114 protein-coding genes (2 of these 114 running past the window's edge) are annotated in these 109166 nt (G+C 68.8%); 49 read left to right on the forward strand and 65 right to left on the reverse strand.

The window, feature by feature from the left end:
- Both HNQ67_RS08600 and HNQ67_RS08605 read right to left on the reverse strand, forming a co-directional pair.
- A protein-coding gene (locus HNQ67_RS08600) for a GTA baseplate fiber-binding domain-containing protein (RefSeq protein ID WP_183254420.1) crosses the window boundary here: on the reverse strand, positions 1-353 show its start. 772 nt of this gene lie to the left of the window's left edge; 353 of the gene's 1125 nt are visible here — the first part of the coding sequence; its start codon is at positions 351-353; the stop codon falls past the left edge of the window.
- A gap of 345 nt (positions 354-698) precedes the next feature.
- Positions 699-1163 carry a YcgN family cysteine cluster protein gene (locus HNQ67_RS08605; protein WP_183254422.1) on the reverse strand — a complete coding sequence of 155 codons (465 nt, stop codon included), beginning with the start codon at positions 1161-1163 and terminating at the stop codon, positions 699-701.
- Positions 1164-1262: 99 nt separating this feature from the next.
- Between HNQ67_RS08605 and HNQ67_RS08610 the strand changes: the two genes are divergently transcribed.
- From HNQ67_RS08610 to HNQ67_RS08625, 4 genes are all read left to right on the forward strand, one after another.
- Positions 1263-3104 (forward strand): ABC-F family ATP-binding cassette domain-containing protein, encoded by a 1842-nt coding sequence (locus HNQ67_RS08610; RefSeq protein ID WP_183254424.1) that lies wholly within the window; start codon positions 1263-1265, stop codon positions 3102-3104.
- Between the two features lie 609 nt (positions 3105-3713).
- The gene (locus tag HNQ67_RS08615) at positions 3714-4754 is read left to right on the forward strand and encodes an ABC transporter substrate-binding protein (protein ID WP_183254425.1); all 1041 of its coding nucleotides are present in this window, start codon (positions 3714-3716) and stop codon (positions 4752-4754) included.
- A gap of 135 nt (positions 4755-4889) precedes the next feature.
- Complete coding sequence (locus HNQ67_RS08620) at positions 4890-5777, forward strand: hypothetical protein (RefSeq protein ID WP_183254427.1); 888 nt, start codon at positions 4890-4892, stop codon at positions 5775-5777.
- Positions 5774-6877: a DUF2336 domain-containing protein gene (locus HNQ67_RS08625; protein ID WP_343054861.1), complete on the forward strand. Its 1104-nt coding sequence runs from the start codon at positions 5774-5776 to the stop codon at positions 6875-6877. Before HNQ67_RS08620 ends, HNQ67_RS08625 begins: the two co-directional genes overlap by 4 nt.
- 63 nt (positions 6878-6940) lie before the next feature.
- Here HNQ67_RS08625 and HNQ67_RS08630 read toward each other — a convergent pair whose 3' ends face one another.
- From HNQ67_RS08630 to cysK, 6 genes are all read right to left on the reverse strand, one after another.
- Complete coding sequence (locus HNQ67_RS08630; protein WP_183254429.1) at positions 6941-7369, reverse strand: Ros/MucR family transcriptional regulator; 429 nt, start codon at positions 7367-7369, stop codon at positions 6941-6943.
- Between the two features lie 160 nt (positions 7370-7529).
- Positions 7530-8747, reverse strand: coding sequence for a DUF2336 domain-containing protein (locus tag HNQ67_RS08635; RefSeq protein WP_183254431.1), 1218 nt, complete (start codon positions 8745-8747; stop codon positions 7530-7532).
- A gap of 81 nt (positions 8748-8828) precedes the next feature.
- Positions 8829-9800 carry a copper chaperone PCu(A)C gene (locus HNQ67_RS08640; protein ID WP_183254433.1) on the reverse strand — a complete coding sequence of 324 codons (972 nt, stop codon included), beginning with the start codon at positions 9798-9800 and terminating at the stop codon, positions 8829-8831.
- Between the two features lie 2 nt (positions 9801-9802).
- Positions 9803-10426, reverse strand: coding sequence for a TetR family transcriptional regulator C-terminal domain-containing protein (locus tag HNQ67_RS08645; protein ID WP_221247810.1), 624 nt, complete (start codon positions 10424-10426; stop codon positions 9803-9805).
- On the reverse strand, positions 10423-10980 hold the full coding sequence (locus tag HNQ67_RS08650) for a DUF4287 domain-containing protein (protein WP_183254435.1): 558 nt from the start codon (positions 10978-10980) through the stop codon (positions 10423-10425). Before HNQ67_RS08650 ends, HNQ67_RS08645 begins: the two co-directional genes overlap by 4 nt.
- 94 nt (positions 10981-11074) lie before the next feature.
- On the reverse strand, positions 11075-12061 hold the full coding sequence (cysK, locus tag HNQ67_RS08655) for a cysteine synthase A (RefSeq protein WP_183254436.1): 987 nt from the start codon (positions 12059-12061) through the stop codon (positions 11075-11077).
- A gap of 151 nt (positions 12062-12212) precedes the next feature.
- On the opposite strand from cysK, the gene fliI reads away from it, so the two are divergent.
- From fliI to HNQ67_RS08670, 3 genes are read left to right on the forward strand one after another with little or no spacing between them, the layout of a single operon-like run.
- Positions 12213-13553, forward strand: a complete 1341-nt coding sequence (gene fliI, locus HNQ67_RS08660) for a flagellar protein export ATPase FliI (RefSeq protein ID WP_183254438.1) — start codon at positions 12213-12215, stop codon at positions 13551-13553.
- A gap of 13 nt (positions 13554-13566) precedes the next feature.
- Positions 13567-13977 (forward strand): flagellar export protein FliJ, encoded by a 411-nt coding sequence (locus tag HNQ67_RS08665; protein WP_183254440.1) that lies wholly within the window; start codon positions 13567-13569, stop codon positions 13975-13977.
- Positions 13967-15058: an endo-1,4-beta-xylanase gene (locus HNQ67_RS08670; RefSeq protein WP_343054862.1), complete on the forward strand. Its 1092-nt coding sequence runs from the start codon at positions 13967-13969 to the stop codon at positions 15056-15058. The genes HNQ67_RS08665 and HNQ67_RS08670 overlap by 11 nt, the downstream gene beginning before the upstream one ends.
- A gap of 130 nt (positions 15059-15188) precedes the next feature.
- Here HNQ67_RS08670 and HNQ67_RS08675 read toward each other — a convergent pair whose 3' ends face one another.
- Complete coding sequence (locus HNQ67_RS08675) at positions 15189-15944, reverse strand: competence/damage-inducible protein A (protein WP_183254442.1); 756 nt, start codon at positions 15942-15944, stop codon at positions 15189-15191.
- Between the two features lie 98 nt (positions 15945-16042).
- Here HNQ67_RS08675 and map point away from each other — a divergent pair, with 98 nt between their 5' ends.
- The gene (gene map / locus HNQ67_RS08680; RefSeq protein ID WP_183254444.1) at positions 16043-16864 is read left to right on the forward strand and encodes a type I methionyl aminopeptidase; all 822 of its coding nucleotides are present in this window, start codon (positions 16043-16045) and stop codon (positions 16862-16864) included.
- Between the two features lie 79 nt (positions 16865-16943).
- Positions 16944-17720 carry a RadC family protein gene (radC, locus tag HNQ67_RS08685; RefSeq protein ID WP_183254446.1) on the forward strand — a complete coding sequence of 259 codons (777 nt, stop codon included), beginning with the start codon at positions 16944-16946 and terminating at the stop codon, positions 17718-17720.
- A gap of 14 nt (positions 17721-17734) precedes the next feature.
- Here radC and HNQ67_RS08690 read toward each other — a convergent pair whose 3' ends face one another.
- The gene (locus tag HNQ67_RS08690; protein WP_183254447.1) at positions 17735-21151 is read right to left on the reverse strand and encodes a PAS domain S-box protein; all 3417 of its coding nucleotides are present in this window, start codon (positions 21149-21151) and stop codon (positions 17735-17737) included.
- Positions 21152-21374: 223 nt separating this feature from the next.
- On the opposite strand from HNQ67_RS08690, the gene HNQ67_RS08695 reads away from it, so the two are divergent.
- The 5 genes from HNQ67_RS08695 to HNQ67_RS08715 all read left to right on the forward strand — a co-directional run bounded on the left by HNQ67_RS08695 (position 21375) and on the right by HNQ67_RS08715 (position 23987).
- Complete coding sequence (locus tag HNQ67_RS08695) at positions 21375-21890, forward strand: GNAT family N-acetyltransferase (RefSeq protein WP_183254450.1); 516 nt, start codon at positions 21375-21377, stop codon at positions 21888-21890.
- A 65-nt stretch (positions 21891-21955) separates the two neighbouring features.
- Positions 21956-22198 (forward strand): BolA family protein, encoded by a 243-nt coding sequence (locus HNQ67_RS08700; RefSeq protein ID WP_183254451.1) that lies wholly within the window; start codon positions 21956-21958, stop codon positions 22196-22198.
- Between the two features lie 3 nt (positions 22199-22201).
- Positions 22202-23119: an aldo/keto reductase gene (locus HNQ67_RS08705; RefSeq protein WP_183254453.1), complete on the forward strand. Its 918-nt coding sequence runs from the start codon at positions 22202-22204 to the stop codon at positions 23117-23119.
- 83 nt (positions 23120-23202) lie between these two features.
- Positions 23203-23559: a Grx4 family monothiol glutaredoxin gene (gene grxD / locus HNQ67_RS08710; RefSeq protein ID WP_183254455.1), complete on the forward strand. Its 357-nt coding sequence runs from the start codon at positions 23203-23205 to the stop codon at positions 23557-23559.
- Complete coding sequence (locus HNQ67_RS08715; RefSeq protein WP_183254456.1) at positions 23559-23987, forward strand: acyl-CoA thioesterase; 429 nt, start codon at positions 23559-23561, stop codon at positions 23985-23987. Before grxD ends, HNQ67_RS08715 begins: the two co-directional genes overlap by 1 nt.
- Positions 23988-23991: 4 nt before the next feature.
- Here the strand turns inward: HNQ67_RS08715 and HNQ67_RS08720 are convergent, their stop codons facing one another.
- The 3 genes from HNQ67_RS08720 to HNQ67_RS08730 all read right to left on the reverse strand — a co-directional run bounded on the left by HNQ67_RS08720 (position 23992) and on the right by HNQ67_RS08730 (position 25921).
- Complete coding sequence (locus tag HNQ67_RS08720; RefSeq protein WP_183254458.1) at positions 23992-24381, reverse strand: hypothetical protein; 390 nt, start codon at positions 24379-24381, stop codon at positions 23992-23994.
- A 134-nt stretch (positions 24382-24515) separates the two neighbouring features.
- Positions 24516-25133 (reverse strand): 30S ribosomal protein S4, encoded by a 618-nt coding sequence (gene rpsD, locus HNQ67_RS08725; protein WP_183254467.1) that lies wholly within the window; start codon positions 25131-25133, stop codon positions 24516-24518.
- A 173-nt stretch (positions 25134-25306) separates the two neighbouring features.
- The gene (locus HNQ67_RS08730) at positions 25307-25921 is read right to left on the reverse strand and encodes a superoxide dismutase (RefSeq protein ID WP_183254469.1); all 615 of its coding nucleotides are present in this window, start codon (positions 25919-25921) and stop codon (positions 25307-25309) included.
- Positions 25922-26070: 149 nt separating this feature from the next.
- Here HNQ67_RS08730 and HNQ67_RS08735 point away from each other — a divergent pair, with 149 nt between their 5' ends.
- A complete protein-coding gene (locus HNQ67_RS08735) occupies positions 26071-26334 on the forward strand; it encodes a hypothetical protein (RefSeq protein WP_183254471.1) in 264 nt (87 codons plus the stop codon).
- 9 nt (positions 26335-26343) lie between these two features.
- On the opposite strand, the gene HNQ67_RS08740 is transcribed toward HNQ67_RS08735, so the two are convergent.
- The 6 genes from HNQ67_RS08740 to HNQ67_RS08760 are packed head-to-tail and all read right to left on the reverse strand — an operon-like array spanning position 26344 to position 29993.
- Complete coding sequence (locus tag HNQ67_RS08740) at positions 26344-26571, reverse strand: hypothetical protein (protein ID WP_183254473.1); 228 nt, start codon at positions 26569-26571, stop codon at positions 26344-26346.
- A 12-nt stretch (positions 26572-26583) separates the two neighbouring features.
- Positions 26584-27399 (reverse strand): DUF4350 domain-containing protein, encoded by an 816-nt coding sequence (locus tag HNQ67_RS08745; protein ID WP_221247811.1) that lies wholly within the window; start codon positions 27397-27399, stop codon positions 26584-26586.
- Positions 27396-27539 (reverse strand): hypothetical protein, encoded by a 144-nt coding sequence (locus HNQ67_RS13530; protein ID WP_221247812.1) that lies wholly within the window; start codon positions 27537-27539, stop codon positions 27396-27398. Before HNQ67_RS13530 ends, HNQ67_RS08745 begins: the two co-directional genes overlap by 4 nt.
- Positions 27540-27579: 40 nt before the next feature.
- Positions 27580-28413: an S-formylglutathione hydrolase gene (gene fghA, locus HNQ67_RS08750; RefSeq protein WP_183254475.1), complete on the reverse strand. Its 834-nt coding sequence runs from the start codon at positions 28411-28413 to the stop codon at positions 27580-27582.
- A 33-nt stretch (positions 28414-28446) separates the two neighbouring features.
- Positions 28447-28830, reverse strand: coding sequence for a VOC family protein (locus HNQ67_RS08755; protein WP_183254477.1), 384 nt, complete (start codon positions 28828-28830; stop codon positions 28447-28449).
- A gap of 56 nt (positions 28831-28886) precedes the next feature.
- Positions 28887-29993, reverse strand: coding sequence for an S-(hydroxymethyl)glutathione dehydrogenase/class III alcohol dehydrogenase (locus tag HNQ67_RS08760; RefSeq protein ID WP_183254479.1), 1107 nt, complete (start codon positions 29991-29993; stop codon positions 28887-28889).
- A gap of 180 nt (positions 29994-30173) precedes the next feature.
- On the opposite strand from HNQ67_RS08760, the gene HNQ67_RS08765 reads away from it, so the two are divergent.
- Complete coding sequence (locus HNQ67_RS08765; protein WP_183254481.1) at positions 30174-30881, forward strand: NAD-dependent deacylase; 708 nt, start codon at positions 30174-30176, stop codon at positions 30879-30881.
- Between the two features lie 144 nt (positions 30882-31025).
- Here the strand turns inward: HNQ67_RS08765 and HNQ67_RS08770 are convergent, their stop codons facing one another.
- From HNQ67_RS08770 to HNQ67_RS08785, 4 genes are read right to left on the reverse strand one after another with little or no spacing between them, the layout of a single operon-like run.
- The gene (locus HNQ67_RS08770) at positions 31026-31799 is read right to left on the reverse strand and encodes an RNA methyltransferase (protein WP_183254483.1); all 774 of its coding nucleotides are present in this window, start codon (positions 31797-31799) and stop codon (positions 31026-31028) included.
- Positions 31800-31809: 10 nt separating this feature from the next.
- A complete protein-coding gene (locus HNQ67_RS08775) occupies positions 31810-32841 on the reverse strand; it encodes a phospholipase C/P1 nuclease family protein (RefSeq protein WP_183254485.1) in 1032 nt (343 codons plus the stop codon).
- Positions 32842-32872: 31 nt separating this feature from the next.
- Positions 32873-33547 (reverse strand): nitroreductase family protein, encoded by a 675-nt coding sequence (locus tag HNQ67_RS08780; protein WP_183254487.1) that lies wholly within the window; start codon positions 33545-33547, stop codon positions 32873-32875.
- Between the two features lie 24 nt (positions 33548-33571).
- Positions 33572-34156: a glutathione S-transferase family protein gene (locus tag HNQ67_RS08785; protein WP_183254489.1), complete on the reverse strand. Its 585-nt coding sequence runs from the start codon at positions 34154-34156 to the stop codon at positions 33572-33574.
- Between the two features lie 219 nt (positions 34157-34375).
- Here HNQ67_RS08785 and HNQ67_RS08790 point away from each other — a divergent pair, with 219 nt between their 5' ends.
- The gene (locus HNQ67_RS08790; RefSeq protein WP_183254491.1) at positions 34376-34978 is read left to right on the forward strand and encodes a 3D domain-containing protein; all 603 of its coding nucleotides are present in this window, start codon (positions 34376-34378) and stop codon (positions 34976-34978) included.
- On the opposite strand, the gene HNQ67_RS08795 is transcribed toward HNQ67_RS08790, so the two are convergent.
- Positions 34975-35298, reverse strand: a complete 324-nt coding sequence (locus tag HNQ67_RS08795; protein WP_183254493.1) for an Mpo1-like protein — start codon at positions 35296-35298, stop codon at positions 34975-34977. The two genes, HNQ67_RS08790 and HNQ67_RS08795, sit on opposite strands and share 4 nt — an antisense overlap.
- A gap of 114 nt (positions 35299-35412) precedes the next feature.
- Between HNQ67_RS08795 and HNQ67_RS08800 the strand changes: the two genes are divergently transcribed.
- Positions 35413-35622: a flagellar hook protein FlgE gene (locus HNQ67_RS08800; RefSeq protein WP_183254495.1), complete on the forward strand. Its 210-nt coding sequence runs from the start codon at positions 35413-35415 to the stop codon at positions 35620-35622.
- A 4-nt stretch (positions 35623-35626) separates the two neighbouring features.
- Here HNQ67_RS08800 and HNQ67_RS08805 read toward each other — a convergent pair whose 3' ends face one another.
- Positions 35627-36157 carry a hypothetical protein gene (locus HNQ67_RS08805; protein WP_183254498.1) on the reverse strand — a complete coding sequence of 177 codons (531 nt, stop codon included), beginning with the start codon at positions 36155-36157 and terminating at the stop codon, positions 35627-35629.
- Positions 36158-36347: 190 nt separating this feature from the next.
- Between HNQ67_RS08805 and HNQ67_RS08810 the strand changes: the two genes are divergently transcribed.
- The 3 genes from HNQ67_RS08810 to HNQ67_RS08820 all read left to right on the forward strand — a co-directional run bounded on the left by HNQ67_RS08810 (position 36348) and on the right by HNQ67_RS08820 (position 40586).
- The gene (locus HNQ67_RS08810; protein WP_183254500.1) at positions 36348-36698 is read left to right on the forward strand and encodes a DUF1428 domain-containing protein; all 351 of its coding nucleotides are present in this window, start codon (positions 36348-36350) and stop codon (positions 36696-36698) included.
- Positions 36699-36822: 124 nt separating this feature from the next.
- Positions 36823-36975, forward strand: coding sequence for a DNA methylase (locus HNQ67_RS08815; RefSeq protein ID WP_183254502.1), 153 nt, complete (start codon positions 36823-36825; stop codon positions 36973-36975).
- Between the two features lie 158 nt (positions 36976-37133).
- Complete coding sequence (locus HNQ67_RS08820) at positions 37134-40586, forward strand: class I SAM-dependent DNA methyltransferase (protein ID WP_183254504.1); 3453 nt, start codon at positions 37134-37136, stop codon at positions 40584-40586.
- A 24-nt stretch (positions 40587-40610) separates the two neighbouring features.
- On the opposite strand, the gene HNQ67_RS08825 is transcribed toward HNQ67_RS08820, so the two are convergent.
- Positions 40611-41360 carry an extensin-like domain-containing protein gene (locus HNQ67_RS08825; RefSeq protein ID WP_183254506.1) on the reverse strand — a complete coding sequence of 250 codons (750 nt, stop codon included), beginning with the start codon at positions 41358-41360 and terminating at the stop codon, positions 40611-40613.
- A gap of 250 nt (positions 41361-41610) precedes the next feature.
- Entirely contained in the window at positions 41611-42063 is a 453-nt protein-coding gene (locus HNQ67_RS08830) for a hypothetical protein (protein ID WP_183254508.1), read from the reverse strand.
- A gap of 236 nt (positions 42064-42299) precedes the next feature.
- On the opposite strand from HNQ67_RS08830, the gene HNQ67_RS08835 reads away from it, so the two are divergent.
- Positions 42300-42671 (forward strand): four helix bundle protein, encoded by a 372-nt coding sequence (locus HNQ67_RS08835; RefSeq protein ID WP_183254510.1) that lies wholly within the window; start codon positions 42300-42302, stop codon positions 42669-42671.
- Positions 42672-42688: 17 nt separating this feature from the next.
- Here HNQ67_RS08835 and rpoD read toward each other — a convergent pair whose 3' ends face one another.
- The gene (rpoD, locus tag HNQ67_RS08840; RefSeq protein ID WP_183254512.1) at positions 42689-44653 is read right to left on the reverse strand and encodes an RNA polymerase sigma factor RpoD; all 1965 of its coding nucleotides are present in this window, start codon (positions 44651-44653) and stop codon (positions 42689-42691) included.
- A gap of 68 nt (positions 44654-44721) precedes the next feature.
- Positions 44722-46587 (reverse strand): DNA primase, encoded by a 1866-nt coding sequence (gene dnaG, locus HNQ67_RS08845; protein ID WP_183254514.1) that lies wholly within the window; start codon positions 46585-46587, stop codon positions 44722-44724.
- Between the two features lie 223 nt (positions 46588-46810).
- Between dnaG and HNQ67_RS08850 the strand changes: the two genes are divergently transcribed.
- Both HNQ67_RS08850 and HNQ67_RS08855 read left to right on the forward strand, forming a co-directional pair.
- Positions 46811-47077: a hypothetical protein gene (locus HNQ67_RS08850; RefSeq protein ID WP_183254516.1), complete on the forward strand. Its 267-nt coding sequence runs from the start codon at positions 46811-46813 to the stop codon at positions 47075-47077.
- A 92-nt stretch (positions 47078-47169) separates the two neighbouring features.
- Positions 47170-47637, forward strand: coding sequence for a nuclear transport factor 2 family protein (locus HNQ67_RS08855; protein ID WP_183254517.1), 468 nt, complete (start codon positions 47170-47172; stop codon positions 47635-47637).
- A 358-nt stretch (positions 47638-47995) separates the two neighbouring features.
- On the opposite strand, the gene carA is transcribed toward HNQ67_RS08855, so the two are convergent.
- From carA to HNQ67_RS08875, 4 genes are read right to left on the reverse strand one after another with little or no spacing between them, the layout of a single operon-like run.
- Positions 47996-49156 carry a glutamine-hydrolyzing carbamoyl-phosphate synthase small subunit gene (gene carA / locus HNQ67_RS08860; RefSeq protein ID WP_183254519.1) on the reverse strand — a complete coding sequence of 387 codons (1161 nt, stop codon included), beginning with the start codon at positions 49154-49156 and terminating at the stop codon, positions 47996-47998.
- A gap of 46 nt (positions 49157-49202) precedes the next feature.
- Positions 49203-50540, reverse strand: coding sequence for an amino acid permease (locus HNQ67_RS08865; RefSeq protein ID WP_246347515.1), 1338 nt, complete (start codon positions 50538-50540; stop codon positions 49203-49205).
- Complete coding sequence (locus HNQ67_RS08870; RefSeq protein WP_183254521.1) at positions 50537-51535, reverse strand: aromatic ring-hydroxylating oxygenase subunit alpha; 999 nt, start codon at positions 51533-51535, stop codon at positions 50537-50539. Before HNQ67_RS08870 ends, HNQ67_RS08865 begins: the two co-directional genes overlap by 4 nt.
- A gap of 40 nt (positions 51536-51575) precedes the next feature.
- A complete protein-coding gene (locus tag HNQ67_RS08875; protein WP_183254523.1) occupies positions 51576-52400 on the reverse strand; it encodes a hypothetical protein in 825 nt (274 codons plus the stop codon).
- A 174-nt stretch (positions 52401-52574) separates the two neighbouring features.
- Here HNQ67_RS08875 and HNQ67_RS08880 point away from each other — a divergent pair, with 174 nt between their 5' ends.
- The 5 genes from HNQ67_RS08880 to HNQ67_RS08900 all read left to right on the forward strand — a co-directional run bounded on the left by HNQ67_RS08880 (position 52575) and on the right by HNQ67_RS08900 (position 58196).
- The gene (locus tag HNQ67_RS08880) at positions 52575-53273 is read left to right on the forward strand and encodes an HAD family hydrolase (protein WP_183254525.1); all 699 of its coding nucleotides are present in this window, start codon (positions 52575-52577) and stop codon (positions 53271-53273) included.
- Positions 53274-53389: 116 nt separating this feature from the next.
- On the forward strand, positions 53390-53704 hold the full coding sequence (locus tag HNQ67_RS08885; protein WP_246347516.1) for a ribonuclease E inhibitor RraB: 315 nt from the start codon (positions 53390-53392) through the stop codon (positions 53702-53704).
- 16 nt (positions 53705-53720) lie between these two features.
- Positions 53721-57026 carry a carbamoyl-phosphate synthase large subunit gene (gene carB, locus HNQ67_RS08890; protein WP_183254528.1) on the forward strand — a complete coding sequence of 1102 codons (3306 nt, stop codon included), beginning with the start codon at positions 53721-53723 and terminating at the stop codon, positions 57024-57026.
- 380 nt (positions 57027-57406) lie between these two features.
- Entirely contained in the window at positions 57407-57823 is a 417-nt protein-coding gene (locus tag HNQ67_RS08895; RefSeq protein WP_183254529.1) for a hypothetical protein, read from the forward strand.
- A gap of 82 nt (positions 57824-57905) precedes the next feature.
- Positions 57906-58196 (forward strand): DUF1294 domain-containing protein, encoded by a 291-nt coding sequence (locus tag HNQ67_RS08900; RefSeq protein ID WP_343054863.1) that lies wholly within the window; start codon positions 57906-57908, stop codon positions 58194-58196.
- Here HNQ67_RS08900 and HNQ67_RS08905 read toward each other — a convergent pair.
- The 4 genes from HNQ67_RS08905 to HNQ67_RS08920 form a co-directional block, all read right to left on the reverse strand.
- Positions 58193-59488, reverse strand: a complete 1296-nt coding sequence (locus tag HNQ67_RS08905) for a dicarboxylate/amino acid:cation symporter (protein ID WP_183254531.1) — start codon at positions 59486-59488, stop codon at positions 58193-58195. The genes HNQ67_RS08900 and HNQ67_RS08905 overlap by 4 nt on opposite strands.
- A gap of 81 nt (positions 59489-59569) precedes the next feature.
- A complete protein-coding gene (gene mnmH, locus HNQ67_RS08910; protein ID WP_183254533.1) occupies positions 59570-60631 on the reverse strand; it encodes a tRNA 2-selenouridine(34) synthase MnmH in 1062 nt (353 codons plus the stop codon).
- Entirely contained in the window at positions 60628-61686 is a 1059-nt protein-coding gene (selD, locus tag HNQ67_RS08915) for a selenide, water dikinase SelD (RefSeq protein ID WP_183254535.1), read from the reverse strand. Before selD ends, mnmH begins: the two co-directional genes overlap by 4 nt.
- A 54-nt stretch (positions 61687-61740) precedes the next feature.
- Positions 61741-62670 (reverse strand): hypothetical protein, encoded by a 930-nt coding sequence (locus HNQ67_RS08920; protein WP_183254537.1) that lies wholly within the window; start codon positions 62668-62670, stop codon positions 61741-61743.
- Between the two features lie 151 nt (positions 62671-62821).
- Here HNQ67_RS08920 and HNQ67_RS08925 point away from each other — a divergent pair, with 151 nt between their 5' ends.
- From HNQ67_RS08925 to HNQ67_RS08945, 5 genes are all read left to right on the forward strand, one after another.
- On the forward strand, positions 62822-63487 hold the full coding sequence (locus tag HNQ67_RS08925) for a glutathione S-transferase family protein (protein ID WP_183254820.1): 666 nt from the start codon (positions 62822-62824) through the stop codon (positions 63485-63487).
- Positions 63488-63576: 89 nt separating this feature from the next.
- Complete coding sequence (locus HNQ67_RS08930) at positions 63577-63777, forward strand: hypothetical protein (RefSeq protein ID WP_183254539.1); 201 nt, start codon at positions 63577-63579, stop codon at positions 63775-63777.
- 114 nt (positions 63778-63891) lie between these two features.
- The gene (gene greA, locus HNQ67_RS08935; RefSeq protein WP_183254541.1) at positions 63892-64365 is read left to right on the forward strand and encodes a transcription elongation factor GreA; all 474 of its coding nucleotides are present in this window, start codon (positions 63892-63894) and stop codon (positions 64363-64365) included.
- Positions 64366-64369: 4 nt separating this feature from the next.
- Positions 64370-64792, forward strand: a complete 423-nt coding sequence (locus HNQ67_RS08940; RefSeq protein WP_183254543.1) for a VOC family protein — start codon at positions 64370-64372, stop codon at positions 64790-64792.
- Between the two features lie 23 nt (positions 64793-64815).
- Positions 64816-65772: a mitochondrial fission ELM1 family protein gene (locus HNQ67_RS08945; RefSeq protein WP_343054864.1), complete on the forward strand. Its 957-nt coding sequence runs from the start codon at positions 64816-64818 to the stop codon at positions 65770-65772.
- A gap of 27 nt (positions 65773-65799) precedes the next feature.
- On the opposite strand, the gene HNQ67_RS08950 is transcribed toward HNQ67_RS08945, so the two are convergent.
- From HNQ67_RS08950 to HNQ67_RS08960, 3 genes are all read right to left on the reverse strand, one after another.
- Positions 65800-66189, reverse strand: a complete 390-nt coding sequence (locus tag HNQ67_RS08950) for a DUF559 domain-containing protein (protein WP_183254545.1) — start codon at positions 66187-66189, stop codon at positions 65800-65802.
- 128 nt (positions 66190-66317) lie between these two features.
- Positions 66318-67823 (reverse strand): TIGR00341 family protein, encoded by a 1506-nt coding sequence (locus tag HNQ67_RS08955; protein ID WP_183254547.1) that lies wholly within the window; start codon positions 67821-67823, stop codon positions 66318-66320.
- A 33-nt stretch (positions 67824-67856) separates the two neighbouring features.
- The gene (locus tag HNQ67_RS08960; RefSeq protein ID WP_183254549.1) at positions 67857-68069 is read right to left on the reverse strand and encodes a glycine zipper domain-containing protein; all 213 of its coding nucleotides are present in this window, start codon (positions 68067-68069) and stop codon (positions 67857-67859) included.
- 77 nt (positions 68070-68146) lie between these two features.
- On the opposite strand from HNQ67_RS08960, the gene trxB reads away from it, so the two are divergent.
- Positions 68147-69157 (forward strand): thioredoxin-disulfide reductase, encoded by a 1011-nt coding sequence (trxB, locus tag HNQ67_RS08965; protein ID WP_183254551.1) that lies wholly within the window; start codon positions 68147-68149, stop codon positions 69155-69157.
- Positions 69158-69167: 10 nt separating this feature from the next.
- Here trxB and HNQ67_RS08970 read toward each other — a convergent pair whose 3' ends face one another.
- The 3 genes from HNQ67_RS08970 to HNQ67_RS08980 form a co-directional block, all read right to left on the reverse strand.
- Positions 69168-69575, reverse strand: a complete 408-nt coding sequence (locus tag HNQ67_RS08970; RefSeq protein WP_183254552.1) for a response regulator — start codon at positions 69573-69575, stop codon at positions 69168-69170.
- Positions 69576-69663: 88 nt separating this feature from the next.
- Positions 69664-71184 carry a PAS domain-containing protein gene (locus HNQ67_RS08975; protein WP_246347517.1) on the reverse strand — a complete coding sequence of 507 codons (1521 nt, stop codon included), beginning with the start codon at positions 71182-71184 and terminating at the stop codon, positions 69664-69666.
- 82 nt (positions 71185-71266) lie between these two features.
- Positions 71267-72496, reverse strand: coding sequence for a cell wall hydrolase (locus HNQ67_RS08980; protein WP_183254556.1), 1230 nt, complete (start codon positions 72494-72496; stop codon positions 71267-71269).
- Positions 72497-72697: 201 nt separating this feature from the next.
- Here HNQ67_RS08980 and HNQ67_RS08985 point away from each other — a divergent pair, with 201 nt between their 5' ends.
- Positions 72698-76726 carry a PAS domain S-box protein gene (locus HNQ67_RS08985; protein ID WP_343054865.1) on the forward strand — a complete coding sequence of 1343 codons (4029 nt, stop codon included), beginning with the start codon at positions 72698-72700 and terminating at the stop codon, positions 76724-76726.
- Positions 76727-76733: 7 nt separating this feature from the next.
- On the opposite strand, the gene HNQ67_RS08990 is transcribed toward HNQ67_RS08985, so the two are convergent.
- On the reverse strand, positions 76734-77096 hold the full coding sequence (locus HNQ67_RS08990; protein ID WP_183254557.1) for a DUF6481 family protein: 363 nt from the start codon (positions 77094-77096) through the stop codon (positions 76734-76736).
- A 161-nt stretch (positions 77097-77257) separates the two neighbouring features.
- A complete protein-coding gene (locus HNQ67_RS08995; protein WP_183254559.1) occupies positions 77258-77443 on the reverse strand; it encodes a hypothetical protein in 186 nt (61 codons plus the stop codon).
- Positions 77444-77888: 445 nt separating this feature from the next.
- Between HNQ67_RS08995 and HNQ67_RS09000 the strand changes: the two genes are divergently transcribed.
- A complete protein-coding gene (locus tag HNQ67_RS09000) occupies positions 77889-79031 on the forward strand; it encodes a cell wall hydrolase (RefSeq protein ID WP_183254561.1) in 1143 nt (380 codons plus the stop codon).
- Positions 79032-79196: 165 nt separating this feature from the next.
- Here the strand turns inward: HNQ67_RS09000 and HNQ67_RS09005 are convergent, their stop codons facing one another.
- The 10 genes from HNQ67_RS09005 to HNQ67_RS09050 all read right to left on the reverse strand — a co-directional run bounded on the left by HNQ67_RS09005 (position 79197) and on the right by HNQ67_RS09050 (position 89093).
- Positions 79197-79406: a hypothetical protein gene (locus tag HNQ67_RS09005; RefSeq protein ID WP_183254563.1), complete on the reverse strand. Its 210-nt coding sequence runs from the start codon at positions 79404-79406 to the stop codon at positions 79197-79199.
- Between the two features lie 71 nt (positions 79407-79477).
- Entirely contained in the window at positions 79478-80338 is an 861-nt protein-coding gene (gene nadC / locus HNQ67_RS09010) for a carboxylating nicotinate-nucleotide diphosphorylase (protein ID WP_183254825.1), read from the reverse strand.
- Positions 80339-80343: 5 nt separating this feature from the next.
- Positions 80344-81843: an L-aspartate oxidase gene (locus HNQ67_RS09015; protein ID WP_183254565.1), complete on the reverse strand. Its 1500-nt coding sequence runs from the start codon at positions 81841-81843 to the stop codon at positions 80344-80346.
- On the reverse strand, positions 81840-82697 hold the full coding sequence (locus HNQ67_RS09020) for a metalloprotease (protein WP_183254567.1): 858 nt from the start codon (positions 82695-82697) through the stop codon (positions 81840-81842). Before HNQ67_RS09020 ends, HNQ67_RS09015 begins: the two co-directional genes overlap by 4 nt.
- Before the next feature lie 109 nt (positions 82698-82806).
- Complete coding sequence (gene nadA / locus HNQ67_RS09025) at positions 82807-83886, reverse strand: quinolinate synthase NadA (RefSeq protein ID WP_183254570.1); 1080 nt, start codon at positions 83884-83886, stop codon at positions 82807-82809.
- A gap of 175 nt (positions 83887-84061) precedes the next feature.
- Complete coding sequence (locus tag HNQ67_RS09030) at positions 84062-84586, reverse strand: methylated-DNA--[protein]-cysteine S-methyltransferase (RefSeq protein WP_246347518.1); 525 nt, start codon at positions 84584-84586, stop codon at positions 84062-84064.
- Positions 84567-85670 (reverse strand): bifunctional transcriptional activator/DNA repair enzyme AdaA, encoded by a 1104-nt coding sequence (locus HNQ67_RS09035; protein WP_183254572.1) that lies wholly within the window; start codon positions 85668-85670, stop codon positions 84567-84569. The genes HNQ67_RS09030 and HNQ67_RS09035 overlap by 20 nt, the downstream gene beginning before the upstream one ends.
- Positions 85671-85733: 63 nt before the next feature.
- On the reverse strand, positions 85734-87509 hold the full coding sequence (locus HNQ67_RS09040; RefSeq protein WP_183254574.1) for an SLC13 family permease: 1776 nt from the start codon (positions 87507-87509) through the stop codon (positions 85734-85736).
- Between the two features lie 115 nt (positions 87510-87624).
- Positions 87625-88740, reverse strand: a complete 1116-nt coding sequence (locus tag HNQ67_RS09045; protein ID WP_183254576.1) for an HAAS signaling domain-containing protein — start codon at positions 88738-88740, stop codon at positions 87625-87627.
- Positions 88741-88763: 23 nt separating this feature from the next.
- Positions 88764-89093, reverse strand: coding sequence for a PadR family transcriptional regulator (locus HNQ67_RS09050; protein ID WP_183254578.1), 330 nt, complete (start codon positions 89091-89093; stop codon positions 88764-88766).
- A 486-nt stretch (positions 89094-89579) separates the two neighbouring features.
- Between HNQ67_RS09050 and HNQ67_RS09055 the strand changes: the two genes are divergently transcribed.
- The 3 genes from HNQ67_RS09055 (at position 89580) to HNQ67_RS09065 (ending at position 93851) form a co-directional block, all read left to right on the forward strand.
- Positions 89580-91682, forward strand: a complete 2103-nt coding sequence (locus HNQ67_RS09055) for a malate synthase G (protein ID WP_425486341.1) — start codon at positions 89580-89582, stop codon at positions 91680-91682.
- Positions 91683-91988: 306 nt separating this feature from the next.
- Positions 91989-93464 carry a DEAD/DEAH box helicase gene (locus tag HNQ67_RS09060; protein WP_183254830.1) on the forward strand — a complete coding sequence of 492 codons (1476 nt, stop codon included), beginning with the start codon at positions 91989-91991 and terminating at the stop codon, positions 93462-93464.
- 165 nt (positions 93465-93629) lie between these two features.
- Positions 93630-93851: a hypothetical protein gene (locus HNQ67_RS09065; RefSeq protein ID WP_183254580.1), complete on the forward strand. Its 222-nt coding sequence runs from the start codon at positions 93630-93632 to the stop codon at positions 93849-93851.
- Positions 93852-94188: 337 nt separating this feature from the next.
- Here the strand turns inward: HNQ67_RS09065 and ctrA are convergent, their stop codons facing one another.
- Positions 94189-94896, reverse strand: coding sequence for a response regulator transcription factor CtrA (gene ctrA / locus HNQ67_RS09070; protein ID WP_183254582.1), 708 nt, complete (start codon positions 94894-94896; stop codon positions 94189-94191).
- A 285-nt stretch (positions 94897-95181) separates the two neighbouring features.
- On the opposite strand from ctrA, the gene HNQ67_RS09075 reads away from it, so the two are divergent.
- From HNQ67_RS09075 to HNQ67_RS09085, 3 genes are all read left to right on the forward strand, one after another.
- A complete protein-coding gene (locus HNQ67_RS09075) occupies positions 95182-95535 on the forward strand; it encodes a chromosomal replication initiator DnaA (RefSeq protein WP_183254584.1) in 354 nt (117 codons plus the stop codon).
- A complete protein-coding gene (locus HNQ67_RS09080; RefSeq protein ID WP_246347519.1) occupies positions 95517-96245 on the forward strand; it encodes a DUF6456 domain-containing protein in 729 nt (242 codons plus the stop codon). Before HNQ67_RS09075 ends, HNQ67_RS09080 begins: the two co-directional genes overlap by 19 nt.
- Before the next feature lie 134 nt (positions 96246-96379).
- Positions 96380-96895, forward strand: a complete 516-nt coding sequence (locus HNQ67_RS09085; RefSeq protein ID WP_183254586.1) for a hypothetical protein — start codon at positions 96380-96382, stop codon at positions 96893-96895.
- Here the strand turns inward: HNQ67_RS09085 and HNQ67_RS09090 are convergent.
- Complete coding sequence (locus HNQ67_RS09090) at positions 96886-97332, reverse strand: SufE family protein (protein ID WP_183254588.1); 447 nt, start codon at positions 97330-97332, stop codon at positions 96886-96888. The two genes, HNQ67_RS09085 and HNQ67_RS09090, sit on opposite strands and share 10 nt — an antisense overlap.
- Before the next feature lie 194 nt (positions 97333-97526).
- On the opposite strand from HNQ67_RS09090, the gene HNQ67_RS09095 reads away from it, so the two are divergent.
- Entirely contained in the window at positions 97527-99188 is a 1662-nt protein-coding gene (locus HNQ67_RS09095) for an ATP-binding protein (protein ID WP_183254834.1), read from the forward strand.
- Between the two features lie 12 nt (positions 99189-99200).
- Here the strand turns inward: HNQ67_RS09095 and flhB are convergent, their stop codons facing one another.
- From flhB to fliQ, 3 genes are read right to left on the reverse strand one after another with little or no spacing between them, the layout of a single operon-like run.
- The gene (flhB, locus tag HNQ67_RS09100) at positions 99201-100277 is read right to left on the reverse strand and encodes a flagellar biosynthesis protein FlhB (RefSeq protein ID WP_183254590.1); all 1077 of its coding nucleotides are present in this window, start codon (positions 100275-100277) and stop codon (positions 99201-99203) included.
- Positions 100270-101040 carry a flagellar biosynthetic protein FliR gene (gene fliR, locus HNQ67_RS09105; RefSeq protein WP_183254592.1) on the reverse strand — a complete coding sequence of 257 codons (771 nt, stop codon included), beginning with the start codon at positions 101038-101040 and terminating at the stop codon, positions 100270-100272. Before fliR ends, flhB begins: the two co-directional genes overlap by 8 nt.
- Positions 101041-101044: 4 nt before the next feature.
- Positions 101045-101308 (reverse strand): flagellar biosynthesis protein FliQ, encoded by a 264-nt coding sequence (gene fliQ, locus HNQ67_RS09110; RefSeq protein WP_183254594.1) that lies wholly within the window; start codon positions 101306-101308, stop codon positions 101045-101047.
- Between the two features lie 132 nt (positions 101309-101440).
- On the opposite strand from fliQ, the gene folE reads away from it, so the two are divergent.
- Complete coding sequence (gene folE, locus HNQ67_RS09115; protein ID WP_183254595.1) at positions 101441-102016, forward strand: GTP cyclohydrolase I FolE; 576 nt, start codon at positions 101441-101443, stop codon at positions 102014-102016.
- 59 nt (positions 102017-102075) lie between these two features.
- Positions 102076-103224, forward strand: a complete 1149-nt coding sequence (locus tag HNQ67_RS09120; protein WP_183254597.1) for an acyltransferase family protein — start codon at positions 102076-102078, stop codon at positions 103222-103224.
- Here HNQ67_RS09120 and HNQ67_RS09125 read toward each other — a convergent pair.
- The 4 genes from HNQ67_RS09125 to flgB form a co-directional block, all read right to left on the reverse strand.
- Entirely contained in the window at positions 103221-103601 is a 381-nt protein-coding gene (locus HNQ67_RS09125; protein WP_183254599.1) for a VOC family protein, read from the reverse strand. The genes HNQ67_RS09120 and HNQ67_RS09125 overlap by 4 nt on opposite strands.
- A gap of 65 nt (positions 103602-103666) precedes the next feature.
- Positions 103667-103966 carry a flagellar hook-basal body complex protein FliE gene (gene fliE, locus HNQ67_RS09130; protein ID WP_183254602.1) on the reverse strand — a complete coding sequence of 100 codons (300 nt, stop codon included), beginning with the start codon at positions 103964-103966 and terminating at the stop codon, positions 103667-103669.
- Positions 103967-103975: 9 nt separating this feature from the next.
- The gene (gene flgC / locus HNQ67_RS09135) at positions 103976-104362 is read right to left on the reverse strand and encodes a flagellar basal body rod protein FlgC (protein ID WP_183254836.1); all 387 of its coding nucleotides are present in this window, start codon (positions 104360-104362) and stop codon (positions 103976-103978) included.
- A gap of 62 nt (positions 104363-104424) precedes the next feature.
- Positions 104425-104829, reverse strand: a complete 405-nt coding sequence (gene flgB, locus HNQ67_RS09140) for a flagellar basal body rod protein FlgB (RefSeq protein ID WP_183254603.1) — start codon at positions 104827-104829, stop codon at positions 104425-104427.
- 158 nt (positions 104830-104987) lie between these two features.
- Between flgB and HNQ67_RS09145 the strand changes: the two genes are divergently transcribed.
- From HNQ67_RS09145 to HNQ67_RS09155, 3 genes are all read left to right on the forward strand, one after another.
- The gene (locus HNQ67_RS09145; protein WP_183254840.1) at positions 104988-105263 is read left to right on the forward strand and encodes a FliO/MopB family protein; all 276 of its coding nucleotides are present in this window, start codon (positions 104988-104990) and stop codon (positions 105261-105263) included.
- Between the two features lie 65 nt (positions 105264-105328).
- Positions 105329-106096 carry a flagellar type III secretion system pore protein FliP gene (gene fliP, locus HNQ67_RS09150; protein WP_183254838.1) on the forward strand — a complete coding sequence of 256 codons (768 nt, stop codon included), beginning with the start codon at positions 105329-105331 and terminating at the stop codon, positions 106094-106096.
- A gap of 121 nt (positions 106097-106217) precedes the next feature.
- Positions 106218-106496 carry an HU family DNA-binding protein gene (locus tag HNQ67_RS09155; RefSeq protein WP_183254606.1) on the forward strand — a complete coding sequence of 93 codons (279 nt, stop codon included), beginning with the start codon at positions 106218-106220 and terminating at the stop codon, positions 106494-106496.
- Positions 106497-106502: 6 nt separating this feature from the next.
- On the opposite strand, the gene HNQ67_RS09160 is transcribed toward HNQ67_RS09155, so the two are convergent.
- On the reverse strand, positions 106503-109166 hold the 3' portion of the coding sequence (locus HNQ67_RS09160; RefSeq protein ID WP_183254608.1) for a tetratricopeptide repeat protein. 222 nt of this gene lie beyond the right edge of the window; 2664 of the gene's 2886 nt are visible here — the last part of the coding sequence; its start codon lies off the right edge, out of view; its stop codon occupies positions 106503-106505.

Raw genomic sequence — 109166 nt, forward strand, 5'->3', positions numbered from 1 at the left:
ACATCGCCCCGCGCAGTCAGGCTTGCCGGATCAGGCCCGGCGAAAATCCGCATCGGTCTCCAGGGCTCCGCCGCGACGACCGCGATCGGACGGGCATCGCCGCCTTCCTGCGGCAGCGGCGGCAGGTCGATCATGCGAAAGAACGGCGCCGCCACCGTGATCCGACCATCGCTCACGGACGGAACACCCTGGTTCTCTCCGATGCGGACCGTCGAAACGGGTTCCAGCACGGCAGACGAGGTCTCGTCCCTGTCGATCCGCATGGCTCGCCAGTCCCGCTCATCGTCAACCACGCGAACGGTGTCACCCGGCTCCAGCATCAGAGACGCCAGTGGCCCCAGCGAAACCGTCAACCGGTCTTCCCGGTCAGCGCGATGAGCGGCCCGGTCCGGCTATCCTTGATCTCGGGCGCGACAACGCCCCGCCGCCCCCCGAAGGGTCGCCGCCAATTCAGCATGATGATCTCCAGAACAGGTCGGCCGGGCGCCGATCAGGGTGCGCCCCGGAGCTCAGCTCCCGGCGTCTCGGACCTGACTTCCCGACTTGCCAGCATCATACCCCGGCAGCGTTATCCGGATGGAAGATTGATTTTAGATTCTAGCAAGTCGCTGAATTGACGAAACAACGCCTCCACAATCCGACTATAATTTCGGGAAAAGGTAGCACAGCGTCACGCCCCCCGCCGCGGGCCGCCGTCCTCAGGACTCGCCGCCCCGCTCGGCGATCCAGTCCTCGGCCTCGAAGTCCAGCGCGTCCTCGGGGTTCTCGAGCGCCAGCTCCGATACCGTCTGACCGCGCACCGACACACCCGCCTCATGGACGCTCTCGGGGTCTCCCGAGACCAGCGGATGCCAGTCCGCGAGACCACGACCTTCATGGATGCGGCGATAGGCGCAGGATTTCGGCATCCATCCGAGCACCTCGATATTCCACGGCGTCAGCTTGATGCAGTCCGGCACCTGCTCCCGCCGGTTGGCGTAGTCGGTGCAGGTGCAGCGAGCACTGTCGAACAGCTTGCAGTGCACCCGCGTGGGCACGACCTTGCCCGTGTCCTCGTCCTCGAACCGGACAAGGCAGCAGAGGCCGCAGCCGTCGCAAAGGCTTTCCCATTCGGGGCGGGTCATTTGCTCGAGGCGTTTGGTTTGCCAGAAAGGCTGTTCCATCGGCGGCCTCTTACGCCGTTCGATCCGGCCTGTCGCGCACCGCGTCCCCACTCGGCGCGGGTGGCGGACCCGTCCCGCCCGGTCTATAGCCCCCGCCTCATGGCCGCCAAGTCCTCCGGAAGACCCCCTCTCGTCGCGCTCAAGGATGTCCGCCTGCAGGACGGCCAGCGCCCCCTGTTTGACGGCGTCGACATCGCCGTCGAGCCGCGCACCCGCGCCGCCCTCGTCGGCCGCAACGGGGCCGGCAAATCGACCCTGATGAAGATGGTCATGGGCCTCGTCGAACCCGACGCCGGCGACCGCGCGGTGCAGGCCGGGACCCGCTTCGCCTATGTGCCGCAGGAGCCGCTCATTGTCGGCGCCACCCTGCTCGACTACGCAATCTCCGACGAGGCCCAGCCGTGGACCGCCGAGGCCTGGCTGACCACCTTCGGCCTCGACCCGGCCAAGCCGGCTGTGAACCTGTCGGGCGGCGAGATCCGCCGCGCCGCCCTGGCCAAGGCCTTCGCCGAAGAGCCCGACCTCCTGCTCCTCGACGAGCCGACCAACCACCTCGACATCCTGGCCATCGAACTGCTCGAGATCGAACTGCTCGCCGCCCGTTTCGCCGTGCTGGTGGTCAGCCACGACCGCGCCTTCCTCAACCGCGTCACCCAGTCCTGCCACTGGCTGGAGGGCCGCCGTGTACGCACCCTCAACAAGGGCTTCGCCGCCTTCGACGAATGGGCCGCCAAGGTGCAGGAGGAGGAAGCCCAGTCGCTGCAGCGGCTGACCAAAACCATCGAGCGCGAGACCGAGACGTTCTACCGCTCGATCACCGCCCGCCGCACCCGCAACGAAGGGCGCGCGCGCTCGCTCGACGCCCTGCGCGCTGACCGGGCTGAACGGCTCAAGGATGTCCCGCGCGAGCTCAACCTCGGTGTCGATTCCGGGGTGACGTCGGGCAAGCTCGTCGCCGAACTGAAAGGCGTGACCAAGGCCTTCGGCGACCGCACCGTCATCAAACCCTTCACCACCCGCGTCATCCGCGGTGATCGCCTCGCCATCGTCGGCCCCAACGGCGCCGGCAAGACCACCCTGGTGAAGATCCTGCTCGGCGAGCTCGAACCCGACGGCGGCACGGTCCGGCTCGGGGCCAATCTCGACCCCGTCTACCTCGACCAGTCCCGCGAGGGCCTGCGGTCCGACATGACCCTGTGGGACGCCCTGACGCCCGGCGGCGGCGACTCCATACTCGTGCGCGGCGTGTCGAAACACGTCGCCGCCTACGCCAAGGACTTCCTGTTCCAGGAAGGCCAGCTGCGCCAGCCGATCTCGACCCTGTCCGGCGGCGAGCGCAACCGCCTGCTGTTGGCCCGCGCGCTGGCCAAACCCGCCAACATGCTGGTCCTCGACGAGCCGACCAACGACCTCGACATGGACACGCTGGACAAGCTCGAGGAACTGCTCGAGCAGTACGACGGCACCCTGATTCTGGTCAGCCACGACCGCGATTTCGTCGACCGTCTCGCCACGTCGACCATCGCCATGAATGGTCGCGGCGACATCGTCGAGACGCCGGGCGGCTGGACGGACTTCATCCGCCAGAACCCCGGCTTCCTCCAGCCCGGCGCCAACCCTCGCCCGCAGGACAAGGAGGCGGCCCGACGCGCGGAGGCCACGCCTGCGCCGGCGTCCGTCGTCCCCGCCGCCGCCAGGAAGCCCGCCAAGCTCAGCTTCAAGGACACCCACCGGCTCAAGGAACTCGAGGGCCTGCTCGAGACCCTTCCCGTCGACATCGCTCGCCACGAGGCGACCCTCGCCGACCCGGATCTCTACGCCCGCGACCGCAAGGCCTTCGACCGGGCCACCGCCGACGCCGACCGCGCCCGCACCCTGCTGGCCGCCGCCGAGGAGGAATGGCTGGAGCTGGAAGCGAAACGGGAAGCGCTGGGCAACTGAAGCCCGCTTTCTGTGGAAAACTCAAACGCCTGATTCGCTTTCGCGAAATCCAGCCGCCCACAGATATGCACAGGGTTATGCACCGGGGCCGGGGCGGTTCCGCACAGCCGGCCGGATTCGGGCGCTTGCCGTCTAACGGATTTGGCGCGAACGTCAACAGGCCGAGGGACACGGCGGCGCGGAAAACCGGGGAGACCCGGGGCTCAAAGCGGACCGGCCCGGCTCTCTGATCGGACGCACCGGGGGTCTTCGGACTTAACGGACGGGAGACAGGATCAAGGCCCAAAGGACCCTTCGAAGGCTTCGGCCCTGGAAGACCGGAGGGAACCGGATCGGGATCGATGGACGGCGCGGGGCTCGACCTCGTGGAACGCCGGAGACCAGGAGCGCGACAGGATACAGCCGACCATCACCGGGGTTCGCCTCGCTGATGCTGAGGCCAGGGTCCTGAACCTCAATGGCCAAGTCCAACCCGGACTTGGCGAGGGGACGAGGAAAACCGCTTGCGGGGATCTTCGTCCCCTCGCTCAATTCCGGGGTCTGCTCCGCCATTGACGCGTCCCGAGCCCCTCCCTTTCCTTCCCCCCGCCCCGGCCCTAAACCAAGGCTATGAACCGTCGCGGGAATCGCCTTTCGTCGCCCGACCGCCGCACCCTGCTCGCCGGCGCCGGCGCGCTGGCGGCGGCGACGGGGCTGGCGGCCTGCGGACGGTCCGAAGCGCCGGTCGACGACGACGGCCGCGTCCGGCTCCGCTTCGCCACCGACTGGACCGCCCGGGCCGAGCACGGCGGCTTCTACCAGGCGCTGGCCTCCGGAGCCTATGAGAAGCGCGGGCTCAACGTGCAGATCATCCAGGGCGGCCCCACGGTGGACGTGCCCGAACTGCTGGCCTCAGGCGCCGTCGAGCTCGGCATGGGATCCAACAGCTTCATTCCGATGAATCTTGTGGCCGAGGGCGCGCCCGTGAAGGCCGTGGCGGCCTACTTCCAGAAAGATCCGCAGGTCCTGGTCGCCCATCCGGATCCGTCGCTGGATTCCATGGCCGACCTGACCGGACGACCCGTCCTGCTCGCCGAAGCCTCGATCAACGCCTTCTGGGTGTGGTTGAAGTCGAAGTACGGCTTCACCGACGATCAGGTCCGTCCCTACGCATTTGATCTCACGCCCTTTCTGGCCGACGAGCGAGCCGTGCTGCAGGGGTATCTGACCAGTGAGCCCTATGCGATCGAGACGGCCGCCGGTTTCACGCCCAAGGTCTTCCTGCTCGCCGACGAGGGCTACCCTTCCTACGCCGCCATGGTGCTCGCTCCGACCGCTTTCGCCCGCGACAACGCCCGCGCCCTGCGCAGCTTCATCGCCGCCTCGGCCGAGGGCTGGCGCGACTATATCCAGGGCGATGGAAAGGCCGCTGACGCCCTGATCCGCCGGGCCAATTCCGACATGACCCAGGATGTTCTTGACCAGGCCCGCGCCAAGCTGAAGGCCAACGGCATCGTCGATGGCGGCGACGCCGCCCTCTACGGCCTGGGCGCCATGACCGCCGACCGCTGGCAGACATTCTTTGAGGTCATGTCCGAGGCCGGCGTTTATCCGCCCAATCTCGATTGGCGACAGGCCTTTACGACCCAATATTTGCCCGGCCGGGGCTGACACCCACGCCGGGCCCCGCTTGCGGCTGCCGGGATCGCCGCCGCCGACCGGCCCGAACGTCCGTCTCCCGTTAGCGGCGGGTTAAGCCCCGCTGGGCTACCGTGGCGTCCCGATTCTCGCGTCCGGAGCCCGCCCTTGCGCCGCGCCTCGACCCTCGCCGCCGTTCTCGCCGTCGCCGTCGCCGGTGGCGTGCTGCTCGCCGACGCCGCTTCGGCCCAATCCGATCCGCGCTATCTGTCCTGGTCTGGCCGCGGTGAGGCGACGCCGCCGCAAGGCGGGCCCGTCGATTCCACCCCGGTCCGCCGCGACATGCGCCGACCCAATCCCGTCATCCCCCATGGCGGCGTCGCCGCCCGCGATCCCGCTCCGAACCGGCTCACCCCCGCACCCGGTCCGGCGCGGCGCAGCCTGACCCCCGCCAACGCATGGCTCCAGCCGGCCGCTCCGGCGCCCGAGCCGGCGCCGGCCGTCGCCATGGCTCCGAGTCGGGCGGAGCCCCCGCTCGCGCCTCCGCCGCTCCGGCAGGGCCCCGAATACCTGCCCGACCGGGGCGGACGCGACCAACCCGCCCCGGCCGGCCTGGTCTACCCCGCGCCCGCCCACGCCCCGGACCTCGGTCCGGGCGCCCCGGCCGACCCGATGGCTCCCCGCCGGGACGCCCTGATCTTTCAGATGCAGTCGTCGGCGCCCCCTCCCGAACCGGCGGCCGCGCCGCGACTTGCGCCGGTCCCGCCTGGCGCTGAAGCGCCGGTTCAGCCTCGTCCGGTCATGGCGGTCGCCCAGTCCGGCGAAGGCCCGCCGCGCCAGGCCGGCGGCCGCTACTATTCCGTCCATCGCCAGAATGGGCGCGAACCGGACGCCCTGGCGATTCCGGAACCGAGCTACGTCGGCCTTGTGGTGAGCGATATCGAGACCATGGCCTCACAGGACCTGGCGGCGCCGGAACAGGGCCCCACCTTGATCCGGGATCGCAACGGCAAGATGCGCGCCGCCCCCGCTCCATCCGACGGGGATCACCAGTGACCGACGCGTCCACCCTGTCCCGCCTGCCCGACCTGATCGCCCTTGCGGAAGAAGACTCAAGCGAAAAGCGCCGCGCCCTGCTGCGCGAACTGACGGACCACTTCTTCGGTTCGGTCCGCACCCCGGCCGAGGACACGCTGTACGACGCCGTTCTGGTCAAGCTGGCCGACGATATGGAGACGGCCGTTCGCGTCGAACTGTCCGCCCGCTTCGCCAACGCGCCTGACGCTCCCCGGACCCTGATCCGCCGGCTGGCGAACGACGAGATGGCGGTCGCCGCCGCCGTCCTGACCGCATCGCCGGTTCTGACCGACGAAGATCTGCTGGGCGTGGTTCGTCGTCACGGCCAGGACCATCTGCGCGCCGTCTCGGCCCGGCCGTCGGTCTCCGAGGCGGTTTCCGAGGTGATCGTCGAGCGCGGCGATGACGAGACCCTGGGAACCCTGCTGCGCAACGACGGGGCCCGCCTGTCGCGCAAGGCTTCCGAGGCCGCGGTCGAACGGGCAAAGGCCAACCCGGACCTGCACGAGGTCACGGTTTCGCGCGCCAACCTGCCCGCGGACCTTCTCAACGACATGTATTTCGTGGTCGAGGCGCGCCTGCGCGCCCGCATTCTCGAACAGAACGCCACCATGGACCCGGCCCTGCTCGAAAGCGCTCTGGCCGCCGGGCGGGCTCGCGTCGCCACCGACGACGGAGCCCTTCCGGCCGACTACGCCGAATGCTCAGCCTATGTGGAGGAGCTTCGCGCCGCCGGTCAGCTGACGCCGCAGATGCTGGCGCGCTTCTTGCGCTCGGGCGACAAAACCGGCGGCCGGACGTCGTTCCTGATCGCCTTGGCCCAGATGGCCGACGTCGACTTCCACACGGCGCGACAGATCGTCGAGCGGCGCGAGCTGGACGCCCTCGCCGTGGTCTGCAAGGCCGCCGGTCTCGATCGCGCCCTGTTCCTGACCTACGCGGTGGTGCTTCTCAACGACGATGGCGACGCGATGGCCAAGGCGCACTCCTACGCCCGGATGTACGCCGAACTGACCCGCGAGGCCGCCCTCAGGACCCTGCGCTTCTGGCGCATGCGCCGGGGGGCTCAGGCGGCCTGACCCGGAACGCAAAACGCCCGCCCCGTCGCCGGGGCAGGCGTCGTAACCGATCGTCGACCGATCTTACTTCTTCGCGCGGGCGGCGCGGGCGGGTTTGCGTCCGCCCTGACCGAGGCCCATCTGCTTGGCGAGGTCCGAGCGCGCCTTGGCGTAGTTCGGCGCGACCATCGGATAGTCTTTCGGCAGACCCCACTTGGCCCGATATTCTTCCGGGCTCATGTTGTATTTGGTGCGCAGGTGACGCTTCAGGGACTTGAACTTGCGCCCGTCCTCCAGGCAGATCAGGAAATCCGGCGTGATCGACTTGCGGATCGGCACCGCCGGTTCCTTGGGCTCCGGCTCCGGCTCGACCGCGCCGCTCGAAACCTGCGACAGGGCGGCGTGAATGCTGGAGATCAGACCCGGGACTTCCGCCGCCTGAACATTGTTGTTGCCGACATAGGCCGACACGATGTCGGCGGTCATCTCGAGCAGTTGCGAGTTGTCTTCCATACGCGCGGCCTCACCTGATGATCTGATCGATTCAGCTGAGCGCTAGCCGTCAGCCTGTCGCACGGTTGAATAGAGGCGAACCTCGATTCATGCAATGGCGTATTCAAGACCGGCTCTGGCCCCGATTATCAGACTAGAGGCGCATTATTGACGCCGCAGATCAGCGTCCGAAGTTTTCCGCCAGCGCCAGCATCGCTGCCCGCTCCGGCGCCGAATAGTCGTCTACCTCGTCTTCCTCGCCTTCCCGGATCACCCTGAGTAGAGCGGGCGTCAGAGCGGATGACAGCGACCAGTTCCAGTAACGCAACACCGTCTGGGCGCGGTCGACGGCCAGCATGTCGTAAGTCACCTGCACCCGCTCCCAGACCGGATCGGGCGATCCGTCCTCCGCGAGCTCCGGCCGGCGCATCGATCGCCACAGGCCGGTCAACTCGGTCTTGGCCAGGCCGGTGGCCTTGCACAGTATCGCCAGCGGTTCGCCGCCCGGGTCCCCCATGATCTTGGCCCCGGTGATTGGTTTGACGCCTGCCAGATGGGCGATCTCGGTCGCCACCTCCCGGGTCAGCCCGTCGCGGGCGGCGGCCTCGACCGCCTGTTCCAGGTCCGAAAATGGGCTCTTCTCAATCGCGGCCCGGTTCCGCTGACGGCGCTCGATGAACTGCAGCGCCTTGCGCGACACCGGATCCTGCCAGTTCTCCTCGGAGGCCATGACGAACACGTCCTCGACAACTTCCTGCATGACCTCTCGCGAGACAGCGAACCGCTGCAGAATGGTGCGGCGATCGTCCGGGTCGCACCACCAGAACATCACATAGGCGCCGGACGGGCGCAGTTCTGGTCGCCTCAACAGATGAGCGCACAACTGGCGGTCGGTCCGACTCAAGCTGACGACGCCCTCCACAGCGACCTGGCTCAACCGCGCCGTGGTGTTCGTCAGGACGGCTTCGATCACCGCGCTTTCGCCGAAGCTCATCAGGGTCTCGGTGACCACCTCGGAAAGGCCTCGGCGGCTGGCCATCAGCAGACGGTGTTCGGTGGCGGCGTCCCGCGCGCAGGCGACGAGATCGGCGTCCGACAGCGAGGCGCATTGCTCGATCAGCAGGCCGGCGATGTCCGGTTCGTCTCGCAGCAGCATTCGCGCCAGGGCGTTGGGCACTTCCGTCAGCGGCGCCAACCGCGCGGCCACGCGCTTGCGGTCGTCGTGCGAGGCGAGACGCAGCATCTCGACCAGCAGGTCACCGATGACCGAGCGCTCGAAAGCGTTGACCCGGCTGCCCGGCAGGGACACCACGTCCGCGAGTCGCTTCAGCAGCGCGTGGCGCGCGCGAAAGCCGCCTTGCGGCTCGGCTTCCTCCGGCTTGGTGACGGGTTCGGACATGTCGGCCGAAAGGTTAAGCCGGTGCGGTTAACCGCCCGTGACGGTCGGCCGATGGGGCCTGCGCAATGTCCGGCGAAGCGGTTAAGGTTCGAACCGTTCCCACGCGGCCCGGCTGTCATCCACCAGGATGAAATCCGCCTCGACCGCCCCGGCTTCGGCGAACTCCAGCCTCAAACGCACCGTTCCGTCGGAAGCGCGGGCCGGGTCGTAGTTGATCAGCATGAAGTGCAGGTCGCTGCCCGGCCGAACGTCAAGCTGACCTGCGCCCGGCACCAGCCACGCTTCGTCCTTCGCCATCCCGGGGTTCGGTCCCTCGCGCTGGATCCGGTGCAGTTCCACCCGGTCTGCGCAGGTGCAGGCTACGCCGACCAACCGGTCCGCCACCGGTGATCCGTTGCGGACGCGCAGATAGCCGGCCACGTCCTGGGGTTCGTCCACGCCACGCACGATGCGGCGCGTTAATTCCAGCGGTCCGACCGAAGCCGGCGCTTCCATCGCGGTCTGCACCGCGGGCAGGACCACACTCGCCGACGGGTCCTCGCGGTAGTCGAACCCGCCGATCTCGACCCAGCCGCCGTCCTGCTCGCTGCTGGAGCGGACACGGTAGACTCCGTCGGTCCCCAGCATCGCCGTCGATTTTAGTCGTTCGATGGTCTCCGCGCCGTGCACGGTTTCATCAACCTCGAACCCGCCCGCCACGGGCGTCATGACCCCGGTCGTATGGAAGCCCCCGGTGGTGAAGTAGTGGAAGACATAGTCGCCGGAATCCCTGTCGCGGAAGATCAGGGTCTCGCCGGCATAGGCGCCCGCGTTGACCGAGTGCACCACTCTCACGGCGTGACCGCCCACGGCCCATTCCCAGCGCTGGACATCCTCGACGCCCGGCTGGGCGGTCGCCACGCCGCGCCAGGTCTTGCCGATCATAGGCGCGAACGGTGCATAGGCCGCCGGGCCGGCGGCGCTGGCGGGCGGCGGCGCCGGCTGGGCGGACGCGGCGGCCGGGACGATGAAGACGGTCAGCGCCGCAAGGACGGAGGCGAGGCGTCGGTGCATGGTCAGTCTCCCTGGACGGGTTCGGGTCGACGCGCGGCGCGCGCCAGCAGCATGTCGAAATGGGTCCGGAGCGCGTCCACGCCCCGGTCGAAATAGCCGACGTCACGGTGGGTGCGGGCCTGCATGACGCCGCCCTCCATGACGGTCAGGACGAACTCTCCGAGCGCCCGCCGGTCGGTATCGGCGGGCAGCCGGTCGCCTGCGGCCGCAAGACACTGCTCGATGGCCCCGGCCCAGTTGGCGAAATTGACCGCCAGCAGGTCGCGCACCACTGGGTCGGCCTCGTGCAGCTCGAGGGCCAGCGAGCCGATCGGACAGCCGTAGGTGCAGTCGGTCTCGAGGATCATCCAGCGATAGCGCGCCAGCAGGGCGAATATTCGTTCGATCGGGTCGTCCACCCCCTCCCACGCCGGCTTGAGAAGATTCTCCTCGATGCCGTCGCGGTACGCTTCCAGCACGGCGATCAGCACGTCCTGCTTACCCGGAAACACATGATACAGGCTACCGGCGTTCAGCTGCGTCCGGCTCAGGATGTCGGCGATCGAGGTCGAGTTGAATCCCTTGGCCCAGAACAGCTCCATGGCCGCCATCACGATCCGGCCCCGGGTATCGGCCGCGGGACTCACGCCCTTTCCCACGCCTGCCGGATCCAGCCCTCGACCTCGGCGTCGACCTCGTCGACCGAGCCGATGCGGACACGGTGAGTGACCATCGCATTCCACGATCCGGCCGCCTCCAGCCGCCCGGTCGGCTCCACCCCCTTCAGGGTTAGGCCGAGGTCGAACCGGTCCTTGGTGGAGGGCTGGCCGAGACCGAACTGCTTGTTCCGGCGGAAGCTGACATAGCCCTTCTTCGGCGCGAACTCCGCCCCCTCCAGACTCGACACGATGCCCGCAACCTTGTCGTAGACCGGCCGCATCGCCGCCTTTGGACCCGCGAACATCGCCTCCATCAGGTCGGCGTCGTCGCTGGAACCGGCGTCCGAGGCGAAGGTCTTGTGCGCCACCAGATTGGCGTAGCCGTGGCCCAGCCCGTGCTCGGCCTTCAGCCAGTCCACCAGCGCCTTGTGTTTCGCCGGCCCTCCACTCTTCGACGCCGCCACCCAGTCGGCCAGCGACCGCCCCGTGTTCGCTTCCAGATTGGCGATCATCTTCGCCGCCGCCGCATCCATGTCAGCCATCGTCGCGTTCTCCGTGCCCGCGGACGGATTGAACGCTCATTCAAGAACGAGAGTCAACGGATATTTGAACGACCGCTCAACCGCTCCCGCCCGCCTACAGCCCCTCGAACAGCGCCGTCGACAGATAGCGCTCGGCGAAGCTGGGGATGATCGTCACGATGGTCTTGCCCGCGTTTTCCTCAAGCGCCGCCTGCCGGAAGGCCGCGACCAGCGCCGCGCCCGAGCTGATGCCGCCGGGAATTCCTTCCACCCGCGCCGCCTTGCGGGCCATGTCGAAGGCCTCCTCGTTGCTCACCTGCTCGACGCCGTCGATGACCGAGCGGTCGACGATGGCCGGGATGAAACCCGCCCCAATGCCTTGGATCTTATGCGGTCCCGGCTCGCCGCCGGACAGCACCGGCGACGCCGTGGGCTCCACCGCGATCATCCGCACCGACGACTTCCGCGCCTTCAGCACCTGGCCGACGCCGGTAATCGTGCCGCCGGTGCCGACGCCCGAGATGACGATGTCGACCGCGCCGGCCGTGTCGTTCCAGATCTCCTCGGCGGTGGTGGCCCGGTGAATGGCGGGATTGGCCGGGTTCTCGAACTGCGACGGACTGACCGCGCCGGGCGTCTTGTCTAGAATTTCCTGCGCCATCCCGATCGCGCCCTTCATGCCCTTCTCGGCCGGCGTCAGCACCAGCTCGGCCCCCAACAGGGCGAGCATCTTGCGCCGCTCCATCGACATGCTCTCCGGCATGACCAGAACCAGCTTGATGCCCCTGGCCGCGGCCACGAAGGCCAGGGCGATGCCGGTGTTGCCGCTGGTGGGCTCGATCAGCACGGTGTCGGGGCCGATCTTCCCCGCCTGTTCCAGGGCGTCGATCATCGCCACCCCGATCCGGTCCTTCACCGAGCCGATCGGATTGAAGAACTCCAGCTTGGCCAGCACGGTCGCCTTGGGCCTATACTCCGCCGACAGCCGCGGCAGGCCGACCAGCGGCGTATCGCCGATGGTGTCCAGAATGGACGGGAATATCCTCCCGCGCCCCGACTTCAGGTGGCCGGACGGGTCATAGGCGGGGGCGGCGTCGGACATGGCGGTCTCTCGCGAAGGGACGGGAAGCCTACAGATAGGCCTTCCTGTCTCACCGCAACATCACCGGCCACACAATTAGCCGCCGCCCGAGCCTTCACCCCGCGTTAACCATGTCGGCGCATCCCTGAACCCCTGTTCCCGGGGCTTTCTCTTGCGCAATCTCGCCGCCGCCGTCGAAGCGATCGATCCGCTGGTCGTGACCGGCAAGGTCGCGGGCGTGAACGGTTTGCTGATCGAATCGAAGGGCGGCCTGTCGCGGCTCGCCGTCGGCGCCCGGGCCGAGATCGCGCGTGGACGCCTCTCGCCGCTGCCCGCCGAGGTCGTCGGTTTCCGCGACGCCAAGGCCCTGCTGATGCCGTTCGGTCCGGTCGAGGGCGTGGCCCCCGGCGCCGACATCCGCATCGTCTCCGCCGCCGCCAGCGTGCGGCCGACCACCGCCTGGCTGGGCCGGATCATCGACGCCTTCGGCCAGCCCATCGACGGCAAGGGCCCCCTGCCCGTCGGCCCGGCCGCCTATCCCCTGCGCGCACCCCCGCCCCCGGCCCATTCGCGCGGCCGCGTCGGCGAGCGGCTGGACCTCGGCGTGCGCGCTATGGACGTCTTCACCACCACCTGCCGCGGCCAGCGCCTCGGCATTTTCGCCGGCTCGGGCGTCGGCAAGTCGGTGCTGCTGTCGATGCTGGCCAAGCAGGCGACCTGTGATGTCGTGGTCGTCGGCCTGATCGGCGAACGCGGTCGGGAAGTCCGCGAGTTCGTCGAGGAGACCCTCGGCGAAGAGGGGCTGCGCCGCGCCGTGGTCGTCGTCGCCACCTCGGACGAGCCGGCCCTGAAGCGTCGACAGTCCGCCTATATGACCATGGCCGTCTCGGAATATTTTCGGGATCAGGACCTCGAGGTGCTGTGCCTGATGGACTCGGTGACCCGCTTCGCCATGGCCCAGCGCGAGATCGGTCTCGCCGCCGGCGAGCCGCCGACCACCAAGGGCTACACCCCCACCGTCTTCACCGAACTGCCCAAGCTGCTGGAGCGCGCCGGGCCCGGTCCGGTCCGCCCCGACGGCACCACCGCCGGGCCGATCACCGCCCTGTTCACCGTGCTGGTCGACGGCGGCGATCATGACGAACCCATCGCCGACGCCGTGCGAGGCATCCTCGACGGCCACATCGTCATGGACCGCAAGATCGCCGAGCGCGGACGCTTCCCGGCCATCGACGTGCTGAAGTCCGTCAGCCGCACCCTGCCGGGCTGTCAGACCCCGCCCGAGCGCGAGCTGAACAAACGCGCCCGCCAATGCCTCAGCGCCTACGCCAACATGGAAGAGCTGATCAAGATCGGCGCCTACCGCACCGGGGCCGATCCGATCGTCGACCGCGCCATCGCACTGAACCCTGCGCTGGAGGCCTTCCTCGGCCAGGATCACCACGACGTGACGCGCCTCGCCGATTCCTTTGACCGTCTGGAAACCATTCTGAACCAAGGAATGGTGCAATGACCGGAGACGCACCATGACCGCCTGGGCCCAATCCCTGATCCGCATCTCCAACTATGAGGTCGAGACGCTTCAGAAACGCCTCGCCGAGATCACCGCCCGCCGCACCTCCGCCGAAATGCGCATCGCCGTGCTCGAGGCCGAGGCCGAGATCGAGCAGGAGCGCGCCCGCGAGGACACCGAGGCCGGCATGCTGCTGCAGGCTTATCTGAACGGCTGGAAGCTGCGCAAATCTGCAGCCGAGGCAGATGTCGTCGAAATCAGCGCCGAGGAAGACGGGGCCCGCGACGCCCTCTCGGGCGCGTTCGAGGAACTGAAGAAGTTCGAGCACGTCGCCGAAACCACCCGGCTGAACCGCCTCGTCGCCGCCGGCAAGCGCGAGACCGCCGCCTTCGACGAACTGGGCCTGAGGCGCCGTGCGGGCTGACCCGCCCCGCCTGAACCGCCGCGCCTTCCTCGCCGCGCCCATCGCCCTGACCGCCTGCGACCGCTTCGCCGCCGCCGAACCATCCGCCGTCCAGCCCGCTGCGCCGCTGAAGGACGTCGTCCCGGCCCCTTTCGGCGCCACCGGCATGACCTGGCAGCTCGACCAGCCCGACTGGGTCGAACAGGTCCTGCGCCACTGCGCCCAGCTGACCCCCGAGTGGGAGCAGAAGATGGAGCGCACCCTCGGCCCCGGCTTCACCTACGACTTCGAGCCGTCCGACCGCGTCGTCGCCTTCGCCCACAACAACGGCCTGCGTGTCCACGGCCATACGGTGATCTGGTATTCGCAGGGAGCCGAGGTCTTCGACGACGCCACGGTCCCGCGCGCCCGTTTTGCCGCCGAATACGACCGTTACATCTCGACGTTCGTCGGTCGCTACCGGGGCCGGATGGCCGGCTGGGACGTGGTCAACGAGCCGGTCGCCGAGGACGGCGACGGCCTGCGCGCCTGTCACTGGAGCCGCGCCCTCGGCATGGAGGGCTATATGGTCCGCGCTTTCGAACAGGCCCGGGCCGCCGACCCTGAGGCCGTTCTGTTCCTCAACGAATACAATCTCGAGAACATCCCCCGGAAAGGGGCCACCTTCCTCCGCCTCGTCGAGCGCCTGCTCAAACTCGGCGCGCCGGTCGGCGGCATCGGCACCCAGTCCCACCTCGACATCGAGATTCCCGCCGGCCAGATCACCGCCTTCATGCGTGACGCCGCCTCGCTGGGCCTGCCGATCCATGTCTCCGAGCTGGACTTCCCCATGCAGCGCGACGGCGGCCGCATGCCGGACCTGCGCCCCACCGCCGAACGCCGCGCCCAGCAGGTCGCCCGCGTCGGCGAACTGGCCGAGGCCTTCATGGCCCTGCCCGATCGCCAGCGGTACGCCTTCACCACCTGGGGCCTGCGCGACACCGATAGCTGGCTGCTCCGCGAGGAAGGCAAGAACCGCCGCGACGACAGCCCCCTCCTCCTCGACCCCGCCGGCCGCCCCAACCCGGCGTATCACGCCCTGGCCGACGCGTTCGGGCGTTAGACGGGAACCGTCCTCCCCCACAGGGGGAGAGGGGCCGCGAAGCGGTGGAGGGGGCCTGACCGCAAACGCCGGCGTCCGGGAAAGCCCCCCTCCACCACGCTTCGCGCGGTCCCCCTCCCCCGGCGCTTCGCTAGGGGGAGGAATGCGCCTCGATCCCCGCCGCGCCCAGCGCCGCCAGCAAAGCCGTCACCGCCGCATCCACCTTGGCCGCCTCCCGCCCTCGCACCACCAGATTGGTCCCCACTTCCCCGACCGTGCCGTGCCCGAACGGATAGCTGCCGAAGCTCAGGTCCCGGTTGGCCCGCGCCGCCGCCGTCAGCAGCTCCGCGACGTCGCCCTCGCCCACGCCGCTGACGCGCAACGTCCGCGCATGCACCACCGCGCCGGCCCTCAGTCGCGGCGCGACGTCTTCCAGCATGGCCGTCATGATCTTCGGCACCCCGGCCATGACGAAGACATTGCCGATCTGGAAGCCCGGCGCGTCCGTCACCGGATTGGTGATCAGCGTTCCGCCTTCCGGTATCCGCGCCATTCGCCGCCGCGGCGCGTTGAACTCCGCCCCGTAGCGCTTCTCCAGAATCGCCACCGCCGCCGGATGCTCTGGCAGGGTCACCCCGAACGCCGTCGCCACCGCGTCCGCTGTGATGTCGTCGTGCGTCGGCCCGATCCCGCCGGTGGTGAAGACATAGTCGTGGCCGGCCCTCAGCGCGTTCAGCGCTTCCACAATCTGCGCCTTCCGGTCCCCGACCGTCCGCGCCTCCATCAGATCGATCCCCAGCGCCGCCAGGAACCGGGCGATGGTGTTCAGATTGGTGTCCTGCGTCCGCCCGGACAGGACCTCGTCACCGATGATCAGGACGGCGGCGGTGGGAGACGATTCGGTCATGCGAACACGCTAGACTGTCGGCAACCTGCGGTCATCGTAACGCCTTGAGCTTGTGTGCTATGATGGCCATCTGAGCCGACCCCGACTGAAAGCCCCCGATGTACGAGACCCCCGAACTGGACAGCGACGCCTTCGTCCGCACCCACGAGATCCGCGTCCACGACGACGAGGCGTTCGAGGGCATGCGCAAGGCCGGCCGCCTGGTCGCCGAGGCGCTCGACATGATCACCGAATATGTGAAGCCGGGCGTCACCACGGGCGAGATCGACGACCGCATCCGCGAGTTCACGCTCGACCATGGGGCCCTGCCCGCCTGCCTTGGCTACAAGGGCTACGAGAAGACCATCTGCACCTCGATCAACCACGTCGTCTGCCACGGCATTCCCGGCGACAAGGTTCTGAAGGACGGCGACATCGTCAACATCGACCACACCGTCATCGTCGACGGTTGGCACGGCGACTCCAGCCGCATGTATGCGGTCGGAAACATCAACGCCCGCGCCAAAAAATTGATCGACGTCACCTACGACGCACTCGACGCCGGCCTGGCGGTGATCAAGCCCGGCGCCACTTTCGGCGACATCGGCTACGCCATCCAGCAGGTGGTCGAGGCCAACCGCATGTCGGTCGTCCGCGATTTCTGCGGCCACGGCATCGGCCGCATCTTCCACGACAGCCCCAACGTCCTGCACTACGGCCGCCGCGGCGAGGGCGCGACGCTGAAAGAGGGCATGTTCTTCACCGTCGAGCCGATGGTGAACCTCGGCAAGCCGCACGTGAAGGTGTTGTCCGACGGCTGGACCGCCGTCACCCGCGACAAGTCCCTGTCGTCCCAGTGCGAGCACAGCGTCGGCGTCACCGCCGACGGCGTCGAACTGTTCTCCGCCAGCCCTGCAGGTCTGTTCCGGCCGAAATTCTAGGTCTCGAGCGGGTTCAGTCGGATGGCTGGACGTTCCCTTTCTGTTCTGGCAACGTGCGGTGATCCATCCGGAGGCCGCCATGTCCGCCGTGCTGCCCTTCCCAAGTCCAGCGTCCCCGCGCCCTGACGTACGCCCCGCCGACGTCGTCCCTCTCAGGAGCGCCGGCCTCTCCGGCCATCGCGAGCGGCTTCGTGACCGGGCCCGCCGCGCCGGCCTGCCCCACCTCCCCGACTACGAACTGCTCGAACTCTTCCTGTTCCGCAGCCAGCCGCAGGGCGACGTCAAGCCGATCGCCAAAGCTCTTCTGGCTCGTTTCGGCTCGCTCGCGGCCGTGTTGGCCGCCTCTGTCGAGGACCTGATGACGGTCAGGGCCGAAGACGCGCGTGGTCGGACCAGGGGCGTCGGCGCCGAGACCGCCCTCGACCTCGCCGCCCTGCACGAGGTCGCCAGGCGCGTCGCGAAGGAAGCGGCCGGAAAGCGCACCGTCATCTCCTCGTGGACCGCCCTGCTCGCCTACGTCCGCCTGTCGCTCCAGCATGAGCCGCGCGAGCAGTTCCGCGTTCTCTACCTCGACAACCGCAATCAGCTGATCCTCGACGAAATCCAGAACCGCGGCACCGTCGATCACGCCCCGGTCTATCCCCGCGAGGTGGTGCGCCGGGCGCTGGAGCTATCGGCCAGGTCGATGATCATCGTCCACAACCATCCCTCCGGCGACCCGACCCCCTCGCGCCCCGATATCGACATGACCCGCCAGGTCATCGCGGCCGCCCGCGCCCTTGAACTCTCCGTCCACGACCACCTGATCGTCGGCCGCGACGGCGTGGCCAGCTTCAAGCAACTCGGGCTGATGTAGGCGGCTTTTCCGGCTCACGTTCGGTCCAGGATCGCCCTCACGCGTTCCGCAAGCTGCTCGAAGGTGAAGGGCTTGCTGATCAGCTGAACGCCGGGATCCAGCCTCCCGTGGTGCACGATCGCGTTGCGCGAATATCCCGTCGTGAACAGGATTTTTAGGCCTTCACGCAGGTTTGCGGCTTCGTCCGCCAGTTCGCGGCCGCTCTTGCCAGGAAGCACCACATCGGTGAACAACAGGTCGATCCGGTCGTCACCCTTCAGGATCGCGAGCGCGGCCTCGGCTTCCGCAGCCTCGATCACCTTGTAGCCGAGTTCATTGAGGATCAGGGCGCTGTTCGCCCTGACGTCTTCATTGTCCTCGACCAGCAGGATGACCTCGCCTTCGCTGCTTCCGGCGATAATAGACGGCGAGACGACCTCGCCGGCTCCCGCCTCGCCGAGGAACCGCGGGAAGTAGAGCTTGACCGTCGTCCCCTGCCCTTCTTCGCTGTAGACCATGACGTGGCCCCCGGACTGCTTCACGAACCCGTAAACCATGCTGAGGCCGAGGCCGGTCCCCTTGCCCACCTCCTTGGTGGTGAAGAACGGTTCGAACACCCGCGCGACCGTTTCGGGGCTCATGCCGCCGCCGGTGTCGCTGACCGCGACCATTACATACTGGCCGGGGACAACCTCGGCATCGACCGCTGAATAGGACTCATCGAGCGCGGTGTTCCCCGTTTCGATGGTCAGCTTCCCGCCGTCCGGCATCGCATCCCGGGCGTTGACCGCCAGGTTCAGCAGGGCGCTTTCCAGCTGATTCTGGTCGGCCTCGATCGGCCAGAGCCGCGGCAGCAGCACGCCTTCCAGTTCGATCTGCTCACCAAGCGTCCGGTGCAGCAGCTCCGTCATTTCCCGGACGACCAGATTCAGCTCGAGCGGCTTGGGCTCAAGCGGCTGACGCCGCGAGAAGGCCAGAAGCCGGCTGGTCAGGCTCGCGGCGCGCTGGGCGCCCTTGATCGACATATCCAGCGCGCGCGCGATCCGCGCCTCCTCATCGGGCTTGCTCCGCCGGATGGTGTCCAGACCGCCGATGATGACGGTCAGAAGGTTGTTGAAGTCGTGGGCGACCCCGCCGGTCAACTGGCCGATCGCCTCCATCTTCTGCGCCTGCCGCAGGGCTTCCTCGGCCTTTGTCCGCTCGGCGATCTCCTGGGTGACCCTTTCCTCCAGACTGTTGTTCAGCGCCTGCAAATCGGTCTCGGCGCGTCGACGCTGCTCGATTTCCGTCTGGGCGGCCTGGAAAAGCCGGGCATTGTCGATCGCGACAGCGGCCTGGCTGGCCAGACCGACCACTCTCTCCTCCGCCAGATCGTTGAAGACCCCGGCATTCGGATGTCCGAAGAACAGCCCGCCGATCACTTCGCCCGATCGAAGCCGGACCGGAACCGCCAGATAGCTCCGCACCGGCAGATGCCCTTTCGGCATGCCCTTGTAGGGAGCCATCCTGCCGTAGCGATCGTCCTTGGTGACATCGTCCAGCCGTATCACCCCGGTGCCGTCGAATGTCGGCCGGAAAATATCCGTCGCCCGCGGCATGGGAAACTGCTCGAACGCCTCCTTCGGCGCGCCGGACAGGCTGTACAGCATGAAGCTTTCGCCCGACGGGTCCGTGACATTGTAGAAGAAGGCCCCGAAAGCCGCGCCGGTCACCTCCACCGCCGCGTCCGTGACCCGCTGCACCAGCCGGTCCAACTCCAGATCGCCCGCCACTTCGGACGCCGTCCGGTTCAGAATCCGGAGCGTCTTGGTCTGCTCCTCAAGAGCGGCGGCCTTCTCCGACAGCGCTGATTGCGCCGCCAGCCGTTCCGACACATCGGCGAAAGTGCAGATCGCGCCAGCGTGCACGCCGTCCACAAACAGCGGCGCGGCCCGGTATTCGACCGGCACCGTCCCCCCGTCCAGACGGTAGAACAGTTCCCCGTCCACGTGAGCGCCCTCACCGCTGCTGGCCGCCCGGTAGATGGGACATTCTTCCTTGGGGTAATGGGCGCCGTCGGCGTGGGAGTGATGAATGACGTCGTGCAGCTTGCGACCGACAGCGTCTTCGGCGCGCTCGAACCCGAGCATCTCCAGAAACGCGCGGTTGACCATGGTGGTCACGCCGTCGCGATCGACGGAATAGAAGCCCTCCCCGGCGGAATCGAGCAACGCCTCCAGAAAGCCGCGGCTCTCCCGAAGTTCGGCCTCGCTCTGACGCAGGTTCTGTTCGGCCTGATACCGATCGTCGATATCGATCACGGACCCGATGTAGCCGAGAAACTCGCCATTGGCCCCGAACCGGGGGGAGGCGGCGTCGATCGCCCGGTGATAGGAGCCGTCCGCCGTCTTCAGCCGGTATTCGGAGCGGAAGGGCTCGCCCCGCTCATTGGCGGCCAGGAAGACGTCGCGGGCCATCTGCCGGTCGTCGGGATGGACCGCATCGAGCCAGCCGAGTCCCAGCGCCTCCGACTCCGCCTGACCCGTGAAGGCGTACCAGCTCTTGTTCAGATAGCTGCAGCGTCCGTCCGCCTCGGTGACCCACATCATCACCGGCGCGTGGTCGGCCATGTTGCGGAATCGGGCCTCGCTCTCCTGCAGGGCCGCGCTCTTGCGGCGCTCCTCCGCGATGGCCCTGACCTCGATCACCGTCCCGACCGTCGTATCGGTCTCGTCACGAATGGGCGAGGCGGTGAAGCCCACGGGGTAGAAGCTGCCGTCCTTATGGACGAAGACTTCCTCGCCCTGGACCTGGTAGTTCTCGGGAAACGCCCGGTCGATCGGGCAGTCTTCGAGCGGATAGTGGCGACCGTCTGGATGGGTGTGGTGAACGACGTCATGCAGAGGTCGACCGCCCAACTCCTCAAGCGTGTAGCCGGTCAGCTCCTCCGCGGCCGCATTGGCGTAGATGCAGTGCTGACGGTGGTCCATGACGAACACCGCCATGGTCGTATTGTTCAGGATACTGCTGAGCCGCCGCTCACTGAACCGCAGGGCCTGTTCAGCGTCGCTCTGCGCCGTTGTGTCCCGAACCGCCACCAGCGCGCCAATGATCGAACCCTCGCTGTCCCGCTGAGGCATCGCGTCGACGCAAACCGTCCGCGGTCCTTCCGCCCCGACCATCCGAATGGCGAAATCGCGGACCGTCTCTCCCTTCAGCGCCCGGGGAATGGGCGTGTCCTCGAACTCGAGGGGGGACCCGTCAGGCGCAGAGACTTCCACCGCCGGCTCATCATACCGGCGTCCGGCGATGTCCGCCCGGGTCAGACCCAACAGACGTTCGCATTCCGGATTGGCGTACTGGATCACCCCCGTGGCGTCGGCGCGGGCCATGGCGACCGGCAGCGAGTCAAGCAGGGCGTCCAGATCGCCGTCCAGCGCCTTTCCGCCCAACGGGCGAACGATCGAGTCCATCAACACCTCCAGCCGACCCTGCACGCCGCGTAGCCGGAGCTACCGAAGGGAGCAACCGGCCAGTTCGTTCCCGATCGGGAACATTTCGTTCAATCTGGTTGATGACCGACATCAAACGGGAAGCGTCGACCTTTTTGGCCTTGGCCGGTGTGTCCAGCCCGCTTCCAAATCGCGGGTTGCGATGGCTAGTCTCGGACGTCGACGCCCCCTGAGCCGAGCCGCCATGACCACCCTGATCACCGAACGCCTCACCCTGACCCCGGTCGCTGCTTCCGACTACGATGACCTGCGCGCTATGTGGGCGGACCCCGAGGTCATCCGCTACATCTTTCCCGATCCTCTGACCGGCGAGGATGTCTGGTTCCGCCTGCTGCGCGACATCGGCCACTGGGAAGTCCTCGGCCATGGCAACTGGACCCTCAGACTAAAGGACACCGGCGAACACGTCGGCAGCGTCGGCGTGCTCGACTTTCACCGCGTGCTCGAGCCCGCCCTCGACGCCCCCGAACTGGGGTGGGGCCTTCGCTCCGCCTTCCAGGGCAAGGGTCTGGCGTTCGAGGCCTTGTCCGCCGCCCTGGCGTGGTGCGACGACGCCCTGAACGCCCCGCGCACCGTTTGCATGATCGATCCAGCCAATGCGCCCTCGATCGCCCTGGCGAAGCGCGCCGGCTACCGGGAGTACGCCCGCACCGACTACAAGGGCGCGCCGGTCATCCTGCTGGAGCGCCGGTCGACCTGACAGCGTAGCCAGCCATTAAGGTTTACGGGGCATTGTGACCGGTGAATCCGGAGACCGCCCGCCCCATGCCCATGCCTGTCGAAGAGCTTCGCGCCCACCTGACCGAAGCCTTTCCCGACGCCGAGATCGTCATCGACGATCTGGCTGGCGACGGCGACCACTATCGCGCCCGCATCGTCTCCGCCGCCTTCGCCGGCTTGCCGCGCGTGCGCCAGCATCAGCTTGTCTACGCGGCGCTGAAGGGCAAGATGGGCGGCGAACTCCACGCCCTGGCGCTCGAAACCTCGACCCCTCCGGCAGGAGACTGACCCATGCGTTACCGTCCCTTCGGACAGTCTGGTCAGGCGGTGTCGGCGCTGACGCTCAGCCTCGGACCCCGCGACATCGCCCGTGGCCCCGAGACCGGCCGCGAGCTGGTCTATTCGGCGCTCGAAGCCGGCATCAACAGTTACCGGCTCGAAACCGCCGACCCGGTGCTTGCCGAGGTGCTCGGCCAGGCCCTGAAACACGTCGACCGCAAGCTGGTTCAGGTCTCCATGATACTCGGCGCCGGCGACGGTCGCCGCGGTTCGGACCGCGACTTCTCGGCCGAGGGCATCACCTCCGCCATCGATCGCGCCCTGGCCATCTCGGGCTTGGGCTGGTTCGACCTGGCCATCCTCGACGAACCGGCCGAACACGAGCTGCCGCAGACCACGCTGAACGCTCTCAAGGCCCTGCGCGCCACGGAACGGGTTCGCCTGCTCGGCATCTCGGGCGAGGGCGAGGTGATGGACACCTATGTCTCGACCGGCGCCTTCGACGTGCTGGCCACGCCCTTCCACGTCAACTCCCCGTGGCAGATCCGCTCCCGCCTGCGGGTCGCCCGCGAGGCCGACATGGCTATCTTCGTCTACGACTATTTCCCCGACAGCCTCGACACGGCGAAAAAGGCCTCGGCCGTGCATCAGCCGAAGAAGGGCTTCTTCGGATTCGGCGGCCCGAAGACCAAAGAAAACCCGTTGGCCCACGCCGGCACCTTCGCCTTCCTGCACCAGACCAACAACTGGCCGGCCGAGGCCATCTGCCTCGCCTACGCCCTGACCGATCCGTCGGTGTCCAGCGTCCTGATCCGGGCCAGCGACGCGGAGCGGCTCAACATGCTGGCCCTGGTGCCCGACCGCGACATGCCGCCCGGCCTCGCCGCCCAGATCGAGATGGCCCGGGTCGCCGGCGCCAAGGCCGCCTGACCGGTCCAACCGGGACCTTCCGGCGCCTTGACCCCGCCCCTTTGGGCGCCTAGCTGACGGCCTTCACCGAAAGGCCAGTACCAGTGACCGATCAAGCCGTCGCCAATCCCGTCCATGCCTTCATCGCCGATACGGTGAAGGGTCACGACGTCGTCCTGTTCATGAAGGGCACGCCCGACGCGCCGCGCTGCGGCTTCTCCTCGCTGGCGGTGCAGATTCTCGACCACGTCGGCGCGTCCTTCGTCGGCGTCGACGTGCTTCAGGACGAGGCCCTGCGTGACGGCATCAAGACCTACAGCGACTGGCCGACTATCCCCCAGCTCTATGTGAAGGGCGAATTCGTCGGCGGCTCCGACATCGTCCGCGAGATGTTCAACGCCGGCGAGCTTCAGACCCTGATGTCCGACAAGGGCGTAGCCCTCGGCGACGCCGACGCCTGATGGCCCGGGCCCAGCTCGAGCCCCGCGCGGACCGCGAGATTTTCGTCGTCCCGCTCGAGGTTCGGCCCGGGCACATCGACGACAACGGCCACGTCAACAATGTGGTCTACGTCGGCTGGCTGCAGGACGCGGGCACGGCCCACTGGAACGCCCGTTTCGACGCTCAGACCCGCGCCCGCTGGTCGTGGGTCGCCCTCCGGCATGAGATCGACTATTTCCGCCCGCTGGCCCCCGACGCGGTGGACGTGAAGGCCCGCACCTGGGTCGGCGACCCGCAGGGGCCGCGCTTCAACCGCTACGTCCGCATCGAGGACGGCGAAGGTCGGCTGTGCGCCCAGGGCGTGTCGGAGTGGGTTCTGGTCGACGCCACGACCATGCGGCCGCACCGCATCCCGTCCGACATGCTGCCCGCCTTCGAGGCCCGCTGAGCGGTCAGCCGCGCGGCAGCTGGTAGGGGTTTTCGACCGAGACCCGGCTGCCGGGCGCCAGTCCCATCTCCTGGAAGGTCCAGCGCATCTCGACGCCCTGATCGCTGGGCTCGAGGCAGAGGTCCTCTTTCAGGCGGCGCAGGGTGATCACCGAGCCGTCGCCCTGGCGGCGCACCACCGGCAACAGGTCGGACTTCTCGGTGCAGCCGTTCGAACTGACCCAGAACACCGCCTGGTCCTGCACGATGGCGGCGGCGTGAACGGGCTCGATCTGGCCGGGCCCCGCGGCCATCGCCGGCGCTTCGTCGCGCCCGAACCAGCGATCCGCCAGCGCGCAGCCGGAGGCCAGGACTACGGTCGCAAGCATGGCGCTGAGCGTGACGATCCGTTTCATACCCGGCCTCCCGCGCCGATCCTGACCCTGCGTAATGTGCGCCTGTTCGCCGTCCGGGGGAAGTCGCCACCGGTGGATGCAAAAAGCCCCGGATCGCTCCGGGGCTTTTCGGACGTCTGTCGAGACCGACTGGCTTACGAGGAGTAGTATTCCACCACCAGGTTCGGCTCCATCTTCACCGGGAACGGCACGTCGGCCAGTTCCGGCACGCGGACATAGCGGACCGAGAAGCCGCGGTCGCCCAGCTCGAGGTAGTCAGGCACGTCGCGCTCCGACGACTGCTGCGCTTCCAGCACCAGCGCCATCGAACGGGACTTCTCCTTGACCTCGATGACCTGGCCCGGCTTGACCCGGTAGGAACCGATGTCGACCTTCTTGCCGTCGACGGTCACGTGGCCGTGGCTCACGAACTGGCGGGCGGCCCAGACGGTCGGCACGAATTTGGCGCGGTAGACGATGGCGTCCAGGCGCGACTCCAGCAGGCCGATCAGGTTCTCGGAGCTGTTGCCCTTGCGGCGCGAGGCCTCTTCATAGGTCGCGGCGAACTGCTTCTCGGTGATGTTGCCGTAGTAGCCCTTCAGCTTCTGCTTGGCCTTCAGCTGCAGGCCGAAGTCCGAGACTTTCGACTTGCGGCGCTGGCCGTGCTGGCCGGGGCCGTAGGAACGCTTGTTGACCGGGGATTTCGAGCGGCCCCACAGGTTTTCACCCATGACCCGGTCGAGTTTGTACTTGGCGCTGTGGCGCTTGGACATAAGTCACTCTCTATATGATGCGGCCCGGTCCCTCCCCAACTGGAGGGACGATCTCAACGGCGGTCCACGCATCGTCCGTAGTGGATCACGCAACGCGGCGAGCCGGTGGCGTGAAGGCGGGGCTTATGACCGCCGGACGCCCCTTCGTCAAGGCTCCGGCGGTCCGTCGGGTCCTACTGCGTCGCGGCGGCGAACAGTTCGTTGGCCTTGTTCCAGTTCACCACCGTCCAGAACGCCTTGAGGTAGTCGGCCCGCCGGTTCTGGTACTTCAGATAATAGGCGTGCTCCCAGACGTCGGCGGCCAGCACCACCGCGCCCTGTTCCTCGGCCACGTCCATCAACGGATTGTCCTGGTTCGGCGTCGAAGTGACCTTCAGCCGGCCGTTCTGCACGATCAGCCAGGCCCAGCCCGAGCCGAACTGTCCGGCTCCGGCGGCATTGAACGCCTCCTTGAACTTGTCCAACCCGCCGAGGTCGTGATCGATGGCGGCGGCCAGCTCGGCCGACGGCTCGCCGGTCTTGTCGGCCGGCGCCAGCAGCTCCCAGAACAGGCTGTGGTTCCAGTGCCCGCCGCCATTGTTGCGCACCGCCTTGGGCAGTTTCGACATGGTCGCGAACATCTGCTCCAGCGACTGGCCCTTCAGGCTGTCGGCCCGGTCGACGGCCTCGTTCAGCTTGTCGACATAGGCCTGATGGTGCTTGTCGTGGTGGAAGGTCATCGTCTCCTTGTCGATGGCCGGCTCCAGGGCGTCATAGGCGTAGGGGAGGGGCGGAAGGGTAAAGGCCATGGGGAGGCTCCTTTCGACAGGGTTCGGGGAGCCCTTCATCTAGGCGCCCGCGCTCCAAACCCAAGCGGGCCGGAGCGGATTTGGTTCAGGCGCTTGCATCTTCGCACGCGTGGGTTGATCGTCGGTCGTCGATCCCGAGGAACGCCGCCGTGACCGAACTGCACCGCCCGCTGGCCCTCGCGGCCGCCCTGCTCGCCCTGTCGGGATGCGCCTCGATCGACTCGCTCGACCGCATGGCGGATCAGGCCCGGATCCGCTCCACCTGTCACACCAGCACAGGCGAACTGATCGGTGGGCCGCCCTGCACCCTCACCTGGACGATATCGGAGACCACCTCGACCACCACGACCGTCGTCACAACGACCTCCCCGCCCGCCGCCGCCCCCGCCGCGACGCCGCCGACCGACGACTAGAGCCGCGTCTCAGAGCTCCGGCAGATTGGCCTTCAGACAATCCCGCACGGCCCGCCTCAGGTCGCCGGAGGCCGAGGCGAAATCCACGCCCTCGGCCTCGAACACCGCCCGCGTCGCCGCGTCCAGCCCGTTCGGAATGGCGGCCAGCACCCGCTTCTCGCCCTTCGGATGCAGGCAGAACCCCACCTCCCTGCACAGGGCGGCGAACATCTCGTCATGGGCGGCGGCGTCGGTCATGGCCCTCTGATACTACGGCAGCAGCCCCGTCAGCCAGTGCAGGATGTTCAACCCGAACCGGGCGTTGCCCGGCGCGGCGTTCATGCCGAAGCGCCGGTCTGGCTGGCCGCTCTCCGGCGGATACCGCACCAGTTGCGCCGACAGCATCCCGGCCTCGCCCAGCACCACCACCCGTCCCTCGCCGTGCATGAACGCCAGTCCCTGCGCCGGCAGGGCGGGCGCCGAAAACTCCGCCAGAGTCGCCTCGGCCGCCGCTCCGTCGTTCAGCCGGTCGGCCAGCGCCTGCAAGGTCGGCAGGTCCCGGGATTCGCGCGCGCCGTTGGTCGTCGGCAGCAGCACCGCCGCCCCCGGCGGCCCTGCCAGCGACTGGCCGGTGTAGGCCGTGACGCTCGCCACCCGCTCGTCGGCGCTGCGGCCCGCAATGATCGGATGATCCCCAAGCGCCTCCCCCGGATAGACCAGGGTGGTCCTCAGATTATCGTCGGTCAGGGTGAAGGCGTAACCCGTCCCCATCGTCACCCCGAACCGCGCCGCCAGCGCCTCGGCCGCCGAGCCGAACGGGGAATGATCGGCGATCAGCAGCAGCCGCCCTCCGGCCCTGACCCAGGCCTCGAGCGTCGCGATCTCTTGTGCCGTGAAGATCGGCCCGGTCGGCTCGCGCACAGCCCCGGCGTTGGCGATGACCATCACGTCCACGCCGTCCAGCCCGCCCGCGTCAAACGCCGCCGTCCCGCCGCGCACCTGATAGCCGTCGGCCCGCAACAGGGCAGCGAACGGCGCATAGCGTCCGTCGACGGTATGGAAATTGTGGTGCGCGCCGTCGATCACGACCTTCGGCCCGTCCCCGCATAGGCCGGGTTGGACACCGTTGGCGCGAAGTCCGGGTCGCTCATCTGCTCCTGCGCCAGCGCCGGCCCGGCGGCGACGGTCAGAACGGTCAGGCTCAGGGCCAGGGCGATCAGTCTCATCGGGATCCCTCCGTTTGAGCGACACGCTAACACATTCGCTTCAGCCCTTCAGACGACGGGCGTGGAAGGCCACGTGATCCGCGATGAAACTGGCCATGAAGAAATACGAATGGTCGTAGCCCGGCTGCATCCGCAGGGTGATCTTCTGCCCCGACGCCTTCGCCGCCTCGACCAGCAACTCAGGTTTCAGCTGCTCGGCCAGGAACGGGTCGGCGTCGCCCTGATCGATCAGGATTTCGTCATAGACCCCGTGCGCGGTCCCCGCCTCGATCAGCCGCGCCGCGTCATGCCGCGCCCAGGCCCTCTGGTCGTCGCCCAGATAGGCCCCCAGGGCCTTCTCGCCCCACGGACACCGCGTCGGCGAGGCGATCGGCGCGAAGGCCGAGACGCTCTGGAACAGTTCGGGATGGTTCAGCGCCAGCGTCAGCGCCCCGTGCCCGCCCATTGAATGGCCGCTGATCCCGCGCACCTTCGTCGTCGGAAACGCCGCATCGACCAGCGCGATCAGCTCGCCCGTGAGATAGCTCTCCATGCGGAAATGCTTCGCCCACGGGGCCTCGGTCGCGTCGACGTAGAAGCCCGCCCCCTGCCCCAGATCCCAGGCGTCGTCATCGGCTACGCCCTCGCCGCGCGGCGAGGTGTCCGGAGCGACCACGATGATCCCATGCTCCGCCGCCGCCGCATAGGCCCCGGCCTTGGTGGTGAAATTGTCCTCGGTGCAGGTCAGGCCGCTCAGCCAGATCAGCACCGGAAACGGCCCCTCCCCCGGCGGGACGAACACCGACAGCGTCATCGGCGTGCCGGTGGTCGGGCTGTCATGCTTCAGATAACGGAGCGTGCCGCCGTGGACGACGTGGGTCTTCAGGGTTTCCATGCCGCCCGCTTAACACCCCGGGCCGCGCAGCGACTATCCCGGCCTGTGCAGCGCGCACACCTTGTTGCCCGCCGGATCGCGCAGATAGGCCAGCACCAGCTTGCCGAACGGCCCGTTGCGCTCGCCGGGCGGATCCTCGATCGAGGTCCCGCCCGCGGCCACGCCGGCGTCGTGGAAGGCCTGCACCATCTCGGCCGTCTTCGCCGCGAAGCCCAGCGTCCCGCCGTTGGCGCAGCTGGCCGGCGCCCCGTCGATCGGCTTGCCGACCGCGAACGCCCCCCGCTCCGTCCGCCACCAGTAGCGCCCCTTGGGGTCCGGCCCCTGCGCCGGTCCAAGCCCCAGCGCGCCCAGCGCCGCGTCGTAGAATTTCCGCGACGCCTCGACGTCGTCGGCCCCAAGGGTGACATGAGTGAACATGGCCTGGCTCCTGTTTCAGACAGTTTTTTTAAACAACTGTCCAGATCAAGCAAGTCTCAAAACACCACCACGCTCCGGATGCTCTCCCCCGCATGCATCAGATCGAACGCCTCGTTGATCCGCTCCAGCGGCAGGGTGTGGGTGATCATCGGGTCGATCTCGATCTTGCCGTCCATGTACCAGTCGACCACCTTGGGCGTGTCCGTCCGCCCGCGCGCGCCGCCGAAGGCCGAGCCGCGCCACACCCGGCCGGTGACCAGCTGGAACGGCCGGGTGGCGATCTCCTTGCCCGCCTCGGCCACGCCGATGATCACGCTCTCGCCCCAGCCGCGGTGGCAGGCCTCCAGCGCCTGACGCATCACCGTGGTGTTGCCGGTGCAGTCGAAGGTGTAGTCCGCCCCGCCTCCGGTCAGCTCGACCAGATGCGCCACCACGTCCGTCACCTCTTTCGGATTGACGAAATGGGTCATGCCGAAGCGCCGGCCCCACTCTTCCTTGGCCGGATTGATGTCGACGCCGACGATCATGTCGGCCCCGACCATCTTCAGCCCCTGGATGACGTTCAGCCCGATACCGCCCAGGCCGAACACCACGCAGTTGGCGCCCGGCTCGACCCTGGCCGTATTGACCACTGCCCCGACGCCCGTGGTCACGCCGCAGCCGACGTAACAGGCCTTGTCGAACGGCGCGTCCTTGCGGATTTTCGCCACTGCGATCTCGGGCAGGACGGTGAAGTTCGAGAAGGTCGAACAGCCCATATAGTGGTGGATCGCCTGGCCCTTGTAGCTGAACCGGCTGGTCCCGTCGGGCATCAGCCCCTTGCCCTGGGTGCCGCGAATGGCCGTGCACAGATTGGTCTTGCGGCTCAGGCAGCTTTTACATTGCCGGCATTCCGGCGTGTACAGCGGGATCACATGGTCGCCGACCTCGACCGAGGTCACCCCTGCGCCGAGCTCGACCACCACGCCGGCGCCCTCATGGCCGAGGATGCTCGGGAAGATGCCCTCGCTGTCCAGCCCGTCCAGCGTATAGGCGTCGGTGTGACAGATGCCCGTCGCCTTGATCTCGACCAGCACCTCCCCGGCCCGCGGCCCCTCCAGATCGACCTCGACGATCTCCAGCGGACGTTTGGCCTCGAAGGCGACGGCGGCGCGGGTTTTCATCTCAGGGTCCTCTTCTTTCATCGTCATTCCGGGGATTCGCGCAGCGAAGAACCCGGAACCCAGGGGGATCAAGCACAGTCGGCCGGTGCGGCTCAACCGCTGAACCGGAGTCGGTATCCAGGGCCCCTGGGTTCCGGGTTCGCTCTTCGAGCGCCCCGGAATGACGGCTAGAAGAGCGGGATGATGCAAAACCTCGTCATCCTCACCGGCTCCGGCATCTCCGCCGAGTCCGGCGTGCCCACCTTCCGCGCCGCCGACGGCCTGTGGATGGGTCATCGCGTCGAGGACGTCGCCACGCCCGAGGCCTTCGCCCGCGACCCGGCCCTCGTGCAGGATTTCTACAACCGCCGCCGCGCCCAACTGGCCGATGTCCAGCCCAACGCCGCCCACCGCGCCCTCGCCGACCTCGCCGCCCGCTGGGACGGCGACTTCCTGCTGGTCACCCAGAACGTCGACGACCTGCACGACCGCGCCCACGCCGAGACGCCGCCCGCCGCCGGCTTCGAGCTGGTCCACATGCACGGCGAACTGCTCAAGGCGCACTGCACGGCGACGGGCCGGGTCATCGACTGCCCCGGCGATCTCGCCCCGGACCAGCCCTCGCCTTTCCACCCGCGGGGCGTCCTGCGCCCGCACATCGTCTGGTTCGGCGAGATTCCGCTACACATGGACCGCATCGAGACGGCGCTGGCCCGGTGCGACCTGTTTGTCTCCATCGGCACCTCCGGCGCCGTCTGGCCGGCCGCCGGCTTCGTTCAGATCGCCAACCACGCCGGCGCCCGCACCGTCGAGCTCAACCTTGAACCCTCGTTCGGCAGCCGCCTGTTCGACGAGGGCGTCTACGGCCCCGCGACGGAGGTTGTGCCGGGGTTTTGCAGCGAATTCTAAAAGCGTCATTCCGGGGCTTCGCGCAGCGAAGAACCCGGAACCCAGGGGACCACGCTCAAGCCCCGGCCTCGGCGACGGCCCGTACGACACTCCTGGGTTCCGGGTTCGCTCTGCGAGCGCCCCGGAATGACGGAAAAGGTATTGCTACCCCTCGCCCCCCCGCTTCGCCGCCAACTTCGCCAGCACTCTTCCCCGCCCTTTCGCCAGCGCATGGATCACGCCCCGAAAGGTGGCCACCTCCTGCTCGCTGAACCCCGCCCGGCCCAGCATGACCCGCAGGTTCTGGCTCATCGACGGCTTCTTCTCCGGCGGATGGAAGAAGCCGCCCTCGTCCAGCTCCTTCTCCAGATGCTCGTACATCCCGACCAGCAGGTCATTCGACGCCGGCGGATCGCCCGCGCGGAAGCGCGGCGGCGGGGCGTCGAGGATCAGGGTGCGCCACTCATAGGCGTTGATCGCCACCGCCTGCGCGAGGTTCAGCGAATGGTGCTTCGGATCGATCGGGATGGTGACAATGCCCTGGGTCAGGGCGATGTCCGTCGTTTCCAGCCCGGCCCGCTCGCCGCCGAACAGCAGGCCGACGGTCAGCCCCGAGGCCCGGTCGTCGTACAGCAGCCGCATCGACTCGCGCGGCGTCCGCACCGGCATCCGCGTCTCGCGCGGCCGGGCGGTGGTCGAGAATACGGTGTTCAGGTCAGCGACCGCCTCGGCCACGCTGTCGAACACCCGCACCCCGTCCAGCACCCAGTCGGCCCCCGAGGCCGTGGCCCAGGCCCGGTCCTGCGGCCAGCCGTCGCGCGGGCTGACGAGGCGCAGTTCACTGAGGCCGAAATTGGCCATCACCCGCGCCACCGCGCCGATGTTGTCGGCCAGCTGCGGCTTGTCGAGGATGACGACGGGCGGGGTCAGGTCGCTCAAGGGTCGGAACTCAGTCGTCGCCGTACATGGCCAGCCACGGATCGGCCGTCCCGGCCTCGACCTCGGCCACCTTCACCTTGGGCCAGCCGATCTCCTCGTCCGCCGAATCCCGCCACGCCAGCACATACAGGTCGCGCAGCTCGGACGCTCCCGCCGCCAGCCGTTCGATGACGAACATCCCGGCCCGGGGCTCGGCGTCGCGGAAGGCCCCGGCCTTCTCCAGCCGGTAGAAGGGGACCACCTCGGCCAGCGTCGTCTTCAGATAGGCCGGGACCCGCGCGCGCAGATCGAAACTATCCAGCGCCGGCGCGCCCATCGCCGCCTCGATGGCGTCCAGCCGCGCCACCCGCGCCGTGAACGCCCCCTCGAACAGGCCGTGCGTCTGGCGCGAGGTGGTGAAACCCTCGGGGTTGGGCGTGTCGCGGTCCCAGCCGTTGTAGTGGATCGTCGTATGGTGCGGCTGCGCCCCGTCGCCGACGTAGTGCCCCAGATAGCCCATGTCGCGCAGGATCAGCGCCTCGCGCCGCAGCCGGTCCTCCCGATACCAGGCCCGCTTCCCGGGATCGCTCTCGCGCGCCTCGGCGGCGTGCAGCACCCGCCAGGTGGCGAAGTCGCGCACCAGCTGCTGATAGCCGTCCATGATGGCGTAGGGCAGGTAGCCGGCGTCATCGACCTTGATCCCCGCCGCGAGCAGCGCCGCGTCATATTCCGACTTCAGCCGCGGCAGGGCGTCGATCGACATCCCCTGCGCCGTCATGATCCGGCCGTCCTCCATCATGTCGACGAAATGGGCCGTGTCCCGCTCGCGGTCGTGCGGTTGCCCCGCCCCCTTGGTCCGGTCCGGCTCGCGCGACAGCTCCCCGACCTCGGCGGCCGCGCCGGGCGTGCGCAGGAAGGCCGGCATCTCGTCGGGCAGGGCGCGCACGGCGGCCACGCCGATCAGCCGGTGGCCGGTATTGCCCCAGGCCGACACCACAGCGGGCGCGGCGAGGGCGGCGACGCCAAGCGTCAGGGCGGACAGGGCGACGACGAGGCGCTTCATGGCGAGCTCCGGGTGCGGGACTGCCGCCGGGTTAAATCCACGCCGCGATGGCGTCCAGCGGCTTCTTGTCCAGCGCCGCCGTCGGCACGGTCGCATCCTCGGCCGGATGCCCCGCCACCAGCAGCAGGAACGGCTTCTCGCCGGCGGGACGGCCGCAGATGTCGGCGAGGAAGCTCATCGGCGCCGGGGTGTGGGTCAGGGTCGCCAATCCCGCCTGGTGCAGGGCGGCGATCAGCAGGCCGGTGGCGATGCCGACGCTTTCTGTGACGTAATAGTTCTTCTTGTCGTCGCCCGGTCTCGGTCCGCCCCGCTTCTGGCCGAAGATGGCGATCAGCACCGGCGCCACCTCCAGGAAGCTTTTGTCCGGGTCGGTGCCCAGCGGGGCCAGGGCGTCCAGCCACTCCTGCGGTGCCTTGCTCTCGTAGAATTCCCGCTCCTCGGCCTCCGCCGCCGCCCGGATGCGGGCGCGGGCGCCGGGGCTCTCGATGACGCTGAAGAACCACGGCTGGTGATTGGCCCCCGACGGCGCCGATCCCGCCGTCAGCAGCGCTTGTTCGACCACCGCCCGCGCCACCGGCCGGTCCGAGAACTCGCGCACCGTCCGCCGCCCCGCCATCAGCCGCCGGAACGCCGTCGCCCGCTCCAGGCGGGTCGCGTCGTCGACGGGGTCATAGCCGGTCAGCGGCTGGCAGGGATGATCGCGCATGGGGCCTCCGGCTTCGCCCCAGGCTTAGCCTATCCCGAAAGCCGCCTCCACCCGCCCGATCCACGCCCGGATCGCCGGAAACGGCGCCAGGTCGAACCCGCCGTCGGGCGCCGTCCGCGTGTAGGCGACCAGCGCCAGATCAGCCAGCGTCGGCCCGTCGCCGACCAGCCACTCGGCCGCCGTCAGCGCCGCCTCCATTCGCTCCAGCGCCGCCCGCCCGCGCTCCATCAACCGCGGCTCGATCTCGTCCGCCGGCTTGCCCAGCAGCGCCCGCTGAAAGCGCGCCACGGCGATGTAGGGCTCGTGGCTGTACTGCTCCCAGAACAGCCACTCGTAGACCTTGGCCCGCGCCCACGGGTCAGTCGGCAGCCAGGGCGTTCCCTCGCCGAAGAAACCGATGATGGCGTTCGACTGCGCCAGCGTCCGCCCGTCATCCAGCACCACCGCGGGAACCTGCCCGGCCGGGTTCCGCGCCAGAAAATCTGGGGATCGTGTCGCACCCGCCATGACGTCGGTTTCGACCCAGCGATAATCATGGCCGAGGCTGTCGAGCAACCACTTGACCTTCAAACAGTTGCCCGACCGAATATCTCCAAAGACTGTAAGCATCCGCCCTCAGCAAGGTGTTTCTGATCTGCGAATACAGCTGACAGGTTTCAGACGCTGAACCAAGAGGGATTCCCCGCGACCGTCACAAGCCGCGCTTATCCACAACTCGACCTGACAGGACGTCGCAGTCTGGGCGCGATGTCTGGCTTTCGCCGCAATTATTGACGACAAGCCCGCCGCCGGACGCGTCAGGGGCCGGTGTTTTCGTGAGTCGCATTCATGCTCGGCACCGCCGCTGCGCTCGCCCTCGTCTGGGCGATGGCCTTCCCCGCGCTTGGCGCGGAACAGGGCGAACCCGTCACCTACGAAGCCGCGGTCGCGACCGGGCTGGGCGAGGAAGAAACGGGATCCTCCGACGAAGGTTCCGACAGCGGCATGGCCCTGACCGCCGAGCAGCAGGCCCTGATGGAGGCCGACGCCGACTGGACCGCCCGGGTCAATCTCTACCATGCCGGCGGCGGCGGAGCGACGGGCAACGACAGCCTCGGCTGCCGCCCCATCCCGATGCGCACCATGGCCGTCGACCCGCGCTACATCCCGCGCCGCACCCGCCTGTTCATCCCCGAGACGGTCGGCATGCGCATGCCCGACGGCACGGTCCACGACGGCTACTGGTACGCCTCTGACACCGGCGGCGCGATCAAGGGGCAGAAGATCGATCTCTACACCGGCCACGGCCGTGGCTCGATGCAGCCCGCCATGCGCTTCAACCAGCGCCGCCTGACCCTGATCGACGCCGGCCGGTTCGACGGCTGCCCGCCCTCGTGGGATCGCCAGCCGACCCTCATGGCCAGCGCCGCGACCAACGTCGGCTCGCGCTAGAATTTCCGCTTGCCGGCGACCACCTCGAAGAACATCCGCCAGTCGCCCATCAGGCTCCACAGCGGATAGCGGAACGTCGCCGGCCGGTTCTTCTCGAAGAAGAAATGCCCGACCCAGGCGAAGCCGTAGCCGACCACCGGCATGGCCAGCAGCCACCACGGGTTCAACGTCACGACCGCCACGGCCAGCACGACCAGCACCAGCGCCGATCCGACCACATGGATGCGCCGGCACGTCCGGTTCGAATGTTCGTGAATGTAGTGCGGATAGAAGGCCTCGAAGCTCTCGAAGCGTCCGCCCGCCGGCTCCTGCATGCTCATGGCCCGACGATGCAACCGTCCCGGCCGCGCCGCAAGCCGCCGCGTTCACCCTGTTCGTTGCCGCTCTCTTCAGCCTCCAGCGCCATGCTCGCCGCATCCTCCCGGGAGCCGCCCATGCAGGCCCACGCCATCGCCGCCGCCGGCATCGCCTCGGCCACCGCCCGTTTCGAGGCCAGCGTCCGCCGCACCGCCGCCGATCCCCTCGCCAATCTGGCGGATGAAACGGTCGAGCGCCTCGGCGCCGAGGTCGCGCTCAAGGCCAACGCCTCGGTCCTGCGCACCGCCGATGAGATGACCGGCGCCCTGCTCGACATCCTCGCCTGATCCGTCAGGCCTCCGCGACCGGCTCCGGCCCCAGCAGCCGCCGGATCCACGGCCAGGCCCTGACCACCGCCGAGATGAAGCCGACCACCGTCGACACCCACTGGAACGCCGTCCAGACCCAGCCGAACAGATCGCCGCCGCCGATCCACTGGCCGATCGGGAACAGCACCCGCGACACGCCGATCTGGAACGCCGCATAGGCCTCGGAATATTCGATCGAGCGGTCAGCGAAGAAGGCGATGACCACCGCCGCCGACACTGGCGCCCACAGCAACGGCAGCGCCAGCAACCCCGCCAGCAGCAGCACGACCAGCCTGGTCCCCACCGTCTCGCGCCCGGCCAGGCTGGCGACCACCCCCGCCCCCAGCGTCAGCCCGACCAGCAGAAGCCCCGCCGGCAACGCCCAATCCGCCGCCGTCATCAGGTCGGTGACGAACAGCGCCGCCAGGATCGCCGTCCCCGACAGCAGAAACCCCGCCACCCACACGGCGGCGTATTGCCCGAGCCGGCGTTTCAGATGGGCCAGACTGACCATGGGGCCAGAGTGCCCCTCTCCGACGGCGCTGTCCATTGGCCGAACGGCGGTCGGGGTTCAGGGTGTCGGGTGTCGGGTGTAGGGTCTTGTCCCTACCGCCCAATCCCTAAGCCCTAAGCCCTAAGCCCTAACCCCTAAGCCCTAAGCCCTAAGCCCTAACCCCTAACCCCCAGCCCCCGGAGCCCCCCCCATGTCCTACATCACCGGCTTCCTGACCCCCGTGAAAGCCGCCGACAAGGCGCGCTACATCGAGTCCGCCCGCAAATCCTGGCCGGCGTTCCAGAAGTACGGCGCGCTGGAACAGGTCGAAAACTGGGGCGACGACATTCGGCCCGGCAAGGTCACCGGCTTCGACCTGGCCGTGAAGCTCGAGGACGGCGAGGTCCCGGTCTTCTCCTGGCTCCGCTGGCCCGACAAGGCGACCGCCGACAAATGCTGGGCCCAAATGCAGGACGACCCCGACTTCCAGAACATGGACATGCCCTTCGACGGCAAACGCATGATGTGGGGCGGCTTCGAGCCGATCTTCGAGGGCCGCTAGCCAGCCGAGACTCCCTTCTCCCCCGGGGGGAGAAGGTCCGTTCGGCCTCCCCATCCCCACCTTCCGCCGCCGTTTACCCTCTTTGACAGGGAACCCTTGCCCCCCGGCGTGCGATACCTCCGGCATGCCTGCCGCCGCCATGACCGATGAAGACCGCGAGCTCGACGCCCTGTGGCGCGAGCGCTTCGGAGAGCCCCTGCCCATCCTCGGCGCCGCCGACATCGTCCGCGCCGTCCTCGCCCGCTCCGACCCGCCCCCCGCCGCCGAAGCCGCCTGAGGGCGGTCGAGCAGGGAGACGCGCCGTCTCCTCCCCGTCGCGCAGCGATGGGGAGGGGGACCCCGAAGGGGTGGAGGGGTTCCGGGAGGCAAGCCCCCGGCTCCCCGCTTGCAACGCCCCCGCGAACCGGGCCAAGTGCGCGGCGGGGAGAGCCGCGCTTGGATATCGATACCTTCATCACGCGCTGGAGCGAGGCCCGCGGCGGGGCGGAACGCGCCAACTATCAGATGTTCCTGTCGGAACTGTGCGAGGCGTTGGACCTGCCGCGCCCCGACCCGGCCAGCGACGACACCCGCAGCAACGACTACGTCTTCGAGCGCGGCGTGAAACGGCGCGAATCCGAGGGCGTCGCCTCGACCCTGCGCATCGACCTCTACAAGCGCGGCTGTTTCATCCTCGAAGCCAAACAGTCGCGCGCCAGCCAGCGGGACGACCAGCCCTCCCGCTTCAAGGCCGACGAGACCGCCTCGACCGCCGCCAGCGAGGGTCGTTGGGACGTGCTGATGCGCAGCGCCCGCCGTCAGGCCGAGGACTATGCCTTCCGCCTGCCCGCCGACCACCCGGCCCCGCCCTTCATCATCGTCTGCGACGTCGGCTATGTGTTCGAGGTCTATGCCGATTTCTCCGGCTCGGGCCGGGCCTATGGCCATTTCCCCGACCGCAAGGGCTTCCGCATCCGGCTGGAGGACCTGCGCCGTCCCGAAATCGTCGACCGGCTCAGGGCCATCTGGACCGAGCCGCAGACGCTCGACCCGTCGCGCCACGCCGCCCGCGTCACGCGCGAGATCGCCGAACGCCTCGCCGCCGTGTCCAAACGACTGGAAGCCAAACACCCGCCGGAAGAGGTGGCGCATTTCCTTATGCGTTGCATCTTCACCATGTTCGCCGAGGACACCGACCTGCTGCCCAAGGGTCAGTTCACCGCCCTGCTGCGCGACTGCCTCGACGGCCCCGACAGCTTCGCCCCCCTGCTGCGCGACCTGTGGAAGCGGATGGACGACCCGGTCTACGAGAACCGCTTCTTCTCGGGCTTCAAGACCCATCTGCGCCACTTCAACGGCAGCCTGTTCAAGGACGCCCGTGCCTTCCCGATGGATCGGGAAGAGATCGGCGAACTGCTGGCCGCCTCGACCCACGACTGGCGTTTTGTCGAACCGGCCATCTTCGGCACCCTGCTGGAACAAGCACTGGAACCGGGCGAGCGACGCTCTCTCGGGGCCCATTACACGCCCCGATCCTATGTCGAACGGCTGGTCGAGGTGACGGTGATGGAGCCGCTGCGCACCGACTGGAACACGGCCCTGCTGAAGGCCGGAGATGCCCGCGACTACGACGACCTCAAGGGGGCGGTGGCCACCATCCGCGCCTTCCATCACCAGCTCTGCACCACCCGCGTGCTCGACCCGGCCTGCGGCACCGGCAACTTCCTCTATGTCGCGCTGGAGCTGATGAAACGGCTGGAGGGCGAGGTGCTGGAGGCCCTGGCCGAACTGGGCCAGACCGAGGGCATCGGTTTCGAGACCGTCGATCCGCACCAGTTCCTGGGCATCGAGCTCAACGTCCGCGCCGCCGCCATCGCCGAACTGGTGCTGTGGATCGGCTATCTGCAACAACACTACCGCAACAGCCGCGAACACCCCGCTGAACCCATCCTCAAGGCCTTCGGCAACATCCAGCAGAAGGACGCGGTCCTGACCTGGGACGGTTATCCCGAGCTGCAGTTCGAGATGCAGCCCCCCGTCTCCTCCCCACAACGTGGGGAGGGGGACCGCGAAGCGGTGGAGGGGCAAGCGGCCGCACAGAGCCCGCAGGCAACCGTCCAGACCTATCCCAAGGCCCGCCGCCCCGACTGGCCCGACGCCGAGTTCATCGTCGGCAACCCACCGTTCATCGGCGGCAAGGACCTGCGCTCAAGGATGATGCCCGGCTATGCCGAGGCGCTGTGGACGGCGCATCCGCACATGAACGAGAGCGCCGATTTCGTCATGTACTGGTGGGACCACGCCGCCGAACTGCTGACCCGCAAGAAGACACCCCTGCGCCGCTTCGGCCTCGTCACCACAAACTCCATCAGCCAAGTGTTCCAGCGCCGGGTGATGGAGCGCCACCTGAAAGCCAAGGCTCCGGTGTCGGTCATCTTCGCCGTGCCGGACCATCCGTGGACCAAGGCGACGAAAGACAGCGCGGCGGTGCGGATCGCTATGACCGTTGCGCGGGCTGGACAGCACGACGGCACGTTGCTGGACATCACCGCAGAAGCTGGGCTGGACACAGACGAACCGAGACTTTCGTTCGCCTCAGATCAGGGAAATATCAACTCTGACCTATCGCTCGGTGTCGATGTTACGTCCGCTCAGCCGATTACAGCAAATGAAGGTCTTTGTTCACCGGGTGTGAAGCTGCACGGTGCCGGGTTCATCGTTAGCCCCGAGCATGCTGCCCATTTGGGGCTAGGTCGACGACCGGGACTGGAGGCACATCTTCGGCACTATCGAAACGGGCGAGACCTCATGGGCCGATCCCGAGGCGTTATGGTGATCGATCTTTTCGGATTAAGTGCAGAAGAGGTGAGGCAGGCGTATCCCGAGGTTTATCAGCACCTGCTTGAAACCGTGAAGCCGGAAAGGGATACGAACGCGCGAGCGTATCGGAGAGAAAACTGGTGGCTTTTCGGAGAAAACAACCCGCGAGCACGGGAAGCGTGGTCGGCCCTTCCACGGATAATCACTACAGTTGAGACCACAAAGCACCGGGTGTTTCTGTTCCTGGAGACAAGCATCCTGCCGGACAATAAACTTCTGGCGATCGCCTCACACGAGGGAGAACACCTAGCCGTCCTTTCGTCTCGGATTCACTTCCGCTGGTACATTGCGAACTCCGCGATGCTGGGCGTGTACGATCAGGAAGCGGTCTGGGTAAAATCCCGCTGCTTCGACCCCTTCCCCTTCCCCGACCCGTCCGAAGCCATCCGCGCCACCCTCCGCGCTCTCGGCGAGGAGCTCGACGCCACCCGCAAGACGGTGCAGGCCGAGCATCCGGACCTGACCCTGACCGGCCTGTACAATGTGCTGGAGAAGGTCCGCGCCGGGGCCGACCTCAGCGAGGCCGAGACCGATGTGAAGGCGCGCGGCCGGGTGCTGATCCTCAAGGAATTGCACGACCAGATCGACCGGGCGACCGCCGACGCCTACGGCTGGCCCCACGACCTGACCGACGAGCAGATTCTGGAGAAGCTGGTCGCCCTGAACGCCGAACGCGCGAAGGAAGAGGCCGCCGGGCACGTGCGCTGGCTGCGCCCCGACTACCAGATCCCCCGTTTCGCCAAGGGGGCCGCCGCGCCGAAGTCCGGCGAGCTCGACCTCGGCGCCGTGGTGGCGATCGACAAGGGGCTGCCGGCCTTCCCGAAAGACAAGGGCGAACAGGTCATGGCCATCCGCGCCGTGCTCCAGTCGGCGGGTCGGCCCATGGACGCCGCCGCCGTGTCTCGCGCCTTCAAGGGCGGCGGCAAGAAGATCGAGCAACGCGTGGTGCAGGCGCTCAACACCCTCGTCCGCTACGCCGAGATCACCGCCCTGCCCGACGGAACCTTCGCGGCGCGAAGGGCGGCGTAACGGGGACCGCAAACGCGCCCCCCCTCACCGGCAGAACCGCGTCTCCGTCGCCTCCAGATGCAGGTGGTCATGGTGCACCGCATTGTAGTCCGGGCTCAGCACCGTCCCGAAAATCCGGCAGGCGTCGTCGCGCACCCGCCGCAGGAAGCGCGCCTCCGGGCCGTCGCCGCGCCAGTCCGCCGTCAGGGTGATGCGCCGCCCGTCGCGCAGCCGCACCCCCGACACGTCCAGCGCCGCCGCCTGGGCATGGGCGCTGATGCGGGTGCTGCCGGCCCCGTTGTTCACATTGCGGCAAGCGTAGGCCCCCATGTGGTCGATCTGGACCACGTCCGAGCCGAGGATCTCGCGCGCCGCCGGCTCCAGCGACTGGCGCCGCCAGACGCTGACGGCCAGGGCGAGGCGGCAGGTCATCCTGACGTCGCCGGGGTTCATCCGCGCCACCGTGCCCATGTCGGCCCCCAGCAGCCCCGCCTGCACCTGGCCGCAGGCGGCGCTGTCGACCCGGTCCGGCGTCGGGCTGAAGCGCACGCGCGCCGCGGTCAGTTCGGCCACGCAGCGGTTCAGGTCGGTGCTTTCGCGCAGGACGGCCGACCCCGTCGCCCCGTCGATCGGCCGGTCGATCAGCCCGCCGACCAGCGCCGCCTCCGGTCGTCCGGGCGCCGCGGGCGTGGGGCCGTAGGGCGGACGCTCGGGCAGCATCGGGCTGCACCCGGCGAGGATCGACAACAGTCCGGCCAGAACGGCGGATCGGGGAAGGCGGCGGGGCGAGCTCATCCGCGCGACGCTAGCTGATTCCCGCCCGGGTCCGGGGTTCACGACATGGCGAGCGGGTCCGGGGACCGCCCTCCCGCGGCGTCACCCCGCCTCCCGGTCGCGTCGCCCCCTCAAACCTCCTCCGCCCAGTCCATCCCCCGCCCTCGCCGCCACGCGCACTGCCGCTGCATGTATCCCGCCGGGCTCTCCGGCGGCCGCGGCGGCCACAGGTCGCCGGCCTCGTTCCATTAGCGGTCGGCCCGGCCCCTCCTCACCCCTCCGGATAATCCCTCAGCGCCTCCGCCCGAAGGAAGGCCAGCGCGGCCTGCCGGCCCGGCTCCTGCGGGTCGACGAAGCCCGGGTCATCCAGCCGGCGGGTCAGGTCGGTGAAGGCGAGGGCCGCCTTCAGCCCGGCCAGCGCCTTCTGGCCGTCGCCGCGCGCCATGGCCGCCGCCGCGTGGTCAAGGCAGGCTTCCAGCGCGGCGTGGCGGTCGACCGGCGCGGCCCCGGCGACGGCCTCCACGGCGTCCGGTAGCTCGCGGTCCAGCCCGGCCGCGACGGCCGCGCGGGTCCAGCCCTCGCGGCTGGCCTTCTTCCTCAGATTGTGCAGGCCGACATCGAAGCGCCGCGCCAGCGACGGCCCCGACTCCCCGGCGACGTAGGCCTCGCGCACCCGCCGCCAGGTGTCCGGGCCGCGATATTTCCGCATCCGGTAGTGGTCCATGCGGGCACGGGAGCACGCGGGGGCGTCAAAAACGGTCGTGGCGGTAGCCGTTGTCCCGCAATTCTCCGGCGGAAGTCGCCGAAGTCGTCGCCGGGCGGTGGTCGAATTCCCTGTCGGAGGGCTTAGGGCTTGGGGCTTGGGGCTTAGGGCTTAGGGCTTAGGGTTGAGCGCTGTTGAAGGTCGGACAACTTTAGGGCTACGTCTTCGCATCGGGATCTGGATCCGGGGAGGGAGGCGTGGGCGACCGCATTCGAGGGTACCGCGACTTGCTGATCTGGCAGCGCGCCATGGCGATTGCGGAACAGACCTATCTGCTCAGCCGCGCCTTCCCGAGGGATGAGCAATTCGGCCTGACTTCACAGGCGCGGCGAGCCGCCGTGTCGGTGGCTGCGAATATCGCCGAGGGCTACGGCCGGGGCACGCGACCGTCCTACGCCAGCTTCGTCCGCATCGCCCAAGGCTCTCTGAAGGAGCTGGAGACCCACCTGATCCTCGCCGAGCGCGTCGGAGCGGCGAAAGCCGGCTCCACCGACCCGATCCTCGCCGATGCGGATGAACTGGGACGGATGCTCAGGGCCCTGCTCACCAAGCTAAGCCCTAAGCCCTAAGCCCTAAGCCCTAAGCCCTAACTGTCCAGGAAGCTCCGCAGCTTCCGGCTCCGCGACGGATGCTTCAGCTTGCGCAGCGCCTTGGCCTCGATCTGGCGGATGCGTTCGCGGGTCACCGAGAACTGCTGGCCGACCTCTTCCAGGGTGTGGTCGGTGTTCATGCCGATGCCGAAGCGCATGCGCAGCACCCGCTCCTCGCGCGGCGTCAGCGAGGCCAGCACGCGGGTGGTGGTCTCGCGCAGGTTGGACTGGATGGCCGCGTCGATGGGCAGGATGGCGTTCTTGTCCTCGATGAAGTCGCCGAGATGCGAATCCTCCTCGTCGCCGATCGGGGTCTCGAGGCTGATCGGCTCCTTGGCGATCTTGAGGACCTTGCGGACCTTCTCCAGCGGCATGGCCAGCTTCTCGGCCAGCTCCTCCGGGGTCGGCTCGCGGCCGATCTCGTGCAGCATCTGGCGGCTGGTGCGGACGATCTTGTTGATCGTCTCGATCATATGCACCGGGATGCGGATGGTGCGGGCCTGGTCGGCGATCGAGCGGGTGATGGCCTGACGGATCCACCACGTCGCATAGGTCGAGAACTTGTAGCCGCGGCGGTATTCGAACTTGTCGACCGCCTTCATCAGGCCGATGTTCCCCTCCTGGATCAGGTCCAGGAACTGCAGGCCGCGGTTGGTGTATTTCTTGGCGATGGAGATGACCAGGCGCAGGTTGGCCTCGACCATTTCCTTCTTGGCCTGACGGGCCTCGCGCTCGCCCTTCTGCACCGTCTGGACGATGCGGCGGTAGTCGTCGATGGGCAGGCCGGCCTCGGTGGCCACGGCCGCGACGTCGCCGCGGATCTGGGCGATCTGGGCGGATTCGTTCTCGCTGAACTTGGTCCAGCGGACGCCCATGTCCTTGACGCCCTCGGCCCAGTTGGGGTCCAGCTCCTTGCCGAAATAGGCCTTGAGGAACTCCGGCCGCGAGATGCCGTAGCTGTCGGCCAGGCGCAGCAGCCGGCCTTCCAGACCCATCAGCCGCTTGTTGATCGCATAGAGCTGCTCGACCAGCGCCTCGATGCGGTTGTTGTTCAGCTTCATCGTCTTCAGGCGGCCCGAGATGTCCGCCGTCAGCTGGTCGTAGGCCTTCTGGTCCTTGGCGCTCAGGGTCTCGCCCTTCAGCCGCGCCTCGACCAGCTTGTCCTGCAGCTTCCGGAACCCGCCGAAGTCCGCCGCGATCGCGTCCAGCACCTCCATGACGCCGTCGCGCAGCTCCGCCTCCAGCGCCGAGATCGACATCCCGCCGCCGTCGTCGAAGTCCTCGTCCTCCTCGTCCTCCTCCGCCTTGTCGGCGTCGGATTCCTGCGAGATCGCCGCTTCCTTGGCCTCGGGCGAGCCCGGCACCGGCTGCGGCGGCTGGTTGTGCGGCAGGGACGACGGATTGAGCACGCCGTAGGTGGCGTCCAGGTCGATGACCTCGCGCAGCAGGATGCGGTTGTTGGCCAGCTCGTCGCGCCACACCATGATGGCTTCGAAGGTCAGCGCGCTTTCGCACAGACCCGAGATCATCGCGTCGCGACCGGCCTCGATGCGCTTGGCGATGGCGATCTCGCCCTCGCGGCTGAGCAGCTCGACACTGCCCATCTCGCGCAGATACATGCGGACCGGGTCGTCCGTCCGGTCGTAGGCGGCTTTCGCGGGCGTCTCGGCGACGGCGGTCTCGGCGGTCGCGGCGACCTCGCCACCCTCGCCTTCCTTCTGCTCGGCGTCCTCTTCGGCCTCGACGACGTTGACGCCCATTTCGGACAGCATCGCCAGCGTGTCCTCAATGGCGTCCGGCGTGACTTCTTCCGACGGCAGGACCTTGTTCAGATCCTCCATCGTCACATAGCCGCGCGCCTTCGCCTGTTTGATGAATTTCTTGACGCCGGCGTCGGTGAGGTCGAGCAGCGGACCGTCGCTCTGGGCTTCGGCTTCCTGCGTCTCGGTCTGCGCACTCATTCAATCTGTCTCCGCGGTGGAGGGCTGATCAGGCCGTCCGCCAATACAACGTGTGGCGGGTCCGTTTGTTACGAGCCCGCGCTGTCTTCCCAAATCTCGCCGGTTTTGATCGCGCGACGCAGGACATCGCGCTCGGCCTTCAGCCGGCGGAACGCCTCGTCCTGCCCCGGCACGCCACGCGCCGAAGTCAGGGCGTCTTCCAGCGCCGCCACGCGGGTGAGCGCGTCGAACGCCTGCGACCATCGGATCCGCGCCTCGCCGAGGGGCTTGTCTGCGGCCAGGAAGGGCGCGCCGGACTTTGCCGCCGCCTTCTCGACCTCGTGCATCAAAACGCCATGACCCGATTGCGCCAGATGGCGTCGCAGGGCCGCTGAGTCAAGGTCTTGCCCCGAGAAGCGCAACCGGACCATCTCTTGCGCCAGGCCGTCGAGGGCCGGATCACCGAACCCGTGCGCGGCGATCGCCTCGAGATGATCATCCATCCGTTCCGGATCGTCGACGGCGCCGTGGGCCAGGGCCGCGGCGACCGGCTCGATCGACCGCGACAGCGACTGCATGGCCCGCGCTCCCTCGGCGGTCTGACCCAGCACGGGCGGCGGCCCGGCCCGCCACCGACCACCCGGACCGGTTGGGGCCGAGCCAGTCAGCGCACGCCGGGACGGAAACATAGCCTCGAACCGGTCGAACAGCTCGCGTCTGTATTGTTCCGCCAGATCCTTGTCCTGCACCGCCGAGGCGGCCTGGCGCAGTCGCCCCTTCAATCCGGCGCGGCGCTCCGGCGTGTCCAGCGGCTCCAGCTCGGCCTCCTTCTGGAACAGCACCTCGGCAAACGGCCGCGTCGCCGACAGGGCCTGGCGCAAGGCCGGCGCCCCCTTGTCGCGCAGGATGTCGTCCGGGTCCTGGCCGGCCTCCAGCAGGGCGAAGCGGAACGACCGGCCCGATTTCAGCTGCGGCAAGGCCCGATCGATGGCGCGATAGGCCGCCCGCCGTCCCGCCGCGTCGCCGTCGAAACACAGCACCGGCTCCGACGACACCCGCCACAGCCGCTCCATCTGTTCCTCGGTCACGGCCGTGCCCATCGGCGCCACCGCCGGGATGCCGGCCCTCTGGCAAGCGATGACGTCCATATAGCCCTCCACGACCACGATGGCCTGATCGGACTTGCTCTCGGCCCCGAGGATGCGCCGCGCCTCTGGCAGGCCGTACAGGGTCGCGCCCTTGTGAAAGAGCGGGCTTTCCGGCCCGTTCAGATATTTCGCCCGGTCGTCGGGGTTCATCCCCCGGCCGCCGAAGCTGACGATCCGGCCCCGCGCGTCGAGGATCGGGAACATCAGCCGGTCGCGGAACCGGTCGTAGGGCGACCCGCCGCCCTCCGGCGCGATCAGCATTCCGGCCTCGACAAGTTCGCCCGGCTTGGCTCCGCGCTGGACCAGGGCGCTCTTCAACCCTTCACGGTCGTTGGGCGCATAGCCGAGACCGAACCGTTCCCACTGGTCCTCGGGCAGGCCCCGCTTTTCCAGATACTCCCGCGCCGCCTTGCCCGGCGAACGGCGCAGATTGGCCGCGAACCACTTCTGGGCCAGGTCCATCCAGTCGGTCAGACCCTGCCGCTTCTGCTCGCGCTCGGCCGCCTGCGGGTCCTCGGCCGGCAGGGCCATGCCCGCCTCCCCCGCCAACCGCTGCACCGCCTCGACGAAGCTCAGCCGCTCGGTCTCCTGCAGGAAGCTGATGACGTCCCCATGCTTGCCGGACGAGAAGTCGTGGAAGAAGCCCTTGTCGTCGTTGACGAAGAACGACGGCGACTTCTCCTTGGTGAACGGAGACAGGCCGACATACTCACGGCCCTGCCGCTTGAGCTTCACCGTCCGCCCGATGATGTCGGACGGGCGAAGGCGAGCCTTCAATTCTTCAAGGAAGCGTTCGTCAAAGCGCACAGCGCCTTATAGCGCGCGACTCGCTGAGTGGGCGTTTTTACCTTTTGTTAACTACAAAGGCGAAACCGGGACCATAACCGCCTGATTCAACACTCATTTTTGTGAGCATCTCGGAACAATCCACAAGCCTGTGGATTAACCATGTGTGCCGTCGAAGAAGCCGACGGCGATCCGCGGCGTCCCGACGAAGATCGGGAAGCCGCCCCGAGATTGAAAGTCACCCATGTTCATCGCCATCGCCCGTCCGGCGGTGGAGCCTCAAGGCCCCGACGCCGTCGCCGTCCCCGGCTCCCCCGCCATCGCTGAACTGCCGCCCCGCGCCCTGCACGCGCGGCTGCTCGAGAACGCCGCCCTGCGCCGCCGGCGCGGGCTCGAGCGACGCCGCAGCAACCGCATGGAGGACGCCGACTACTGGCTCAACGCCGCGCCAGTGGCCGTCCGCAAGGCCAGCGCCTTGCGCGAAGAAAAGAGCTTCGCGCCGCTGCCCTGAGCCAATGCCCGGACATCCGGCCGCACAGCCGGCCTTCACCTGCGCCCGTGACCGTGCTTGGCTGCGGTCGGGGACCGGGGCCGGAGACCGTCATGAAACCACTGATCATCGCCGCCGCTCTCGCCGCCGCCCTGGCGGGTTCTCCCGTTCTGGCCCAGGGCGCCTGGCGCGCCCATTCGCCCGAAGTCGAGACCGTCGACGCCGCCGTCCGCGCCCCGCTCGAGGCCTATCTGCGCGGCCACGCCACGGGCTCGGCCGACGAATTCCGCCCTGCCTTCCATCCAGACGCCGAGCTGTGGGGCATGCGTGGTGGAACCCTGATACGCATGACCGCCGAGGACTATATCGGCCGCGCCTCCGGCGCCCCGCCGGCCGACGAGGCTCAACGCCAGCGCTGGATCGAGAGCATCGACATCACCGGCGACACCGCCGTGGCCAAGATCATCCTCGACTATCCGGCCGTCCGCTTTACCGACTACATGGCCCTGTCCCGGATCGACGGACGCTGGGTCATCGTCAACAAGATGTTCCAGGCCGAACCGAAGACTCCGCCGGCCTGACCCCGGTCCAGCCCTGAGCCGCCGTTATCCCGGGGCCTGGTCCCGGGATGAAGGGCGTGGCCAAAACCCTACCAACCGATACCCTGTCATCCCGACACTTCCGACCACTTCCCGGTCATCCCGCCCCCTCTTTTCCGAGGCCCGGAAGCGCACGCCCCTCGCCTGCGTCCGATCCTGACGCAAGCCTGTGCTTCAATGCTCAAAGCCCCACCAGGCCTGGTCTTTGACAGCCCTGCCCCCCGCCGGCGCCGCTTCCAGGCCCGGTTTCCGCCCAACCGGACGTTCGAGTCCAATCAACCGGACTCGTACATCACACTTTTTCAGTGGCGCCCTGCCATCCCGGTCACCCTGGGCGGCTTCAGCCCTTCATCGAGTCGGCGAAGCGCTGGAACAGATACAGGCTGTCGGTCGGCCCCGGCGACGCCTCCGGGTGATGCTGCACGCTGAACACCGGCTTGTCCTTCAGGGCGATGCCGCAGTTGGTGCCGTCGAACAGGCTGACGTGGGTCTCGACCACGGCGTCCGGCAGGCTGTCGCGGTCCACGGTGAAACCATGGTTCATCGACACGATCTCGACCTTGCCGGTGGTCAGGTCCTTGACCGGGTGATTGGCCCCGTGGTGGCCCTGATCCATCTTGACGGTTCGGGCGCCCAGCGCCAGCGCCAGCATCTGGTGGCCGAGGCAAATGCCGAACACCGGCTTGCCGCTGTCGACCAGCTTGCGGATTTCCGGCACCGCATAGGCGCCGGTCGCGGCCGGATCGCCCGGTCCGTTCGACAGCACCACCCCGTCGGGCTTGCGCGCCAGAATGGCCTCGGCCGTCGTATCGGCCGGCACCACGGTGATCTTCGCCCCCGTTGAGGCCAACGCCCGCAGGATATTGCGCTTAACGCCGTAGTCGACAACCACCACCGACTTGTCGCCGGCGTCAACACGCGGATGGCCTTCCGGCCAGTCCCACAGCCCCTCGTCCCAGTCGAACGACTGCAGGGTCGAGGCGTCCTTGGCCAGGTCCAGCCCGACCAGCCCGGACCACGCCTTCGCCTGCGCCACGAGGGCGTCCAGATCGAAGCGGCCCTCCGGATCGTGGGCGATGACCGCGTGCGGCGCGCCCGCGTCGCGAATACGGGCGGTCAGCGAGCGGGTGTCGACCCCCGCCAGCCCGACCACGCCGCGCCGCTTCATCCAGGCGTCGAAATCGCTCTCGCTGCGCCAGTTGGCCGGGTCGGTCGGCACGTCGCGGAAGATCGCGCCGCGCGCCGAGGTGTCCGCCCCCCCGCCGATCTGCTCCACGTCCTCCACATTCACCCCCGTGTTTCCGACGTGCGGGAAGGTGAAGGCGAGGATCTGGCTCATGTACGACGGGTCGGTCAGGATCTCCTGATACCCCGTCATGGCGGTGTTGAAGACGACCTCGCCGAGGGCCGAGCCGGTCGCGCCGCAGCCGAGGCCCTGCAGGATGGTTCCGTCCGCCAGCGCCAGCACGCCGGTGACGCCGGGAAGAAGCTTGGTGTTCATGGCGACCTCCGTATCACCGAATCCCGGCGAGCAAACGGCGCGGTGGTTAGGCGTCGCCCGCCGCCGGGTCAACGCGCGGCGGCGACTTTCTCAGGAACGCCAGCCATGCGAGGCTCGTCACGACGAAGAACCCGACAGTCGGCAGGATATATCCCGGCGCCGCCGCGGCCACCGCGGCCGTGGCGAACAGGAAGCCGACGACGGCCACGATCCGCGCCTTGGATCGACGCGTCATCTGAAACAGTGCGGCCGAGCAGATGGCGTAGACCGCGAGGCTGAGCACCGCCGTCACGCCGACCAGCATGCCGAACTGCCCGCCGAGCGTCGGCTGCCCCGAGATCACCGCCACTACGCTCATGATCGCGCCGCCCAGCAGCGGATTGGCGACCGGCGTGCGTTCGCCGGCGCCGAACCCGCTCGGCAGATAGCCCTTCCGCGCCGCCGACCGCGCTGTCTCTCCGCCCAGCATGACCCAGCCGCCGACGGTGCCGATCGTCTTGACGACGGCGCAGACCGCCACCACCCCGGCGATCGAGGCCCCGAACACCCGCGACGCAAGGTCCGCGTAAGGGCTGGTCGAATTCGCCAGCACATCGGCCGGAATGACCCCGAACACCGCCACGGTCGCGGCGATATAGACGGCGGTCGCAAGCAGCACGCCCGCCACCGAGGCCCGGCCGACGTCGCGGGCGGGGCGCTTGACTCTCAGCGACAGGGCCGCCGCGCTCTCGACCCCGAGGAAAGCCCAGAAGATGATAGCGAGCGACGCCGGCACGCTCTGCAGGAGCGGCGTCTCCGCCGGACTCCACGAAGCCGCAAAGATCTGTGGATCGAAGGCCACGACCCCCGCCGCCACCGCGATCACGATCGGCGCCAGTCCCACGGCCAGCGCCACCGCCGCGAGCCCCGACGCCGTCCGCGCCCCGATGATGTAGGCGAAGGTCGCCAGCCAGATGATGCCGAGGTTGCAGAAGGTCGCCGCCACAGGGTCTCTCAGCACCGGCCAGAAGAAGCCGAGATAGCCCGTGGCGGCCACGGCGATGGCGACGTTGCCGACGAGACAGGCGGTCCAGAAGGCCAGTGCTGTCTGATAGCCGAAAAACCGCCCCAGCCCCCGCTCAGCGAAACCCGGCAGGCCGTCCGCGTCCGGTTGCAGTCGGCCCAGCGCCCCGAACACCAGCGCCAGCGTCACCGCTCCCGCGCCGGCAGCCAGCCAGCCGATCAGGCTGGAGCTGCCGACCGAAGCAAGGCTAACGGGCAGCAGATAGAGGCCGGAGCCGATCATGTTGCCCGCCACGACCAGCGCCGCCAGCCCCCAGCCCAACTTGTGGCGGTCCGACAGAGGCTCCTCGGCGAGCGGCATCCGGCGCGACGTGTCGATCATCCATGGACCTCGGCAAGACGGGATTGGAACCAGGCCACGGCAGCCTCGTGCCGGGGGCTGAGCACCCCTGTATCATAGGCTCCGGCGGAAAGGTTGGCCTGGACCGCCTCGCAGATTCCGGCATCCTCTGCGGTCAGCCGGTCTGACGCCGCCAAAGCATCGGTCAGCGCGGCCTCTCCAACATCGTGGAGGAACAGGTAGTCAAGTCGCGTCCGACCCGGTCCGACCGGCGTCATCCGTTCGATCATGGCCCCGTCGCGATAGACGTTGATCCCGAGGTTCGGCCACAGCCAGCCCCAGACGCCCGCCTGCGGCCCGTCGCTGGCTCCCACCGCCTCCTGCACGACCAGATCGCCGTCGACGCGAACCCGATACTCCGCGGAACCAAGCTCCTCCGCCAGCACGGGGTGGACCGCTCCGATGTGATAACCCTCCAGGTAGTTCTCGGCGTAGACCTTCCAGTCGCAGGCCAGAGCATGGCTCCGGCGGAGCGCTGGCGCGGCCATCTCCAGCCCCCGCTCGGTCAGCAAGGCGTCCAATCGGGCAATGTGGTCTTTCAAAGGCCGCGCTTCTGGGTCGAGGTTCACGAACACCAGCCCTCGCCAGGTCTCCAGCCGCAGCCCCAGCAAGCCGAACACGCGCGGGTCGAACCCCTCCGCGGCGCCGAAATCCGTGGCGGCACGCAGCCGACCGTCCAGCGCATAGCGCCAGCCATGATAGACGCAGACCAGTTCGCCGTCGCAATGGCCGGCCGCACCCTGCACGAGCGGGCCCGCGCGGTGGCGGCAGACGTTGTGGAAGGCTCGCAGCGCCCCGTCCTTCCCTCGCACCATAAACAGCCGGTGACCGGCGATGTCCGCGGCGATCCAGTCCCCGGGGTCCCGGGCCTCGGACTCGTGTCCGACGAACAGCCAGCTGCGCCCGAACACGCCCACTCGTTCGCGGGCCCAAGCCTCGGGGCAGCCGTAAAGGCGGGCGGGGAGCGTGATCTGCATGGTCAATCAAGTCCCGGGGCCGTCCCCGCGTCAACCGCCGTCAGACCACGATGGTGTCCATCCCCGCGAACACGGCGTGGGTGGCCCCGGCGGCCTGGGCGGCCAGTCCGCGGTCGGGACGCAGGTTGAGCAGCATGACCTGCGGGCAGGCCTTGCGGGCGGTCTGGATCAGCGGGATCGCCGCCTGCCAGTCGCGGGCGCTCTCGTGCTCGACGCCGGCGAAATCGATGGCCAGACACTGGGCGCGAACCTGCGACAGCCGCTTCGCCGCGTCCGCGTCCGGGGCGACGTGCAGGATCAGCCCGAGCGATCCGGTCTCGAAATGCTGGATCGCCTCCTGGATGGCGTCGGTCGGCGCCTGTTCCAGACCGCCCATGATCTCGATCAGCAGGATCCCCGGCGCGGACCCGTGTTGCATCTCCGCGCACAGCAGGTCGAACCGGCCGCCGCTCGAAGCCACGGTTCGCCAAAAGGCCGGCAGAACGCCGCTGTCGTCCCGCCCCAACCGCAACAGATCGAGCCCGTTTCTCAGAGTCTGGGTGTCGATGCGGATCAGGTCGGCCGGTTCCAGGGTGCGCCGCCCAAGGCCGATCAGAGCGCTCTCACCGCCCCGATGGCGCACGTTGCGCCGGATGCGCCGGGCGACCGGAGCGGAGCGGATCAGGTCAAAGACCGGTTGCGCCGCGAGGGTCACGACCAGCTCCCGCCGCGCCCGCGTCAGCAGGGTGAAGGTCAGGCTTTCATAGGGTGCGGCGTACGACCGGCGCTCTCCGATACGGGCGATCGCTTCCTGCAGGCCGTCCCCGGACGCGTCGGCGGCCGACGGCGGCGCAGTCGGTGCGAGATAGCCTGGGTCGTTTCTCATGACCGTTCTCTCCTGCCGGTCGAAAAGACGGTCCCCCGCGAGAAGCAGACGCCCAAGGTGAAAAGATATCCCTGCTGAACGTGGTCAAGGCGCGTTGACCAAGCCGATTCCCGGCGCGGGACTCCGCAGGGTATGGGGCGTTGACCGGGCCGCCGCCGCGCGTCAGGAGAGCCCATGACCATCACCACCGTAGGCCTCGATGCCGACGACACGCTCTGGCACAACGAGACCGTCTTCCGACTGACGCAGGCGCGGTTTCTCGACCTGCTGACCGATCACGACAACGCCGAAATCGAGGCGCGGCTGGCCGAGATCGAGCGGCGGAATCTGCGCCTGTATGGTTACGGGGTGAAGGGTTTCACCCTGTCGATGATCGAGACGGCGATGGAGATGTGCGGCGGCGATCCGCCCCCGGGCGCGATCCGCGAAATCCTCGCGGCCGGACGCGAGATGCTGGCCCACCCGGTCGAGACCCTGCCCGGGGTGGACGAGGCGCTGGCCCGGTTGTCGGAGCGGTACCGGCTGGTGCTGGTCACCAAGGGCGATCTGCTGGATCAGGAGCGCAAGCTGGCGGCGTCCGGGCTCGGCGACCTGTTCGCCGCCGTCGAAATCGTCTCCGAAAAGGACCAGACGACCTACGAGCGGGTCTTCGCGCGGCACGGCACGGGACCGGGTGAGGCGGTCATGGCTGGAAACTCGATGAAGTCGGACGTGCTGCCGGCGCTCGAGGCCGGCGCCTTCGCCGTGCACATTCCCTACGTCGTCACCTGGGCCCACGAGCTGGCGGACGCCCCGGACGGCCACGCCCGTTACGGCGCCCTCGACCGCATCGACGCCCTGCCCGACTGGATCGATGCGCGGTCGGACGGATAAGCGCTTGCTCCCGCGCCGCGCCCTCTTTAGACCGGCCGCTTAACCGACAACCCGACCGGCCCGCGCAGGCGACGACGCCCGCGCCGGGTCCGCGCGCGCCACGAGAGGAGCTCGCCTTGACCGATGACGACGTCCCTCACGAGGAGCGCGACGCCATGATCCGGGCGACCCTCGCGGAGCACGGGGACAGCGGAATTACGCCGCGGCACACCCTGTTCTACTTCTATGGGGACGGGGCGCACGACGACCTGAACGAGGTGGCCCGGCGGGCCGGCTTCCTGACCCGGGGGCAGGACGACTGCACGATCCTCGAAACCACGATGGCGGTGGACGAGGCCTCGTTCTCGCCCGTCTCCACCATGATGCAATCCTGGGCCGCGGCCTTCCAGCTGGACTACGACGGCTGGGAATGCGCGGTCGTGACGAACTGAAAGCTCTGTAGAAACAATGCCCAAGCGCACGGACATCAAATCTGTACTGATCATCGGGGCGGGGCCCATTGTGATCGGACAGGCGTGCGAGTTCGACTATTCCGGCGTCCAGGCGTGCAAGGCGCTGAAGGCCGAGGGATATAGGGTCATCCTGGTCAATTCCAACCCGGCCACGATCATGACCGACCCGGAGGTGGCCGACGCCACCTATATCGAGCCAATCACGCCGGAGATGGTCGAGAAGATCATCGCCAGAGAAAAGCCCGACGCCCTGCTGCCGACCATGGGCGGGCAGACGGCCCTGAACACGGCCCTGGCGCTGGACGCGAGCGGTGCGCTGAAGAAATACGGCGTCGAGATGATCGGGGCCCGGGCCGACGTCATCGACAAGGCCGAGGATCGCCAGAAATTCCGCGACGCCATGGACAAGCTGGGCCTCGAGAGCCCGCGGTCCAAGGCCATCCACCACATCGACGAGGCCGACGACGCGCTGGAGTTCGTCGGCCTGCCGGCCATCGTCCGGCCCAGCTTCACCCTCGCCGGCACCGGCGGCGGCATCGCTTACAATGTCGAGGAATTCAAGGAGATCGTCGAACGCGGTCTCGACCTTTCGCCGACCACCGAAGTGCTGATCGAGGAGTCGGTGCTGGGCTGGAAGGAGTATGAGATGGAGGTCGTCCGCGACAAGGCGGACAACTGCATCATCATCTGCTCGATCGAGAACATCGACCCGATGGGGGTTCACACCGGGGACAGCATCACCGTCGCCCCCGCCCTGACGCTGACCGACAAGGAATATCAGCGGATGCGCACCGGCTCGATCGACGTGCTGCGCGAGATCGGCGTCGAGACCGGCGGTTCGAATGTCCAGTGGGCCATCAACCCCGCCGACGGCCGCATGGTCGTGATCGAGATGAACCCGCGCGTGTCGCGCTCCTCGGCGCTGGCCTCCAAGGCCACCGGCTTCCCGATCGCCAAGGTCGCGGCGCGTCTGGCCGTCGGCTACACCCTGGACGAGCTGACCAACGATATCACCCAGGTCACGCCGGCCTCATTCGAGCCGAGCATCGACTATGTCGTCACCAAGATCCCGCGCTTCGCCTTCGAGAAATATCCCGGCGCCGAGGCCAGCCTGTCGACCTCGATGAAGTCGGTCGGCGAGGTCATGGCCATCGGCCGGACTTTCCAGGAGTCGATGCAGAAGGCCCTGCGTGGGCTGGAAACCGGCCTGACCGGCTTCAACGAGATCGAGATCGAGGGCACGGCCGATGTCGACGACGAGGCCTCGGCCCGCGCCGCCGTGGTTCGCGCCCTCGGCCAGCCGACGCCGGATCGCATTCGCGTCATCGCCCAGGCCTTCCGCCACGGCCTGTCGATCGAGGAGGTCAACGCGGCCTGCTTCTACGAGCCGTGGTTCCTGCGCCAGATCGCCGACATCGTGCGCACCGAGGGTCACATCCGCGTGCAGGGACTGCCGACCGAGCCGACCGACTTCCGCAGGCTAAAGGCCAAGGGCTTCTCCGACGCCCGTCTGGCGGAGCTGACCGGCCAGACCGAAGCCACCGTCCGTAAGGCCCGTCGCGCGCTCGACGTTCGTCCCGTGTTCAAGCGGATCGACACCTGCGCGGCCGAGTTCGCCAGCGCCACGGCCTATATGTATTCGACCTATGAGACCGGCGCCCTGGGTCAGGTCCCGGACTGTGAATCCAACCCGACCGACCGCAGGAAGGCGATTATTCTCGGCGGCGGGCCGAACCGGATCGGGCAGGGCATCGAGTTCGATTACTGCTGCTGTCACGCGGCCTTCGCCTTCGACGACATCGGCGTCGAGTCGATCATGGTCAACTGCAACCCCGAGACCGTCTCGACCGACTACGACACCTCGGATCGCCTCTATTTCGAGCCGCTGACGGCCGAGGATGTGCTGGAGCTGATCGAGGTCGAGCGAGCGAAGGGCGAGCTGATCGGCGTCGTCGTCCAGTTCGGCGGCCAGACGCCGCTGAAGCTGGCCCATGCCCTGCACGAGGACGGCGTGCCGATCCTCGGCACCAGCCTCGATTCCATCGACCTGGCCGAGGACCGCGAGCGCTTCCAGGTCATGCTGCACGACATCGGCCTGATGCAGCCGCCCAACGGCCTGGCCCGCAGCGCCGATGAAGCGGCCGCCAAGGCGGACGAGGTCGGCTATCCGGTCGTGCTGCGCCCCTCCTATGTGCTGGGTGGTCGCGGCATGATGATCGTCCACGACCGCGAACAGCTGGACCGCTACGTCGGCGAGGCCATGCGGGTCTCGGGCGACGACCCCGTGCTGATCGACCACTATCTGAACCGCGCCACCGAGGTCGACGTCGACGCCCTGTGCGACGACGAGACGGTGTTCGTGGCCGGCGTTTTGGAGCATATCGAGGAGGCGGGGGTCCATTCCGGCGACAGCGCCTGCTCCATGCCGCCCCACTCACTGTCGGCGGAGACGGTGGCCGAGCTGAAGCGCCAGACCGAGGCCATGGCCCGGGCCCTGAAGGTGCGTGGCCTGATGAACGTGCAGTTCGCGATCGAGGAGCCGCACTCCGAGAACCCGCGCATCTTCGTGCTGGAGGTCAATCCACGCGCCAGCCGCACCGCGCCCTTCGTGGCCAAGACCATCGGCCAGCCGATCGCCTCGATCGCCGCCAAGGTGATGGCCGGCGTGCCGCTGAAGTCGTTCGGCCTGACGGACAAGCCGTACGACCATATCGCGGTCAAGGAAGCCGTCTTCCCGTTCGCCCGCTTCGCCGGCGTCGACACGGTGCTGGGCCCCGAGATGCGCTCGACCGGCGAGGTCATGGGTCTGGACTGGAAGCGCGACGGCGAGGCCGACATGGCCCCCGCCTTCGCCCGCGCCTTCGCCAAGAGCCAGATCGGCGGCGGCACGAAACTGCCGACGCAGGGCTGCGCCTTCGTCTCGGTCAAGGAGGACGACAAGCCCTTCATCGTCGATGCGGTGAAGACGCTGATCGACGAGGGCTTTTCGATCATCGCCACCGGCGGGACGCACGCCTATCTGACCGGCCGGGGCTTCGAGGTCGGCCTTGTGAAGAAGGTGCTGGAGGGCCGTCCGCACATCGTCGATGCGATGAAGAACGGCGAGGTCCAGCTGGTCTTCAACACCACCGAGGGCAAACAGTCGCTGCAGGACAGCTTCAGCCTGCGCCGCACCGCCCTGATGATGAAGATCCCCTACTACACCACCACCGCCGGCGCGCTGGCGGCGGCCCAGGCGATCGGCGCGATCAAGGCCGGCGACCTCGACGTGCGCCCGATCCAGGACTACGCGCACGGCTGACCAGCTCGTGGCGATTTCGACCAGTCCGGCGCGCCTGACAACGAGGGCGGACCGGACAGTCTGGCCAGTGGATTCCGGGACACGGGCGCGACATTGGCTGGACACGGGCTCGACCCGAACGAGACAAAGGGCCGACATCGCCGCGACACCGGCGGCTACATCGGTGACTCATGAGACATCCGCTTCCCCTCTCCGTCATCCTCGGGCTTGACCCGAGGATCAGAGGCGGGAGGCGGTCTGTGCGATGAAGACGGCCCGGTGGACGGGACCGTGCGCGCCTGACGGAGTACCGGACGGTCTGATCCTCGGGTCAGGCCCGAGGATGACGGCGGAAACACGATACGTCCGTTTCTGACGCAGGCGCCTGCCATCCTTCCCCGATGGAACACCACCGTCTGCGCAAATATCGGGGGCCGGAGACGTGGGCGCGGGTCCGCGAGGCCTATATCGCCGGCGAGTCCGCGCCCTCGGTGGCGCGGCGGTTCGATGTCGGGCTCTCGAACCTCAGGCGGCGGGCGATGGCCGAGGGCTGGACCCGCAGCCGCATCGCCGAACAGCTGGACCTGAGGCCGGTTCGCGGCGGGGCGGACCCGGCGCCGGTGGCCATCGCCCCGCTGGCCGTGCTGGAGACGCTGCCCGAACCGCCGTGGGTCGATCCGGAACTGGCCATCGGGCGGGCCTTGCGGCGGGTCACCTGGCTGGTCAGCGAAGGCCGAGCGGCGGAGGCGCGGGCGCTGGCGAAGGCGGTCGAGGCGCTGGAGCGGATGTGGGCGGGAGAGACGCTGCGGACGCGATGACGGCGTTGGCGACGAGCCCTGCTCCATCAACGAACGGTCAGTCTTTCGCCGCCATGTTCACGGCGGGACCGGGAGACGCACAGTGATCGAAGTCTCGGACACCGACAGGGCGCTGGCCGTCCTCGCGACGACCAACCTGCTGAACTTCGGCCTGTTCTGGTTCGACAAGGTTCAGGCGCGCGCTCACGGGTCACGGGTCCCTGAACGCATGCTGCTGATGTTCAGCCTCGCGGGCGGCCTCGGCGCATGGATGGGCCAGCACATCTTGCGGCACAAGACGCGGAAGGAGCCGTTCAGGACCCTGCTGGGCGTCGCGATCACCCTGCACCTCGCCGGAGTCGCAGGCCTGTTCTATCTCCTGCTCGCGGCTTAGACCCCCGCCATCGCGTCCGGATCGGCCGCCGCATCCCCGCCTTCGACGATTCGCGCCGCCGCCAGATCGGCGGTGACATTGCCAATGGTGCGGAAGATGTCGGGGATGACCTCGACCGCCAGCAGCAGGGGCAGGACCTGGATCGGCACGCCCATGGCCAGGCAGATCGGCGCGATGGAGACGAAGAAGCTGACCTGGCCCGGCAGGCCGACCGAGCCGATGGAGATGGCGATGGCGGTCAGTCCGCCGGCGATCCACGCGGCGGGACCCAGATCGACGCCGTGCAGATGGGCGACGTAGATGACCACCCCCAGGTTGGCGACCGGGCTGGTGATGCGGAACACCGCCACCGCCAGCGGCAGGACGAGGCCCGCCGTCGGGGTCGAGACGCCCAGCGCCAGGCGGGCCTGCTCGACCATGGCGGGCAGGCTGGCCAACGATGACTGGGTCGAGAAGGCGACCACCTGGGCCGGAATGATGCCCTGGGCGAACCGGGCCAGACCAATGCGCCCCCAGGGAACGGCGACGGCGTAGATCAGCAGGATGAGGCCGACCTGGGCCAGGACGATCATCGAGACATAGTGACCGAGGGTGCCCAGGGCCCCGAGGCCGGCGTTCAGCCCCACGCCCATCGACAGGGCGAAGACCCCGACGGGCGCCGCCAGCAGGACCCAGTGGACGATGGTGATCATCGTCGCGGACACGGCCTCGAAGAAGGCCACCAGCGGTTCGCGGCGGGCGGCCGCGAGGCGGGTGACGGCGAAACCGAAGGCGATGGCGAAGACCACGAGGCCGAGGATGTTGTCCTCGACCGCGGCGCGGACCGGATTGCCGGGGGCCAGATTGGCGAGGAAGGCCGGGACGCCGCCCCCGGCCGCGCTGTCGCGCACCACAGAGGCGTCGGGCGCGCCGGCCAGCAGGGCGGCGGCGCCGGCCGGGTCGATCGGCCACAGCAGATGCAAGGCCTCATTGGCGAAGAGGGCGTAGACGGTGGCGCCGAACAGCAGCACGGCGAAGACCATCAGCGCCTTCAGGGCCCGACGGCCGGTCGCCGCCGCGTCGGCGATGGAGGCGATGCCGGTCACCAGCAGGCTGAAGACCAGCGGAATGATGGTCATCTTCAGGGCGTTGAGCCACAGGGTCCCGATCGCGCCGATCAGCTCGGCCGTGGCGGCGCCGCCGGGCAGGCCCCAGGCCTGGGCCGCGGCCCCCGCGAACAGGCCCGCCAGCAGGGCGACGAGCACCCACAGGCTGAGGGACGTCAGGGTGGAGCGAAGTCGGGAAACGGCCATCCGGCGAAGCTAGGCGCCGCCGGGGATTTTTACCATCCGTCGTGAAGCGCCCGGGGACGATTCCCGCGCCGCCGGGCGGCGTCAGGCCCGGTCGAGGTCGTTCACGGCGGCGGCGACCTGATCGGCGGCCTGCTCAAGCGCGGCGTGCTCGAGCGAGTCAAGCACCACCACGGCCTGGTGGACGCGGCCCTCGGCCCCGCCCTGCCGGCGATAGGCCGGGTCGTAGTGCTGGACGATCAGTTCGGTCGCCAGCGCCTCGACCTCTCCCGCCGCGGCGAGGGCGCGCCAGGCGGTCACCGTCTGCTTGCCGATGTGGCGCGGCAGCCGGGTCAGCGCCCGGTCCAGCGCGGCCGGGTCGGCGGCGATGGCGGCGTAGTCGCGCACGGTGCGGGCGGCGCGGACCGCGACGGGAGACTCGAGCCGAACCGCCGGGGCGGCGGTCATGGCGGCCCACAGCGACGGCGGGACGATCCGGGCGCCGATCTTCGAACTCTCGGCCTCGACCAGCACCGGACGGGCGGGGTCGAGGCGCGACAGGGCGTCGTGCAGTCCGCTCTCGAAGGCCTTCTGCGACGGCTGGCCGCCGGGCATGGCGCCGAACAGGGAGCCGCGATGGGCGGCGAGAGCCTCGAGGTCGAGGGTCTGCACCCCGCGCGCGGCGACGGCGGCGAGCACGGCCGTCTTGCCGGCGCCGGTCGGGCCGTCGAGCAGCACCAGCCGGTGTGGCGACGGCGTGTCGTAGAGGGCCGCCTTCACCCGCCGCCGCCAGGTCTGGTAGCCGCCCTCCAGCACGGCGACCGGCCAGCCGACCTGATCCATCACCGTGACCATGGCCCCCGATCGCTGGCCGCCGCGCCAGCAATAGACCAGCGGCCGGAACGAGCCGTCGCGGTCGCCGAGCGCGCCTTCCAGATGGGCGGCGATGTTGCGGGCCACCAGCGCCGCACCGGTGCGGCGGGCGAGGAATTTGGAGCCCTGCACATATTCCGTCCCGACCGCGGCCCGCTGTTCGTCGTCGAGCACGGGCAGGTTGATCGCTCCGGGCAGGTGGTCGAGATCGAACTCGGCCGGGCTGCGCACGTCGATCAGGGCGTCGAAGCCGTCGCGGGCGGCGGGCGACAGATCGGACGTGCGGCGGATCATCGGGTGACGCGGACCCGGGCCGGGCCCTCGACGACGCGGCCGACAACCCGGGTGTCGAAGCCCTCGGTGCGGGCGAAGTCGCGCAGGGCGGACGCCTCGGCGCCGGCCACGGCGATCAGCAGGCCGCCGGAGGTCTGGGGATCGGTGAGCAGGTCGCGGCGCCAGGGCTCGAGGCCGTCGGGCAGGTCGACCGCCTCGCCGTAGCTGGCCCAGTTGCGGCCCGAGGCGCCGGTGCGGACCCCGGCCTCCAGAAGGTCGCGGACGCCGGACAGCATCGGCGGATCGGCGGTGATCTCGACCGTGGCCTGGGCGCCCTGCGCCATCTCCAGCGCATGACCCGCAAGGCCGAAACCGGTGACATCGGTGACCGCGTGCACGCCGGGGCGGCCGGGGAGCCTGGCGCCGAGGGCGTTGAGCCGGGTGGTGGAGGCCATCAGCGTCCGGTAGCCGTCCTTGCCGAGCCGCTCCTGCTTGAAGGCGGCGCTGAGCACGCCGACGCCGAGCGGCTTGGTCAGGAGCAGCGCGTCGCCCGGCCGCGCGCCCCGGTTGGTCAGCACCTGATCCGGATGCACCAGGCCGAGGGCGACGAGGCCGTAGATCGGCTCGACGCTGTCGATGGAATGGCCGCCGGCCACCGGAATGCCCGCCGCGGTGCAGACCGAGGCCCCGCCCTGCAGGATGCGGCCGATGGTCCGGGTCGACAGCACATTGACCGGCATGCCGACGAGGGCGAGGGCGAGGATCGGCATGCCGCCCATGGCGTAGACGTCGCTGAGGGCGTTGGTGGCGGCGATCTGGCCGAAGTGGAACGGGTCGTCGACCACCGGCATGAAGAAGTCGGTGGTGGCCACCAGCGCCTGCTCGTCGTTGAGGCGCCAGACAGCGGCGTCGTCGCTGGTCTCGGTCCCGACCATCAGGTTCGCGAAGGGCGCGGCCTGCGGCATACCCTTGAGGATGTCCTGCAAGACCGCCGGGGCGATCTTGCAGCCGCAGCCGCCGCCGTGGGCGAGGGAGGTCAGGCGGGGTTCGTCGGGCGAGGACTCTGGCGCGGTCATGCTCCGGCTTAGGGCCAAACCGGCGCGAAACTCAACAGGCGGGGCGGCGAGTCCCTACTCCTCCGGCTCGGGGGGCGGGGTGCGTGCAATGATGGCGGCGACGGCGGTGGCCTGGGCGCCCGCGCTGCGCCGGCGCGAGGTGGAACTGTAGAGGGCCTGAAGATAGGACCAGTCCCATTCGGTAAGGCCGGTCACCCCCCGCGGGTCCTCGAACAGATTGAGCACGGTATCGAAAGGAACGGTGTCGGCCTCAAGATCGACCTGGGCCAAGGTGACCATGGCGAGGTAGTCGCCCAGCTGGTCCGCGTTCAACCCGGCGACCGCGTCGATGTCGACGATGACGATGGACTTGTAGATCTGGTCGACGATCTGGCTGTTCAGCCGCGAGGCGCCGCCGTGCGACTGGACGACCGGGACGCCGGCGCCGACGCAGTCAGCAGGGTTGCACTGCAGGAGGTCTGCGACCCGCGGATCGACCGTACCGCCAGAGCGGTCGCCGGGGACGCGCACGGCGCGTTGGCCCGTCTCGCTGTTGATCGGCACGCTCAGCGACCACCAGCGCACCGGCCGCTCGCCGGTCTGAAAGGCACGCAGGGCGGCGCCGCCCCGGTCGATGCCGCCGCCCTGGCCGCGGAACACGCGCGGCTCGGCCTGCACCAGGGCGCGGGTCAGGTCGCCGGCGTCGGCGGTGAAGACGACGATGATATTGGCCTCGCAGCCCGGCCCCTCGACCTCGATGCCCAGTTCGCCGGCCCGGGCGGCCAGCCGGTCGACGATCGGCTGGGCCACGGCCCGTTCGAGGTTGGCGATGCCGGGACAGACGTTCAGCCAGCGGCCGAGGCCGCGCCCCCGCGCCGGCGCCGCCACCTCCCCGACGAATTCCCGCGCCCGCTCGGCCCGCGCCCGCGCCATCACCTCGACATCCTCGAGCTGGGCGGTCGGAAGGGGCGGGTCCTGCGGACCGGCCAGGAGGAAGACGGTCATCAAGGCGGCAAGAGACTGGATCACACCGTCACTCCACGTTCGGTTGAGTCACCATGCCGTCGGACGTGGATGGAGTCATTCGAAACTGCACAGCTGATCCCCGATGCGCTACGGTTCGTATATCCGCCCGATGACCCCTCGGAGCCCCGCCATGATCACCGTCCACCACCTGAACGATTCCCGCTCGCAGCGGGTGCTGTGGCTGCTGGAGGAGCTGGGGCTGGTCTATGAGGTGATACGGTATCAGCGCGACGCGAAGACCATGCTCGCGCCGCCCGAACTGAGGGCCATCCACCCTTTGGGCAAGTCGCCCGTGGTCGATGACGGCGAGGCCCGGCTGGCCGAGACCGGAGCGATCGTCGAACACCTGCTGGACACACACGGCGGGTCGGCGCTGCGCCCCGCGCGGGGCACGGCGGAGGGGCGGCGCTTCACCTACTGGCTGCACTACGCCGAGGGGTCCGCGATGACGCCGCTGCTGCTCAAGCTGATCTTCAGCCAGATTCCGAAGCGGGCCCCGCTGCTGGCGCGACCGGTGGCCAAGGGAATCGCCCGCGGGATGAACGACCGCATGATCGATCCGCAGTTGGCGGCGCATACGGCGTACTGGGAGGCCGAACTGGCCCGGTCGGAGTGGTTCGCCGGCGACGCCTTCTCGGCCGCCGACATCATGATGAGTTTCCCGGTCGAGGCGGCGGGCAGCCGGGTCGGCTACGGCGCCGACAAGCCGCGGCTGAAAGCGTTTCTGGCGCGCATCCACGCCCGACCGGCCTATCAACGCGCGCTGGAACGGGGCGGGCCCTACAGCTACGCCTGAAGCGCGGCGCCGAAGCCACATACACAAGCTGTTGAATTGCCGGAGCACGCCGGGCCGCAACCCTGACGGGCCGCAGCCGTTAACGGGCCATGCGATTGAAAACCATACAGGTCATCGCGGCCCTCGCCGCCGCCGTGGCCTTCATTCTGGCCTTCATGGCCGCCGGCGTGCTGATCCTCTCCGGTCTGTTCATGGCCGTGGGCCTCGGGGCCGTGGCCTGGCTGGCCTGGAGCCTGATCCGGCAGATCCCGCGACGCGCCCGAAACCGGACGGTGTCCCGGTCGGTTTAAATCGAGCCTTGAACCGGGGGCGGTGGCGCCCTACCCTCTCGGGCCGGTCGCGTGCGCCCAGCGACCTCTGTGCCGAGTACGTTGTCAGTCGGGCTAACCAAGAAATCACGACATATGGAAAAAGTGCCGATGACGGCCGAGGGCTATCGCGCCCTCGACGATCAGTTGAAGCAATTGAAGTCGGTCGAGAGGCCGAGCGTCATCGCGGCCATTTCGGAGGCGCGCGAACACGGCGACCTGTCTGAAAACGCCGAGTATCACGCGGCCAAGGAACGGCAGGGCTGGATCGAGGGCCAGATCGCCGAGATCGAGGACAAGATCAGCCGGGCCCAGGTCATCGACGTCTCCAAGCTGGACGGCGACCAGGTGAAGTTCGGCGCCACGGTCACCGTGGTCGACGAGGACACCGAGGAGGAAGGCACCTATCAGATCGTGGGCGAGCACGAAGCCGACGTGAAACAGGGCAAGATCTCCGTCGCCTCGCCGATCGCCCGCGCCATGATCTCCAAGGAAGTCGGCGACGTGGTCGAGGTCAACACCCCCGGCGGGGTCAAGGCCTACGAGATCCTCAAGGTCGAGTGGAAATAGGCCGATGACCCAGCCCTCCGAAACGCGCGCTCCGCTGGTGTCGCACGTTTCGGTCGGCGTCACGGACCTGCACCGCGCCGGCGTCTTCTACGACGCCGTGCTGGCGGTCGTCGGCGCGCGCCGGATCATGGAGCACGGCGCCGGCATCGGCTACGGCCGGACCTTCCCCGAATTCTGGGCCAATCTGCCGCGCGAGAGCCGGGGCGTAGTGGCGTCCGGCGCGGGCGCCCACGTCTGCTTCAGCGCCGCCGACCCCGAGACCGTGGTGGCCTTCCACGAGGCCGGACTGGCGGCGGGCGGTTACAGCGACGGCGCCCCTGGCCCGCGCCCGGAGTACGCCCCCGGCTATTATGCCGCCTTCCTGCGCGACCCCGACGGCAACAAGGTCGAGGCCATGTGCTGGATCGCGCGCGCCGACGACGCGTGACCCGGCCCCTGTCGATATGGGTCGTGTCCGACGGCCGGGCCGGCATGGAGAATCAGGCGCTGGGGCTGGCAGAGGCCGTGCAGCGGCTGACCCCCGCCGACATCACCGTCAAACGCGTCCGCTGGCGCAGGATCTTCGACAAACTGCCGTCGGCGCTGAAGACCGACTGGATGCTCGACCCGTCATCCGACCCGGCCGCGCCCGGCCCGGGAGAGGCCTGGCCGGACCTGTGGATCGCCACCGGACGCGCCACCTTGCCGCTGTCGCTGCGGGTTCGCGAGCGGTCGGGCCGCCAGACCCTCGTGGTCCAGACCCAGGACCCGCGGTGGCGCACGGCGGCCTTCGATCTCGTCGTGGCTCCGGCGCATGACCGGACGGAGGGCGCCAATGTGCTGCCGATCACCGGCTCGCCGCATCGGGTGACGAGGGCGGCGCTGTCAGGGGGCGCGGCGGCGTTCGAGGCGGCCCTGTCCGCCCTGCCCCGCCCGCGTGTGGCGACGCTGATCGGCGGGCGTTCGATGGCCTTCGACCTGCCCGAGGGACACGCCGCCGACCTGGCCGACCGGATCGCGGCCAGCATCGCCGACGCCGGCGGGTCGCTGATGCTGACCTTCTCGCGGCGCACGCCGGAGGCGGCGAAACAGGTGATGACGGCGAGGCTGGCGGGCCTGCCGGGTATGATCTGGGACGGGACCGGCCCGAACCCCTATTTCGCCTTCCTGCATTTCGCCGACCATGTGCTGGTCACCGAGGACAGCGCCAACATGGCCGCCGAGGCCGCCTCGACCGGCGCCCCGGTGCACATCCTGCCGATGATCCCGCTGAAGCCCGCCGGCAAGTTCGCCCGGCTGCACGCCGATCTCCGCGAACGCGGCGCGGCGCGGCTGTTCGACGGCACGCTGACGCCGTGGACCTATGAGCCGCTGAACGAAACCGACCGGGCCGCGCGGGTGGTGCTGGAACGGCTGGGGCGCGCGTAGAGTAGCCGCCCCCACCCGGCCGGCGCGTCAGCCGTCTCCCTCCCCGCCCCGGGGAGGGTGGCCGCGGAGCGGCCGGGTGGGGACGGCGGCTTCGAGATGCGCCAATATCCCAGCCACGACGCCGTCGAGATTGTCCCGGACGGAAGCGTTGCCATAGCGGAGCGTCGTAAACCCTTCCCGCGCAAAGGCGGCGTCCCGCCTCCGATCCTGCTCGACACGCCAATCGTGTCCGGCTCCGTCGACCTCGACGATCAGCCGCCGGTCGAGGCAGACGAAGTCGAGATAAAAGCCGAGCATCGGATGCTGGCGACGGAAGTGATAGCCCCGCGCTCGCAGGCGCCGCAGTGCTACCCCTAGACGAGCCTCCGGAGGACTCATCCTCTTGCGCATCGCTCGAGCCTTGGCGACGACAGGCATTGTCAGTTCCTCGCGCACCCATAGATTGCGCGCCTGTCGCGAGGAGTGCAAGGGGCCGCCCCCACCCGGTCGGCGCTGCGCGCCAACCACCCTCCCCCGAGGGGGAGGGAGAGCCCTCTCCCTCCGCGTCAGTCCAGCGCGATCCGGGCGAGGTTGCTGTCGCCGCGGCGACAGGCGGGCCCGTCATCTCCCGAAATCGCCACGCCCGCCGTCGCGAGAGCGGCGACGAACTGTTCCTGCGCGCCGGGCTGGGGCGTCTGGCCCTCGATCGGCTCCGGCGCGGGCTCGGGGCGGCAGAAGCGAACAGCGGGACTTGCCCGCCAGCGGGACAGGGCCCAGGCCGAGCGGGCCACGGCGTCGGGATCGCCCAGAGCGACGCTGTCGAAGGGTTGCACGGGTGGCGTGACCCAGACGTCGACGCCCTCGAACCGACCCTGCAACGCCTTTTCAAGGGCGAAGGCGCTGGCGAGGTCGAGCCCGGCGTCGGGGCGCAGCAGGATCAGGGCGCGTTGCCCCTGCCCGTCCAGCATGATGGCGTCAGTGGCGAACGGGACGGCCTCGGTCAGGCGGTTGCGCAGGGCCGCGATCGGGTCCGGCGCGGAGATCTGGCTGGCCTGGACGGCGCGGGCGGCGGCCTGCGGATCGGCCACCACGATCTGATCCAGCACAACGTCGACCGAGGTGTGCAGAGCGGCGTCGAGACGTTCGCGCAGGCGGGCCTGGGCGTCGGCCACCAGCGCGCGGGTGCTGACCAGGGCGGAGACCGAAATGCGGTCGCCCTCGCTGCGTACATCCAGCAGGGTGACGCGGGAATCGGCGCCCGCGAAGATTTCGCTGACCGCCAGCCGGGTCTCGGCGGTGGCCCGGCTCTCGCGGCCGATGGCCTGAAGGGACAGGGCCAGCGGGGCCGACAGCAGGGCGAAGACCATAACCACCGCAACCGCCCGCCACGGCTGGGGCCGTTCGAGGATCCGGGGCCGAAAGCCGTAAAAGGTCGCGGTCAGGGTCGCGGCCAGGGCGATGGCCACGAGGTTGGTCATGAACAGGAAGAAGGCCCCGCCCGCGATCAGCAGATCGCCCGTGCCGAGCCCGAACCCGACGGTGGCGACCGGCGGCATCAAGGCGGTGGCGATGGCCACGCCGATGATCGTCTCGCCTCGCTGCTTGATCACCGCATAGGCGCCGGCGACGCCCGAGAAAACGGCGATCAGCAGGTCGAAGAAGTTGGGCCGGGTGCGGGCGAGAATTTCGGCCGTCGGCTCCTTGAGCGGCGACAGCACGGTAAGGAGGATCGCCACCAGCAGGGCCAGACCGAAGCCGATGCCGAGCGCGGTCAGCGACTGTTTGAGCTCGGCCCAGTCGAGCAGGGTCAGCGAGAAGCCGAGGGCCACGATCGGCCCCATCATCGGCGACATCAGCATGGCCCCGATGACCACGGCCGGGGACGACAGCATCAGGCCGAGAATCGCGATCGCGGCCGAGATGAAGGTCATGATGAGGTAGCGGCCGGTCAGGCCGCCGTTCTCGTAGACCGCGTCGGCGACGTCTTCGTGCTCGACCCCGCGCCGGACGTTGGCCATGAACCGGCGGGCGATGTTGCGGGTCTCGCGGGCCGTTCTGGCTGTCTCGGTCATGGCAACGGCCTCTGAACGGACAAGACTACGCCGTCAATCGGCATCCGTGTCCGCAGGACCCGCCGCGCCCGCGTCCGCTGATCCATCCTTGCGGCCTTTCCTCGCGTCCATCGCGAGCCCCAGGGCCACGCCGATGGCGACGCCCACGCCGATGCCGACCCCGAGGTTATCCGTGGCCACGCCGAAACCGGCCCCGATCGCGACGCCCAGCGCTATGCCGATGCCCAGATGACTGCGCCCTTCCATGGTCGCCGCTCCCGTTTCGCTGTGAATGGATGGCAACCTGCCATCGCATCGGACGGAATCAACGCCTAAATAGGCGCATGACCACTCCCCGCACCGTCCGCGTCGCCATCATCGGGTCCGGCCCCGCCGGCTGGACCGCCGCCATCTACGCCGCCCGCGCCCTGCTGAGCCCCGTCGTCATCGCCGGCCTGCAGCCCGGCGGCCAGCTGACCATCACCACGGATGTCGAGAACTATCCCGGCTTCGCCGACGTCATCCAGGGCCCCTGGCTGATGGAGCAGATGCGGGCCCAGGCCGAGCACGTCGGAACCGAGGTGATCGAGGACATCGTGGTCAAGGCCGACCTGTCGCAACGGCCGTTCCGCCTGACGCTCGATAGCGGGACCGAGATGCTGGCCGAGACCGTGATCATCTCGACCGGCGCCCAGGCCAAATGGCTGGGGCTTGAGAGCGAGGCCAAATACCAGGGCTTCGGCGTCTCCGCCTGCGCCACCTGCGACGGCTTCTTCTACCGGGGCAAGGAGGTGATCGTGGTGGGAGGCGGCAACACCGCCGTCGAGGAGGCGCTGTTCCTGACCAATTTCGCCTCGAAGGTGACCGTCGTACACCGCCGCGACGAGTTCCGGGCCGAGCGCATCCTGCAGGACCGGCTGTTCTCCAATCCGAAGGTCGAGGTGGTCTGGGATCACGCCATTGACGAGATTCTCGGCGAGACCACCGACATGGGCGGGGTCAATGTCACCGGCGCGCGCGTGAAGAACGTCAAGACCGGTGAGACCCGCGAGATCACGGCGGACGGGGTGTTCATCGCCATCGGCCACGCGCCGTCGTCGGAACTGTTCGCCGGCCAGTTGGAAACCAAGCAGGGTGGTTATCTGGTGGTCAAGCCGGGCACGGCCGCGACGGCCATCGAGGGCGTCTGGGCCGCCGGAGACGTGACCGACGACATCTACCGCCAGGCGGTCACGGCGGCGGGGATGGGCTGCATGGCGGCGCTGGAGGCGGTGCGGTTCCTGGCCGAACAGGACCACAAGGCAGCCGGCGACCCGATTTCGCACAAGGAAGCCGAAAAGATCGGCGTCTGGTGAGCCGGCCGCTTCAGCCGAACAGCTGAAGCTCGGGCGGGGCGTACATCACCGGCTCGCCCTGGCGGCGGCGCAGGGCGTAGTCGACGGCGGTCTGCACCGCACGCTCGTCGGTCGGCTTGGACAGGACGCCGATCGTGCCGGCGACGCCGTTTCGCACCATGCCCGGATTGGCGGTCATGAACAGGACGGTGACGCCCATCTCCTGCCCCAGCTCGCGGCCGAGGGCGACGCCGGTGGGGCCGTCCGACAAATGAATGTCGACCAGCGCGAGATCGATGTCGTTCTCGCGCACCACATCGCGCGCCGACTTCGCATCCGCGACCGTATCGACGACCCGATGACCAAGGTCCTCGAGGACGAAGCGAAGCTCCATGGCCACCAGGGCCTCGTCTTCGATGATCAGGATGCGGGCGGTCATTTCGGTCGTTCAGTCGGCTTTTGGTACGGCTTCGTACGCAGGGTTTATATCAGGTCCGGGTTAGCGCCCGGTAACCACCCTTGTTCCTTCATGCGACGTTTTGCGCGGCGCGACGACGGGACAGGGCGGTCGCCGGAAGGTCGGCGACAACCTGCAAACCATCCCTGAGCCAGTTCCGTTCCAGCCGGCCGCCCAGTTGACCCTCGACCGAAAGACTGGCCAGCGACGAGCCGAAACCGGTGTGGGTCGGAGGCCCGCTGACCGCGGGTCCGCCGGTTTCCGTCCAGGTCAGAATGAAGCGGTCCCCGGCGCGCCGGGTGTCGAGCGTCACCCGGCCGTCCTCGCGCGACAGGGCCCCGTATTTCGCCGCATTGGTGGCCAATTCGTGGAACAGCAGGGCCACCGAGGTCGCGGCCTGATCGTCGAAGGTCGCGTCGTCGCCGTCGAGCAGGATGCGGGGTTCGCCCTTCAGGTCGCTGTAGGCCTTGAACAGATCCGCCAGGAAGGCGTGCAGGGTCATCGAGCCGACGGTCGGCCTGGAGGTTTCCGTGTGCGGGCGGACGAACTCGTGGGCCCTGGCCAGGGCGCTGATGCGGGTGCGGACCGCGCTGGCGAAAGCCTTGGCCTCAGGATGCTGACGGGCCGAAAGCGCGATCAGCGCCGAGACGACGGCGAAGATGTTCTTGATGCGGTGGCTCAGTTCCTGGCTGAGCAGTTCCTTGGCCTGATCGGACCGCTTCAGGTCGTCGATGTCGGTGCAGGTGCCGAACCAGCGGGTGATCTCGCCCGCCTCGTCGCGGATCGGCCGGGCCCGGCCGAGGGTCCAGCGATAGACCCCGTCGTGGCGTCGTAGTCGGTATTCGATCTCGTAGGGATCGCCGGTCTCAAGCGAATGGGTCCAGGCTGACATGGCCCGCGCCTGATCCTCGGGATGGAACATGCCGTTCCAGGCCTCGCCGTCCGTCGAGCCCTCGGGCACCCCGGTGTATTCGTACCAACGGGCATTGTAATAGTCGTGGAATCCATCCGGGAGGGTCGACCACACCATCTGCGGCATGGAGTCCGCGATGGCGCGGAACTGGGCCTCCGACTGGCGCTGCGCCGCCAGGGCGCGGCGCAGGTCGAGAAGCGTCATCACCTGGGCGGCGAGGACCTGAAGGGTCTGCATCTGCAGGGCCGTCGGGCCCTCGGGGCGCGGCTTGTCGCTCAGCACGCAAAGGGTGCCGATGGGCAGCCCCTCGGCGGACTTCAGCAACCGGCCCGCATAGAAGCGCAGGCCCGGTTCTCCGGTCACCAGCGGGTTGCAGGAGAAGCGATCGTCTCTCGTGGCGTCCGGCACCACCATGCTGTCCTGCATCAGGATGGCGTGGGCGCAGAATGAGGTTTCAAGCGGGGTTTCACGGACGCCAAGGCCGGTCTCGGCCTTGAACCACTGCCGCCCCTCGTCGATCAGATTGACCACCGCGATCGGGGCGTCAAAGACCTGGGCGACCAGATTGACGATCTCGTCAAAGGCGGCTTCCCGGGGCGTGTCGAGGATTTCATAGGCGCGAAGGGCGCCAAGCCGGTCGGCCTCGTTCCACGCGGGCTTGTCTGTGGTGGCGCTCAAGCGGACCTCTGGAATGCGCACGGGCGCGGCCCTCATGAATGCCGGGGGCCAAAAAGCGTTGCAATGGCGGACGCGGGATTTGTCAGCGTGCTGGCCGGCCCACTTCCTCGACGTCCATCACCGTCACGCCGGGCGGCGGCGGAGCGGCCGGAGCGGCTTTGGGCGAAGGCGCCTCGAACGCGGCCAGGCGCTCGTTGATGCCGGCAATGTCCTCCGCCGTCGGCTGCCGCCGCCCGCCGAGAGAAATGACGCCGACGGTGCGGGTCTGCCCGTCGATGACGACGGTGCGCGTGGCCGGCTCGCCCGCCGCCGCGGCCTCGGCCAGCGCGACCTCCGCGGCGTCGGCCGAGACGACCTGGAGACGGGGGCGGGCGAAGCGGGCCTCGTCGATGCGCGGCTCGCGTCCCGAATAGGTCTGACGGAAGGCCGCCGGTTCGCCGTAGACGCCCTTCCAGCGATAGAAGATATGCGCCCCGATCTGGGTCAGTTTGTTCAGCGTGGGGGCCCACCACGGATAGACGTAGTTGGCGTGGTAATGGGTCGCGGTGCCGACCTTCCCGGCGACATGGCCGGCGAGAGCCCGCTCGGCGACGCGGGCGGCGCGGGTCCAGGCCCAGGCGGCCGGCCCCTGGGCCAGCGAACCGTCGCAGGTGAAGCTGAACTGACAGCCCGTGACCCGTTCGGCCCCTTCGTAGACCACGCCGCAGACCGAGTTGGGGTAGTTGGGGTCGCGGACGCGGTTCAGGATCACCTGCGCCACCGCCTCCTGACCCTCGGTCGGCTCCAGCGCGGCTTCGTAATAGATGGCCTGGGTCAGGCAGCGGACGGCGCGGCGGCGGTCCTCGGCGGTCGCCGGCTTGAAGGCGAAGGGCTGGGCCGGGCGCAGCAGGCCGGACGCGGGCATGGCGGCGTTCAGCTTCTGCGCCTCAAGGCCGGAGGCGCCGAAATCCAGCGACGGCTTGCCGCCGAGCGACAGGCTCTCCCATCCGGGCGTCAGCCCGTAGAGGGCGGCGCGGCGATCGTTCGGGTCGTGCCGCATGGCGATCGCCAGTTGCGAAGGCGTCATGCGCGCGGTGATGGCGCCGAGACCCCGGTCGGTCAGGTCGCCCCGGGTCAGTTGCCGCACGGCCTCGGCCCGGCGGTCGATCTCGGGACGGACGGTCGAACTGGCGGCCATGGCCACGCCGACGGCGGCCAGGGCGGCGGGCGCGGCGGCGGCGAGCCGGCGCGTCCGCTTCAGCATCGATGTCCAGTCTGTCCTGGCCAAATCCAGCTCCCGCTTTCCGGCGACCGCGCCGGACAGGCCTGTCATAGGCCCTGAGCGAGGCTGTTTTCAGGCGGAAAAACGCCGTCCGGTCAAGGCTGGGCGTCTTCCAAGCGAGGATCGACGCACCAGGATGCGCCTCGCCGGGCGTTTGGCGCCAATCGCACCGCTTGCCGGAACGCAAACCGAACCAATACGTTGCGGGAGGTCGCGTACGCGCGAGCGGGGGATCATTTGGGCGCGGTCGGGGTGCTTCGACGGGTATTCGACATCGACGCGGGCGTCACGCGCCTGGCGCGGGTGCGTCCGCGCGACTGGCGGGGATCAATGCTGCTCGGGGTCGGCGCGGCCGTCGTCGCGCTGACGGTCCGATGGGCCCTTACGCCGTTCTACGGCGAGATCACCGGCTTCATGATCCTGCTGCCGGCGGTGATCGTGGCCGCGCTCGCCGGCGGCCGGACGGCGGGCCTTGTTGCGGTCGTCGCCTGCCTGTTCGGGGGCTGGACCCTCCTCGGCATCGACGCCATCGGGGCGGGCGTGTCCAACCGGATGGGCGTGATCGCCACATCGAACTTCGTCATCGTCGGTCTGTTCGCCACCATTGTCGCCGCCTCGCTGCGCAAGGTCGTCGGCAAGCTCGACGCCTCCATCGACGCCCTGCGCGTGTCGGCGGATCGGGCCAGCGAGAGCGAACACCGCCTGCACCTCATCAGCGAACAGGCCCCCGTCATGCTCTGGATGAGCGACGAAGAGGGCCGCTGCCTGTTGCTTAACCAGGCGCTCCGCGAGTTCTGGGGGGTCGTGGAATACGGATCCGGCTTCAATTTCTTCTCGGTGCTGCACGAGGACGATCGCGACCGCGTCGCGGCGACGACCATGTCCGCCATCGAGCTGAGATCGCCGATGAAAGTGGAGGCCCGGTATCGCCGGGCCGACGGCGAATGGCGGATTCTGAGCACGGAGGCCCGTCCGCGGATCGACGCCGACGGCCGGTTCCGGGGTATGATCGGCGTCAACGTCGACGTCACCGATGCGCGAGCGGCGGAATCCGCCCTGCTGGAGCGGGAAGCCCAGCTCAAGGCCATGATCGATCAGGCGTCCGCCGGGATCACCCAGGTCGGGCTCGACGGGGCGATCGTCAACGCCAACGCCCGCTTCGCCGAAATCCTCGGCGTGCCGCCGGGGAGCGTCGTCGGCCTGAGCACCGAACAGGTCAGCCACCCGGACGACATCGAACCGACCCGACGCGCCCTCGACCAAGCGCTCAGGGAAGGCGGGGCGCAACTCGAGAAGCGCTACATTCGGCCCGACGGCTCGACCGTCTGGGTGGTCATCAGCCTGCGGGCGCTCACCGGCAGCGACGGCGCGGTCGAGGGCTTCATCGCCGTCGTGGTCGACATCTCCGGCGCCAAGGCGGCCGAGGCCGCCCTGCGGGAAAGCGAGGCGCGTTTCCGCCTTCTCGCCGATACCGCCCCGTCGCCGGTCTGGCTGACCAATGCGGACGCTGAGGTGGAGTTCGTGAACGCCGCGCTCGTCGACTTCATAGGGCGGCCGGCCGATGAAGTTCTGGGGCACGTCTGGCGCGAGGCGATCCACCCCGACGATGTCGAGAGCGTCAACGTCGCCCAGGCCGAGGCCCGGCCGAACCGACAGCCCTATGGCTTCGAAGCGCGCTTTCGACGCGCCGACGGGGCCTGGCGGTGGTTGCGGATCGCAGTGAATCCCCGGTTCGACGCCGAAGGGGCCTTCAAGGGCTATGTCGGCATGTCGTTCGACGTCAGCGACACCCGCGACGCCATCGACGCGCTGGCGCGGCAGGAACGTCGGCAGTCGTTCCTGCTCGCCCTGACCGACACGCTTCGGGACCTGAACTCATCGGACGAAATCATGGCCGAGGTGGAACGGGCGCTCGGTTCGGAACTGCAGGCCCAGCGGGTCGGCTACGGCGAGGTCGACCAGGAGCGCCGCCAGATCACGATGAGCCGCGACTGGACAGCCGACGTGGCCAGCGCCCACGGTCAGTTCCAGCTGGAGGACCTGGGCGCCGAACTGATCTCGGACCTTGCCGCCGGCCGGTCCATCCGCATCGCCGACGTGCGCAAGGACCCCCGCACCCGCAAGGCCGGCGAGGTATTCAAACGACTGGAGACCCGCTCGCTGATGCGGGCGCCGCTGATCCGGAGCGGCCGTCTGCGCGCCTTCCTCTACGTGCACGATTCCCGCGTCCGGGAATGGACCGACGAAGAGCTGGAGCTGCTCCAGGAAGTCGCCACCCGCACCTGGACCGAGATCGAACGCACCCGGGCCGAGGCCGAGGTCCGGGAAAGCGAGGAGCGCTTCCGCGCCATCGCGGACACCGCGCCCGTGCTGATCTGGGTAACCCGGCAGGACCGCACTCGCGCCTTCGTCAACCAGGCCTATGTCGCCTACCACGGCGGCTCCTACGAGGAGGCGCGGCTGCTGGACTGGCGCGCCGTCATCCATCCGGACGATCAGGAACAGGTTCTGGCGGATTCGCTCGCCGGTGAAGCCGCCGGACAGCCCTTCTCGCTCGAGGCGCGATATCTCCGCCACGACGGCGAATACCGTTGGCTGAAGTCTTTCTCCCGTCCGCGGTTCGCCGCGGGTGGCGAGGTCGTCGGTTTCGTGGGCGTGGCCTTCGACGTCACCGACATCCGCGAGGCGCAGGCGCGGCTGCAGGAATCGGAGACCCGTTTCAGAACCGTCGCCGACAGCGCGCCGGCGCTGATCTGGATGACCGACGAGGACGCCCGCCTGACCTTTATCAACCGCCGCTTCCGGACCTTCTTCGGGGTCGAGACAGACGAGGCCATAGACGACGCCTGGAGCCAACTGGTCCATGCCGACGACCTCGCGGACTTCGACGCGGCCTACCGGCGGGCCGTCGACGATCGTGACCGTTTCGAAGGGGTGGTGAGAGTCAATCACCCCCAGCTCGGTCTGCGCTGGCTGCGTTGCGAGGGGGTGCCGCGCTTCGACGGGTCGGGCCAGTTCCAGGGCTATGTCGGCGCCAATATCGATGTCACGGAGGCCAAGCGGGCCGAAGACGACCTGAAACGCATCAACGAACTGCTCGAGGAACGCGTCGGCGAGGCGCTGGCGGAAAAGGCCAAGGCCGAGGCGGATCTGATGCACGCCCAGCGGATGGAGGCGGTCGGGCGGCTGACCGGCGGCGTGGCGCACGACTTCAACAACCTGCTGACGGTCGTGATCGGTGCGCTGGACATGATGCTGCGCTCGCCGGACAACGCCGCACGTCAGAAGAAGCTGGGCGAGGCGGCGCTGTCGGCGGCGCGGCGCGGCGAGCGCCTGACTCATCAACTGTTGGCCTTCTCGCGGCGTCAGGCGCTGCGGCCCGAACCCACCGACCTGAACGGCCTGATCCGCGAGAGCGAGCCCCTGCTGCGCCGGGCGCTCGGCGAGGCCGTCGAATTCAAGCTGAAGCTGCGGCGCGGCGGGGCCCGGGTCAGCGTCGATCCGGCCCAGTTCGAAGCCGCCTTGCTCAATCTGGTGGTCAACGCCCGCGACGCCCTCGGCGACCGCGGCAAGGTTATGGTCCAGACCTTGAGCTGCAGGGTCGAGGCGGGAGACATCGCCGAGCTGCCGCCCGGCGACTACGTCTGCGTCACGGTTTCCGACAACGGCGCCGGCATGCCCGCCGACATCATCGAGCGGGTGTTCGAGCCGTTCTTCACGACCAAACCGGTCGGCAAGGGCACGGGCCTCGGGTTGAGCCAGGTCTATGGCTTCGCCCGACAGAGCGGCGGCGGCGTCCGGATCACCTCGACCGTCGGCCGCGGGACCGAGATCCGCCTCTACCTGCCGCCATTGGGCGCGTCTCAAAAGGCCGACCCGGCCGCGGCCACGGCCGAGCTTCGCGCCGTCACCGCCGGACGCCGTTTGCTGCTGGTAGAGGATGATCCGGGTGTGGCCTCGGTGGCCCAGGAGCTCCTTGAGAGCCTCGGCCTCGAGGTACTGTCGGCCGAGAACGCCCCACAGGCGCTCGAACTGCTTCACAAGCAGCGCTTCGACATCATGCTGACGGACGTCGTCATGCCAGGCGGCATGACCGGCATCGAACTCGCACGCGAGAGTGCGCGGATATGGCCGGCGATGCGGATCGTCCTGACCTCCGGCTACGCCGGCGACGACGTCGACGCCGCCCTCGCGGACGCGCCCTGGCCGTTTGTCAGAAAACCTTATTCCGGAGAGCAGCTCGCCGCCGTGCTGGGCGATCCGCCCTCCGGCGAGACCTGAGGCGAGTCTAGCGCTGGCGCGCCTTGCGGGCCGCGTAGCGGGCGTCGCGGGCGGCCTTTTGCTCCTCCTTGGTGAGCTGTTTGCGCTCCTTGCGAGCGGCGCGCTTCTCGGCCTCGACGGCTTCCTGCGCCTCGCGCTCGGCCGCGAGACGGGCGGCCTCGGCCTCCGCCTTCTGGCGACGGATCTCGGCCTTCTCCAGCTCGCGCTGCTGACGCAGGGCTTCCTTCTCGGCATCGCGCCTGGCTTGCAGCTTGTCGAACTCGGGGTCCGGGGCGGCGGGCTTCGGTTTGAAGCGGGCGAGCAAGGCCTTCTTGGCCTCCTGCTGGGCGGTCAGGCGGTCGGTGAAGCCGGTTTGTTTCAGATCTCTCATGCGAGCGGTCGTCGATGTCCTTGATTGTTTTGGCAGGCGCGTGAAGGGCGCGGCGAGCGGCGCTCAGCCAACGCCGGGTGGGCTAAGCCCATATAGTCGCGGAAATCAAGGTTGCGAGGCGGAGTCGCCGCTCCGCCTCCGCATTCGAGTCCGCGACTGTGTCAGTTGGGCTTCTCGGCCTGTCCGACGGCTGTGCCGGCCGCGCCGCCCACGGCCGCACCGACGGGCCCGGCCACGAGGGCGCCGGCGACCGCGCCGGTGGCGGCCTTCTGTTCGATCGTCTGGCCGCAGGCGGCGAGGCTGGTGGCGGCGATGGCCGCGGCGAGTAGCGGCGCGATACGTTTCATGACGGGCTCCTGTTCTGGTGGAGCCTGAACGCGATCAGGCCGAAGCCGTTCCTGTGGCGTTGACTCAAGACGACGGGCCAGATTTTCACATCGCGAAGACAATATCTTGAGCGATCCCCAATCCCGCAGAGCGCACGTATGATATGATCCGGTTGATGCAACGTCGTTAATTACAGTATTGCTGAGTTCCACTGGAGCTCTGTACAAACTGCGACGAACCGGCACCTGATGACATACCGGCGACGGTCGCGCCGATGTTACGGCGACCGTGAATCTTGCGAATCAACCACATTGCGGCCATAAACGGCTGGCTTAAGGCGCGTCCCCGACAGCCGGCCCGTTCGCCGACCGTCGATCTACCGCAGCCGGGCCGCGACCGTTGGGTCGCCCCCGCCGCGAGACTAACCGGGGGCGGCGCTGCGCCCTGCTGAACAGGACTGAGCCTTTGTCGAAGCCCTCGCATCCGCGTGCGATTTCTCCTGCCGACCGCAAGGCCCAGATTCGGCCCGGCGTGGCGGCGGCGACGTTCGGCGCGGTAGTGGGCCTGGCGATCGGCTGCGCCTGGCTGGGCGGCGCGGCGGCGAAGGCGACGACGGTTCGCGCCCAGGCGGAGCGCATCGACAGCGCCACCGCCGCCGGCTTCACTGAAGAGGCTTTGGCCGCCGCCGCCGGGGGGCTCGACGAGAGCGCCCTCGCCATCGCGCGCCGCCATGATCCCTACACCGTCGCCGGCTCGGCCCAGCGCGACCGGCAGTCCGCCCTGCTCACCGCGCGCCTTGAACAGCTCCGCGGCCAGTCTTCGGACAGCGGCCTGCGCCAGGTCAGCCTGACGGGCCCGCTGGCGGCCCAGCCCTTCCGTCTCGGTGGGGCGCTGGACGCCTCGCGCGATCTCGAATGCCTGACCCAGGCGGCCTATTATGAAGCCCGCGGCGAGGGCCGCGACGGCATGAGGGCCGTAGCCCAGGTCGTCCTCAACCGCGCCCGCCACCGGGCCTTCCCGAACAGCGTCTGCGGTGTGGTGTTCCAGGGCGCCGGACGGCGCACCGGTTGCCAGTTCAGCTTCACCTGCAACGGTTCGATGCGCGGCCCCGTCAACCGCGCCGCCTGGAACCGGGCCCGTGACGTCGCCTCCGCCGCCCTGTCCGGCGCCGTCGAGGCCCGCGTCGGCAACGCCACCCATTTCCACACCACCGGTGTTTCGCCGCGCTGGCGCCACTCGCTGGTGCGGGTCAGCCAGGTCGGCGACCACCTGTTCTACCGCTTCGGCGGACGTTCGGGGTCCGGCGCCGCCTTCACCTACGCCGCCCGTCCGTCGACGGATGCGGACGTGAGCGCCCCGCAGCTGGTCCAGGCCAGCCTCGACCCATCGGGCGCCGTGCGCGACGCGGGCGCCATCGCCTACAATCTGTTGCTGGCCCAGGAAGGGCGGACGCCGTCCGCGCCCGCCGAGGCCGCTGCGGCGACCCCGGCTCCGGCCGCACCGGCGGCGACCACGCCGACCTCGCCCGCTCCGGCCGCCAAGGTCGCGCAACCCGTCGGCGCCTCGGCCTCGGTGGCTACGCCCGCCTCGGCGACGCCCTCGGCCTGAGCATCCTCGAGAGAGGCGTCTCTCAGAGCCGCCGCTCCTCCACCTGCCAGTGAATAAGGGCTCCGCCGTGCAGCGGACCAAAGTCCTGCGCCCGTCGCTGATCGGCGCCCGGCTGACCCTCTGCGGGTCTGGTCTCAGTCGTCGGCGAAACCCCGTCGCGCGCCATCAACGGTCCTGCTGATAGCCGACGTTGTGGGTGTTCTGATGGATGTCGCCGAAGCGGCCTTCCTGGGCCTTGTTGAGGCCCGCGTCGCCCGGCTGGCCGGTGCGCACGTCGGTCCGACGGTCGCGGCGGTCGCCGCTGTCACCCTCGATGTCGGGCTTCTGGTCCGCAAAGCTTTGTTGTTCCGGCGGGATTTTCGGCGCCTTGGTCATGATCTCGCTCCTTGCAACGGTGTGCTCAGGAAAACGGGGGGCGGCCGCGGCTGTTCCTTACGGCCGCGCTTTCAAAGGGCGTCGAGGCCGATATCCAGCGACGGCGCTGAATGGGTCAGGGCGCCGACCGAGATGACGTCGACGCCGGTCTCCGCCATGGCCCGCACGGTATCGAGCGACACCCCGCCCGAGGCCTCGATCCGGGGGGCGAACGATGACGCCTTCACCCGCGCCACCGCCTCGCGCAGCATCCCGACGCTGAAGTTGTCGAGCATGACCACGTCCGGCCGTTCGACCAGCGCCTCGTCCAGTTGATCCAGCCCGTCGACCTCGATCTCGATCTTGACCAGATGGCCGGCCGCGGCCCGTGCTCGCCGGATCGCCGGCCCGACTCCGCCGCAGACGGCGACATGGTTGTCCTTGATGAGGATGGCGTCATCCAGGCCGAACCGGTGATTGACCCCGCCGCCGCAGGCCACGGCGTGCTTCTCGAGCGCGCGCAGGCCGGGCGTGGTCTTGCGGGTGTCGGCGATACGGGCGCCCGTGCCCTCGACCGCACCGACATAGGCCCGGGTCAGGGTCGCCACCCCGCACAGCCGGCCGAGCAGGTTCAGCGCCGTTCGCTCAGCGGCGAGGAAGGCGCGGGCGTCGGCCTCGGCCTCGACCAGCGCCGCTCCGGCCTCGAACGCCGCGCCGTCGCGGGCCTTCAGTTCGATTGTCGCCGCCGGGTCCAGGGCCAGCAGCGCCAGCCGCACGCAGTCGACCCCGCCCAGCACGCCCGGCCGCCGCGCCGCGAACACCGCCCGCATCCGCGCGCCCTCGGGAATGCAGGCCTGTCCGGTCAGATCGCCGGCGCGGCCGAGATCCTCGGCGAGGGCCATCCGCACCACCGGTTCGATCAGCAGGTCAGGCAGGCGCCGGGTCAGGGTCATGTCGCTCATTCCGCCATCGCCGGGACCGGGGCCCGCAGCCGGGTGTGTCGCGCCTCGGCGGCCGCCTCGGGGAAGTCGCCGCGCCAGTGCCCGCCCCGGCTCTCGCGCCGCGCCAGGGCCGCCAGGACGATCAGCCGGGCCGCGGCGGTCGGCAGGGCGCCGGGCGTCCGGGCTTCCAGCTGGTCCAGCACCGTCAGGGCGCGGCTCAGACCGGCCGCGCTGCGGACCACTCCCGCGTCGGCGCTCATCGTCCGGCGGAGCCGCTTCAGGCCCTCGGGCGGCAGATCGGGGGCCGCAACCGGCGCCGCCACGGGTCCCGCGGCCATGGTGACCCGCGCCGCCCTCCGGCCCGTGCGGCGCCCGAAGGCGGCGGCTTCCAGCAGGGAGTTGGACGCCAGCCGGTTGGCCCCATGCACGCCGGTGGCGGCGCATTCGCCGACCGCGAACAGGCCCTCCAGCGTGGTGCGCCCGTCCGGCCCGGCGGCGATCCCGCCCATGTGGTAGTGCGCCGCGGCGGCCACAGGGATCGGCGACTCGCGCGGGTCCAGCCCGGCCCGCATGCAGGCGGCGAAGACGGCCGGGAACGCATGGGGGAAGTCCCAGCCGATCGCCCGCGCATCCAGAAACGCGCCCCGGCCCGCCGCGCGCGCCGCATGCACCGCCCGGGCCACGACGTCGCGCGGCTGCAGATCGGCGTCGGCGGCCTCGCCCAGCAAGAATCCGCCCTCGCCGTCGATCAGCCGCGCCCCCTCGCCCCGCAACGCCTCGGTGGCCAGCGGCATGGGATCGAGGCCGACGTCCATGGCGGTGGGGTGGAACTGGACGAATTCGGGGTCCAGAATCTCGGCGCCCGCCCGGTGCGCCAGCGCCATGCCCTCGCCGAGCAGGGCGGCCGGCGTCGTCGTCTGGGCGTAGAGCCCGCCCGCGCCGCCGGTGGCCAGCACCACCGCCGGGGCCAGCACCTCGAGCAGACGCCCGCCGCGTTCGACCAGCGCGCCGCGAACCCGCCCGGCCTCGTCCTGGATCAGGCCGCGCAGCCGTCCGTCCTCCCAGATCTCGATGTGGGGCGCGGCCCGCGCCGCCGCGACCAGCGCCGACAGGATGGCCCGCCCCGCCCCGTCGCCGCCGACGCGGGCTACGCGCGCCCGCGAATGGGCGGCCTCGAGGCTGACGGCGAAGTCGCCCGCCGCGTCCCGGTCGAACGGCGCGCCCAGCGCGGCCAGCCACTCCACCGTCTCGCGCCCGTCGGCGGTCAGCAGTTGCGCCGCGGTGGTCTCCACCAAGCCAGCCCCCGCGGCCTCGGTGTCGGCGGCGTGCAGGGCCGGCGCATCGGAGGGCGACAGCGCCGCCGCCACCCCGCCCTGCGCCCATGCGGATGAGCAGGCCTGCAGCAGCGGCGCGGGCGTCGCCACCAGCACCTTGCGCGGCGCGGCTTCCAGCGCGGTCGACAGCCCCGCCAGCCCGCCGCCGATGATCAGCGGCCCGTCATGTTCGATGCGGCTCACCCGCCCATGCCGAGATAGCGGCCGGCGATGTCGAGCGCGGCCGGCAGCGATCCATTGCCGAGCGGCATCAGGGCGGCCACCCCGACCCCGGCGCAGGCCGCCGCCGTGACGACGAACAGGCCGACGCTGAACACTGACTCGCGGCGCGTCAGCGGCCGTCCGTCCGGACGCCAGGTCCCGCGCTTCAGATGGCCGATCAGGGCGATGGCCAGGAACGCGGCGAGGATCCACCGCCCGGTCGTGAAGCCCCACCAGACCACGAGGCCGCCCATGGCCATCATGGCGACGCGTTCGACCATCGGATGGATGCCCGCCAGCACCGGTCCCAGCGCCTTGGACCCGTCCAGCGGCGGCGCCGGCGCAAGGTTGATCAGGTTGACCGCCGCGATCACCGCCGCGCCCAGCAGCCACGCGCCATGCCCGGTGGCGATGAAGCCCGCGAAGAACGGGATCGCCGCCAGCAGGCCGAAGGCCGGCCCGGCCAGCGAGACCAGCACCCCGTGCCACTCGCTCTGCGGCAGCCGTTGGCTCTTCGCCACGCCGCCGAGGAAAGGAATGATGTAGATGCGGGCCGGTCCCATGCCGAGCCGGTTCATGGCCAGCACATGGCCGAACTCGTGCACCAACAGGCCCCAGATCAGCGCCACGGCGATGACCCAGCTGCCGGTGATCCACCAGATGAAGCCGCCCAGCAAGGCCGTGGAGATCACCGCCCAGACCGGGTTCTGCCCCTTGTCCAGCGGCGCTTCTGCGGCCTGCACGCGGACAGGTTCCGCCGCGGCCGGCTTCACGGCGAGGTCTTCAGGCCGCGGGTCCCAGGGGCCCGGGCGGCGGGGGGTGTCGCTGTCTTTCATGCCCTTGAAGTGGACTTGTCCGACCGGAGCCACAAGGCCGGGACGGCGAGAAGCCGCAGCGTCTTGCGGTCGACGGTGGCGACGGCGCGGACAGGCGCGACGTAGTGCATCAGATCAGCTCCACCGCCACATGATGCCGCGCCTTGACCAGGTCGTAGCGCGCCGGGATTGCCGGCGGCGGCAGGTCGACCATCCGCTGCACCGCCAGACGCGCCGGTTCAGCGATCTCGTCCGGCACGGTCACCTCGAACTGCATGTTGACCAGGCAGTCGCGGATGTTCTCCAGCGTGATCCGCTTCATGTACGGGCACAGGTTGCAGGGGCCGATGAACTGCACGCCGGGCAGGTCCCCGGCCACGTTGGAGGCCATCGAGCATTCGGTGATCATCACCACCTGCTTCGGCTTGCGCGCCGTGACGTGGTCTATCATCGCCGCCGTCGATCCGGCGAAGTCCGAGGCCGCCAGCACGTCCTCGGGGCATTCCGGGTGGGCGAGGATTTCCGCGCCCGGATAGGCCGCGCGCATCTCTTCGATGTCCTGCGCGGTGAACCGCTCGTGCACCTCGCAGCGGCCCTTCCAGGCGACGATGCCCACCGTCGTCTGGGCCGCGACGTTGCGCGCCAGATATTCGTCGGGGATCAGGATGACGCGGTCGACGCCCCACTCCTTCGCCGCCCACTCCACCACCTGCACGGCGTTGGCGCTGGTGCAGCAGATATCGGTCTCGGCCTTCACGTCGGCGGTGGTGTTGACGTAGGTCACCACCGGCAGGCCCGGATAGCGCTGCTTGATCAGCCGCACGTCGGCGCCCGTGATCGAGGCCGCCAGCGAGCAGCCGGCGCGCAGATCGGGGATCAGCACGGTCTTTTCGGGCGACAGGATCTTCGAGGTCTCGGCCATGAAATGCACGCCGGCCTGGACGATCACCCTGGCGTCCGACCGCGCCGCTTCCTTGGCCAGGCCGAGGCTGTCGCCGACATAGTCGCCGACGCCGTGGAAGATTTCCGGCGTCATATAGTTGTGGGCGAGGATGACGGCGTCGCGCTCGCGCTTCAGCTGGTTGATCTCGTGGATCAGCGCCGCCTGCGCCGGCCACTCCAGCGGCGTCACATGATCGCGCACCTTGGCCCAGACCGGCGCGGTCGCCAGCTCCAGTTCCCTGCTCAGTCCGAAGGCGCCGTCGGCCATTTCCAATCCCCTTTTGCTCGATTTGAGCAAATCATGGGTCCGAAGAACGGCGGTGGCCTCAAGGGTCCGCCGCCGACTTATGCTCACTTTCAGCATAAGTGAGCATAATCTAGGCCGATGGGCGGGAAATGCAAGGGGCCAAAGTCGCGCCCCTCTCCCTTGCGGGAGAAGGACATCAGACGACCGCCACCCCTTCATGCGCCAGCAGCCAACGCTTGCGCTCCAGCCCGCCGGCGTAACCGGTCAGCGTCCCGTTCGCCCCGATTACCCGGTGGCACGGCACAATCACCGCCACGGGGTTCTGCCCGTTGGCCAGCCCCGCCGCCCGCACCGCCTTGGGTGAGCCGATCGCCGCCGCCAGCTGGCCGTAGCTGCGCGTTTCGCCCGCTGGAATGGCGCGCAAGGCGGCCCAGACAGCCTTCTGGAAGGCGGTGCCGCCGGTCTTCACCGCGACGCCGTCGAGCGCCCGCACCTCGCCCGAGAAATAGGCCTCCACAGCCCGGCGCACGCCCTCCGGCGCCCGCCCCGGGGTCAGGACCGAGCCGGGACTGTGCCGACCGAGCAGGTGCCGCATCCGCGCCTCGTAATCGGCGAAATCCAGCGCCCGCACGGCGCCCTCGCCGTCGGTGACCAGCAGCACCTCGCCGACCGGGGTGGCGACGCGATCGAGGGTCAGGGTTTCAGGCGGCGTGTTTCGCATCGGTCGTCTCCATCAGGTCCGCGCCCGTGATCCCGGCCATCGCCAGGTGCAGGGCGCCATAGGCGCGCCACGGCCGCCAGCCTTCGGCGCGCGCGGTCAGGGCGTCGTCAATCAGACGGTCGTTGGGCGGCTCCGCCCCTTCGTCCATCCAGTCGCCGGGCAGGCGCAGGCCGGGCCGCGCCGCGATCAGCGGCTTCAACGCCGGATCGGCCGACAGGTCACGCGCGATCGCGTCCGGGTCCGCCGACAGGTCAAACACCCGCCGCACCCGCGCCAAAACCCCGGGCAGGGCCTTCAGGTCGTCGGCCTCGACGCAGACCGAGACCCGCCCGGCCTCCCCCGGCTCGACGGTCACGAACCCGTCCGCTCCGTCGATCGCCTTTGTCAGGGCCCGGGACCATCGCCGGCCCACGACCACGTCGCCCCGCGCCTCCAGCGCCGCGAACATCGCATCCCAGTCATAGGGCGGCCGGTAGGACAGGCTCAGCCGCACCCCGCCCTCATGGACCTTCTCTCCGCGCCGGCGCAGCGCCGACGGCGGGCGCTCGTACAGGGTCTGAAAGGTCTCGTTGAACCGCCGCACGCTGCCGAAGCCCGAGGCCAGGGCCACCTGGGCCATCGACAGGTCGGTCTGGTGGATCAGAGCCTTGGCCAGCAGCACCCGGCGGGTCTGGGCGACGCTGACCGGGGCCGCGCCCAGATGCTGGCGGAACAGCCGCCTCAGGTGTCGTTCGCCGACCCCGAGCCGGCCCGCCAGCGCATCGACGTCGCCCTCATCCAGCGCCCCCGCCTCGATCAGGGCTAGCGCCCGGCTGACGGTGTTGGAGGTGCCGCGCCAGGCGCCCATGTCCGGCGCCGCCTCGGGCCGGCAACGCAGGCAGGCGCGAAAGCCGGCCTCCTCGGCCGCGGCGGCCGTCGGCACGAAGAACATGTTCTCCCGCTTCGGCGTCCGGGCCGGACAGACGGGACGGCAGTATATGCCCGTCGTCTTGACGCAGCCGAAGAACCGCCCGTCGAACCGCGCGTCGCGGGTCAGCACGGCGCGGTAGCAGGCCTCCTGATCCAGTTCGCGGGCGCTTTCCATGGGCGGAAGATAGGCGGAAGTGACGCCAAACGCTCGCGGTTTTCGGACATGGGCGTGGACGCCCTACAGCGGCCAGAAGAGGAGGATCAGCGGCGGTCCCGCCAGCAGCACCAGCAGGCTCAGCGGCGCGCCCAACCGGGGATAGTCGGCGAACTTGTACCCCGCGGGCTGCATCACCAGCGTATTGCACTGGTGTCCGATGGGGGTCAGGAAGTCGCACGCCGCGCCCACGGCCACCGCCATCAGGAAGGCGTCGGGCCGATAGCCGAGCTGGGTGGCCAGCGTCGCGCCGATGGGGGCCAGGATCAGCACCGTCGCGGCGTTGTTCAGGAACGGCGTCACGGCCATGGCCGCGAACATCAGGGCCGCCACGGCCGCCAGTCCGGGGATTCCGCCGAACAGGCCGCTCAGGGCTGTGGCGATCAGGTCGGCGCCGCCGGTCTGCTGGATTGCGGCCGAGACCGGGATCAGGGCGGCGATCAGCACCAGCAGGGGCCCGTCCAGCGCCTGATAGGCCTCACGCATCTTCAGCCCGCCCAGCATGACGATGATGACCGCGGCCCCGAAGAAGGCGGCGGCCACCGGCACGAGCTGGAATCCGACCAGCAGCATCGCCGCCGCCAGAGTCAGGGCCGGCATGAACCTTTTGCGCACGCCGCCCAGCCCGACCTGGCGCTCGGCGAGAGGCAGCAGATCCAGTTCGCCCAACGCCTCGGGCAGGCGGCTTTCCGCCCCCTGCAACAGGATGATGTCGCCCTGCCGCAGCCGCGCATTGCGCAGGCGCTGGGTGACCTGAAAACCGCTGCGCGAAACCCCGAGCAGATTGACGCCATAGGTGCCGTGCAGATTGGACGAGGCGATGGTGCCGTCCTGCAGCGGGGAGTTGGCGCCGACGACCGCTTCGACCACCCCGATGTCCTCGCCGGGTTCGCCCGTGGCGACGGCCCGGCGCTCGCCGGCGAGGATCAGCTTGGTGCGGGACACGAACTCCGCCAACGCCTCGGCGGTGCCCTCGATGACGATCAGGTCGCTGCGCCGGACCACGACATTGCCGCGCGGGCGTGGGATTCGTTTGCCATCGCGGATGACGGTCAGGATATCGACCTCGCCGCCGCCCAGTTCGGCCAGGGCGCTGACCGTCATCTTCTCCAACGGCCAGTCTTCGGGGGCGCGCGCGTCGGTGCTGTAGGCGTTGGCGGCCAGGGCGGCCGACATGCTGGCGGCGCCCCTGCGATCTTTCGGCAGCAGGCGATAGCCGAAGGCGAGGAAGATCAGGATCCCGGCGGTCAGCGCCAGACCGACGGGCGCATAGTCGAACATCTGGAACGGTCGGCCGATCAGCTCCTCGCGCACCCCCGCGACGATGATGTTGGGCGAGGTGCCGACCAGGGTCACCATCCCGCCCGCCATGGCCCCGAAGGCCATCGGCATCAGCAGGCGCGACGGCGGCGTGCCGGTCTTGCGGGACACTCTCAGCGCCACCGGCAGCATGATCGCCAGGGCGCCGACGTTCTTGGTGACCATCGACAGCAGGGTGACCACCACCGTCAGGAACGGCACCTGGCTGCGCTCGGTCTCCAGCCGGTGGATCACCCGGCCCAGCAGCCACTCGACGATGCCGGAGCGCGAGAAGGCGGCGGACACCACGAGGGCGGCGGCGATGATGATGGTGATGTCGTTGCGGAAGCCGTCGAAGGCCGCCTCGGCCGGGATGATCCCGAGCAACAGCCCCGCGACCAGGGCCGCGAGCGCCACGAGGTCATAGCGGAACCGCCCCCAGATGAAGGCGATGATGGTCAGTCCCACCAGCCCGAAGGCCAGCCCTTGCTGCAGTGTCACGCCGTTCAGCCCCTGTCGCGGCCTGTCCGCCGCCGGGCGTCAACGCCCGACCCCGACAACGGCTCCGCTCAAACCGCGCGCGGGTCAATAGGCAGGCCCGCCGCCTGCGGTTCGGTCAGGTCGCGGACCGCCGCTCCGGCTGAACCAGTCGCCACAGGTTGGCGACCGCGTTGAACATCAGACTGATCGCCACGATCGCTATGGCCCAGCTCATGACCAGCGACAGGGTGCTGGCCACCCCGACGAGATCCCGCCCGCCGTCGCCGATCGCCCGCAGCCGGTCGAAATCGAGCAGCACCCAGTCCCCGGCGATCCGCGCCGTTTCTCCATCACGGGTCAGGGTGAACCAGTGGCCGGCCTCGAAGATCGTCCACGTCAGCCACAGACCGATCCCGGCGAGAACGGCCTGGGCCGCGGCCCGCATCCGCACCGCATAGGGCCGCACCAGACTGGCCAGATCGACGGCCATCTGGGCCACGGCGTAGAACAGGATGGCGCCGTAGAGGGTGGTCCAGATCGGCGCCCCGGTCGCCACCGCGTCCTCGCCGCGCAGCCCGACGTGGAACAGCCCCGGGAAGTGGATCGCGCCGACCCACCACAGCACGAAGACGCCCGTGGCCAGGAAGGAGAACAGATACTCCCCGCCGGGCCAGCCCTTTCGGGGCCGCGGCATCCAGGTCTGTTTGGCCTTGTCCGTCGCCGCGACCGACGCGCCCCACGCCGCCGGATCCGACAGGCCGAAGGCCCCAAGATCCTTCACCCGCCATTTCGTCAGCCATGTCGGGCGGATGCCGTAGTGTTCGAAGATCGCCGCCGCCAGCGTCGCGGCCCCGATCAGGGTCAGCCCGGCGCCGAAGAAGCTGTGGAAGGCCTGGGCGATGGCGCGCCCGGCGTCTGCCGGCCCGCCGATCAGGTTGATGAACAGGCCGATGGCGTGAACGGCCAGCAGGACCAGCAGCCCCGCCTTCACCCCGAACAGCCAGTAGGGAAACAGCTCCGGCCCGACCAGCGCGTCCGGCCCCTTGCGATAACGCGCCGCCACGACCAGCGGATGGCCGATCTCCTGCAGGATGGCCTCCTTCTCCGCGTCGGTCAGGGCGCGTCCCAGCTCATCTTCCCCGGCCTCGAAACGGCTCAGGATCAGGTCGCGCAGTTCGGCGACGATGTCGTCGCGCTCGTCCAGCGGCAGCTGGGCGGCGACGGCGTTGAGATAGCGGTCGATCAGGTCCACGGCGTTTTCTCCCACCCCGGGTTTCAGAGAATCTTGTCGAGCGAGGCGTTGATGCCCCGCCATTCGTCGGCCAGCGCCGACAGCATCGCCTCGCCCATCGGCGACAGCCGGTAGAAGCGCTTCTTGCGCTTCTCCTCCTCGCGCCATTCGCTGGTCAGCAGCCCCTGGCTCTCCAGCCGGCGCAGCAGCGGATAGAGGGTGCTCTCCTCCATCTCGAGCCCGTCAGAGGCCAGCGCCTGGCGCAGGGTGTAGCCGTAGCGCTCCTCTCGCAGCCGGGCGAGCACGGCCAGCACCAGCGACCCCCGCCGCAGCTCCATACGCATCGATTCAAAAAGATCCGGATCGACGATCATCGGCTTTCCTGCTTGCCACATAGTGTGCGCCATACAGTGTATGCCGCATACTGTATGACCGAGTCAACCATGACGCCGCCGCCAACCTTGGCCGCTGAAGAGACCCCCACCCGACCTTGCTCAGCCCGGCCACCTTCGGCGCAAGGAGCGACGGCGGCCGTCCGTGACGCTGTGCTGGCTATTCCGAAAAATATGGTCGGGTTCAGCGGACGAAATACCGGCTTTCCAGTCACTTCCGCTTTTCTCAGATGAATGTTCCCGCCCTGGAATCCAGCGAGCCCACAATGCCTGGTTTCCGCCTCCGGTCTTTGACAAGCGCATCCCCGCCGCACCGCCCGCGGAACGCCGATCGGGACTCTGTGGACTCCGTGGACTCTGTTTTCGGATTTTACCCGCGTAAAATCCGGTCCTGCCGCAGCGCGAAAATCGGCTCGACTTCCGCGGGGTCATCACGGAATGTTACAGGCCCGCCCCGAGGAGACGCCCATGCCGATGACGCCGCGCGCCGGATTGCAGGTCGACGAGCACCTCGCTGCCTTCATCGAAACCGAAGTCCTGCCGGGTCTCGATCTCGACGCGGACCGCTTCTGGACTGGCGCCGCCGACGTCTTCGCCCGCTTCGCCCCCGAGAACCGCCTCCTGCTGGCGATCCGCGATGATCTCCAGAGCCGCATCGACGCCTGGCATGAGGCCCGACGCGGCCGGCCCCATGACCCGGCCGCCACAGCGGCTTTTCTGCGCGACATCGGTTACCTCGTCGAAGAGCCCGCCCCCTTCGCCATCGGCACGCTGGGCGTCGATCCCGAGGTCGCCACCCTGGCCGGTCCGCAGTTGGTCGTCCCCAGCCTCAACGCCCGCTTCGTGCTCAACGCCGCCAACGCCCGCTGGGGCAGCCTCTATGACGCCCTCTACGGCACCGACGCACTCGGCGAACTGCCGCCCGGCGGCGGCTACGACCCTGAACGCGGCGCCCGCGTCGTCGCCCGGGCGAAGGCCTTCCTCGACGAGGCCGTGCCCCTGGCCGAAGGTTCCTGGGCCGCTTTGACCGACCCGCACAGAGGCATCGCCGTCCGCGACCCGGCCCAGTACGTCGGCCGCTCTGACCGCTCGCGCCTGTTCCGCCACCACGGCCTGCACATCGAGGTGATCTTCGACCCCGACCACCCGATCGGCCGCGACGACCCGGCCGGCATCTCCGACGTCGTCCTCGAAGCCGCCCTGTCGACCATTGTCGATCTCGAGGACTCGGTCGCCGCCGTCGACGCCGCCGACAAGACCGCCGCCTACCGCAACTGGCTCGGCCTGATGAAGGGCGATCTGGCCGAGACCTTCGACAAGGGCGGCCGGTCGCTGACCCGCACCCTCGCCCCCGACCGCCAGTTCTCCGCTCCGGACGGCTCGACCGTCGCCCTGCCGGGCCGGTCCCTGCTGTTCGTCCGCAACGTCGGCCACCTGATGACCACCCCGGCGGTCGTCCTGCCCGACGGCTCCGAGGCCCCTGAAGGCATCCTCGACGCCATCGTCACCAGCCTGATCGCGCTGCACGACCTTAAGGGGACCGGGCCTCTCCGCAACAGCCGGGCCGGCTCCATCTACATCGTCAAACCCAAGATGCACGGGCCGGAGGAATGCGCCTTCACCAACGCCCTTTTCGACGCGGTCGAGGACCTGCTCGCCCTCCCGCGCCACAGCCTCAAGGTCGGTGTCATGGACGAGGAGCGCCGCACGTCGGCCAACCTCGCGGCCTGCATCCACGCCGTCCGGAACCGGATCGTCTTCATCAACACCGGCTTCCTCGACCGCACCGGCGACGAGATTCACACGGCGATGCAGGCCGGCCCCGTGGTCCGCAAGGGCGACATCAAGTCGTCGGACTGGATCGCCGCCTATGAGGCCCGCAACGTGGCCATCGGCCTGGCCTGCGGCCTCGACGGCAAGGCCCAGATCGGCAAGGGCATGTGGGCCGCCCCCGACCGCATGGCCGAGATGCTCGACCAGAAGGCGGGCCATCCGAAGACCGGCGCCAACACCGCCTGGGTCCCCAGCCCCACCGCCGCCACCCTCCACGTCCTCCACTACCACCAGACCGACGTCTTCGCCCTCCGGCCCGCCATCGCCGACCGCCCCCTCCCCGGCCTCGACGCCCTGCTGACACCGCCCCTGGCGGAAGGGCGCAACTGGTCGGAGGCCGTGATCGCCGAAGAGCTCGACAACAACGCCCAGGGCCTGCTCGGCTACGTCGTCCGCTGGATCGATCAGGGCGTCGGCTGTTCCAAGGTGCCCGACATCCATGACGTCGGCCTGATGGAAGACCGCGCCACCTTGCGCATCTCCTCGCAGCACATGGCCAACTGGCTGCTGCACGGCGTCTGCACCCCCGAACAGGTCGACGCCGCCCTCCTCCGCATGGTCACCAGGGTCGACGCCCAGAACGCCGCCGATCCGCTCTACCGCCCCATGGGCCCCGATCCGTCGAACAGCCTCGCCTTCCAGGCGGCCCGCGCGCTGGTCTTCGAGGGGACGGCGCAACCCAACGGCTACACCGAACCATTGCTGCACCGCTTCAGGCAACGCGCCAAACAGGGCTGAACCCCCACCGCGCCTTGACTTGGCCGCATTGATCGCCCATCTGCGCTGCATCGCACAATCGCGATGTCCGGCGCCTCCAGCGCGTGTGGGTCTTCAGAAACGAAGACCTGACTGTAGCAGGGGCCGGCCCCTCAAGAATTCATTCGCTGCCCGGACACGCGGGGCGGCGCCCGATCCACCCCGTCGGCCTCATGTGAGGCTCAATCGGGACTGGCGGTGCGCGGCCTTTTCGGCGTTGAGCCATGGCTGTTGCGCGCCGCCGCACGCGAAAGAAGCCGCTCCGTGAGCAACAAGACCTTTGAATCCATGAACCTCAACCCGGCCCTGCTGCAGGCGCTGGCGTCCGAAGGCTACACCACCCCCACACCGATCCAGACCCAGGCCATCCCCGACGTCATGGCCGGCAAGGACCTGCTCGGCATCGCCCAGACCGGCACCGGCAAGACCGCGGCCTTCGCCCTGCCGATCCTGCACCGTCTGGCCGAGAACCGCATCGCTCCGGTGCCCCGCACGTCGCGGGTGCTGATCCTGTCGCCGACCCGCGAACTGGCCAGCCAGATAGCCGAGAGCTTCAAGACCTACGGCCGGCACCTCGGCTTCCGCGTCGCCGTCATCTTCGGCGGCGTGAAGTACGGGCCGCAGGAACGCGCCCTGCAACAGGGTCTCGACGTCCTGGTGGCCACACCCGGCCGCCTGCTGGACCATATGCAGCAGAAGACGCTGGACCTGAGCCGCACCGAGATTTTCGTTCTCGACGAGGCTGACCAGATGCTGGACCTCGGATTCGTCAAGCCGATCCGCCAGATCGTCAGCCGCATCCCCGCCAAGCGCCAGAACCTGTTCTTCTCTGCCACCATGCCGAGCGAAATCGGCAAGCTGGCCGGCGAACTGCTCAAGGATCCGGTCAAGGTCCAGGTGACCCCGCAATCGACCACGGTGCAGCGCATCCAGCAATCGATCGTGCACATTGAACAAGGCCGCAAGCGCGCCCTGCTGACCGAGATGTTCTCTGATCCGGGCTACACTCGCTGCCTCGTCTTCACCAAGACCAAGCACGGCGCCGACAAGGTCGCGGCCTATCTGGAAGCCGGCGGCGTCGAGGCCGGAGCCATCCACGGCAACAAGAGCCAGCCACAGCGCGAGCGCACCCTCGAGGCCTTCAAGAAGGGCAAGCTGCGCGTTCTCGTGGCCACCGACATCGCCGCCCGCGGCATCGACGTCGACGGCGTCTCCCACGTCGTGAACTTTGAACTCCCCTTCGTGCCGGAAGCCTATGTGCACCGGATCGGCCGCACCGCCCGCGCCGGCGCCGACGGCACGGCGATCAGCTTCGTCGCCGGCGACGAGATGAAGCTGCTCCGCGACATCGAAAAGGTCACCCGCCAGAAAATCCCGGCTATCGACCGCCGCAACGACAAACAGCTGGCCCAGCTGGACGCCTCGATCATGGCCTCCGGCGTCGGCAAGAAGGCGACCCTGCCCGAGCGTGAGGGCGGTGACCGCAACGACGGCGGCCGGGGCCGGCGCAACCCGCGCCGCGACGGGGTCAAGCTGGAGGGTGGCGGCCAACCCCACCGCGTCCGCAAGGGCGGGGCGCGCGACGCCCGCCCGACCCCGGAACGCGCCTACGACCCGATGTCCGGCGAACGCCCCCGTCAGGTCAACAGCGATCCCCGCGGCGCGGCTCCGTCAAGCGAGCCCCGCCCCGTCGGCGAACTGAAGCGCCGCCCGCGCCGCCGCCGCCCGTCGAACGGCGGCAAGGGATATGCGGCCAAGGCGTGATGCCGAAAAATCCTATGGATTGACTGCCAGCCGGAGCGATCCGGCGGCATGGCATATCCGCCACAATTTTCGACGATCCGCCGCGGATGCGAAAGTTTGTGGTGACGATTGCACGCTGAAGGTTGTAGCGAGATCGCAGGTTACAACTTGGTTTTGGGGGACCCCATGAAGAAGACTATTGCTGCCGTGACTGCGGGCCTGCTGCTCATCGCTGGTCAGGCCGCCGCCGCCAACACCTCGGCGACCGCGCGCGTTGGCGACCGTATCGGCGCTGACGCCGACGCCGCCAGCGACTTCGCGGGCGTTCCGCTCCCGGTTCTGATTGTGGGCGCCGCCATCCTCGTCGCCGGCTTCGTCGCCGCCACGGACGACAGCGAAAGCGACTAAGGTCCAAAAGAGCCCTCGTCGTGCACACGGCGAGGGCTTTTTGCTGTCTGGACGCCCGCGGCTCTCAGCCCGCCCTCCATCAATCGAATTCACAGGCCGTCGCCGGCTCTGGAGCCCCTTGAGTGCGCTGGGTTCGCAAGCTTGTTAAAAGACTGACCTGTCGGCACCACCGGTGGCGGCCTGTGCGGAAAAGACCCGGCTGGGAGTTTTGCGACCTGTGCGGCGCGCGCCGAAAGGCAGCCGCGTCCGACTGACTCCCCGCCTTCCGCGGGCCGCGATACGAAAACGCCCGCCGGAGTGATCCGGCGGGCGTTTCGATGTTCGCTTGTGGAGCCGATCAGGCGGCGGCGGTCACCGGCGCGCTCGATTCCGACGGGTCGCGCAGGACGTAGCCGCGGCCCCAGACGGTCTCGATATAATGCTTGCCGCCCGCCGCCGTCGCCAGCTTCTTGCGCAGCTTGCAGATGAAGACGTCGATGATCTTCAGTTCGGGCTCGTCCATGCCGCCGTACAGGTGGTTGAGGAACATTTCCTTGGTCAGGGTGGTGCCCTTGCGGAGCGAGAGCAGCTCCAGCATCTGGTATTCCTTGCCCGTCAGATGGACGCGGTGACCGTTCACCTCGACCGTCTTGCCGTCCAGGTTCACGGCGATCTCGCCGGTGTGGATGATGGCCTGGGCGTGACCCTTGGAGCGGCGGACCACGGCATGGGTGCGCGCGATCAGCTCGTCCTTGTGGAAGGGCTTGGTCATGTAGTCGTCGGCGCCGCCGCCGAAGGTCTTGACCTTGGTCTCGATCTCGGAGGTGCCCGAGAGGATCATCACCGGCGTGTTGACCTTGCCGACGCGCAGTTGGCGGAGGACCTCAAGGCCGTTCATGTCAGGCAGGTTCAAGTCCAGCAGGATCAGGTCGTAGTCGTAGATCTTGCCCAGATCGATGCCTTCCTCACCGAGGTCCGTCGTGTAGACGTTGAAGCCTTCCGACTTCAGCATAAGCTCGATGCTCTGCGCGGTCGCGTGATCATCTTCGATTAGCAGGACGCGCATTGATGCCCCTCCAGGCAGAGCTTGACTATAAATGTAACCGCCCCGTTTCGGGGTAACCTTGTTCGGACGTTAACGGTGGAAAAACTTAAGAAGGGTTAACGCCTGTCCCAAAACGAATCGTAGGCTGATTTGCGAATCGGCGTCGAGACTTCCGAGTCAACCAACCGGCATTTTTTAACCTTTTAAGGGCGACCGCCGCCAATACGACCGATTTCGACAGATTGTAGACATATATTCCTATCTCTGGCTGCGCATGCGAGCGCGGCGGACCTCGGAGACGGGATGATGGAACGATACCGGACACCGGTGCGGCGGGAGGACAGGGTCAGGGTCGGGCTGGCGCTGGAGCTGGTGGCCGCCTCCACCGGGGTGCCCAAGGAGACGATGGAAGAGCGCAAACGGCTGGAAGGCCGGGCCTGCCGGGCCCGCTGGCTGGCCATGTATCTGTCCTATGTGACTTTCGGCTGGCCGATGGACCGGGTCGCCCACGCCTTCGGTCTGAACCGGGCGACGGCGGCGGCGGCCTGCCGCTGGGCCGAGGACGGTCGCGACCGGCCGGCGATGGACGACCTGCTGGACCGGCTGGAGCGCTGCGCCAGGGCTGTTCTGGAGGCGCCGAGATGCGAATTGCCGGCATGAGCGGCGAGTGGGCGCGGGCGCGGCGGCTGTTGATGCGGCCGCGCGGCTGGATCGAGGCCGAGGCGGGCGGCGGCTATGCCGTGCGGGTCGGAGCCGATCGGCGGTCGCGGGTGCAGGCGAGGCTGGCCGAAGCGGACTTCCGGGCCCTGATCATTGACCCTGGTCTGAAGGCGCGCCAGGGCGGCGGGTGGAGGGCCCTGCCGACCGGAGAGGCTCCGGAGCGGGCGCCGTCGCCGGGCCGGCCGGGACGGGTCGACGGTCGGCGAGACGTGATGGACGCGGACGGCAGGATGCGAACTCACAAGGCCAACCTTACGGTATCGGCCATCGCCTGGCTGTCGGCGCGGTGCGATCCGGAAGGGCGGCCCTGGATCGAACGGGTCGAGAGGGCCGCGGCCGAGCGACTCGGCGCCGAGGCCGAGGTCGCCCTGACCGGTCCGTCGCTGACCATGCGCTGGGACGCCCTGCCCCGATGCGGCGGCGGCTCGGCGACGTGGTTCGAGCCGGAAGACCGGTCGATAGCGGCGGCGCGACGGGTCGAGGCGGCGCTGGCCGCCTGCGGGCCGGCGCGGCGAATGGTCGAACACGTCTGCATCCACGCCTCTAGCCTGCAGGCCGCCGAGCAGACGCTAGGCCTGCGCCGCCGGGACGGCAGGGCCCTGCTGAAACAGGGGCTGCGGGCTCTGGCTGAGCACTATCGCATCGGTTGAGCGACGGAACGCCGCCCCGCCTTACGTTACAGGCTCGTAACTTTATATGGGTGGGGTTCGGCCCTACGTTCCGGACTTGGGAAAGAGCCGGCGAGCGGCCACCCGGCGATTGGGGTACAGTGTTGAAGTCAGTCATGGTTTCCGTTCTGGCGGCTGTCCTCGCCGTCACCGCGGCGCCCGCCCCTGTGCGTGCGCAGGAGAATTTCGCCGGCTTCGTCGTGGCGCGCGTCTGCCTGCCCTACGCGAGCCGGGCCAAGAGCTTTGAAGCCGCCATCCGCGCCGCCCGCGACATGGAGTTCCGTCGTCCCGTCGGGGACCGCGCCCCTCTGGAGGACTGGGCCTCAGAGGTGGAGATGGTGTCGAGGGACGGTCGTTGGCGGCTGCGGATCGAGGAAGGCACCGTCGAGGAAGACGGCGTCGAGGCCTATTTCCTGACCTGCGGCGTCTCGTCGAACCTGGTCGGCCATCGGACGCTGGCGCAGCAGGCGCGGCGAATGGTGGGAACCAGTCCGCTCTGGACGCAGGGCCCGGATACGCCGTGGCGCTGGGACCGGCGCACGACACGGTCCCACGAGTACTCGCTGCGCATCGACGTGACCCAGGCGCCGGGCGAGCGGCCCGTGCTGGCGGCGCGCGGCCATTATTTCTGACGCTCCGCGCCGGATGCGGCAGCCAAGGCGGCCTCGCGAATGCGGCCGACCATGGCGTTGAGGCCGTTGGCGCGCTGACGGGTGAGCGCCGACGGCAGTCCAAGGCGATCAAGGGCGGCGCGGGCGTCGAAGGCCAGGATCTCGGCCGGGACGCGCCCTGAATAGAGCCGGAGCAGCAAGGCGATATTGCCTTTGGACAGGGCGCTGTCGCTGTCGGCCAGGAAATGCAGCCGATCGCCGTCGCGGCGAACCGCCAGCCAGACCTGCGCAGCGCAGCCGGGCACCTTGTTGGCCTCCGTGCGGTCCGCTTCGGCCAGGGGCGCCAAGTCTTTGCCGAGCTCGATGACATATTCGATCCGCCCCTCCCAGTCGCCGAGGAGGTCGAACTCCTCGACCAGTTCGGCAAGGACGGCGTCGATGGAGGCGTCAGGGGTCATCGAGGCCAGATAAGCCGCCCCGGCGTTAACGACAACCGGACCTTCGCTCCCCAGAAATCCGGCGGGCGGAGGTCCGGGCGCTCTCCTCTGAAGGGTGTGGGCTTTGGACGACTCGCCCGCGCGGCTAGACTCACCGCCCCTTCATCCCGTGCGCAACCGTCTTGACCCCACCCGCCGACATCGCTGCGAGGACCATGCCGACCGGCCGCCGCGGCCAGGGCGACCGCCCCGCCCTGGCCGCCTGGCATGCCGGTTTGGCCGTGACGGCGGCGCTGCTCGCGCTCGGGACCCGCTGGCTGGGCGACGTCGAGGCTCCGGTCTTCTACGGTGTGCTGGCAATGGTCGTGCCGGGCGTCGCGGGATTGGGCCTGCTTTACCGGGACGCTCCGAGGGAGCGAATGACGCTGCTCGGTCTCTGGGGCCTGGCCGCCGTGGTTGCCGCGAGCCTGTCGGGCGGACTGACCGGGCCCCTGGCCGGGTTCGTTTTCCTGCCGCTGACGGCGGGACTGGCGCTCGGCGGGGTGCGGCCGGTGCAGGCGGGTGCGCTGGGCGTCGGCATGGCGGCGGTGGCGGGCATGTTTTCGGCCTGGTTGGCCGGGGGCGGCGCCCACTTGCCGGGACTGGCGGCGATCTCCGCCGTGCTGACGGCGGGCGCCGCCGCCCTGGCCGTGCGGCTGTCCTGGCGGCAGAACGAGGCTCGGCTGAAAGCCGCCGAGAGCGAGACGGGCAAGGTCGAGCGATTGCTGGCGGCGCAGCCGGGCCTGACCCTGGTGATCGAACGATCAGGGCGGGTGCTGGCCGCCTATGGGGCGCCGCCGCCTGCGCTGACCGTCGATCCCCTGTTCGAACACGGGCTGATCGCGGCCGTGCACGCGCCTGACCGACCTCGCCTGCTGGCCGCCATCGACCGGGCCCTGCAGGGCCATGACGCGGCGACGGTCTTCGCGCCCCGACTAGCGCTGGACCGGAGGGTGCAACTGATCCTGCGACGGCTGGACGGCCCTCTCCGCGAGGCGCCCCGCCTCATCGCGCAGGCCTTCGACGGCACCGGCCAGTACGCCCGGGAACTGGCTCTTGAGGCGGCACGCTCAGAGGCCGAGGCCCGCGAGGCCGGCAAGAGCCGCTTCCTCGCGAATATGAGCCACGAACTGCGCACGCCGTTGAACGCCGTGCTCGGCTTCTCGGACATCATGCGCCAAAAATTGTTCGGGCCGATGCCGGACCGCTACGCCGCCTACGTCGACAACATCCACGAAGCGGGCGGTCATCTGCTGGACCTGATCAACGACGTGCTCGACGTCTCGAAGATCGAGGCCGAGCGCTATGTGCTGACGCTGGAGCGGTTCGATGCCCGCGAACTGGTATCCGCCGCCATCGCCCTCGTGCGGGTCACGGCCGAAGACAAGGGTGTCGCCCTGACCGCCATGCTGCCGGCCGAATCCGTCGATGTCTCGGCCGACAAGCGAGCGGTCAGGCAGATCGCGCTGAACCTGATGTCGAACGCGGTGAAATTCACCCAGCCGGGTGGAACCGTCACCGTCACAGTCGAGGCGGTCGGCCCCTATCTGGAAATAGTGGTTTCCGACACGGGCGTCGGCATCGCGCCGGAGGACGTGCGGCGCCTCGGCCGCCCGTTCGAGCAGGCTGGGGCCATAGAGCAGCGCCGCCAGGGGACCGGACTGGGACTTTCCCTTGTCCGCGCCTTCGCCGAACTGCATGGCGGCCGGATGAGCATCGACAGCACCCTCGGCGAGGGGACGGCCGTGACCGTGAGGCTCCCGGTGACGCAGGTGACGCGGGCGGCTCCGGAAGGCGGAGCAGAGATCATCCCCCTGCCGGTGGCGGGCGGGAAATAGCCTCCTCCCCCGTCAACGCCCCTTCCGCCGCTGCATGACGAAGCCGATGACCTTGGCTGCGGCCTCGAAATGCTCGCGCGGGATGGTTTCGTCGACATCGACGGCGGCGTAGAGGGCGCGGGCCAGGGGCACGTTCTCGACGATCGGAACGTCGTGCTCGCGCGCTACTTCCCGGATGCGCAGGGCGAGGGCGTCGACGCCCTTGGCGACACAGACCGGAGCCGGATCGCCTTCGCCGGGCTCGTAGCGCAAGGCCACCGAATAGTGGGTCGGGTTGGTGACGATGACCGTGGCTTTCGGCACATTCTGCATCATCCGCTGACGGCTGCGCTGGGCTCGAATCTGCTTCAGCTTGGCCTTGACGTGCGGATCGCCCTCGGCCTGCTTGTAGTCCTCCTTGAGCTCTTCCTTGGTCATCTTCATCCGCTCAGCGAAGCGGTAGCGCTGCCAGAGGTAGTCCGCGCCGGCGGTGAAGCCGAGAAAGACGATCGCCGAGACCATCAGGGCGACGACCAGATCTCGGGCCATCGGCAGGATCATCGACGGCGGCATGGCGGCCATGTTCTCGAACTCGCGAAGGTGCGGGCGCAGAACCAGCCAGCAGATCAGAACTACGGCTGACAGCTTGAGGAAGGTCTTGAGGAACTGGACCAGACCGTCGGGGCCGAAGATGCGCTTGACGCCTTTCAACGGGCTGAGCCGGGACCAGTCGGGCTTGAGCTTCTGGCCAGAGAATATCAGTCCGGACTGGGCCAGATTGCCGCCCGCCCCGCCGACGATGGTCGCCAGCATGACCGCGCCGAGGAAGGGGGCGATGGCCCAGAGAGCCTGGGCGCCGATCTCGACCCCCGCGCCTGCGTCGAGACCACCCATCATGGCGTGCGGGCTGGCGATGAAGGGCAGCAGTTGCTCGGCCATCGAATTGGCGAACCATCCGCCCGACATCAGGATGACCGTGGCCGCGCCGAGCAGCGACAGCGCCGAGGCGACATCGGGCGACTTGGCGACATCTCCCTTCTTGCGGGCGTCTGCGAGTTTTCGCGGTGTCGCCTCTTCTGTTTTCGACTCGGGATCGGGCGCGTCAGCCACCGGCGCCTCCCGCGAACACTCCGGCCATGGCGCGGTAGCGGTCGATGAAGACCGTGCCGAGCACGCCGATGCTGAGCGTGAAAACCGACAGGCCCAGGATGATGCTGAGCGGGGCGGCGGCGAAATAGACCTGGAAGGCCGGCATCACCCGGCCGACGAGTCCGGACGCAACGTTGAAGATAATGGCGAAAACGAGCACCGGCGCGGCCAGCTGGACGCCGAGCGTGAAGGCGTCGGCCACGGTGCGCACAGCCATGGCGGTGAAGTCGCCGGTGACCAGAGGCCGCACCGGCGCGATCAATTCGTAGGATCCCACCAGCCCGGCGATGAACAGGTGGTGGGTGTTGGTTGCGAAGATCAGGGTCGTGCCGAGGATCATCAGGAACGCCGACAGGGTGCTTCCGGGCGAGGCCTGGGTCGGATTGGCTGTCTGGGCGAAGGCCAGGGTGGTCTGCAGCGCGACGACCTCGCCGGCGGTGGCCAGCGCGGTCAGAAACATGCGCAGCAGGGCCCCGATCGCGAGACCGACCAAAACCTCGCGAATGATCCAGCCGGCCATGCCGCCAAGCGTGACGGGAAGCGCCGGAAGGCTGGCGGACACCACCGGCCAGAGAGCCAGCGACACCACCAGCGCCAGGGAAAGGCGGATCCGTGGAGGGACGTAACTCTCGCCTACGCCGGGCAGCATCAGCAACACGGCGCCGATGCGGGCGAAGATCATGGCGCCCTGCCAGACCTGGTCGGCGGTGGCGTAGGGTTCCACCCGGCTACATGCCGGCGATGCGCACGGCGATGCTCTGCATGAAGCCGCCCAGCAGGGCTCCCATCAGCGGCAGAAACAGCAGCAGCGAAACGAAGATGGCGATGATCTTGGGCGCGTAGATCAGGGTCTGTTCCTGGATCTGGGTCAGGGCCTGAAACAGGCCGATGACCACGCCGACGACGAGGCCGACGAGCAGGATGGGAGCGGCCAACTGGATGGTCAGCCACAGGGCGTCGCGCCCCACATCCATCACTTCCGCGCCGTTCATGCTACACCCCGGGAGATTACGCGGCCCCGTCGGGCCCTACTGACACCGGGCAGAAAATGCCGGGAGCGTGGTTAACGGGAGGTTAGGGAACGGAGACTGGATCAATTCCCCTCGCCCGGCGTAAAGCGGGGAATGACCGATGAAACCGTCTCCCAGTCCGAAGCCGAAGCCGCCGTCCGCACCCTCATCCGCTGGGCCGGGGACGATCCGGACCGGGAAGGGGTGCTCGATACCCCTGCCCGCGTGGCGCGGAGCTATCGCGAGCTCTTCGCCGGCTATGATACCGACCCGCGAGAGTACCTGGAACGAACCTTCGAGGAGGTCGGCGGCTATGACGAGCTGGTGGTGCTGAAGGACATCCGCTTCGTCAGCTTCTGCGAACATCACATGCTGCCGGTCGTCGGTCGGGCCCACGTCGGTTATCTGCCGACGGACCGGGTCGTCGGCATCTCGAAACTGGCGCGAGTGGTGCACGGCTTCGCGCGACGGCTGCAGATCCAGGAGAAGATGACCTCGGAGATCGCCCGCGCGATCCAGGAAGTGCTGCGACCGCAGGGCGTCGGTGTGGTGGTCGAGGCGGAGCACAGCTGCATGACCCTGCGCGGCGTCAACACCGCCGGGTCCAGCCTGACCACCAGCCATCTGAGCGGAGTCATCCGCGACGATGCCCGGACGCGCGAGGAGTTCCTGCGGCTGGTGCGGGGCTAGACAGACCCCAACCGCGCGGCCCGGTCCTTGCGGAATTCGCCTCAAAGGAGGCTTTTCCGATGGCCTGGACGGCGATTTCGACCCGAAATGAAACAGTCCCCATCGTTCGGGGCGGGTGGCTTGACGCCCTGCGTTTCATCGTGGCCGGGTTGATCATCCTGCATCACTTCCAGGGCGCTGGGCCGGTGGCGCTGGCCGAGAGCTGGCATCCGGTGTTCGAGCGGGGCGGTTTCCTGCTGACCAACTTCTTCCTGATCGACAGCGGCTATGTGCTGATGCGGGTCTACGGCGCCTCGGTGGGCAGCGGCCGGATGTCGGCGGGCGACTTCTTCCTCAAGCGGTACCTGCGGGTCCTGCCGGTGCACCTGTTGATGGTTCTCGGCCTCGTCGTTCTGATCGTCGGCGGCGGCGCGCTGGGCTTCGCGCCCCGGGCGCCTGAATGGTTCCGCTGGGACCAGTTGCCAGCCCAGCTGACCCTGACCCAGGCGTTCGGCGTCCCGGGCGGACTCGGCTGGAACGCGCCGAGCTGGTCGATTTCGGCCCTGATCGGCTGCTACCTGGCCTTCCCGTGGCTGCTGAAGGGTATCGCCCGCTTGGGGCCGTGGAGCGTGCTGGCGCTCGGCGTCGGCGGCTATCTGCTGGCCAACCAGCTGACGTGGGCCCTGCTCGGCTATCCGGTCTACCAGATGCCGATGGGTTACGGCTTCATCCGCGCCCTGCCGCTGTTCGGGCTGGGGATGGCGCTGGCCTGGTTCGCGCAGAAGGTCTGGATCAGTCCGAAACTGGCCGGCTGGGCCGGGATCGGCGCGGCGTTGGCGCTGGCCTTCGTGCAGTATTTCGACAAACACGCCCTCATCTCTCTGGCCTGCATCTCGACGATCATCCTCGCCGCCGGCGCCACGCCAACGCCGCGTCCGTCGAAATGGGTCGAAAAGGCCGCCCAGGTCTCGTTCTCGATGTTCATCACCAATGAGGTGGTGCGGATCGCCTGGTTCGGCGTGGCCAATGTCGCCATCGCCCGCTTCGCCCTGCCGGTCGGCGCGCAGTGGGCGTTGTGGGTCGGCGGGGTCGTAGCGGCCTTCGTCTTCGCCTTCGCTTTCCATTTCGTGATCGACAGCCCGATCCAGTCGCGCATCCGGGCCTGGCTGAAGGGGCGGTCGCGGCGTCCCTCGGGGGTCACCCAGCCCGTCGTCTCGCTGGAAGGCTAGTCGCCGCTGTTCAGGTGCAGGAGGTTGCCGTCGGGGTCCTTGAACCAGGCGGCGCCGAAGTCGCCGAACCAGTGTACGCCATCGGCAAAAGTCGCGCCCTCCATCTCGTAGCGCTCGAAGGTCACGCCCTTGGCGCGCAGGTCGGCGACGATCGACCGCAGTTCACACCCGACGCCCCAGACTACTGCATTGGCCTTGTTGGTCCCGGCGAACTCCGACGGATAGACGACCAGTGTCGTGTCGCCGGTACTGAACGTCAGAGGCTGGTCATCGCCGCCGCCGGACTGCTGCAGGCCAAGGGTTTCGCCATAGAATTCCCGGGCCCGGTCGAGGTCGCTAACAGCGATGATGGCGGACGAGTTATGGGCCTTGAGCATCGGAACCTCCGGACGGTGTGACGGAGGGAGCGGACGCCGCGCCGGGCGGTTCCGCCGAACGATCGTCAGATCGGCATCCGCATGATCTCCTGATAGGCGGAGATGACCTGGTCGCGGACGGCCATGACGGTTTCCAGCGAAGCTTCAGCCGAGGACACGGCGGTGACGACGTCGATCAGACTGCCCTGGCCCTGGACCATGGCGGTCATCTGGGTCTCGGCGGCCTTCGAGGTTTGCGTCATGTCGCCCATGACATTGCTCAGCAGGTCGGCGAAACCGGACTGGGCTGGAGCCGCCGTCGGCGAAGCGGGCATGGCCCCGCCCTGGATCGCCTGGTAAGCCTTGGCGGCCATCAAGGGGTTCATCGGTCAGCCCTACTTCTTGAGAATGTCGAGGGTGCGGGAGTCCATCGAGCGCGCCGTCTCGATGACATTCAGATTGGCCTCATAGGCCCGCTGGGCCTCGCGCATGTCCATCGCCTCGACGAGGGTGTCGACATTCGGCCGCAGGACGTAGCCCTCGGCGTTGGCGGCGGGATGGGACGGATCGTATTCGGAGCGGAAGTTACCCATGTCGGGCCGGACCTCGGCCAAGGTCACCCCGGTGGCGCCATCGATCTCTCGCGCCTGAAAGACCGGAATCTGGCGCCGGTACGGCTGGCCGCCCGCGACGTCGGCTGTGGACTGGGCGTTGGCGATGTTTTCGGCGATGACCCGCATGCGGGACTGCTGGGCCTTGAGCGCGCTGGCGGCGACGGCCATGGCGCTGTTCCGGGGCGGTACGGGATCGGTCATCGGTTCTTCCTCACAGCGTCAGCAGCCCCTCAGCGCCCGGGGGCCCGCGCGGCCATGCGCAGCATCTGCATCGACTTCTGGTAAAGGCCGATGGCGGCGTCGTAGGCCATGCGGCTCTCGGCCATCTTCAGCATCTGCTCCTCGACCACCACCGAGTTGCCGTCGAGCGTGGTCTCGGAATCGGGAGCCTTGTGCGCGTCGAAACGGGCGGCCGGAGCGGCCGGTGAGATGTGCAGGGCGCTGGTGCGCGTCATCCGCACCCCGCCGCCGCCGCGCAGGCCCGAAGCGAAATCGGCGGGCTGGTTGAGGTCGCGACCGACGTAGCCGGGCGTGTCGGCGTTGGCGACGTTCTCGGCGATGACGCGCTGGCGTTCGTCGAGCCAGGTCAGACGTCCCTTGATCTGGCTGAGCAACGGCAGGTCGGTGATGGCCAAGGGCGTCTCCTCCCCTCTGCGGTCGGGCGCGATTCGCCCACGGTTCGATGGGCAGAAACTGCCGCCCGCATGGTTAATGGGAGGTTATCTCAACGGCTCGTTAACCATGATCGGAAAGGCTGTCGGCGCCGGACATGCTGCGCCGGCTGGGCTGTCGCATGAATTTCCTCGATCTGCTGCGGGCGTTGTTCGCCCTGGCCTTCACCCTCGGCATCATCGGCCTGGCGGCCTGGGCGGCGCGCCGCTATGCGCCCCAGTTGCTGGCAAAGCTCAGCGCCGAACGCGGCGAGCGGCGGATGACCGTGGTCGAGACCCTGGTGCTGGACCCGGCGCGCCGGCTGGTCCTGGTCAGAATCGACGACGAGGAGCGCCTGCTGATCCTCGGCGAGGGCCGGGAGTTGATCGAACCGCGCGGCCCCGGAGCAGACGGGTGAGGGCGGGAAGCGCACTCAAGGGCGTCTTCGTCCTCCCCAGTCGCGCGGAACTGAAGCGCGCGGCGATGCTGTCGCTGGTCACCACAGCCCTCTGCCTGCTGTGGCCGCTGGCCGCGCTGGCCCAGGATGTGGCCGCGGCGGGCGGCCCCGGAGCGGCCATCAATGTCGATCTCGGCACCGGCGCGGGACTGACCGAGCGCGTGGTGCAACTGGTCGGGCTGATGACGGTGCTGTCGCTGGCGCCGTCGATCGTGATCATGACCACCAGCTTCGTCCGCATCGTCGTGGTGCTGTCGCTGCTGCGCACAGCGCTGGGCATGCAGCAGGCGCCGCCTAACGCCGTTCTGGTGTCCCTGGCCCTGTTTTTGAGCGCCATCGTCATGGCTCCGACATGGCAGGACGCCTATGATTCGGGCATCCGACCCCTGCTGGATCAGCAGATGGAGCTGCCCCAGGCCTTCGACGCGGCGTCGGAACCTGTGAAGACTTTCATGCTCGGTCAGGTCGGCCGCGACGACCTCGCCCTGTTCACTCGACTGTCCAATGTGGAGGCGGAAACCCCCGTCGCCGACCTGCCTCTCCGGGTGGTCACTCCGGCCTTCATGATCAGTGAGTTGAAGCGGGCGTTCGAAATCGGATTTCTCCTTTTTGTTCCGTTCCTTGTGATCGATCTGGTGGTCGCGAGCGTGCTCATGTCGATGGGCATGATGATGCTCCCTCCGGTAGTAATTTCCCTCCCGTTCAAGCTTATCTTTTTCGTGCTCGTTGACGGCTGGAGACTGGTCGCAGGCAGCCTTGTGGAGAGCTTCCAGCGGGCTTCGGGCAGCGGATAAATCCCCACCCCATGGGGGTTTGGACGGCAAAGGCGCTTGCCAAGGGCCACAAAAGCGGCGTCAATCCGTCCGTCATCGCCCTTGAATTGGGGGGCGAGCTTCAATCGGGAAACGACCCACAATGACCACTCAAGCCGAACTCATCGCCGCCGTCGCCAAGGACGCGGGCGTCTCGCAAGCCGACGCCGGCAAGGTTCTGACCGCCATCGTCGAGAACATTCACAAGTCCCTGAAGTCGGGCGGCGACGTGCGCATCTCGAATCTGGGCGTGTTCGACACCGCCGCCCGCGCCGCCCGGGAAGGCCGCAATCCGGCCACCGGCGCGACGATCAAGATCGCCGCCTCCAAGGCCGTGCGCTTCCGCGTGTCGAAGCCGCTCAAGGACGCGGTCAACAAGTAAGCAGGATCAGGCGGCGGGCCGATCAGGCCCCGTCGCCGCCGCAACTTGAGGACGGGCGGGGGCCGCGGGTCGGTCTCCGCCCGTTTTGCGTCTCATCTCGGCCTTCATGGTCGCGACCCAGCCGGCGAACGTGTCGGCCGACGCCGCCAGGGCGGCGAAGTCGGCGGCGGAGGCCCCCTCACCCGTCCCCGGGTCGAGCGCCACCGACAGGGCTGGCCTGGCTCGCGCGCCCGCTACAAACGGCTGGTAATTGCGCGACAGTCGCGTCAACGCAGCCTGATCTTTCCCGAGGGAATAGCCGACGCCGGCGCGGATCAACCGGGCCTCTTCGGCCGCAGTCAGCGCGGCCGGATCCCTGAAGCGTTCGCCGAGCCGGGCCTCGTAGAGGGCGGCCGACTCGGCCCATTTCTCCTGTTTCCACAGCACCTCGGCGCGGACCTCACGGGCCTCGGCGCTCGAGTCCGAGCCCAGCACCTCAAGCGCGTGATCGTAACGGCCGAGACCGGCCAGCGCCCGCGCCTCCAGCGCCCGGCGCTCGGCGTTGAGCGGTGCCGGCAGCAGGGTGGTGCGCGAGGACCAGAGGGCCTGCAGGGCGGCCTCTGGTTGACGGTCCATCAGATAGACGGTGGCGAGATCGGTGGCGACCTGGGCCTTGGCGACACCCTCAAGGCGATTGTCGACCTGGTATTTCAGCAGTTCGGCGGCCTGGTCGAGCAGATCGACATCGACCAGACGCCGCGCCAGACGCCGAACCATCTCGTCGCCGTCCGCGCCGATGGGCGTCAGTTCGCGGAAATCGTAGAACAGTCCCAGCGCCTGCACTGGCTGCAGACCGTCGGCGCCGCCCTCAAGGAACAGCATCCGGAAGGCCTGACCGAGGTCGGCCTGAATGTCGGCGGCGCCCTCCAGGCGGCTTAGGCTGGGCCCGGCTCCCTTGAGCGCGGTCAAGGCTTCCCGATAGAGCCCTTGAGACAGGTAGAGCTGGCCCAGTTGGCGGATCACGGCGAGTTCGGTGGCGTCCCCGCGCCAGCGCCAGCGCAGGCTCTCCAGGGCGGCGGCGCCGTCGGCGGGCTTCATCGCTCCCTTGGCCAGCGACAGGCGCACGACGGCCAATTTCGCCGGCACCGCAATGGCGTCCACAGGGGCCCGGCCGATGACGGTGTAGATCGCCAGGGCGCGATCGGACTGGCCGTCGAGTTCGAACAGTTTTGCCTGAACCAGCCGCGCGGTCAGCTGATCGGCGGCCGGAGCCTCCTGGCTGAAGCTGTAGGCGAGCAGGGCGCGTGCCGCGTCGAGGTCGCCGGTCTCCAGCGCCGACAGGGCGTGGGCGGCGCCGAAACGGGCGCGCCAGGCCTGCGGGAAAGCGTCGACGGCCTTGGCCCCCGCGGCGAAAGCCTGGCGGGCGGCGACGTGATCACCCCGGGCCGACGCCATATAGCCGCGCCACACGGCGGAGGCGGGATCTCCGGCGACGGCGGCAGAGGCGAAATCGCCCTGGGCCTCGTCGAAGCGGCCGATGGAGGCGCGCGCGGCCCCGCGCAGGCCACGCACCTCGGGCTCGCCCCCCATGTTCGGCGCCTTGGCGACGATGGCGTTGAGGACGCCGACCGCCTCATAACCGAGGCCCGAACCGACGAGGAAGCGGGCGAAGGCCAGACGCGCCTCGACCGGGGCGCGGGGATCGTCGCCGGCGGCCATCGCTTCGGCGGCGGCGGCGTTCTGCATCTGACGATAGCGGGCCGGGAAGCCGGCATGGCCGACATCAGCCCACTCGCCGAGGATCAGGCCGGGATGACGGGCGCGAACCGGTGCGCCGGCGGCGGCGGGCGCCGCGTCCAGACCCGCGGAGGGAGACGACAGGGTCAGGCCGCCGGGGCGGCTGAAGGTGACGAGGTCGCCGTCGGCATGGACGGCGAGGTCGGTAGCCGCCGTCTCGACGGCGAGGCCGTGGGCGGTCGGGAGCAGGGCCAGATCCACAGTCTTGCGACGATCCGCGAAGCCCTTGCCGGGCGCCAGGGCCGTAACGGCGGCGAAGCGATCCCCGACCAGCGGGTCGGTCAGCCAGACGGCCCGGGTGGCGCCGGCCATGCGGGCGACCAAGGCCGGCTTGCCAGTGTCGTCGCGGTCAATCCGCACCCCCGCGACAGCGATCGGAGGACCACCGATGGTGACGGTCCAGGTCGACCCGTCGGCGGTGGCGGAAACAGGCGTTCCGGCTGGCGCGGCGAGGCGGACGGCGACATGGTCGGGTCCGGCTGTCCAGTGCGCGTCCGAAGCGGGTCCGAGGTCGGCGGCACCGGACATGTCGAGCCGGGCGGGCGTATCGAAGACGATCCACACAGCCTCGCCGCGACGGAACACGGCGGCGCCGACGGGGGCGGGCCACTCAAAGGACAGGCTGACCTTCCCGGCCGAGGTTTGGGCGACCACTGGCACCGGGGTGCTGGCGGTGGCGGCCTGCGCCGCGGGCGCGACCGCCGGGGCTCCGGCGTAGAGGTTGAGATAGACCGCCCCGTCGGCGCTGCCTGAACGGGCGTCGGCGCCTTCGGCGAGCGTGAGGACCAGTTCGGTGGCGCCCTGAACTGCGCGGGTCTCGACCTTCTCGACTCCCTTGGGCGGGTCGACCTTGAGGCGCGACACATCGGGGGCGGCGGTCGAACCGATGCGGAC

This window comes from Brevundimonas basaltis, assembly GCF_014202075.1.
GTDB classification, from domain to species: Bacteria; Pseudomonadota; Alphaproteobacteria; order Caulobacterales; family Caulobacteraceae; genus Brevundimonas; species Brevundimonas basaltis.

Excerpts from the sequence above, each read along its gene's own strand:
- HNQ67_RS08605 (WP_183254422.1), bottom strand. The coding sequence starts at position 1,163 with ATGGAACAGCCTTTCTGGCAAACCAAACGCCTCGAGCAAATGACCCGC.
- HNQ67_RS08610 (WP_183254424.1), top strand. The coding sequence starts at position 1,263 with ATGGCCGCCAAGTCCTCCGGAAGACCCCCTCTCGTCGCGCTCAAGGAT.
- HNQ67_RS08615 (WP_183254425.1), top strand. The coding sequence starts at position 3,714 with ATGAACCGTCGCGGGAATCGCCTTTCGTCGCCCGACCGCCGCACCCTG.
- HNQ67_RS08630 (WP_183254429.1), bottom strand. The coding sequence starts at position 7,369 with ATGGAAGACAACTCGCAACTGCTCGAGATGACCGCCGACATCGTGTCG.
- HNQ67_RS08635 (WP_183254431.1), bottom strand. The coding sequence starts at position 8,747 with ATGTCCGAACCCGTCACCAAGCCGGAGGAAGCCGAGCCGCAAGGCGGC.
- HNQ67_RS08640 (WP_183254433.1), bottom strand. The coding sequence starts at position 9,800 with ATGCACCGACGCCTCGCCTCCGTCCTTGCGGCGCTGACCGTCTTCATC.
- HNQ67_RS08650 (WP_183254435.1), bottom strand. The coding sequence starts at position 10,980 with ATGGCTGACATGGATGCGGCGGCGGCGAAGATGATCGCCAATCTGGAA.
- cysK (WP_183254436.1), bottom strand. The coding sequence starts at position 12,061 with ATGTCCGACGCCGCCCCCGCCTATGACCCGTCCGGCCACCTGAAGTCG.
- HNQ67_RS08665 (WP_183254440.1), top strand. The coding sequence starts at position 13,567 with ATGACCGCCTGGGCCCAATCCCTGATCCGCATCTCCAACTATGAGGTC.
- HNQ67_RS08675 (WP_183254442.1), bottom strand. The coding sequence starts at position 15,944 with ATGACCGAATCGTCTCCCACCGCCGCCGTCCTGATCATCGGTGACGAG.
- map (WP_183254444.1), top strand. The coding sequence starts at position 16,043 with ATGTACGAGACCCCCGAACTGGACAGCGACGCCTTCGTCCGCACCCAC.
- radC (WP_183254446.1), top strand. The coding sequence starts at position 16,944 with ATGTCCGCCGTGCTGCCCTTCCCAAGTCCAGCGTCCCCGCGCCCTGAC.
- HNQ67_RS08690 (WP_183254447.1), bottom strand. The coding sequence starts at position 21,151 with ATGGACTCGATCGTTCGCCCGTTGGGCGGAAAGGCGCTGGACGGCGAT.
- HNQ67_RS08695 (WP_183254450.1), top strand. The coding sequence starts at position 21,375 with ATGACCACCCTGATCACCGAACGCCTCACCCTGACCCCGGTCGCTGCT.
- HNQ67_RS08700 (WP_183254451.1), top strand. The coding sequence starts at position 21,956 with ATGCCCATGCCTGTCGAAGAGCTTCGCGCCCACCTGACCGAAGCCTTT.
- HNQ67_RS08705 (WP_183254453.1), top strand. The coding sequence starts at position 22,202 with ATGCGTTACCGTCCCTTCGGACAGTCTGGTCAGGCGGTGTCGGCGCTG.
- HNQ67_RS08715 (WP_183254456.1), top strand. The coding sequence starts at position 23,559 with ATGGCCCGGGCCCAGCTCGAGCCCCGCGCGGACCGCGAGATTTTCGTC.
- HNQ67_RS08720 (WP_183254458.1), bottom strand. The coding sequence starts at position 24,381 with ATGAAACGGATCGTCACGCTCAGCGCCATGCTTGCGACCGTAGTCCTG.
- rpsD (WP_183254467.1), bottom strand. The coding sequence starts at position 25,133 with ATGTCCAAGCGCCACAGCGCCAAGTACAAACTCGACCGGGTCATGGGT.
- HNQ67_RS08730 (WP_183254469.1), bottom strand. The coding sequence starts at position 25,921 with ATGGCCTTTACCCTTCCGCCCCTCCCCTACGCCTATGACGCCCTGGAG.
- HNQ67_RS08740 (WP_183254473.1), bottom strand. The coding sequence starts at position 26,571 with ATGACCGACGCCGCCGCCCATGACGAGATGTTCGCCGCCCTGTGCAGG.
- HNQ67_RS13530 (WP_221247812.1), bottom strand. The coding sequence starts at position 27,539 with ATGAGACTGATCGCCCTGGCCCTGAGCCTGACCGTTCTGACCGTCGCC.
- fghA (WP_183254475.1), bottom strand. The coding sequence starts at position 28,413 with ATGGAAACCCTGAAGACCCACGTCGTCCACGGCGGCACGCTCCGTTAT.
- HNQ67_RS08755 (WP_183254477.1), bottom strand. The coding sequence starts at position 28,830 with ATGTTCACTCATGTCACCCTTGGGGCCGACGACGTCGAGGCGTCGCGG.
- HNQ67_RS08760 (WP_183254479.1), bottom strand. The coding sequence starts at position 29,993 with ATGAAAACCCGCGCCGCCGTCGCCTTCGAGGCCAAACGTCCGCTGGAG.
- HNQ67_RS08765 (WP_183254481.1), top strand. The coding sequence starts at position 30,174 with ATGATGCAAAACCTCGTCATCCTCACCGGCTCCGGCATCTCCGCCGAG.
- HNQ67_RS08775 (WP_183254485.1), bottom strand. The coding sequence starts at position 32,841 with ATGAAGCGCCTCGTCGTCGCCCTGTCCGCCCTGACGCTTGGCGTCGCC.
- HNQ67_RS08780 (WP_183254487.1), bottom strand. The coding sequence starts at position 33,547 with ATGCGCGATCATCCCTGCCAGCCGCTGACCGGCTATGACCCCGTCGAC.
- HNQ67_RS08785 (WP_183254489.1), bottom strand. The coding sequence starts at position 34,156 with ATGCTTACAGTCTTTGGAGATATTCGGTCGGGCAACTGTTTGAAGGTC.
- HNQ67_RS08790 (WP_183254491.1), top strand. The coding sequence starts at position 34,376 with ATGCTCGGCACCGCCGCTGCGCTCGCCCTCGTCTGGGCGATGGCCTTC.
- HNQ67_RS08795 (WP_183254493.1), bottom strand. The coding sequence starts at position 35,298 with ATGAGCATGCAGGAGCCGGCGGGCGGACGCTTCGAGAGCTTCGAGGCC.
- HNQ67_RS08800 (WP_183254495.1), top strand. The coding sequence starts at position 35,413 with ATGCAGGCCCACGCCATCGCCGCCGCCGGCATCGCCTCGGCCACCGCC.
- HNQ67_RS08805 (WP_183254498.1), bottom strand. The coding sequence starts at position 36,157 with ATGGTCAGTCTGGCCCATCTGAAACGCCGGCTCGGGCAATACGCCGCC.
- HNQ67_RS08810 (WP_183254500.1), top strand. The coding sequence starts at position 36,348 with ATGTCCTACATCACCGGCTTCCTGACCCCCGTGAAAGCCGCCGACAAG.
- HNQ67_RS08815 (WP_183254502.1), top strand. The coding sequence starts at position 36,823 with ATGCCTGCCGCCGCCATGACCGATGAAGACCGCGAGCTCGACGCCCTG.
- HNQ67_RS08825 (WP_183254506.1), bottom strand. The coding sequence starts at position 41,360 with ATGAGCTCGCCCCGCCGCCTTCCCCGATCCGCCGTTCTGGCCGGACTG.
- HNQ67_RS08830 (WP_183254508.1), bottom strand. The coding sequence starts at position 42,063 with ATGGACCACTACCGGATGCGGAAATATCGCGGCCCGGACACCTGGCGG.
- rpoD (WP_183254512.1), bottom strand. The coding sequence starts at position 44,653 with ATGAGTGCGCAGACCGAGACGCAGGAAGCCGAAGCCCAGAGCGACGGT.
- HNQ67_RS08850 (WP_183254516.1), top strand. The coding sequence starts at position 46,811 with ATGTTCATCGCCATCGCCCGTCCGGCGGTGGAGCCTCAAGGCCCCGAC.
- HNQ67_RS08855 (WP_183254517.1), top strand. The coding sequence starts at position 47,170 with ATGAAACCACTGATCATCGCCGCCGCTCTCGCCGCCGCCCTGGCGGGT.
- carA (WP_183254519.1), bottom strand. The coding sequence starts at position 49,156 with ATGAACACCAAGCTTCTTCCCGGCGTCACCGGCGTGCTGGCGCTGGCG.
- HNQ67_RS08865 (WP_246347515.1), bottom strand. The coding sequence starts at position 50,540 with ATGATCGACACGTCGCGCCGGATGCCGCTCGCCGAGGAGCCTCTGTCG.
- HNQ67_RS08870 (WP_183254521.1), bottom strand. The coding sequence starts at position 51,535 with ATGCAGATCACGCTCCCCGCCCGCCTTTACGGCTGCCCCGAGGCTTGG.
- HNQ67_RS08875 (WP_183254523.1), bottom strand. The coding sequence starts at position 52,400 with ATGAGAAACGACCCAGGCTATCTCGCACCGACTGCGCCGCCGTCGGCC.
- HNQ67_RS08880 (WP_183254525.1), top strand. The coding sequence starts at position 52,575 with ATGACCATCACCACCGTAGGCCTCGATGCCGACGACACGCTCTGGCAC.
- carB (WP_183254528.1), top strand. The coding sequence starts at position 53,721 with ATGCCCAAGCGCACGGACATCAAATCTGTACTGATCATCGGGGCGGGG.
- HNQ67_RS08895 (WP_183254529.1), top strand. The coding sequence starts at position 57,407 with ATGGAACACCACCGTCTGCGCAAATATCGGGGGCCGGAGACGTGGGCG.
- HNQ67_RS08905 (WP_183254531.1), bottom strand. The coding sequence starts at position 59,488 with ATGGCCGTTTCCCGACTTCGCTCCACCCTGACGTCCCTCAGCCTGTGG.
- mnmH (WP_183254533.1), bottom strand. The coding sequence starts at position 60,631 with ATGATCCGCCGCACGTCCGATCTGTCGCCCGCCGCCCGCGACGGCTTC.
- selD (WP_183254535.1), bottom strand. The coding sequence starts at position 61,686 with ATGACCGCGCCAGAGTCCTCGCCCGACGAACCCCGCCTGACCTCCCTC.
- HNQ67_RS08920 (WP_183254537.1), bottom strand. The coding sequence starts at position 62,670 with ATGACCGTCTTCCTCCTGGCCGGTCCGCAGGACCCGCCCCTTCCGACC.
- HNQ67_RS08925 (WP_183254820.1), top strand. The coding sequence starts at position 62,822 with ATGATCACCGTCCACCACCTGAACGATTCCCGCTCGCAGCGGGTGCTG.
- HNQ67_RS08930 (WP_183254539.1), top strand. The coding sequence starts at position 63,577 with ATGCGATTGAAAACCATACAGGTCATCGCGGCCCTCGCCGCCGCCGTG.
- greA (WP_183254541.1), top strand. The coding sequence starts at position 63,892 with ATGGAAAAAGTGCCGATGACGGCCGAGGGCTATCGCGCCCTCGACGAT.
- HNQ67_RS08940 (WP_183254543.1), top strand. The coding sequence starts at position 64,370 with ATGACCCAGCCCTCCGAAACGCGCGCTCCGCTGGTGTCGCACGTTTCG.
- HNQ67_RS08950 (WP_183254545.1), bottom strand. The coding sequence starts at position 66,189 with ATGCCTGTCGTCGCCAAGGCTCGAGCGATGCGCAAGAGGATGAGTCCT.
- HNQ67_RS08955 (WP_183254547.1), bottom strand. The coding sequence starts at position 67,823 with ATGACCGAGACAGCCAGAACGGCCCGCGAGACCCGCAACATCGCCCGC.
- HNQ67_RS08960 (WP_183254549.1), bottom strand. The coding sequence starts at position 68,069 with ATGGAAGGGCGCAGTCATCTGGGCATCGGCATAGCGCTGGGCGTCGCG.
- trxB (WP_183254551.1), top strand. The coding sequence starts at position 68,147 with ATGACCACTCCCCGCACCGTCCGCGTCGCCATCATCGGGTCCGGCCCC.
- HNQ67_RS08970 (WP_183254552.1), bottom strand. The coding sequence starts at position 69,575 with ATGACCGCCCGCATCCTGATCATCGAAGACGAGGCCCTGGTGGCCATG.
- HNQ67_RS08980 (WP_183254556.1), bottom strand. The coding sequence starts at position 72,496 with ATGACAGGCCTGTCCGGCGCGGTCGCCGGAAAGCGGGAGCTGGATTTG.
- HNQ67_RS08990 (WP_183254557.1), bottom strand. The coding sequence starts at position 77,096 with ATGAGAGATCTGAAACAAACCGGCTTCACCGACCGCCTGACCGCCCAG.
- HNQ67_RS08995 (WP_183254559.1), bottom strand. The coding sequence starts at position 77,443 with ATGAAACGTATCGCGCCGCTACTCGCCGCGGCCATCGCCGCCACCAGC.
- HNQ67_RS09005 (WP_183254563.1), bottom strand. The coding sequence starts at position 79,406 with ATGACCAAGGCGCCGAAAATCCCGCCGGAACAACAAAGCTTTGCGGAC.
- nadC (WP_183254825.1), bottom strand. The coding sequence starts at position 80,338 with ATGACCCTGACCCGGCGCCTGCCTGACCTGCTGATCGAACCGGTGGTG.
- HNQ67_RS09020 (WP_183254567.1), bottom strand. The coding sequence starts at position 82,697 with ATGAAAGACAGCGACACCCCCCGCCGCCCGGGCCCCTGGGACCCGCGG.
- nadA (WP_183254570.1), bottom strand. The coding sequence starts at position 83,886 with ATGGCCGACGGCGCCTTCGGACTGAGCAGGGAACTGGAGCTGGCGACC.
- HNQ67_RS09030 (WP_246347518.1), bottom strand. The coding sequence starts at position 84,586 with ATGCGAAACACGCCGCCTGAAACCCTGACCCTCGATCGCGTCGCCACC.
- HNQ67_RS09035 (WP_183254572.1), bottom strand. The coding sequence starts at position 85,670 with ATGGAAAGCGCCCGCGAACTGGATCAGGAGGCCTGCTACCGCGCCGTG.
- HNQ67_RS09050 (WP_183254578.1), bottom strand. The coding sequence starts at position 89,093 with ATGATCGTCGATCCGGATCTTTTTGAATCGATGCGTATGGAGCTGCGG.
- HNQ67_RS09055 (WP_425486341.1), top strand. The coding sequence starts at position 89,580 with ATGCCGATGACGCCGCGCGCCGGATTGCAGGTCGACGAGCACCTCGCT.
- HNQ67_RS09060 (WP_183254830.1), top strand. The coding sequence starts at position 91,989 with ATGAACCTCAACCCGGCCCTGCTGCAGGCGCTGGCGTCCGAAGGCTAC.
- HNQ67_RS09065 (WP_183254580.1), top strand. The coding sequence starts at position 93,630 with ATGAAGAAGACTATTGCTGCCGTGACTGCGGGCCTGCTGCTCATCGCT.
- ctrA (WP_183254582.1), bottom strand. The coding sequence starts at position 94,896 with ATGCGCGTCCTGCTAATCGAAGATGATCACGCGACCGCGCAGAGCATC.
- HNQ67_RS09075 (WP_183254584.1), top strand. The coding sequence starts at position 95,182 with ATGGAACGATACCGGACACCGGTGCGGCGGGAGGACAGGGTCAGGGTC.
- HNQ67_RS09080 (WP_246347519.1), top strand. The coding sequence starts at position 95,517 with ATGCGAATTGCCGGCATGAGCGGCGAGTGGGCGCGGGCGCGGCGGCTG.
- HNQ67_RS09085 (WP_183254586.1), top strand. The coding sequence starts at position 96,380 with ATGGTTTCCGTTCTGGCGGCTGTCCTCGCCGTCACCGCGGCGCCCGCC.
- HNQ67_RS09090 (WP_183254588.1), bottom strand. The coding sequence starts at position 97,332 with ATGACCCCTGACGCCTCCATCGACGCCGTCCTTGCCGAACTGGTCGAG.
- HNQ67_RS09095 (WP_183254834.1), top strand. The coding sequence starts at position 97,527 with ATGCCGACCGGCCGCCGCGGCCAGGGCGACCGCCCCGCCCTGGCCGCC.
- fliQ (WP_183254594.1), bottom strand. The coding sequence starts at position 101,308 with ATGAACGGCGCGGAAGTGATGGATGTGGGGCGCGACGCCCTGTGGCTG.
- folE (WP_183254595.1), top strand. The coding sequence starts at position 101,441 with ATGACCGATGAAACCGTCTCCCAGTCCGAAGCCGAAGCCGCCGTCCGC.
- HNQ67_RS09120 (WP_183254597.1), top strand. The coding sequence starts at position 102,076 with ATGGCCTGGACGGCGATTTCGACCCGAAATGAAACAGTCCCCATCGTT.
- HNQ67_RS09125 (WP_183254599.1), bottom strand. The coding sequence starts at position 103,601 with ATGCTCAAGGCCCATAACTCGTCCGCCATCATCGCTGTTAGCGACCTC.
- fliE (WP_183254602.1), bottom strand. The coding sequence starts at position 103,966 with ATGAACCCCTTGATGGCCGCCAAGGCTTACCAGGCGATCCAGGGCGGG.
- flgC (WP_183254836.1), bottom strand. The coding sequence starts at position 104,362 with ATGGCCGTCGCCGCCAGCGCGCTCAAGGCCCAGCAGTCCCGCATGCGG.
- HNQ67_RS09145 (WP_183254840.1), top strand. The coding sequence starts at position 104,988 with ATGAATTTCCTCGATCTGCTGCGGGCGTTGTTCGCCCTGGCCTTCACC.
- fliP (WP_183254838.1), top strand. The coding sequence starts at position 105,329 with ATGCTGTCGCTGGTCACCACAGCCCTCTGCCTGCTGTGGCCGCTGGCC.
- HNQ67_RS09155 (WP_183254606.1), top strand. The coding sequence starts at position 106,218 with ATGACCACTCAAGCCGAACTCATCGCCGCCGTCGCCAAGGACGCGGGC.